This window comes from Thiofilum sp., from assembly GCF_016711335.1.
Lineage (GTDB): Bacteria > Pseudomonadota > Gammaproteobacteria > Thiotrichales > Thiotrichaceae > Thiofilum.
In genome coordinates, this window is the sequence record NZ_JADJTF010000004.1 from 1 (window position 1) to 115,343 (window position 115,343).

115 protein-coding genes, 2 pseudogenes and 1 CRISPR repeat array (1 of these 118 running past the window's edge) are annotated in these 115,343 nt (G+C 43.2%); of the genes and pseudogenes, 50 read left to right on the forward strand and 67 right to left on the reverse strand.

Annotation, left to right across the window (positions count from 1 at the left end; genetic code table 11):
* From IPL34_RS19125 to IPL34_RS19160, 8 genes are all read right to left on the reverse strand, one after another.
* Positions 1-260, reverse strand: a 260-nt coding sequence (locus IPL34_RS19125) for a DUF3833 family protein (RefSeq protein ID WP_296843131.1), incomplete at its 3' end; no start/stop codon positions are given.
* 16 nt (positions 261-276) lie between these two features.
* Positions 277-795 carry a chalcone isomerase family protein gene (locus IPL34_RS19130; protein ID WP_296843132.1) on the reverse strand — a complete coding sequence of 173 codons (519 nt, stop codon included), beginning with the start codon at positions 793-795 and terminating at the stop codon, positions 277-279.
* Complete coding sequence (locus tag IPL34_RS19135) at positions 788-1,300, reverse strand: DUF2878 domain-containing protein (protein ID WP_296843133.1); 513 nt, start codon at positions 1,298-1,300, stop codon at positions 788-790. The genes IPL34_RS19130 and IPL34_RS19135 overlap by 8 nt, the downstream gene beginning before the upstream one ends.
* Positions 1,269-2,537, reverse strand: coding sequence for a cyclopropane-fatty-acyl-phospholipid synthase family protein (locus IPL34_RS19140; RefSeq protein ID WP_296843134.1), 1,269 nt, complete (start codon positions 2,535-2,537; stop codon positions 1,269-1,271). Before IPL34_RS19140 ends, IPL34_RS19135 begins: the two co-directional genes overlap by 32 nt.
* The gene (locus IPL34_RS19145; RefSeq protein ID WP_296843135.1) at positions 2,537-3,289 is read right to left on the reverse strand and encodes a DUF1365 domain-containing protein; all 753 of its coding nucleotides are present in this window, start codon (positions 3,287-3,289) and stop codon (positions 2,537-2,539) included. Before IPL34_RS19145 ends, IPL34_RS19140 begins: the two co-directional genes overlap by 1 nt.
* A complete protein-coding gene (locus IPL34_RS19150; protein ID WP_296843136.1) occupies positions 3,286-4,530 on the reverse strand; it encodes an FAD-dependent oxidoreductase in 1,245 nt (414 codons plus the stop codon). Before IPL34_RS19150 ends, IPL34_RS19145 begins: the two co-directional genes overlap by 4 nt.
* Complete coding sequence (locus tag IPL34_RS19155; RefSeq protein ID WP_296843137.1) at positions 4,527-5,270, reverse strand: SDR family NAD(P)-dependent oxidoreductase; 744 nt, start codon at positions 5,268-5,270, stop codon at positions 4,527-4,529. Before IPL34_RS19155 ends, IPL34_RS19150 begins: the two co-directional genes overlap by 4 nt.
* On the reverse strand, positions 5,267-5,692 hold the full coding sequence (locus IPL34_RS19160; RefSeq protein WP_296843138.1) for a nuclear transport factor 2 family protein: 426 nt from the start codon (positions 5,690-5,692) through the stop codon (positions 5,267-5,269). Before IPL34_RS19160 ends, IPL34_RS19155 begins: the two co-directional genes overlap by 4 nt.
* Positions 5,693-5,873: 181 nt before the next feature.
* Here IPL34_RS19160 and IPL34_RS19165 point away from each other — a divergent pair, with 181 nt between their 5' ends.
* Positions 5,874-7,154 (forward strand): HAMP domain-containing sensor histidine kinase, encoded by a 1,281-nt coding sequence (locus IPL34_RS19165; protein WP_296843139.1) that lies wholly within the window; start codon positions 5,874-5,876, stop codon positions 7,152-7,154.
* Between the two features lie 219 nt (positions 7,155-7,373).
* Here the strand turns inward: IPL34_RS19165 and IPL34_RS19170 are convergent, their stop codons facing one another.
* Positions 7,374-8,045 carry a response regulator transcription factor gene (locus IPL34_RS19170; protein WP_296843140.1) on the reverse strand — a complete coding sequence of 224 codons (672 nt, stop codon included), beginning with the start codon at positions 8,043-8,045 and terminating at the stop codon, positions 7,374-7,376.
* A 132-nt stretch (positions 8,046-8,177) separates the two neighbouring features.
* Here IPL34_RS19170 and IPL34_RS19175 point away from each other — a divergent pair, with 132 nt between their 5' ends.
* Complete coding sequence (locus IPL34_RS19175; protein WP_296843141.1) at positions 8,178-8,522, forward strand: metalloregulator ArsR/SmtB family transcription factor; 345 nt, start codon at positions 8,178-8,180, stop codon at positions 8,520-8,522.
* Positions 8,523-8,580: 58 nt separating this feature from the next.
* Here IPL34_RS19175 and IPL34_RS19180 read toward each other — a convergent pair whose 3' ends face one another.
* Complete coding sequence (locus IPL34_RS19180; RefSeq protein ID WP_296843142.1) at positions 8,581-9,537, reverse strand: site-specific integrase; 957 nt, start codon at positions 9,535-9,537, stop codon at positions 8,581-8,583.
* Between the two features lie 141 nt (positions 9,538-9,678).
* Between IPL34_RS19180 and IPL34_RS19185 the strand changes: the two genes are divergently transcribed.
* The 3 genes from IPL34_RS19185 to IPL34_RS19195 all read left to right on the forward strand — a co-directional run bounded on the left by IPL34_RS19185 (position 9,679) and on the right by IPL34_RS19195 (position 11,540).
* Positions 9,679-10,200 (forward strand): alpha-ketoglutarate-dependent dioxygenase AlkB, encoded by a 522-nt coding sequence (locus IPL34_RS19185; RefSeq protein WP_296843143.1) that lies wholly within the window; start codon positions 9,679-9,681, stop codon positions 10,198-10,200.
* Between the two features lie 233 nt (positions 10,201-10,433).
* Positions 10,434-10,823, forward strand: a complete 390-nt coding sequence (locus IPL34_RS19190) for a VOC family protein (RefSeq protein WP_296843144.1) — start codon at positions 10,434-10,436, stop codon at positions 10,821-10,823.
* A 27-nt stretch (positions 10,824-10,850) separates the two neighbouring features.
* Positions 10,851-11,540: a YafY family protein gene (locus IPL34_RS19195; protein ID WP_296843145.1), complete on the forward strand. Its 690-nt coding sequence runs from the start codon at positions 10,851-10,853 to the stop codon at positions 11,538-11,540.
* Between the two features lie 20 nt (positions 11,541-11,560).
* Here the strand turns inward: IPL34_RS19195 and IPL34_RS19200 are convergent, their stop codons facing one another.
* The 3 genes from IPL34_RS19200 to IPL34_RS19210 all read right to left on the reverse strand — a co-directional run bounded on the left by IPL34_RS19200 (position 11,561) and on the right by IPL34_RS19210 (position 13,377).
* The gene (locus tag IPL34_RS19200; protein ID WP_296843146.1) at positions 11,561-12,025 is read right to left on the reverse strand and encodes an ASCH domain-containing protein; all 465 of its coding nucleotides are present in this window, start codon (positions 12,023-12,025) and stop codon (positions 11,561-11,563) included.
* 18 nt (positions 12,026-12,043) lie between these two features.
* Entirely contained in the window at positions 12,044-12,535 is a 492-nt protein-coding gene (locus IPL34_RS19205) for an NUDIX domain-containing protein (RefSeq protein ID WP_296843147.1), read from the reverse strand.
* 74 nt (positions 12,536-12,609) lie between these two features.
* Positions 12,610-13,377 carry an arylamine N-acetyltransferase gene (locus IPL34_RS19210; RefSeq protein ID WP_296843148.1) on the reverse strand — a complete coding sequence of 256 codons (768 nt, stop codon included), beginning with the start codon at positions 13,375-13,377 and terminating at the stop codon, positions 12,610-12,612.
* A 70-nt stretch (positions 13,378-13,447) separates the two neighbouring features.
* Between IPL34_RS19210 and IPL34_RS19215 the strand changes: the two genes are divergently transcribed.
* Positions 13,448-14,041 carry a HugZ family protein gene (locus IPL34_RS19215; protein ID WP_296843149.1) on the forward strand — a complete coding sequence of 198 codons (594 nt, stop codon included), beginning with the start codon at positions 13,448-13,450 and terminating at the stop codon, positions 14,039-14,041.
* A gap of 79 nt (positions 14,042-14,120) precedes the next feature.
* Positions 14,121-15,269 carry a YHYH protein gene (locus tag IPL34_RS19220; RefSeq protein ID WP_296843150.1) on the forward strand — a complete coding sequence of 383 codons (1,149 nt, stop codon included), beginning with the start codon at positions 14,121-14,123 and terminating at the stop codon, positions 15,267-15,269.
* 49 nt (positions 15,270-15,318) lie between these two features.
* Here IPL34_RS19220 and IPL34_RS19225 read toward each other — a convergent pair whose 3' ends face one another.
* From IPL34_RS19225 to IPL34_RS19235, 3 genes are all read right to left on the reverse strand, one after another.
* Positions 15,319-19,707: a tetratricopeptide repeat protein gene (locus tag IPL34_RS19225; protein WP_296843151.1), complete on the reverse strand. Its 4,389-nt coding sequence runs from the start codon at positions 19,705-19,707 to the stop codon at positions 15,319-15,321.
* Between the two features lie 83 nt (positions 19,708-19,790).
* Positions 19,791-20,474: a response regulator gene (locus IPL34_RS19230; RefSeq protein ID WP_296843152.1), complete on the reverse strand. Its 684-nt coding sequence runs from the start codon at positions 20,472-20,474 to the stop codon at positions 19,791-19,793.
* Positions 20,474-21,838: an ATP-binding protein gene (locus IPL34_RS19235; RefSeq protein WP_296843153.1), complete on the reverse strand. Its 1,365-nt coding sequence runs from the start codon at positions 21,836-21,838 to the stop codon at positions 20,474-20,476. The genes IPL34_RS19230 and IPL34_RS19235 overlap by 1 nt, the downstream gene beginning before the upstream one ends.
* Before the next feature lie 162 nt (positions 21,839-22,000).
* On the opposite strand from IPL34_RS19235, the gene IPL34_RS19240 reads away from it, so the two are divergent.
* The gene (locus IPL34_RS19240) at positions 22,001-22,600 is read left to right on the forward strand and encodes an ACP phosphodiesterase (RefSeq protein ID WP_296843154.1); all 600 of its coding nucleotides are present in this window, start codon (positions 22,001-22,003) and stop codon (positions 22,598-22,600) included.
* Here the strand turns inward: IPL34_RS19240 and IPL34_RS19245 are convergent.
* On the reverse strand, positions 22,558-23,337 hold the full coding sequence (locus IPL34_RS19245; RefSeq protein ID WP_296843155.1) for a PD-(D/E)XK nuclease family protein: 780 nt from the start codon (positions 23,335-23,337) through the stop codon (positions 22,558-22,560). The genes IPL34_RS19240 and IPL34_RS19245 overlap by 43 nt on opposite strands.
* Before the next feature lie 140 nt (positions 23,338-23,477).
* Between IPL34_RS19245 and IPL34_RS19250 the strand changes: the two genes are divergently transcribed.
* The 3 genes from IPL34_RS19250 to IPL34_RS19260 all read left to right on the forward strand — a co-directional run bounded on the left by IPL34_RS19250 (position 23,478) and on the right by IPL34_RS19260 (position 25,853).
* Complete coding sequence (locus IPL34_RS19250) at positions 23,478-24,509, forward strand: substrate-binding domain-containing protein (RefSeq protein WP_296843156.1); 1,032 nt, start codon at positions 23,478-23,480, stop codon at positions 24,507-24,509.
* 529 nt (positions 24,510-25,038) lie between these two features.
* Positions 25,039-25,356, forward strand: coding sequence for a hypothetical protein (locus IPL34_RS19255; RefSeq protein WP_296843157.1), 318 nt, complete (start codon positions 25,039-25,041; stop codon positions 25,354-25,356).
* Positions 25,357-25,418: 62 nt separating this feature from the next.
* Positions 25,419-25,853, forward strand: a complete 435-nt coding sequence (locus IPL34_RS19260) for a YqaA family protein (protein ID WP_366931106.1) — start codon at positions 25,419-25,421, stop codon at positions 25,851-25,853.
* Positions 25,854-25,876: 23 nt separating this feature from the next.
* Here IPL34_RS19260 and IPL34_RS19265 read toward each other — a convergent pair whose 3' ends face one another.
* Positions 25,877-26,782, reverse strand: coding sequence for a LysR family transcriptional regulator (locus tag IPL34_RS19265; RefSeq protein WP_296843158.1), 906 nt, complete (start codon positions 26,780-26,782; stop codon positions 25,877-25,879).
* Positions 26,783-26,930: 148 nt separating this feature from the next.
* On the opposite strand from IPL34_RS19265, the gene IPL34_RS19270 reads away from it, so the two are divergent.
* The 5 genes from IPL34_RS19270 to oppF are packed head-to-tail and all read left to right on the forward strand — an operon-like array spanning position 26,931 to position 32,420.
* A complete protein-coding gene (locus IPL34_RS19270) occupies positions 26,931-28,577 on the forward strand; it encodes an ABC transporter substrate-binding protein (RefSeq protein ID WP_296843159.1) in 1,647 nt (548 codons plus the stop codon).
* Positions 28,578-28,588: 11 nt separating this feature from the next.
* Positions 28,589-29,509, forward strand: coding sequence for an oligopeptide ABC transporter permease OppB (gene oppB / locus IPL34_RS19275; protein WP_296843160.1), 921 nt, complete (start codon positions 28,589-28,591; stop codon positions 29,507-29,509).
* A 39-nt stretch (positions 29,510-29,548) separates the two neighbouring features.
* Entirely contained in the window at positions 29,549-30,457 is a 909-nt protein-coding gene (gene oppC / locus IPL34_RS19280) for an oligopeptide ABC transporter permease OppC (protein ID WP_296843161.1), read from the forward strand.
* A gap of 9 nt (positions 30,458-30,466) precedes the next feature.
* Positions 30,467-31,438 carry an oligopeptide ABC transporter ATP-binding protein OppD gene (gene oppD / locus IPL34_RS19285; RefSeq protein WP_296843162.1) on the forward strand — a complete coding sequence of 324 codons (972 nt, stop codon included), beginning with the start codon at positions 30,467-30,469 and terminating at the stop codon, positions 31,436-31,438.
* A complete protein-coding gene (gene oppF, locus IPL34_RS19290) occupies positions 31,431-32,420 on the forward strand; it encodes a murein tripeptide/oligopeptide ABC transporter ATP binding protein OppF (protein ID WP_296843163.1) in 990 nt (329 codons plus the stop codon). The genes oppD and oppF overlap by 8 nt, the downstream gene beginning before the upstream one ends.
* 51 nt (positions 32,421-32,471) lie before the next feature.
* Here the strand turns inward: oppF and IPL34_RS19295 are convergent, their stop codons facing one another.
* Entirely contained in the window at positions 32,472-32,747 is a 276-nt protein-coding gene (locus IPL34_RS19295) for a DUF1127 domain-containing protein (RefSeq protein ID WP_296843164.1), read from the reverse strand.
* 167 nt (positions 32,748-32,914) lie between these two features.
* On the opposite strand from IPL34_RS19295, the gene IPL34_RS19300 reads away from it, so the two are divergent.
* From IPL34_RS19300 to IPL34_RS19315, 4 genes are all read left to right on the forward strand, one after another.
* Entirely contained in the window at positions 32,915-34,336 is a 1,422-nt protein-coding gene (locus IPL34_RS19300; RefSeq protein ID WP_296843165.1) for a PLP-dependent aminotransferase family protein, read from the forward strand.
* Positions 34,337-34,481: 145 nt separating this feature from the next.
* Positions 34,482-37,967: an indolepyruvate ferredoxin oxidoreductase family protein gene (locus tag IPL34_RS19305; protein WP_296843166.1), complete on the forward strand. Its 3,486-nt coding sequence runs from the start codon at positions 34,482-34,484 to the stop codon at positions 37,965-37,967.
* Positions 37,968-38,049: 82 nt separating this feature from the next.
* Positions 38,050-38,649 (forward strand): macro domain-containing protein, encoded by a 600-nt coding sequence (locus tag IPL34_RS19310; protein ID WP_296843167.1) that lies wholly within the window; start codon positions 38,050-38,052, stop codon positions 38,647-38,649.
* A 38-nt stretch (positions 38,650-38,687) separates the two neighbouring features.
* Positions 38,688-39,323 (forward strand): nucleoside/nucleotide kinase family protein, encoded by a 636-nt coding sequence (locus IPL34_RS19315; protein ID WP_296843168.1) that lies wholly within the window; start codon positions 38,688-38,690, stop codon positions 39,321-39,323.
* A gap of 157 nt (positions 39,324-39,480) precedes the next feature.
* Here IPL34_RS19315 and IPL34_RS19320 read toward each other — a convergent pair whose 3' ends face one another.
* The 6 genes from IPL34_RS19320 to pqqA form a co-directional block, all read right to left on the reverse strand.
* Positions 39,481-41,280 carry a tetratricopeptide repeat protein gene (locus IPL34_RS19320; protein ID WP_296843169.1) on the reverse strand — a complete coding sequence of 600 codons (1,800 nt, stop codon included), beginning with the start codon at positions 41,278-41,280 and terminating at the stop codon, positions 39,481-39,483.
* 117 nt (positions 41,281-41,397) lie between these two features.
* Positions 41,398-42,498: a pyrroloquinoline quinone biosynthesis protein PqqE gene (gene pqqE, locus IPL34_RS19325; RefSeq protein ID WP_296843170.1), complete on the reverse strand. Its 1,101-nt coding sequence runs from the start codon at positions 42,496-42,498 to the stop codon at positions 41,398-41,400.
* Positions 42,491-42,757, reverse strand: coding sequence for a pyrroloquinoline quinone biosynthesis peptide chaperone PqqD (gene pqqD, locus IPL34_RS19330; RefSeq protein ID WP_296843171.1), 267 nt, complete (start codon positions 42,755-42,757; stop codon positions 42,491-42,493). The genes pqqE and pqqD overlap by 8 nt, the downstream gene beginning before the upstream one ends.
* Positions 42,758-42,759: 2 nt before the next feature.
* Entirely contained in the window at positions 42,760-43,497 is a 738-nt protein-coding gene (gene pqqC / locus IPL34_RS19335; RefSeq protein WP_296843172.1) for a pyrroloquinoline-quinone synthase PqqC, read from the reverse strand.
* Positions 43,494-44,411: a pyrroloquinoline quinone biosynthesis protein PqqB gene (gene pqqB / locus IPL34_RS19340; RefSeq protein WP_296843173.1), complete on the reverse strand. Its 918-nt coding sequence runs from the start codon at positions 44,409-44,411 to the stop codon at positions 43,494-43,496. Before pqqB ends, pqqC begins: the two co-directional genes overlap by 4 nt.
* A gap of 3 nt (positions 44,412-44,414) precedes the next feature.
* Positions 44,415-44,498, reverse strand: a complete 84-nt coding sequence (gene pqqA / locus IPL34_RS20785; RefSeq protein ID WP_366931109.1) for a pyrroloquinoline quinone precursor peptide PqqA — start codon at positions 44,496-44,498, stop codon at positions 44,415-44,417.
* A gap of 134 nt (positions 44,499-44,632) precedes the next feature.
* On the opposite strand from pqqA, the gene IPL34_RS19345 reads away from it, so the two are divergent.
* Positions 44,633-45,445, forward strand: a complete 813-nt coding sequence (locus IPL34_RS19345) for a DUF4424 family protein (RefSeq protein WP_296843174.1) — start codon at positions 44,633-44,635, stop codon at positions 45,443-45,445.
* 225 nt (positions 45,446-45,670) lie between these two features.
* On the opposite strand, the gene tnpA (IPL34_RS19350) is transcribed toward IPL34_RS19345, so the two are convergent.
* Positions 45,671-46,099 (reverse strand): IS200/IS605 family transposase, encoded by a 429-nt coding sequence (gene tnpA / locus IPL34_RS19350; RefSeq protein ID WP_296839491.1) that lies wholly within the window; start codon positions 46,097-46,099, stop codon positions 45,671-45,673.
* Between the two features lie 149 nt (positions 46,100-46,248).
* Here tnpA (IPL34_RS19350) and IPL34_RS19355 point away from each other — a divergent pair, with 149 nt between their 5' ends.
* The 3 genes from IPL34_RS19355 to IPL34_RS19365 all read left to right on the forward strand — a co-directional run bounded on the left by IPL34_RS19355 (position 46,249) and on the right by IPL34_RS19365 (position 50,363).
* Positions 46,249-47,970: a hypothetical protein gene (locus IPL34_RS19355; RefSeq protein WP_296843175.1), complete on the forward strand. Its 1,722-nt coding sequence runs from the start codon at positions 46,249-46,251 to the stop codon at positions 47,968-47,970.
* A gap of 44 nt (positions 47,971-48,014) precedes the next feature.
* Positions 48,015-49,130: a hypothetical protein gene (locus IPL34_RS19360; RefSeq protein ID WP_296843176.1), complete on the forward strand. Its 1,116-nt coding sequence runs from the start codon at positions 48,015-48,017 to the stop codon at positions 49,128-49,130.
* 102 nt (positions 49,131-49,232) lie between these two features.
* On the forward strand, positions 49,233-50,363 hold the full coding sequence (locus tag IPL34_RS19365; protein WP_296843177.1) for an amidohydrolase family protein: 1,131 nt from the start codon (positions 49,233-49,235) through the stop codon (positions 50,361-50,363).
* Between the two features lie 3 nt (positions 50,364-50,366).
* Here the strand turns inward: IPL34_RS19365 and IPL34_RS19370 are convergent, their stop codons facing one another.
* Positions 50,367-53,897, reverse strand: coding sequence for a hypothetical protein (locus IPL34_RS19370; RefSeq protein ID WP_296843178.1), 3,531 nt, complete (start codon positions 53,895-53,897; stop codon positions 50,367-50,369).
* 144 nt (positions 53,898-54,041) lie between these two features.
* On the opposite strand from IPL34_RS19370, the gene IPL34_RS19375 reads away from it, so the two are divergent.
* A complete protein-coding gene (locus tag IPL34_RS19375; RefSeq protein ID WP_296843179.1) occupies positions 54,042-55,319 on the forward strand; it encodes a DUF2330 domain-containing protein in 1,278 nt (425 codons plus the stop codon).
* A 55-nt stretch (positions 55,320-55,374) separates the two neighbouring features.
* Here the strand turns inward: IPL34_RS19375 and dusB are convergent, their stop codons facing one another.
* Positions 55,375-56,406 carry a tRNA dihydrouridine synthase DusB gene (gene dusB, locus IPL34_RS19380; protein ID WP_296843180.1) on the reverse strand — a complete coding sequence of 344 codons (1,032 nt, stop codon included), beginning with the start codon at positions 56,404-56,406 and terminating at the stop codon, positions 55,375-55,377.
* 93 nt (positions 56,407-56,499) lie between these two features.
* On the opposite strand from dusB, the gene IPL34_RS19385 reads away from it, so the two are divergent.
* Positions 56,500-56,835, forward strand: a complete 336-nt coding sequence (locus tag IPL34_RS19385) for a TusE/DsrC/DsvC family sulfur relay protein (RefSeq protein ID WP_296843181.1) — start codon at positions 56,500-56,502, stop codon at positions 56,833-56,835.
* A gap of 52 nt (positions 56,836-56,887) precedes the next feature.
* On the opposite strand, the gene IPL34_RS19390 is transcribed toward IPL34_RS19385, so the two are convergent.
* On the reverse strand, positions 56,888-57,508 hold the full coding sequence (locus IPL34_RS19390; protein WP_296843182.1) for a LysE/ArgO family amino acid transporter: 621 nt from the start codon (positions 57,506-57,508) through the stop codon (positions 56,888-56,890).
* A 111-nt stretch (positions 57,509-57,619) separates the two neighbouring features.
* Between IPL34_RS19390 and IPL34_RS19395 the strand changes: the two genes are divergently transcribed.
* Together IPL34_RS19395 and IPL34_RS19400 are read left to right on the forward strand one after the other, a co-directional pair.
* Positions 57,620-58,516, forward strand: coding sequence for a LysR family transcriptional regulator ArgP (locus IPL34_RS19395; RefSeq protein WP_296843183.1), 897 nt, complete (start codon positions 57,620-57,622; stop codon positions 58,514-58,516).
* 141 nt (positions 58,517-58,657) lie between these two features.
* Positions 58,658-59,170 (forward strand): hypothetical protein, encoded by a 513-nt coding sequence (locus tag IPL34_RS19400; RefSeq protein WP_296843184.1) that lies wholly within the window; start codon positions 58,658-58,660, stop codon positions 59,168-59,170.
* Between the two features lie 97 nt (positions 59,171-59,267).
* Here IPL34_RS19400 and IPL34_RS19405 read toward each other — a convergent pair whose 3' ends face one another.
* The gene (locus IPL34_RS19405; RefSeq protein WP_296843185.1) at positions 59,268-60,683 is read right to left on the reverse strand and encodes a 2OG-Fe(II) oxygenase; all 1,416 of its coding nucleotides are present in this window, start codon (positions 60,681-60,683) and stop codon (positions 59,268-59,270) included.
* 612 nt (positions 60,684-61,295) lie between these two features.
* On the opposite strand from IPL34_RS19405, the gene IPL34_RS19410 reads away from it, so the two are divergent.
* Genes IPL34_RS19410 through IPL34_RS19425 form a run of 4 tightly spaced genes read left to right on the forward strand, consistent with a single transcriptional unit; the run spans position 61,296 to position 62,973 of the window.
* Positions 61,296-61,739, forward strand: a complete 444-nt coding sequence (locus tag IPL34_RS19410) for a hypothetical protein (RefSeq protein WP_296843186.1) — start codon at positions 61,296-61,298, stop codon at positions 61,737-61,739.
* A gap of 14 nt (positions 61,740-61,753) precedes the next feature.
* Complete coding sequence (locus IPL34_RS19415; RefSeq protein WP_296843187.1) at positions 61,754-62,326, forward strand: hypothetical protein; 573 nt, start codon at positions 61,754-61,756, stop codon at positions 62,324-62,326.
* 27 nt (positions 62,327-62,353) lie between these two features.
* A complete protein-coding gene (locus IPL34_RS19420; RefSeq protein WP_296843188.1) occupies positions 62,354-62,539 on the forward strand; it encodes a hypothetical protein in 186 nt (61 codons plus the stop codon).
* A gap of 56 nt (positions 62,540-62,595) precedes the next feature.
* On the forward strand, positions 62,596-62,973 hold the full coding sequence (locus IPL34_RS19425) for a hypothetical protein (RefSeq protein ID WP_296843189.1): 378 nt from the start codon (positions 62,596-62,598) through the stop codon (positions 62,971-62,973).
* Between the two features lie 20 nt (positions 62,974-62,993).
* On the opposite strand, the gene IPL34_RS19430 is transcribed toward IPL34_RS19425, so the two are convergent.
* Positions 62,994-65,459: a winged helix-turn-helix domain-containing protein gene (locus IPL34_RS19430; protein WP_296843190.1), complete on the reverse strand. Its 2,466-nt coding sequence runs from the start codon at positions 65,457-65,459 to the stop codon at positions 62,994-62,996.
* A 280-nt stretch (positions 65,460-65,739) separates the two neighbouring features.
* On the opposite strand from IPL34_RS19430, the pseudogene tnpA (IPL34_RS19435) reads away from it, so the two are divergent.
* A pseudogene (gene tnpA, locus IPL34_RS19435) lies at positions 65,740-66,167 on the forward strand (IS200/IS605 family transposase).
* An 83-nt stretch (positions 66,168-66,250) separates the two neighbouring features.
* On the opposite strand, the gene IPL34_RS19440 reads toward tnpA (IPL34_RS19435), so the two are convergent.
* Together IPL34_RS19440 and IPL34_RS19445 are read right to left on the reverse strand one after the other, a co-directional pair.
* Positions 66,251-66,967: a sulfite exporter TauE/SafE family protein gene (locus IPL34_RS19440; protein WP_296843191.1), complete on the reverse strand. Its 717-nt coding sequence runs from the start codon at positions 66,965-66,967 to the stop codon at positions 66,251-66,253.
* A 64-nt stretch (positions 66,968-67,031) separates the two neighbouring features.
* Positions 67,032-67,643: a superoxide dismutase gene (locus IPL34_RS19445; RefSeq protein WP_366931110.1), complete on the reverse strand. Its 612-nt coding sequence runs from the start codon at positions 67,641-67,643 to the stop codon at positions 67,032-67,034.
* A 525-nt stretch (positions 67,644-68,168) separates the two neighbouring features.
* Between IPL34_RS19445 and pta the strand changes: the two genes are divergently transcribed.
* Entirely contained in the window at positions 68,169-70,256 is a 2,088-nt protein-coding gene (gene pta / locus IPL34_RS19450) for a phosphate acetyltransferase (protein ID WP_296843193.1), read from the forward strand.
* Positions 70,253-71,380 carry an acetate kinase gene (locus IPL34_RS19455; protein WP_296843194.1) on the forward strand — a complete coding sequence of 376 codons (1,128 nt, stop codon included), beginning with the start codon at positions 70,253-70,255 and terminating at the stop codon, positions 71,378-71,380. Before pta ends, IPL34_RS19455 begins: the two co-directional genes overlap by 4 nt.
* A gap of 309 nt (positions 71,381-71,689) precedes the next feature.
* Here the strand turns inward: IPL34_RS19455 and IPL34_RS19460 are convergent, their stop codons facing one another.
* Together IPL34_RS19460 and IPL34_RS19465 are read right to left on the reverse strand one after the other, a co-directional pair.
* On the reverse strand, positions 71,690-72,055 hold the full coding sequence (locus IPL34_RS19460; protein ID WP_296843195.1) for an IS1595 family transposase: 366 nt from the start codon (positions 72,053-72,055) through the stop codon (positions 71,690-71,692).
* A gap of 335 nt (positions 72,056-72,390) precedes the next feature.
* Positions 72,391-72,624, reverse strand: coding sequence for a transposase (locus tag IPL34_RS19465; protein WP_296843196.1), 234 nt, complete (start codon positions 72,622-72,624; stop codon positions 72,391-72,393).
* A 148-nt stretch (positions 72,625-72,772) separates the two neighbouring features.
* Between IPL34_RS19465 and IPL34_RS19470 the strand changes: the two genes are divergently transcribed.
* Together IPL34_RS19470 and IPL34_RS19475 are read left to right on the forward strand one after the other, a co-directional pair.
* Positions 72,773-73,327, forward strand: coding sequence for a VanW family protein (locus IPL34_RS19470; protein WP_296843197.1), 555 nt, complete (start codon positions 72,773-72,775; stop codon positions 73,325-73,327).
* A 111-nt stretch (positions 73,328-73,438) separates the two neighbouring features.
* A complete protein-coding gene (locus IPL34_RS19475) occupies positions 73,439-73,666 on the forward strand; it encodes a c-type cytochrome (protein ID WP_296843198.1) in 228 nt (75 codons plus the stop codon).
* Here IPL34_RS19475 and IPL34_RS19480 read toward each other — a convergent pair.
* From IPL34_RS19480 to IPL34_RS19490, 3 genes and pseudogenes are all read right to left on the reverse strand, one after another.
* Complete coding sequence (locus IPL34_RS19480) at positions 73,655-73,888, reverse strand: hypothetical protein (protein ID WP_296837418.1); 234 nt, start codon at positions 73,886-73,888, stop codon at positions 73,655-73,657. The two genes, IPL34_RS19475 and IPL34_RS19480, sit on opposite strands and share 12 nt — an antisense overlap.
* A 2-nt stretch (positions 73,889-73,890) precedes the next feature.
* Positions 73,891-74,033 (reverse strand): annotated as a pseudogene (locus tag IPL34_RS19485) (transposase); the annotation flags it as partial.
* Between the two features lie 47 nt (positions 74,034-74,080).
* Positions 74,081-74,791 carry a transposase gene (locus tag IPL34_RS19490; protein ID WP_296838314.1) on the reverse strand — a complete coding sequence of 237 codons (711 nt, stop codon included), beginning with the start codon at positions 74,789-74,791 and terminating at the stop codon, positions 74,081-74,083.
* Between the two features lie 125 nt (positions 74,792-74,916).
* On the opposite strand from IPL34_RS19490, the gene IPL34_RS19495 reads away from it, so the two are divergent.
* Positions 74,917-75,114: a hypothetical protein gene (locus IPL34_RS19495; RefSeq protein WP_296843199.1), complete on the forward strand. Its 198-nt coding sequence runs from the start codon at positions 74,917-74,919 to the stop codon at positions 75,112-75,114.
* An 87-nt stretch (positions 75,115-75,201) separates the two neighbouring features.
* On the opposite strand, the gene IPL34_RS19500 is transcribed toward IPL34_RS19495, so the two are convergent.
* The 21 genes from IPL34_RS19500 to IPL34_RS19600 form a co-directional block, all read right to left on the reverse strand.
* Positions 75,202-75,999 (reverse strand): hypothetical protein, encoded by a 798-nt coding sequence (locus IPL34_RS19500; RefSeq protein ID WP_296843200.1) that lies wholly within the window; start codon positions 75,997-75,999, stop codon positions 75,202-75,204.
* Between the two features lie 161 nt (positions 76,000-76,160).
* On the reverse strand, positions 76,161-77,033 hold the full coding sequence (gene dapA / locus IPL34_RS19505; RefSeq protein WP_296843201.1) for a 4-hydroxy-tetrahydrodipicolinate synthase: 873 nt from the start codon (positions 77,031-77,033) through the stop codon (positions 76,161-76,163).
* A gap of 288 nt (positions 77,034-77,321) precedes the next feature.
* Positions 77,322-78,470: a glycerate kinase gene (locus IPL34_RS19510; protein ID WP_296843202.1), complete on the reverse strand. Its 1,149-nt coding sequence runs from the start codon at positions 78,468-78,470 to the stop codon at positions 77,322-77,324.
* Positions 78,467-79,438: a tyrosine-type recombinase/integrase gene (locus IPL34_RS19515; protein WP_296843203.1), complete on the reverse strand. Its 972-nt coding sequence runs from the start codon at positions 79,436-79,438 to the stop codon at positions 78,467-78,469. The genes IPL34_RS19510 and IPL34_RS19515 overlap by 4 nt, the downstream gene beginning before the upstream one ends.
* Before the next feature lie 84 nt (positions 79,439-79,522).
* Positions 79,523-80,557, reverse strand: a complete 1,035-nt coding sequence (gene hypE, locus IPL34_RS19520; RefSeq protein ID WP_296843204.1) for a hydrogenase expression/formation protein HypE — start codon at positions 80,555-80,557, stop codon at positions 79,523-79,525.
* Positions 80,554-81,675 carry a hydrogenase formation protein HypD gene (gene hypD, locus IPL34_RS19525; RefSeq protein WP_296843205.1) on the reverse strand — a complete coding sequence of 374 codons (1,122 nt, stop codon included), beginning with the start codon at positions 81,673-81,675 and terminating at the stop codon, positions 80,554-80,556. Before hypD ends, hypE begins: the two co-directional genes overlap by 4 nt.
* On the reverse strand, positions 81,672-81,956 hold the full coding sequence (locus IPL34_RS19530) for a HypC/HybG/HupF family hydrogenase formation chaperone (protein WP_296843206.1): 285 nt from the start codon (positions 81,954-81,956) through the stop codon (positions 81,672-81,674). The genes hypD and IPL34_RS19530 overlap by 4 nt, the downstream gene beginning before the upstream one ends.
* Before the next feature lie 6 nt (positions 81,957-81,962).
* Positions 81,963-84,401 (reverse strand): carbamoyltransferase HypF, encoded by a 2,439-nt coding sequence (gene hypF / locus IPL34_RS19535; RefSeq protein WP_296843207.1) that lies wholly within the window; start codon positions 84,399-84,401, stop codon positions 81,963-81,965.
* Positions 84,401-85,840 carry a nickel-dependent hydrogenase large subunit gene (locus IPL34_RS19540; RefSeq protein ID WP_296843208.1) on the reverse strand — a complete coding sequence of 480 codons (1,440 nt, stop codon included), beginning with the start codon at positions 85,838-85,840 and terminating at the stop codon, positions 84,401-84,403. Before IPL34_RS19540 ends, hypF begins: the two co-directional genes overlap by 1 nt.
* Positions 85,837-86,844 carry a HupU protein gene (locus tag IPL34_RS19545; RefSeq protein WP_296843209.1) on the reverse strand — a complete coding sequence of 336 codons (1,008 nt, stop codon included), beginning with the start codon at positions 86,842-86,844 and terminating at the stop codon, positions 85,837-85,839. Before IPL34_RS19545 ends, IPL34_RS19540 begins: the two co-directional genes overlap by 4 nt.
* Positions 86,837-87,847, reverse strand: coding sequence for an ATP-binding protein (locus IPL34_RS19550; protein ID WP_296843210.1), 1,011 nt, complete (start codon positions 87,845-87,847; stop codon positions 86,837-86,839). Before IPL34_RS19550 ends, IPL34_RS19545 begins: the two co-directional genes overlap by 8 nt.
* Positions 87,837-89,306, reverse strand: a complete 1,470-nt coding sequence (locus IPL34_RS19555) for a sigma-54 dependent transcriptional regulator (protein WP_296843211.1) — start codon at positions 89,304-89,306, stop codon at positions 87,837-87,839. The genes IPL34_RS19550 and IPL34_RS19555 overlap by 11 nt, the downstream gene beginning before the upstream one ends.
* Positions 89,303-90,259 carry a hydrogenase nickel incorporation protein HypB gene (gene hypB, locus IPL34_RS19560; protein WP_296843212.1) on the reverse strand — a complete coding sequence of 319 codons (957 nt, stop codon included), beginning with the start codon at positions 90,257-90,259 and terminating at the stop codon, positions 89,303-89,305. The genes IPL34_RS19555 and hypB overlap by 4 nt, the downstream gene beginning before the upstream one ends.
* 1 nt (position 90,260) lies before the next feature.
* Positions 90,261-90,602 carry a hydrogenase maturation nickel metallochaperone HypA gene (gene hypA / locus IPL34_RS19565; RefSeq protein WP_296843213.1) on the reverse strand — a complete coding sequence of 114 codons (342 nt, stop codon included), beginning with the start codon at positions 90,600-90,602 and terminating at the stop codon, positions 90,261-90,263.
* Positions 90,595-91,683: a hypothetical protein gene (locus IPL34_RS19570; protein WP_296843214.1), complete on the reverse strand. Its 1,089-nt coding sequence runs from the start codon at positions 91,681-91,683 to the stop codon at positions 90,595-90,597. Before IPL34_RS19570 ends, hypA begins: the two co-directional genes overlap by 8 nt.
* Positions 91,683-92,201, reverse strand: a complete 519-nt coding sequence (gene hybE / locus IPL34_RS19575; protein WP_296843215.1) for a [NiFe]-hydrogenase assembly chaperone HybE — start codon at positions 92,199-92,201, stop codon at positions 91,683-91,685. Before hybE ends, IPL34_RS19570 begins: the two co-directional genes overlap by 1 nt.
* Entirely contained in the window at positions 92,191-92,421 is a 231-nt protein-coding gene (locus IPL34_RS19580) for a rubredoxin (RefSeq protein ID WP_296843216.1), read from the reverse strand. The genes hybE and IPL34_RS19580 overlap by 11 nt, the downstream gene beginning before the upstream one ends.
* On the reverse strand, positions 92,418-93,287 hold the full coding sequence (locus IPL34_RS19585; RefSeq protein ID WP_296843217.1) for a hydrogenase expression/formation protein: 870 nt from the start codon (positions 93,285-93,287) through the stop codon (positions 92,418-92,420). The genes IPL34_RS19580 and IPL34_RS19585 overlap by 4 nt, the downstream gene beginning before the upstream one ends.
* A 15-nt stretch (positions 93,288-93,302) precedes the next feature.
* Complete coding sequence (locus tag IPL34_RS19590; RefSeq protein ID WP_296843218.1) at positions 93,303-93,713, reverse strand: hydrogenase-1 expression HyaE; 411 nt, start codon at positions 93,711-93,713, stop codon at positions 93,303-93,305.
* A 6-nt stretch (positions 93,714-93,719) separates the two neighbouring features.
* Positions 93,720-94,043: a HypC/HybG/HupF family hydrogenase formation chaperone gene (locus IPL34_RS19595; protein WP_296843219.1), complete on the reverse strand. Its 324-nt coding sequence runs from the start codon at positions 94,041-94,043 to the stop codon at positions 93,720-93,722.
* Between the two features lie 2 nt (positions 94,044-94,045).
* The gene (locus IPL34_RS19600; RefSeq protein WP_296843220.1) at positions 94,046-94,735 is read right to left on the reverse strand and encodes a HyaD/HybD family hydrogenase maturation endopeptidase; all 690 of its coding nucleotides are present in this window, start codon (positions 94,733-94,735) and stop codon (positions 94,046-94,048) included.
* 240 nt (positions 94,736-94,975) lie between these two features.
* Here IPL34_RS19600 and IPL34_RS19605 point away from each other — a divergent pair, with 240 nt between their 5' ends.
* The 11 genes from IPL34_RS19605 (at position 94,976) to IPL34_RS19655 (ending at position 103,343) form a co-directional block, all read left to right on the forward strand.
* A complete protein-coding gene (locus IPL34_RS19605) occupies positions 94,976-95,401 on the forward strand; it encodes a hydrogenase small subunit (RefSeq protein ID WP_296843221.1) in 426 nt (141 codons plus the stop codon).
* Between the two features lie 87 nt (positions 95,402-95,488).
* Positions 95,489-96,346, forward strand: a complete 858-nt coding sequence (locus IPL34_RS19610) for an IS4 family transposase (protein WP_296837415.1) — start codon at positions 95,489-95,491, stop codon at positions 96,344-96,346.
* A complete protein-coding gene (locus IPL34_RS19615; protein WP_296835791.1) occupies positions 96,343-96,627 on the forward strand; it encodes a hypothetical protein in 285 nt (94 codons plus the stop codon). The genes IPL34_RS19610 and IPL34_RS19615 overlap by 4 nt, the downstream gene beginning before the upstream one ends.
* A 5-nt stretch (positions 96,628-96,632) precedes the next feature.
* Positions 96,633-97,370, forward strand: a complete 738-nt coding sequence (locus IPL34_RS19620; RefSeq protein ID WP_296843222.1) for a hydrogenase small subunit — start codon at positions 96,633-96,635, stop codon at positions 97,368-97,370.
* 3 nt (positions 97,371-97,373) lie between these two features.
* Complete coding sequence (locus tag IPL34_RS19625; RefSeq protein ID WP_296843223.1) at positions 97,374-99,188, forward strand: nickel-dependent hydrogenase large subunit; 1,815 nt, start codon at positions 97,374-97,376, stop codon at positions 99,186-99,188.
* A gap of 118 nt (positions 99,189-99,306) precedes the next feature.
* On the forward strand, positions 99,307-100,164 hold the full coding sequence (locus IPL34_RS19630) for an IS4 family transposase (protein ID WP_296837415.1): 858 nt from the start codon (positions 99,307-99,309) through the stop codon (positions 100,162-100,164).
* Entirely contained in the window at positions 100,161-100,445 is a 285-nt protein-coding gene (locus IPL34_RS19635; RefSeq protein ID WP_296835791.1) for a hypothetical protein, read from the forward strand. The genes IPL34_RS19630 and IPL34_RS19635 overlap by 4 nt, the downstream gene beginning before the upstream one ends.
* 32 nt (positions 100,446-100,477) lie before the next feature.
* Complete coding sequence (locus tag IPL34_RS19640) at positions 100,478-100,684, forward strand: hypothetical protein (protein WP_296843224.1); 207 nt, start codon at positions 100,478-100,480, stop codon at positions 100,682-100,684.
* A 4-nt stretch (positions 100,685-100,688) separates the two neighbouring features.
* Complete coding sequence (gene cybH / locus IPL34_RS19645) at positions 100,689-101,393, forward strand: Ni/Fe-hydrogenase, b-type cytochrome subunit (RefSeq protein ID WP_296843225.1); 705 nt, start codon at positions 100,689-100,691, stop codon at positions 101,391-101,393.
* Positions 101,394-101,717: 324 nt separating this feature from the next.
* The gene (locus IPL34_RS19650) at positions 101,718-102,488 is read left to right on the forward strand and encodes a hypothetical protein (protein ID WP_296843226.1); all 771 of its coding nucleotides are present in this window, start codon (positions 101,718-101,720) and stop codon (positions 102,486-102,488) included.
* Between the two features lie 66 nt (positions 102,489-102,554).
* Positions 102,555-103,343 carry an MBL fold metallo-hydrolase gene (locus tag IPL34_RS19655; protein WP_296843227.1) on the forward strand — a complete coding sequence of 263 codons (789 nt, stop codon included), beginning with the start codon at positions 102,555-102,557 and terminating at the stop codon, positions 103,341-103,343.
* A 77-nt stretch (positions 103,344-103,420) separates the two neighbouring features.
* On the opposite strand, the gene kynA is transcribed toward IPL34_RS19655, so the two are convergent.
* Positions 103,421-104,254, reverse strand: coding sequence for a tryptophan 2,3-dioxygenase (gene kynA, locus IPL34_RS19660; protein ID WP_296843228.1), 834 nt, complete (start codon positions 104,252-104,254; stop codon positions 103,421-103,423).
* A 207-nt stretch (positions 104,255-104,461) separates the two neighbouring features.
* Between kynA and IPL34_RS19665 the strand changes: the two genes are divergently transcribed.
* Positions 104,462-105,283, forward strand: a complete 822-nt coding sequence (locus tag IPL34_RS19665) for an alpha/beta hydrolase (protein WP_296843229.1) — start codon at positions 104,462-104,464, stop codon at positions 105,281-105,283.
* 26 nt (positions 105,284-105,309) lie between these two features.
* Here the strand turns inward: IPL34_RS19665 and IPL34_RS19670 are convergent, their stop codons facing one another.
* The 7 genes from IPL34_RS19670 to cas3f all read right to left on the reverse strand — a co-directional run.
* On the reverse strand, positions 105,310-105,624 hold the full coding sequence (locus tag IPL34_RS19670) for a hypothetical protein (RefSeq protein WP_296843230.1): 315 nt from the start codon (positions 105,622-105,624) through the stop codon (positions 105,310-105,312).
* Between the two features lie 119 nt (positions 105,625-105,743).
* A CRISPR array of direct repeats spans positions 105,744-109,605; the repeat unit is 28 nt; unit sequence TTCATAAGCTGCCTATGCGGCAGTGAAC.
* 142 nt (positions 109,606-109,747) lie between these two features.
* Positions 109,748-110,353, reverse strand: a complete 606-nt coding sequence (gene cas6f, locus IPL34_RS19675; protein ID WP_296843231.1) for a type I-F CRISPR-associated endoribonuclease Cas6/Csy4 — start codon at positions 110,351-110,353, stop codon at positions 109,748-109,750.
* A gap of 9 nt (positions 110,354-110,362) precedes the next feature.
* A complete protein-coding gene (gene csy3, locus IPL34_RS19680; protein ID WP_296843232.1) occupies positions 110,363-111,376 on the reverse strand; it encodes a type I-F CRISPR-associated protein Csy3 in 1,014 nt (337 codons plus the stop codon).
* A gap of 15 nt (positions 111,377-111,391) precedes the next feature.
* Positions 111,392-112,291: a type I-F CRISPR-associated protein Csy2 gene (gene csy2 / locus IPL34_RS19685; RefSeq protein ID WP_296843233.1), complete on the reverse strand. Its 900-nt coding sequence runs from the start codon at positions 112,289-112,291 to the stop codon at positions 111,392-111,394.
* Entirely contained in the window at positions 112,288-113,526 is a 1,239-nt protein-coding gene (csy1, locus tag IPL34_RS19690; RefSeq protein WP_296843234.1) for a type I-F CRISPR-associated protein Csy1, read from the reverse strand. The genes csy2 and csy1 overlap by 4 nt, the downstream gene beginning before the upstream one ends.
* An 87-nt stretch (positions 113,527-113,613) precedes the next feature.
* Positions 113,614-113,754 (reverse strand): hypothetical protein, encoded by a 141-nt coding sequence (locus tag IPL34_RS19695; protein WP_296843235.1) that lies wholly within the window; start codon positions 113,752-113,754, stop codon positions 113,614-113,616.
* Positions 113,755-113,838: 84 nt separating this feature from the next.
* Positions 113,839-115,343 carry the 3' portion of a type I-F CRISPR-associated helicase Cas3f gene (gene cas3f / locus IPL34_RS19700; protein WP_296843236.1) on the reverse strand. 1,810 nt of this gene lie beyond the right edge of the window, so only the last 1,505 of its 3,315 coding nucleotides appear in the window; the start codon falls outside the window, past its right edge; it ends in the stop codon at positions 113,839-113,841.

Genomic DNA, 115,343 nt, shown 5'->3' on the forward strand with positions numbered 1-115,343 from the left:
TCATCTAAGGTCAGCGTCTGCGTTTCAGCGACCCACGTTCCAATAATGTCTACATTAAAATAACGGGTAGCTGCCCCAGAGCGATCTAATAGCACACCATGCGCCTGCGTTTTACCCTTAAAATAATCCTCTAATTGCAAGCTAGGATTAGTAGTGGTGACTGAATTAATCGACATGCTGCTGCAACTCCCTAAGCCAAAAGTGCTGATTAAGATTAAAAGTATTCCTAAGCGGCGTAGCCACTGGAGACGGTAGTGCATACAAAATCCTTCCTACTTAAGTAGGTTTGCGGGGGGTAATGAGTTGTTGACGAATATCGGGGCGGCTAGTTTTAGGTGAGAGCCAAATTGCCAGAAATTGCTCGCCAAAGCGGGCATGATTGACCCCTCCTAAGGGTTTGCCATTGTAATAAAAGCGATTGCCCCTTTTAGCATCGACGTACAAAGTCAAGGTATCACCCGCTTGTACGGCATTCGGCCAGAGCTTTTGTAGTTGAGTTAACCACTGTTGGCGCTCTGGAGCAGGGACACCTAAATGTCGCCACTGCTGATCGGTCACATTAAGCAGCATTTCTTTAGCAATATAACGTTGATAACGTATCTCTAAAGCTAAAGGATAGCGATTCGCTTGATAGCGCCCGTCAGGAGTTTTTAGCGTGGCCTCATAAATACGTGCAAAGAAAGCTTTCACCTGTGAAGTGCCCACCGCTTGTAACTCATTTGGACTCGCTAGCAGTGGGTTAGTAAAGAGTAACCAGCTCGCCATTAACAAAAGCGGCATCTTAAACTTAAACATGAGCTAATCTCCTTTTCAAATAGGGTAAAGCTAATAATTGAGTAGGCAGTAATAGCGCCCAGTGTATTGCAATGACTATGACACTAAGCCAAGGTTCTAAACCCCATTGCAATACGCCCAGTTGATGAGCTGCGTAATAACTCAAGCCCCCTGCCACCGCACCTAGTATACTTAAACCCCACCACGGTAAGGGTTGCAACCAAGCTAGACTATGGTTAAAGCTCCACACCAAGCCTATCCATAACAACAACATATACACGGGGAGTGCCAACTGGCTTTGGAATTGAATAATACCTAGGGCAACCATCTCAGCCTCCACTAACCAGCCTAATAAGGCGAGCGGCAGAATAGCTAAATCGGCATAACGGCTAGGGCTGACATACCCATGCAGGATTAATAACCCTAACATTAGCCAAACCGCTTGATCACCTAATAGGACTGCTGACCACCATAAGGCTTGAAAAATGAAGGCATTAAGCCATACAAAACGCGGGATGTTGTTCATTGACATACTCCGGTTTATCAGCCACTAAATGCACGGTACTGATTAAGCGCTCTCTAAAGCCACCCTCACAGTAACGTAGATAAAACTGCCATAAGCGATAAAAGCGTTCATCTAAGCCTAAACTGGCTAATTGATCCTTTTTAGCCTCTAACCGTTCTGACCAATGGCGCAGTGTTAGGGCATAGTCCAAACCAATATCGGTGAGTCCAGTGATTTTTAGATCACTAAAGCGAGTCATACGCTCACTCATCACCGTAATAGAGGGTAGGAAACCACCGGGGAAGACATAGCGCTGAATGAAATCAGCTTGTTTGCGGTAACGATCATAACGTTGATCGGCAATAGTAATCGCTTGAATCAGCAGGCGTCCGCTGGGTTTTAATAATTTATTGCAGACTTGGAAAAATTGCCCTAAGTGCTGATGCCCCACCGCTTCAATCATTTCTACTGACACTAATTTATCGAATTGTCCGCTGAGTTCACGGTAGTCTTGTTTCAAGAGGGTAATTTGGTTTTGTAAACCTCGTTCTTGTATCAGGCGTTCGACATAAGCGTATTGCGCATCAGAGATAGTCGTGGTGGTGACTTTGACCCCATAATGAGTGGCAGCGTGTACGGCCAATCCTCCCCAACCCGTGCCAATTTCCATTAAAGTTTCGCCCGGCTTTAAGTCTAAGCGTTGGCAAATCGCATCCAGTTTATGAATTTGAGCCTCATAGAGTGAGGTCTGAGTAGTGGGGAAAACCGCACTCGAATACATCATCGTGTCATCTAAAAAGAGACGATAAAAATCATTACCAAGGTCATAGTGCGCCACAATATTCTTTTTAGAACCGCTTTTAGAATTGGGGCGTAAGGTATGAGCGATGCGATGACCCCATTGACTGAAGAATGAAAATCCATGATCCAGACCATCTAATACTGCGCGATTACGCACTAAAAGCTGTACCGCTTTGGTCAAGTCAGGCGTATCCCATAAACCTTCCACATAGGTTTCACCCGCTGCTAATGAACCGCCCCCTAACAAAATGCGCCCATAAATCGCCGGATCATGCACGGTCACTTGGGCGTGTAAATGGCTGCCTGCATAGCCAAAGGTATAGGTGGTATCACCCTCAATAATAGTTAAATGTCCTTGCTCTAATTGGCTTAATAGCTTAAATAACAAATGTTTAGCTAGACCAGACCAAGTACTTGATAGCGGTTTTTCAGTGACTAAGGTGGTATTAGAATTCATCAGGACATCTCCTGTGCTTTACGTGAATAGGGAACATAAGGAATGCGCTTCATCCATAGCTTCAGCGCCTGCCAATAAATCGCGCCAACCGTTTTAAGAGTCATAGCCGGAATACGTAGCCACTCGTAGCGCAGTTGTGTTTTAGTAAGAGGACGTTGTTGTAATACTAAAGTGGCATCAAATAGCTTGTCCCCGCCCTCACGCTGATTTTCAATCTGTAAGGTTAGAGTCTTAGCTAAAGCTGAAAAACGCCAATGGTAGTTTATGGCTAGATCCATGAAAGGCGACACATGAAACGCTTTTGCAATCGGTTGTTGCTGAGTTTGGGCATTGATTAGGTAATAGTGACGCTCATTCCAAGGGGTATTACTGACCTCAGCGACTAAGTAGCGCAACTCCTCCTGCTGATCATGGCAGTAATAAAAATTGACTGGACTGAAATACACGCCTAGGCAGCGTACTTGCCCTAGAAATACTACTTTGCCTGCGTAATTGTCACCGCCTAGTTCGCTGACTTTCTCCCAAACGTGCGCACGGGTGAGTTGAGCTTGGCGTTGCATATAATCATCAGGACGAAAACTCATAAGTGCTCTACCACTCACTTTGAACCAAATACCTAAATCAGGTAGGTGGTCGAGTTCATCTAAATCGAGGGCCAGTAGAAAAATAGAATATTTAAAACGATGTAGGCGCGGCTGATAGCGACAATGACCTACTGTGCCACTATAGAGGGCACTATTGAGCGTAGTCATAGAGTAACTCCCAAGCGTTGGCACACATCCAAAGCACTGCGCACCCCATCTTCATGAAAGCCGTTATACCAATATGCACCACAAAAATGAGTATGTTGTTGTCCGCAAATTTGTGTACGTCGTGCTTGCGCGGCTACCATGCTTTGGCTATAAACCGGATGGCTATAGGCGTATTGACCTAAAATCTTAGTGGGATCAATCCGGCTGGTATTATTCAAAGTGACACAAAATTCAGGTGCATGCTTAGGTAGGCATTGCAAGATATTCATGCTATACGTGACAGAGGCAGGCTTATCTTTTGCACCGGATAGATGATAGTTCCAGCTAGCACTCGCTTTTTTAATAGCAGGCAGTAAGCGCTCATCATGATGCAATACCACTTCATTGAGCCGATAAGGAATAGCCCCTAACACTTCCCGCTCTAAAGAGTTTGCGTCACTTAATAGGCTCAGTGCTTGATCACTGTGACAAGCCAGAATGACCTCATCAAAGGTTTCCATTCCCTGCTGGGAGCTGATCTGTACGCCTTGCTCGGTACGCTGAATGCTTTGGACGGGAGTACTAAGACGAATAGTGACGGCTCGATCTTTAAGTAAGTATGGAATATAAGCCTGTGAACCTCCCGTGATGGTGTACCACTGGGGACGATCATTTACATTTAATAAACCGTGATTATTAAAAAACTGAATAAAAAAGCGCAGTGGAAAGGCTTCAATTTCACCTAAGCTCGCCGACCAAATCGCAGCCCCCATAGGCAAAATATAGTTCTCAGCAAAATAACGGCTAAAGCTTTGTTGTTTTAAAAATTCACCTAGCGTGAGGTCGGGAATGCCTTGTGCTGCATACTGCTTACAGCGTTTATTAAAAGCTAAGATTTCACTCAATAAGCTATAAAAGCGTGGATTAAACCAATTACGGGTTTGCGCGAATAAGGTACTAAAGGAGTGCCCGTTATACACTAATCCGGTAGCTTCATTACTTACACTAAAGCTCATTTCAGTAGGCTGATAAGGAACACCTAAGCGATGTAACAACTTCTGAAAATTAGGATAAGTACGATCATTAAATACAATAAATCCAGTATCAATGTTCCACTCTTGCCCTTGCAGTGACACCGTTTTAGTGGCTGTGTGCCCGCCTAAATAGTCATTCGCTTCAAACAGTGTGACCTTATGTTGAGGCGCTAGTAGATGCGCACAGACTAGCCCTGAAATACCTGACCCAATAATCGCTATTTTCATTGACGTACCATCCTTTGAGCCAGCAAGAGTTGTAAGCGATAGGGCAAAATGCTCATAAAACGCAATATTCCAGTAAACAATTTAGGTGTGCCAATCAGAGGTAGGCGTTTTGCCAAACCCGCTTGAATTTCACGCGAGGCTTGTTGTACTGAAATGCGCATAGGCATCTTAAAATCATTTTTATCCGTCAGTGGTGTCTCAACAAATCCGGGAACAATCAGGCTTACGGCAATATCGTGTGGTTTTAAATCAATGGTGAGGCTTTGTGCTAAATACGCTACCGCTGCTTTACTCGCTCCATAAGCTTCGGCACGAGTAAAAGGGAATAAATACGCACTAGAACCGACCAGAGCCAATTGCCCGCCACGTCTGAGGTGGCGGGTAAAGGCTTCTAAACAATAGCCAACACCGAGCACATTAGTCTTGATAATATGTTCAAAGATTTGGCTATCAAATTCGCGGGCATTATCAATGTATTGATTAGTGCCCGCATTGAGAATAACGAGATCGAGTACTTGAGAGCGTTGAGAGAGAGTGGTGCTTGCGGCGAGTACTTCGTCTCGTTGAGTAATATCAAAGGTAAGGGTTCGTAATTGATCCGCGCCTGCTTGTTGTTGCAGGGTTATTAATTTTTCTGCATTACGCCCACAAGCAATGACTTGCCAACCTTGGGCGGCATAATCCAGTGCTAATTGCTGCCCAATACCGGAGGTTGTTCCGGTGATTAAAACCGTTTTCATGCAACAGCCCTCCTTTTAAGTAGTTGAATCACTGAGCCTAATACGGGGATATGCTCGTAAAGCATTTGCCCTAAATCGGTATAATCACGGTGAAAGGTGATCTTTTCCTCAAAACGCAAGTGACTAGCCCCCTCTACGGTTATTTCCTTCCCTCCCTGCAAACGTGGATGAATAAAAGTCATATTCCACGTAATAAAGGCTTGCTGTTCTTGATGGCAAACGTCTTTAATCACGAAATGGCAAGAGCGAAGATGGGTGTAGAGTTGCGCAAAGTAGTTTTGTAGTGCCTCTAAACCTTGGATTTGGTGTAAAGGGTCTTGAAAGTGAATATCAGGCGCATAAATATCAGCTAAACGTTCCCATTGCCCTTTTTGCAGCGTTTCATACACATGGATGAATTGTTGTAATACGGGCGGGAGCATAGATTTTGTTCCTAAACGTTTAGATTAAATAGAGCACAATCCGTTGGTTAAAAAGAGTGCCAAAGCGCAGGGGTTCTTTGGCACAACCCCTTGAAACACACTGGTTTGCACTGGAAGTTTTGAGTATCTACGGGTTTAAGATAACCTGCTCAATGTCAAAGCAACGTGAAAGTGTGTGAATATGTTTAAAGCCAATGGTATTTACCAAAAACTCAGTCGCGTCTTTGTGCTGCAAATGGTGTTTATTAGTTTGATTACCGTTGCGGGGGTCTATATTGCGGCTCTAATTGTGGAAAAAGTCATGATTCGAGCGGCGTTAGAGGGAGAGGCAAGGCATTATTGGTCATTAGTCGCACAAGATCCCCACCATCCAACCCCTAATACCGATAATTTATTAGGCTATGTGGCTCAACAAGGTGATTACAGCCATTTACCCCAAGAGCTGCAAAATGTTACACCCGGTTTTAGACGTATTTGGCTAGAAGGACACGACCCTATTCTTTATGTGGAAGACCAAGGTTCACAGCGACTATTTTTAGTGTTCGATGAGCAAAGTGTGGGGAAATTATCGTTTTATTTTGGGGTAGTACCCTTAAGCTTAGCGCTTGTTGTGATTTATTTATCGGCTTGGATAGCCTATCGCTTATCGCGGCGTACTTTATCGCCTTTAGTGTCGTTAGCACAAACGATGCGCCAATTCGATGTAGGATCACAAGCCTTAGATACCCTACAACTACAAGCCTATACCGATACTAATGTGAATGATGAGGTGAGAGTACTAGCCGATTCATTGCAAGAATTTACGGAGCGCCTTAAGCGTCAATTACAGCGCGAGCGTGAATTTACTCATGATGTTAGTCATGAACTACGTACCCCTTTAGCCGTCATTCGCGGAGCACTGGAGTTACTTCAAAAGCAACCTTTAAGCCCCTTACAACAACGTGCAGTCGATCGCATGGAAACAACCTCACGCGATATGGTTTCGCTGATTGAAACCTTATTGCTCTTAGCACGAGAAAATAAACATATTAAAGGCAGCACTCCCATTAATGTCAATGAGTTGGTAAAACTCCTAATGGAGCAAATCAATCAAACCCACAATAGTGATCAACATGTGCAACTCACTTTAGAGCAACCCGTTATATTACAAGTAGATGCGCCTAGTCAGGCAATTGGTATTGTACTAGGCAATTTAATCCGTAATGCTTGTAATTATACTCAAGCAGGTAAAGTATTGATTCAAATCAATAAAAACTCGGTGGTGGTGAGTGACACCGGATTAGGAATGAGTAGTACTGAACTAACGCAAGCACAACAGCCTTTTGAGCGGCTCAATGCTAATACTCAAGGCTATGGTTTAGGATTAGATATAGTTAAGCGCCTGTGTGAGCGTTATGGTTGGCAATTAAGCCTCAATAGCCAAGTAGGATTAGGTACGCAAGTAAGTATTGTTTTTTCTTAAATCGTAACAATAAGCCCTGAGCGTCGTAGTATGTTTCTGGAGCAGTCTTGGCGGCAAGGATGTAAGTACGTGAACCAAAGTAATCGTGTATTTTTGGAGCAGTCTTGGCGGCAGGGATGCCGCCTTGAAGCGTACAGGGATGTATTTACAGCGCCTGCGGAGGAAATACACGATTACTTTTAGCTAGATACTGTCTGCGTAAGAAACATACTACGACGCTCAGGGCGCTAGCTTTAAGCCTACTCCTTTCACGGTTTGAATCAGCTCACGCTCAAAAGGATGATCTAATACTTTGCGTAGATTATAAAGATGACTACGCAGGGCATCGGTATCGGGTATGTCACTACCCCATACTTCGCGTTGCAATAGTTCGCGGGTGACGACTTGAGGATGCTCCCGCATTAACAAGCGCAGGATTTTAAATCCGGTAGGCGAGACAATAATCTCTTGCCCATTACGCCATACTTGTTGGGTTCCGGTATCAAGTTCTAATCCCCCTAGCACCAAGCGCTTTTGCGTCACTTCACCGCGATGACGTTTAACTAAAGCCTGAATACGGGCTACTAACTCACGGTATTCAAAGGGTTTAATTAAATAATCATCCGCGCCGCGCTCAAATCCGGTTAATTTATCTTGCAGCTCATCGCGGGCAGTCAGCATTAGAATCGGAGTATCAACATTGTACTCGCTGCGTAAACGTTGGCAGAGCGTAAAACCATCAATAATAGGTAAATTAATATCCAGCAAAATAGCATCATGGGCATGCGTGACCGCTAATTCTAAACCTTGCAAACCATTAGCGGCATAATCAACTTCAATTTGCTCACTAGCTAAATAATCAATAATGTTTTCAGCCAGTAAACGATGATCCTCAATGAGCAATACCAGCATCGTTTGGGTTCCTAGGGTATATTTAGTCTCAGTATGGCAGCAGAATACTACATTATAGGTGGCTCGAAACAGGGAAGCGTTAGGGGTAAAAGGCTGCTACTATCTAGCGCTATCTGAATTCATTATAGAACTATGCAACTAGAAACCTTTATTAAAATATTAGCGGATAACACGCGCCTACGTATTGTGCTGTTATTAATGAGCCGGAGTGAGCTGTGTGTATGTGAACTCACTGAAACCTTACAACTAGCACAACCTAAAATTTCGCGTCATTTAGCGCTGATGCGTGAAAGTGGATTGGTATTAGATCGCAAGGCTGGATTATGGGTTTATTACCGTTTACATCCACAACTTCCTGAATGGGCTAAACAAGCGCTGATTCCTATGCAGTATATCAGTCATCAAGAGGCATTATTCCAAGAGGATCAAATACGCTTAGCTCAATGTAACCCTATGGGACGCGAGTTCTGTGGCTGATAAATTAGATGAGTACTCATCTAATCTAGGGGCATCTAATTTAAGTGAAACTACGAAACTATAGGAAACTAGACCCTGCATGATCTTTAAATAATTCAGCATAGCGCACATAGCCTTGTACAGTTTGCACCGATTTATGACGCGATACATCCATGATTTTAAACAGATTAGCGCCGTTTTCAGCCGCTGTAGTAATAAAGCCAGAGCGCAGTGAATGAGCACCAAAGAGATCAGGATCTAATCCAGCCTTAGCAGTATAGTGCTTAACTACATTATAGACCGTCTTATCACTAAGACGCTTACCGACACGTCCTACCTTATTAATACTACGAAATACTGCGCCTTCAGTAATAGCGGCATGATAAAGCCAGTCTTGTAACACGGTCGCAACATTTAAACGTCCATTCGGAATAGCAATAGTTTGCCCCTGTTGCTCTTGATCGGTTTTAGACTGGCGAATAGTAATACGTAAACCCTCCGGTACGAATTCTAAATCGCTCCAATCCAAAGCCACTAATTCACTACGGCGTAAAGCTCCGGCAAAGCCTAATAATAACAGTGCTTTATCACGCTTTCCGGTCAGGTTTTTAGTATTACACTGTGCCAGTACTTGATACAGTTTATCCACCATGAGAGCGGCTTTTTTCTCCTGTACAGCCCCTATAGTACGACGAATTCCTTTTAAAGTACTGCTCACTAATTCTGATTGAGTCGGTGATTCAAAATTGGCGCTGGTATGAAAAAACCGAATGGCAGCCACCCGTCGTCGCAAGGTCGCATTGGCACAACCTTGCTGTGCTTGAGCACTTAAGAAATCAGCTACCGTTTCTGGAGTGGCGGGCAAAGAGGCACGTTGCTGTTGCTGACACCACTGCACAAATACTTGCGCATCTTGCACATAAGCTTTGCGGGTACTCGGTGCGCGTGCGTGATGAATAAATTGTTTAGTATCGGTGCTAAGCGTACTTAGTTCACGCGATGCTGTTTTACGGTGTTTGGCTAGCAGAGTTGGCATTATTTTTACATTAGTTCCGATAACGTACCTTCTAGGAAGTAATGTATAGTGCTTTACTGAGTAGCGCAAGTGTTCTGCTCGTGGTATTTTTAAAACTCGTTAAATTAATTAGCTTAACTAGCTGTAAATGAAAACACTGTTATGACAACATTGAATGTTCACTTTAATCCCAACTTTATTACTCAGTCATTAGCCTTATTTGAGTTTATTAAAACTAATATTCAGTGGGATGAACGCATGAGGGCACGCAAAACCGCGAGTTTTGGAGTACCTTATAATTATTCGCAAATCGATTATCCTATTGAGCCTATGCCCGATTATTTAAATTTGATTGCACAAAAGATTGAATCAGAGTTAGGTTTTTTACCGAATAACTGTTTATTGAATTATTACCCTGATGGTCAATCCTCTATGGGGTTTCATTCTGATTCTAGTGTGGAGTTAGAGCTGGGTACGGGGGTGGCTATTTTATCTTTAGGTAGTAATCGACCGATTGTGTACCAGTATAAGGTGGATCGTAGTATTGAGTATATTATTGATTTACCGAGTGGTTCATTATTGTATATGTCAAAAGCTATTCAAGATGATTGGGTACATGCGATTCCTAAGCAAGGAAATGTAGGTGAACGTATTAGTGTAACGTTTCGCAAAATTAAAGCTTAAACTCTGTAGGATCAGTCATTTTGTTTGAAAAAGCCTTTTCCTGTTAGTTTATTTATAAGTTTTCTGACTCTATTTTCCTTTTATTAATTTAACATAATTTAAATTATTAAACATGATTATTTTAGGGTTTATCTGCTTAATATTTAATTGAGGTGATGCATCACACTCCTGACATAATGCTGTCAGGAGTGCTGTATTAAACTAGCTACTCATTCATCACAGGAGTTCCCATAATGGACATTAAAAACCCCGTTGCTTGGTTTGAAATTTATGTGCAAGACATGCCCCGCGCTCAAGCGTTTTATGAGCAAGTGTTTCAATGCCAATTAGAGGATATGAAAAATCCTCATATGGAAGAGTGGACTGATATGGAAATGAAGCTCTTTCCTATGAATGAAAAAAGCTATGGCTGTGGAGGTGGCTTGGTCAAAATGGGCGGGCATACCGCAGGCAATAATGCCGTGCTGGTCTATTTTGCTAGTGAAAACTGCTCTGAATTAGAACGTGTGGAAGCAGCGGGCGGGCGTATTTTTAAACCTAAAATCAGTATCGGCGAAAACGGCTATATTGCCTTGTTTTACGATACCGAAAACAATATGATCGGCTTACACTCGATGCAATAACTCCTTCATTTTAAAAGAACTACTATTATGCGCCGTGCTGATCGTTTGTTTCAAATGGTTCAAATTTTACGTAATAAACGCTTAGTCACGGCGCGTGAATTAGCCGAGCGCTTAGAAATTTCGGAGCGCACAGTTTACCGTGATATTCAAGATTTAAGCCTCTCCGGTGTACCCGTTGAAGGTGAGGCGGGGGTGGGTTATCACTTACGCTATAGCCTTGATACTCCACCACTAATGTTTACCGCCGCTGAAGTCGAGGCGCTGGTATTAGGGGTGAGAATGCTCAAAGCATGGGGAGGCATGGAATTAGGTAGTAGCGCTCAATCAGTATTAGATAAAATTCATGCGGTTATGCCCCGTGAATTACATCAACAATTGGAACAAACTAAATTATTCGCACCGCATTTTAAAAGACGCCCTGAATTAACGCAGATTTTTGATCAATGCCGCCAAGCGATTGCTCACCATTATTATGTAGAAATTGATTATACTCGTGCGGATGGGATACAAAGTACCCGACGCATTAAACCGATTGGGTTATTTTTCTGGGGATATGCTTGGACATTAACCGCATGGTGTGAATTACGTAATGAATTTCGTAACTTTCGCTTAGATCGCATCCAGCAATTCCAACTCACTGATCAAGTCTTTGAAGAGCAAAATGGACAAAGCCTTAATGACTTTCTCGCTTTAGTACGTAACTGCCAGCCTCACTGATAGCTATACCAAATAAATTGTTAATAATAAACCAATTTAAAACGCTCTAGAACTAATAAGCTATTTTCATTAAAACTCATATCCAGTAATTGACACTCGCGCTCAAAAAAATCCCTATGAGCTTTCCGCCAATAATTAAGCGACCGATCTCCCTCACCTTCTAAGTAAGCAAACCTCTCATCCACTTGATTAAATGCTTTTTCACTAACCTCGATAACTTGAATAATACAAATAGGATTAGCGCTCCAATCAGTCACTATATGCAAATTCCCGATCTTAGGTATAGGTTCATTAGCTTTCTCATAACCATCTTTCAAGCTGCAAGTAGCTGTTTTTATACCTGCTAATACTAACTGAGCACATTGATTAGCACTTTGCTCGTCTGAACAAAAATAACCAAAACTTATATTTTTAGGATGATTATCATCTATAAAACCTTGAGTTGCTAAATATCGATCCAAATAATTTTTTAATAATGGACTCATCCTAATCACCCAAAGATATTAAATAACATCTTGCAGTAGTGCTTGCTTTACAATAGTGGCAGTTAATTTAAGTGGCTCAAAATTATATATTTCTAATTCGTCACGAGTTAATAATTTATAATCGGTTAGCTCCTCATTTAAAGTGATAGTACCATGAGCTTTGACTAGATAGGCTATTAATAATTGATTACGCTTAGCATGAATGAAATGACCAATAAACTTAGCCTCCTCTGCTATTAAACCTAATTCCTCTTGAGTTTCGCGCATAATGGCAATATCTGGCTCCTCCCCTGCTTCTAAAAATCCAGTGATCATCGAATAAATATACTCAGGCCATGCCGCATTACGTGCCAAAATATATTCATCACCTAATTTAACTATTCCGGCTACTACGGGCGTGGGATTATTCCAATGGATAAAGCGGCATCCTTTAGCGGTGCATACAGTACGCTCCGCACCACCAATCATACGCTGGGTTAAAGAGCTGGTGCATTCTGGACAAAAGTGCATAAGAGCCTCAATTAAATAGGGTAATAACTTAAGCTTAGATTATACCCTACTCTCTTGTGATACCAATGAAGTCTTTATGAAGGCAGGTTTAAATTAAAATGCTCGCGCAATACCGTTTTAATATCAGCAGGTTGAATAGTTTGTACTTGAGTGGTTTTGCCTATCACCTGCTTAAGCTGATCACCTAATAAAATCGTGCGACCTTGAGGATTAAATTTTACGATTAAATATTTTTGAGTAAATATGGCATCTTTATGAGTGGAGTTCATCCAATTCGCAGGAGCAAAATCAATAAACTCTACTGGACAACGATTAAAACCATATTGATTAATCCAATTACCCTCGACTAAAGCTTGTAAGATATATTCATCACCCTGTTTGATTAATTGGAAAGTATCAGAACCTTGCTGAATCGGTTGATTACAATCCGCTAAATTCAAAGGTTCACGAATGCAATAGCTACCAAAACCTAGATCACATAAATACTCTTGTCCCTCCACTGTGGCAATCACCGCCATATGGGTTTTAGGGCGTTTAACTGGATAAAACATAGGACGAGCCGCGACTAATTGATAAGGAATATCTAAGGCTTGCAAAACCATCGTGAACAAACCATTCACCTCGTAACAGTAGCCACCATGTTTATTATGAATCAACTTATGCACTATATCTTCTGGAACTAATGAAATCACTTTACCTGCTAATACATCTAAGTTTTCAAATGGAATATGGAATAATTGCTGCTGCATTAAAGTTTTTAAATGCGCTGCACTAGCATTAATAGCTCCCTGATATTGAATACGCACTAGATAGTCTTGTAATGAAAAATTAGTCGCTAACATAAAAAGACTCACTCAATTTAACAATCAGGTCATTGTAAAGGTGAGCAAAAACCGTCTCTAGGATCAGATTATGTTTAAACCTACAGTACAGCTACCGATGCCGCCTCACTGTATTGATATTTGCCGCATAAACTGTACTAAAATCGCATTATTAGTAACCGAGTACCCTATGATGTCTAACTCTGATTTAGCCCCTATTACTCAAGATTTTTATACTTTTGTTAAGCAGTTCAAAACCTTGCTATTAGCCACGACTAATAGTGAGGGCGTACCAGAGGCGAGTTATGCGCCTTATGTGAGTACTCAAGGGGATTATTATATTTTCATCAGCGAGCTAGCCGCCCATACGCGCAACTTAAAGCAAACCAAGCGTTGTAGTGTGTTGTTTATTGAGGATGAGGATAAAACCAATCAGCTTTTTGCCCGTAAACGCGCCACTTTGCAATGTGATGCGGTAGAGATCACGCGCCAAATGCCGAGTTGTGAGCCGATTTTGCAGTTATTTGATGAGCAATTTGGTAAATTTTTTGGCATGTTGCGCCAATTGCCTGATTTTCATCTATATCGTTTAAGCCCTAAAACGGTGTCGTATGTAGCAGGCTTTGGCAAAGCGTATACCCTCACAGGGAATGATTTAAGCCAAGTGACGCTACGACGTAATTAAGTGCCTGCCTCTCCATTTTTCCTCCAGAATTGCGGTATAGCCTTGTGTGATCGTCTCCCTCATACAAGGAATACTAATCATGCAACCTGTCACCGTACTATTCAGTTTAACGGCATTAGTCGGCAGTGTGGTTTATGCTGCGACTCAGCCACCGCGCCAACCACCCGCCGAAGCCTTAGCTGCTTGTGCCAGTAAAGCAGTAGGTACTCAATGCAGCGTACAACTCCCTGATCGCACCCTACAAGGTTCGTGTCAACAAGTACCGAGTGGTCAAACCGCGTGTGTGCCACAAGGTATGCCCCCTATGAATGGTGGCAATGGCACTATGCAGCCTCCTGCGAATAATGGCGCTGGTATGGGAGGAGATATGGGAGGTGGTATGGGTGGCGGTTTGCACTCGCACACGATTAATCAAAGCAGTGGCAAGGTAACTCTCATACCCGCCACCCAAGACCCGATTACTAACTCCACGATTACGGTCACAACTTCAGGAAATCAGCGGGTGATCGTGGCTAATGGTATTTCCAAGCATCGCACGGGCAAATTCCCCAATGCGGGTAATCCCAATTCAATTAGTGTGCAAAGCTATACCTTTAAAATACCTCTTAACCCCAAACTCACCGGACAAATTAAAAATATAGGTCTGAATAACTTTGGGATTGCGGTGAATGGTGTGACCTTTGATCCCACTGCCGCAGAAACTTATAAGGGTGATCGGACATGGACGTATGAAGCGATGTCAGGTGCGATTCCATTAGGGGTGGATGCGAATCATGCCCATGTGCAACCAACAGGTGCTTATCATTATCACGCCAAGCCTACCTTATTGCTGCAAAGCTTGGGGGTGAGCGCGAGTAAGCATTCGCCATTGGTGGGTTGGGCGGCGGATGGTTTTCCGATTTATGCCTTGTATGGGTATCAGGCTAATTCTAAACAGGTGATTCCGGTGAGTTCTAGTTATCGTTTGAAGCAGGGTCAGCGTCCTAAGGGGGGGACGAATCCGGGGGGGACGTATGATGGTACGTTTTTAAATGATTATGAGTATGTGCAGGGGGCGGGGAATTTGGATGAGTGTAATGGGCGGATGACGAGTACGCCGGAGTTTCCGCAGGGGACTTATGCGTATTTTATTACGAATGAGTATCCGATGATTCCGCGTTGTTTTAAGGGGTCGCCTTCGAGTGATTTTATGCATCGTTTGCCGGGGATGCGCCCTAATGGGGGTTGATGGTTGGGGTGGGGCGGCAGAGTTGCCGCCTTGCGCGGGTGAGTATGGGTTATAAGCCTAGGGTTTCTAGTTGTTCTAGTAATAGGAGGAGTTCGACAGCATCGTCGTAATCTAAAGCCTCATCTTCCGCTAAAGATTTATCACGGCTACCTGAAATAATTTCTCTAAGTTTAGGAATAAATATTTTGAGGTAGCGCTGCTGAGTTTGTGCCTCTCTTTCGTGTAGTTCCTGCAAAATCACATCCGTTTGCTTTGCTTGTATCGCTTGTAAAGTTGCTTGGGCTAATTGAGCAGAAAGAATATTAGTCTGCCCACCCTCACGCCGATAGGCTAAATAGGATTGTATGGCTTGTTGCCGTGCAGCTTGGGCAGCTTGCGTGTTACCACAGGCAGTTTCTAAATTGTATAAACAAGCCCATGTTTTCCAAGGCTCAGCTACATGACCAAATGCTTTGTCACACTCAATCGCTCGTTGTAACTCAATACGCGCTTCCTCATACCGCTCTAAGCGAATTAAAGTATTCGCTAAATTATTGCGTGCTAAACCTTCAGAACGTAAATCTCGCAAAGCAACATATAACTCTACTGCTTGCTGATACCAAGTAAGCGCTTGCTCTAAACGCTCCCAATCATCATATAAATTACCCAACTCACTTAAAGTCCTTGCCTCACCTGCTCGATTACCTTGCTGACTATTAATCGCTAACGATTGCTTATAGGCGTGCTCTGCTGGGGCATAGTGTTGTTGCCGTCGATACACCATAGCGATTTGATGCCATGCAACAGCTACTGAACTAGGTTCATTGAGTTGGTTAAACAAATCTAAGGCTTCGTGATAACCTGCTAAAGCCTCCTCATAACGCTGTTGCTGCATACGCACGGTAGCTAGTTGTATTTTTCCAACAGCAACACCACGTAAATCCTTTAACTCCTCATCTAACATTATGCTTTTTTCATAAGCCTCAGTCGCCTGATCCCATTGCCCTAGCCCAAGCAAACAATCGCCTTGCTCAGTTAAGCACTTAGAAGCCATACCTGCGCCACTTTCGCCTAAAGCCTCAAAACCCTGTTGAGCCGCTTGTAAATAGGGCAAAGCTTGTGCAGATTCACCACCCATTTCTAATATCCGCCCTAATAAAAATTGTGCTATTGCCCCATCATAATCTGCATCTGTATAAGCATGCATACCTGCTTGCTGACATTGCGCTAATAGTTGCTGAGCTTGGTGTGAAGCCTGCTGCAAATCACCTTGCTGGAATAAACGCTCAATACTCATACGCTCATGCTCAAAACGCGCATGGCTCCAATCCGTCATAGTCTGCGCAATACTGTGCCGCCATTGCACCACCGTTTGCAACGCTTGAGGCTGGTTTAGGGATGCAAGTAATTGTTCAACCCTACCCAACTTATCTAATACTAAATCGCCACTCACTGGCTCTTGTTGCCATGCTTGCACCTGTTGTTGTAAATAACGCATTAAATTAGGCAACTCTAATAAACCTAGCTGTTGCGCTAACTGAGTATCTTGAAAACGTTGTTGATAAAGGTAATCAACCAACTCCCCCATCACCTCTACCCAACGCTGTTGATAGCTTTGCCACTGCTCCTCACTCAAAGACAATTTTAAATAAGGTGCTAAAGCAGGGTCGAAACGTACATAGCTATAGGCTTGTTCTTCAGCTAAACCTACCTCAATCAGTTCGGCTAATAGTTGTTTAGCTGGCTCAACCTCACCAGCACACGCTACTTCAGAAACCGTATAAAGAATTCCCCCACCCTCAAACACTGCCAACCCTTGCACCCGCTCCCGCATCTCCGGCGACAAGCGCTGCAACGACAACTCCACACTCGCAAACAACGACAACTCACGCTGATCAGGGAAACGCTGATGCAAATCGTGCATAATCTGTTGAGTATGCTCAGTGGTCGCACTCAAGCCCGACCGTGCCAACTCCCGCGCCAACAACACCAACGCCCGCGCATGACACCCCACCGCCTCCACCAACGCCCTCACCTGCTCCGGCTCATGCCCACGCTCATCATGGCGCAGTTGCAACCCCTCGGTATTCATCACCTGCAACACCAAAGCCTTAGCATCCCGCACACTCAAAGCCCCCAACGTAATAGGACGCACCACAAAAGGCTCAGGCAAAGCCTCGCGTGAGGTAAACAGCATCTTCGCCCCCTTCCCCCATTTCGGGGGAAGGGCTGGGGATGGGGGCAAAGGCAGTAACAAACCCCACAAAAGTTCTAAAACCTCCGCCAAATTTGCCTCATCCGCCAACAAGCTCTCTACATTATCCACCACAATCAACACGCGCTGATTTTCCAGCTCACGTTGAATCGGCTGTAGCGCCTGTTTTAAATCTTTGTACTCAGCAACCGCGTAATAATCCCCTACCAACTGCTTACCCAAAACATCCACCACCGCCCGCACATGGCGATTGTAGCCATCCTCCACACTAATAAACGCCGCCCGATCCACACGCCCACTACGCACCAACCACCGCGCCAATTCCACCGCCAGCGTCGTCTTACCTATTCCCCCTTGACCCCGTAACACGGCATAAGGTTGTTGTTCCAATAAGCGCTCCACCTGCAACAACTCACGACTGCGCCCAATAAAGGTATGAGAAGGCGTCTCAGGCAAAAAGCCAAACTGCAAAGCGCGTCTATGGGTATTCACCCGCTGCGCCATTTCTGAAGGCAAGGTCTGGAATAAAGCAGGGTCGTAGTGTTCTTGGTATAAAATAGGTACAAACCAATCTTTTAAATGCACATCACCCACGCTTTGCTGCGAAAAGCGGAAGGTGTTACGCATTAAACTACTTTGCCCCTGCAACATCGCCGACGCCACGCGCTCACCCTGCGCTAAGGATTGATAAAACGGCTCGACAAATTGCTGCGCTGTCACCACCAGCACACTATGCGTCATTGCCACAACGGAGCTAATCCCCTGCTGCAATAAACTCGCCGCCACCGAATCGGTAGGATTTTTATCACTTTGCGCACTCTGGCACGCTTCCAGCACCACTAGAGGAATCCGATAATCACGCAATAATGCCGCTAGTTTATCCGCATGGACTAAATCCATACGGCGCTGTTCCAGTTGCTTAGCATCCTCAGCTTTTTCAAAGCACAACGCCCCCAGCCCATAGTGCGCGTCATATACCCCATGACCATCAAAATGCAGCACATGATAGGGTTCATTCGCCCGACTAGCCCGCTGCAATTCTTGCTCTAAAGCCTCCACTGTAGCAGGTGATAACAAGGTCAACTGCACCAAGCTCCCCAGATTTTCAACCGCATTCACCAAAGGCAAAGCACTAGCGCGATGGTCAAGATAGCTCACGCCTTTTTGTTCGGGGCGACTGGTGACTAATAAAATCCGAATCGGGAGACTCAGTTGCAAGGCTTCATGCTGTTTGTAATTCGGTAAGCGCCGCCGGACTCGAATCGGATATTTACCCTCGGCTAAATACCCCTCATCGTCATGCAATAACTCCCAAGGCACGGCTTGTAAGCGACTGGCTGCAATACGCGCTTGCTCTTGAGCCGCTAAGCTTTCGCCCTCCATTACCTCCGCACTGATTTGCACCGAAAAACGCCGATCTGCATGTTTATGCTGATTCCACGATTGCAGGACTTCGTGGCAATACTCTTTACCTAATGTGGCTTGATAGAGTGCTTTACCCCATTGCGGTAATAACTCCTCAAGCTTCTCCGCACGGGTGCGAAACACCCCCACAGCCCACTCGTGATAGTGCTCTAAATACCAGCTCAATTCCTCTAAGCCTTGCAACCCTTTAGCTGGAATCGGCAAGGTAAATTTAAACGTTGTGGTTTCAATCGGACGTTCAACAGGATTACCCGCATCAAAGATTAATTTAGCTCTAGCACTGACTTGCTCGGTATGATTGTCCAGTGCTTGAATCGTAGGCTCGCTTAGCTCTAAACGTAATTCGACTAAGGGCTTAAACTGAATAGCTTGCGCCACATTCATCTCATCCGGTAAACGCTCACCCAACGCCGCCAAAATACGTGGCATAGCTTCTTCGAGCTTACCCACACCTAGCTCAATCCTCTCACCCGCAGGTTCTTCACTAAAATAACGCTTTAAAGCTTTGGGTGTGATATTGGGGAGCATCAAGGGAATAATACGAAAATCAGCGCGTTCCTTAGCGACTTGCTCAGCTAATTTGATTTCAGCAAACACCCAATCAGAATTAATAGTTTCAGGACTAATCACTACTAACACATGCCGCGCTACACGAATGGCGGCTTCAATCTCAGGGCGTAACTGATCGCCCCCGCGTAAATTACGCGAATCTACCCAAACTTTTAAATGATTTGCTTCTAATTGCTCGCGTAACTGTTTGACGAAAGCATCATCGGCAGACGCATGAGAGATAAAAATGTGTGAGTGAGGCGTCGACATGCAATACTCCTGAGCTGGGGATAAGCGGAGTATATCACTGGACTAAAGGTAGTTTGAGTTAAACTTAAAATATTCAGCCCTATTCAACTCGGCAACACCCATTTATACCCCACCCCATACACCGCTCGAATCAAATCATGTTCAGGCAATAGCTGCTCTAACTTGCGGCGTAAATTTTTAATATGACTATCCAGCACTCGCTCGGATACTTCGTGATTCGGCTCATAAAGCTGATCTAATAATTGCGCTCGACTATAAACTCGCTCTGGATGCTGCACCAAATAATGCAATAAACGAAATTCAAAGGGCGTGAGATCCAATACTTGCCCTTTTACTCTAGCTTCTAAACGTTCGGGATCAGTACTAATTAATTCCATTGTATTAGTAGCCGGTATTTGAGTACGGCGTAAAATGTTTTTAATTCTTGCTACTAATTCACGCTGACTATAGGGCTTACAAATATAATCATCCGCCCCCAATTCCAAACCACGCAGCCGATCTAATTCGGTCACTTTTGCCGTTGCCATAATCACCGGAAGGGCGCTAAAGGTGCGCAACTCGCGATAAATCGACAAACCATCGCGCTCTGGCAACATTAAATCCAGCACTATTAAATCGGGATTATATTGCTTTACCCACTCAATCACCCCTAAGCCTTGATGGAGCCAATGTGCCTGCATGTCATTATGAATGAGATAATCCATTAAAACAGACGCTAGTTTGGGTTCATCTTCCACAATTAAAATTAAGGGTTGTGCTTTAGACATTATTTTCCCTCCTGATAGGGCAACACGACCCTAATTCGTAAACCACCTAAGGGCGAAGGTTCAGCCGCAATCATACCCTGATGCGCAGTCACAATCGCTTTAGCAATTGCTAATCCCAGACCAGAGCCACCTTTAGAACGTTGACGCGATGCATCAACCCGATACAAACGCTCAAACAAATAGGGCAATGACTCACTAGGCACAGCAGGCGGCGTGTCATCTAATAGGACTTGTACCGTGCGTTGAGCGGGATTGAGCTGATAGGTGATTTTGATCAGCCCGCCGCTATCGGTATAGCGCACACTATTAGTTAGGAGATTGACCCATAATTGTTTCAGCCACTGAGCATCCCCTGCTATCTTAATGGGCGCTACAGCTTCCAGCTCTAGGGTTAAGCCTTTGTCCTGAATTAAGGCTTGAATACTCACCACACTATGAGCGATCACTTCATTCAGTATCAATGCTTCACGCTCAAGTACTAATTCACCCGAATCCGCCCGTGCTAGATAATGCAACTCCTCCACCAATTGCCCTAAGCCCATAATCTCCTGATGCAAAGACTCAATTGCTTTGAGATTAAGCGGGCGCACTCCATCTAATAAGGCTTCACTCTCACTTTGCAACACCGCCAAAGGAGTACGTAATTCGTGGGAAATATCGGTAATCCATTGCTGCTGGTTAATCGCATTGCGCTCTAGAGTCTCAGCCATTTGATTAAAATGCTGTGCCAATTGCCCTAACTCATCTTGGCTAGTGATGGGAATACGGGTATTGAGTTTATGCTCTGCAAGCTCTTGCGTGCCTGATTTAAGCAATTGAATCGGCTTTAAAAAATGGCGTAATAGCAACCAACTTAAAACCAAAGCTAAGCCTGCTGCTACTAATATAATCCAATATAAATGAGTACTTTGCTGCTTAATAAAGGCTTCTGCCAATTCATCCGTAATCGGTTGTCCTTGACGCACCACTAGCCAACCCACCGTTTGCCCTAGCTGAATTACAATAGGAAACTCAGTCAAGGTTTGCCCTTGCTCCAATTGTTTAGCTAAGGGATCACCTACTATAAACTGGTGATGTTGGTCAAACAGGCTTAGGCGCAAAATAAGGGGGAGTGCACGCTTTTTAATACGCGGTTCGGGTAGCTTTTGGGGCGGCGGTAGATCGATATTAGGCTCTAATTGAGCAATGAGTTGATGCCAATTTCTATCTTGCGCTTGTAAGGCTTGGAAGCTACCTTGTTGCTCATAATAGCGGGCGAGCTGTTGAGTGAGACTCTTAGCCTTCGCTAATTCACTATTATGGAGATACTCAGCAAAGCCCGTTTTAAAACTCCATTGGCTAAAAATCGCCATTATCAGCACCATGACCCCACTCGCTCCTAACAGAGTGAGAAATAATTTATGAAAGATTTTCAGTGTCATAGTGCTTAATGTCCGCTATGTTTACCCCTATAGCTTACTTGGGTACTTTGCAAATAGTGTGTCTTACTGGCTTAATGCGAGTACTTTTTTAATTCAATGGCTCTTATGAACTGGTTAGCGCATTTACATTTAGCGGCTCTGGTACAGGCTGATCCTGCCAGTAGCTTATTGCCTGACCTGATTAATACCCGTCACTTGCACCAGTTTACTCCCGAACAACAATACGCGATTAGTGTACATCAAGCGATTGATCGCTTTACCGATCAACACCCCCAAGTCAAAGTGAGCAAACAACGCATTACCCCACCCTTTACGCGCTTTGCGGGTATCTTGATTGACGTTTTTTATGATTACTGTTTAAGCCAAAGCTGGGAGTTTTACGCCACTGCATCCTTAAATGAGTTTATTCAAGCGACTCATGTGCAACTCGCTCAGACACGAGATTTACCTAATCCTGCGCCCACTATTATTAAGCACTTAATCGAGCAACACTGGTTAAGCTCTTATCAAACCCTAGCAGGTATTGAATTAAGCTTAGTACGTATGTCCAAACGGTTTAAGCGCCCAATTCAACTTTCAGGAGCGGTTGAAAATCTAAGGCTCATTGAAACCGAGCTAATGGACGATTTTAATCAGTTTTACCCTGAACTGATGGCACATATTCAAGCCATTTCAATAGGTTTGCCACCTAAAGGCCCTAATTGACGCCGCCCATTAAAACGGCAATTGAGTACTTCGCAGTGATTTTTACACAATCCAGAACGCTTAGGTGTCCAGCTATCGGTCTGATAAGCATGCTCTAAACGCTTATGCCAATGCACAATTTGCTCACTAATGGCTGGAATATCTTTGCGCTCAATCTTGCCCTTTTTTTGTAATCCCTCTCCGGTATACACATAGCAAAAATATAAGGTGTGCACTTGGGGAAAGCGGGCAAAGATTAATAAAGCATTCCATTGCAACTGCTTAGGGTCGTAATATTGCTCTTTAAACTTCCCCGTTTTCCAATCAATTAAGACCGCCACCCCTTGATCATTAATACAAATAAAATCATTGCGCCCGCGAATTAAACCATTAGGGTCAGTCCATTCTAATACCTGACCGTCTTTAGACATATTGAGTTCGTGTTCGATATAGACTTGAGAGGATTTAGGTTTGTATTGATCAATAATCTGTTTGATATGCTGAAAATGGCGCTCTGGATCATCGTAATCACTGCTGGGCATAGTAGCGATTTGTGCATATCTAGCATACTCCTCGGCTAAAGCATGAATTAAGGAGCCAAATAGGGTCGCGGGAGTGTCCTGTTTAATCGCTTCTTTCGTGACATAGAACGCTTGATAGGCTCGCTCACAAGCAATAAAGGTATTCAAACTGCTATAGGTAGGGGTAAAGGGCAACGACATAAACAAACAGCTCATCATAGGGGTATGGAGGAGCATAACACTAGCGCCTTAACCTTTCATCTTAAAGGCTTTACCCTAGTCTAATAGCATGCAAGAGACTGTAATATAAAGGATTGCTATTGTTAGCATTACGTGGCACATTGCGCCTGTTTATTGTTAGCGCGTAGGATTTTGGTATGACCACTTTACAAGATATTGCGGATTACTTAGGGCTATCACGCGCTACAGTGAGTCGGGCATTAAATGGTTATCCCGAAGTCGGTCAAAAAACCCGTGAACGGGTACAAGAAGCCGCGCTTAAACTTAACTACCAACCCAATCTCAATGCACGCCAATTAGCCACCGGACGCTCTGGCATTATTGCCATGATGATGCTACTAGAACACAACCAAATCCAAGACCTCAATCAGCTAGAGTTTATGACTAATCTCACCTTAGCGATTGAAAAAGGTGGCTTGGATATGGTGTTTCATGTGGTTACTCAAGTGGATGATTTAGAAGCCTATCGGCGCTTACTCAATCGCGGTGCGGTCGATGGAATGATTTTAAATCGCCCTCATGCTGATGATCCCCGCATCCCACTGTTGCAAGCCGCTAATATGCCCTTTGTGATGCACGGTCACAGTGATGCCAAGGTTTCTTATGCTTATTTTGATATTGATAATAAAGGGGCTTTTGCCGAAGCAACCGAGCTATTGCTGAATTTGGGACATCGTAATATTGCTTTTATTAATGGTCCAGAGCGTATGTCCTATGCTAATCAACGGTTGCAAGGGGCATTAAGCCAATATAAAAAGCTTAAAATTGACGCTAAAACCTTTATGCATATACCGACTGATTTAACCGAAGCAGCAGGCTATCACTGGGCGATGCGAGCTTTGAGCGGTGAACTGAATGATAAACCGACCGCGTTTTTATGCTCCACCACTTCACAAGCGGCGGGGGTGTATCGCGCAGCGGCGCAGCATTCATTAGTAGTCGGTAAAGATATTGCGGTCATTGCCCATGATGATGATTTACCCCACTGGCAAGCGACTCAATTTGAACCACCTTTGACGGTGACCTATGCGCCGATTCGGGATGCGTGTGAACCCTTAGCTACTATAATTATTGAACTGATAGCAGGCGCTAATCCGCTCAAATGGCAGCAGATGACTCAGCCACAATTGATAGTGCGTGAATCGACACAGGCTTTGGCAAGCCATTAGTCTAAGGAAAATAGCAACTAATACCTGAAGGCAAAAAGGGGATCTGCTTAATCCTCTACTCTACACTTTCTGTCGAATTGTGTTTGAAAGTGTAGAGCACTATGAAAACTCCAACCCAATTATGAATAACCTTTCCTCTACCTTCTCTGGTTTAAATAAAAGCCAATTTAGTCCTAACCTTAAACTTAAAAACCATTAACCTTGCAACTAATTTTTATATTATCAACCAATCTTTAACTTAATTGATAAAGCAAATTTTAGTGGTGTTATTTGAACCGAATGATACGTAAATAACTACCTATCAACACACTAGCCATGTACACATTACTTTTTTAAGCCTAAAAACCTTTTCAAGCTGATTGACTTCAATCAAAATTTTTATGAATTTTTTATAAAAAATATAGGCATTGTTTTTCAAGGAAAATTTAATTATTAGTTAGCCATGTATAAGGAAATACAGAAGATTATCAAGATAGATAGCAAAGGATTAATGCTGTCCATTTTGATCTCAAAAATAGGATTTAAATCTATGAAACAGTTTACCATTGCCGATTTATTTGAGCCTAAATCGAACCAATGGACTTTAAGAGGTGATTCGTATTTGTGGGATGAGCTACAAGCTTATTTCTCTGCGACCCCCTTGCCCGCCACCAGCCAAGAATTAGTAGAACTGATTAACGAGGCCTTTGAAATACTCACCTCACATCCCTTAACTGAGGATAAAACCTTTTTTATTGACAAACTTGCTAAGGGTGAAAGAACCAGTGGCGCAGTTTCACCCGCCTTTTGGCGTGAACGCGCCTTGCCTTTATTACAGTTACGTTATGAACACGCGTTTGAACCTTAAATACCCAGCACGCATCAGAGGCACTCGCTATACTAAGCCCCTTTGCTCACTTAGGGCTGATAATGGTTTATTGGTTATTATTTTGGAGTGCGCTCTTGGCTGCTACGATTGTACCCGCACAATCCGAGGCCGTATTAGCAGGTTTGATCATTCATGCTCCAGACCAAGTTGTTTTATTAGTCAGTATCGCCACCATAGGTAATACCTTAGGTTCGATTATTAATTGGGGTTTAGGGCGTTATATTGAGCATTTTCAGGAGCGTAAATGGTTTCCTTTTAAACCTGAAACCATTGCCAAAGCACAAGCTATTTTTAAACGTTATGGTGTATGGATCTTATTATTAAGCTGGGTTCCTATTATTGCTGACCCTTTAACTTTAGTGGCGGGTTTAATGCGTATGCCTTTATGGCAGTTTATTATTTTAGTATTTATTGCCAAGGGTTTACGTTATATAGTGTTAGCGTGGTTAGTATTACAAGGAATTGCATTAAGTTAAATAAGTGCTTGAGCCAAAATACCTTAACTACCACAGCTATGAATGAGAAACTGCCTTAACGCTTCAGCGGGTTTCGCTAATAGCGCTCCCTTACCCCAAATCATACCGCTTTCCAAATGCGGAATGACGCCTAAAACCGGAATAGCCTCAATTTTGCTCCCTTCTAAAGACCAAGGTCGGTATACCATATCTGCTAAAATGGTCACTCCAAACCCGTGCGCAATCAGACCCCGCACAGACTCCATAGAACTGGTGCGAAAGGCAATAGTCGGCTGTAAGCCTTGCGCACTCCAAAAGCGTTTAGTAGCACTTTCGCCTTCATCGACAGTGAGTTGGATATAGGGGTAATCAGCAATATCTTGTAGTGAAGCAAACGCTTGTTTATGTAAAGGATGGTGGCTAGAAGTCCACAATTGACGCCGTGAACGTAATAACACATGCGAACTAAAGCGCTCGCGCTCAGTGCAATTCGATAGTAAAACCAAACCCAACTCTAACTCACCTGACAGTACACCTGCCTCTATAGCAGGGCGCTCCATATCCCTTAAATCCAAATCAATATCAGGGTAATGCTGTCGAAAACGGGCTAATAAAGGCGGAAGGAAATAACCCAGCAATGCATACGAAGCCCCTAGTGTAATCACACCTTTTAATTGATGGCGCTGAAAATGCGGCTCACTGATAGCAACTTCTAAATTTTCCTGAATTTGTTTAGCACGATGATAAAAGTTATAACCTTCAGCGGTTAATACCACACCGTAAGGATGGCGCTCAAAGAGCTTAACCCCTAGTGCTTCTTCTAAATGTAAAATAGCATTGGTGACGGTCGATTGAGCCACATGCACCTTTTTAGCTGCCATTAAAATCTGTCCAGTCTCAGCCGCTGCAATAAAATAGCGTAACTGACGTAAGCTAATATCAGAATTCACTACGCGCTCCTGTGTTGCTCTATCAACTAATTAATTTATGGTAGGCCCATAAAAACTATGTACTAATGAGTGAACTTCATAATATGTTAGCGTAAAGCCGTTTTTAAACTAAACACTTAGCTCTCACAGTCATCTAGGAGGATTAATAATGAACGTACTAAAACCTAGTCTAAAGCACAATTATATCAATCGCTTAATGTTATCTAGCCTAGTGGGTCTAGGTCTAATCACCAGTGTACAAGCTGCCAAAGTTCCAGAGGGCACTAAACTCGCTGAGGTACAGGAAATAGTACGCGGTAATGGTGCTGAGCCTGCCACATTAGATCCTCACAAAAATGAAGGTGTGCCTGAATCCAATATCTTGCGTGATTTATATGAAGGCTTAACCACTACCGATGAAAACGGTCAAATCCGCCCTGCTGTAGCCGAAAGCTGGGAAAGTAAAGATAATCAAGTCTATACCTTTAAATTACGTAAAGATGCCAAGTGGTCCAATGGCGATCCAGTCACCGCTAATGACTTTGTGTATGGTTTCCAACGCGTAGTCGACCCTAAAACCGCATCGCCTTATGCTTCGTTTATGGAGTTAGCGCACATTACTAATGCGGCTGCGATTACCAAAGGGGAAAAACCTGTTACTGATTTAGGGGTTAAAGCATTAGATGATCATACCCTTGAAGTAACCTTAGATACGCCCTTGCCCTATTTCATTATCATGACTGCGCACACTACTATGTATCCTGCCAATAAAGCAGTGATTGATAAATTTGGTGATAAATGGACTGCACCCGAAAACTTCGTAGGCAATGGTGCTTATAAGCTCTCTACATGGGTAGTCAATGAAAAAATAGAAGCAGTACGTAATGAGCACTACTGGGATAACGCGAATAGCGTCATTAATAAAGTCACTTATCTACCTATTGAAAGCCAAGTCACCGATATGAACCGCTTTTTAGCAGGTGAAGTGACCTATATCTATGAAATGCCTAATGAGCATTTTAAACGCCTGCAAAAAGAGCATCCCGAGTCGGTTAAAGTCACGCCTTACCTCTGCTCTTATTACTATGAATTTAATAATAAAAAACCACCTTTTGATAATGCTAAGGTACGCCAAGCGCTGTCCTATGCGATTAATCGTGATGTATTAGTAGACTCGGTAGTCGGCAAAGGTGAGAAAGCCGCTTATATCTTTACGCACCAAAACACAGCAGGGTTTCAACCAGAGTTACCTGAATACTCCAAATTCACTCAATCCGAACGCGACGAAAAAGCTAAAGCTCTATTAGCCGAGGCAGGTTTTGGACCTGATAAGCCTTTATCATTCACTTTGCTCTATAACACCAGCGAAAACCACAAAAAGATTGCATTAGCGGTCGCTGCTATGTGGAAAAAGGCTTTAGGGGTTGATGTCAAACTAGAAAACCAAGAGTGGAAAACCTTCTTAGATACTCGACGTAATGGCAATTATGATGTGGCGCGTGCAGGCTGGTGCGGTGATTATAATGAGCCTTCAACTTTTTTAAGCACGCTAGAAAGTACTAATTCTACTAACTATGGTAAGTATAACAGCGCTGAGTTTGATCAATTCTTAGCAGATGCAGTGAAGGCTCCTACGGTCGAAGAGCGCAATACTATTTATAACAAAGCGGAAGCAGTACTCGCTAAAGATATGGGTATTGCCCCTGTGTATCACTATGTCAATGCACGCTTAGTGAAGCCTAATTTGGGGGGCTATCCTATAAATAACGCTGAAGATAAGATTTACGCTAAGGACTTGTATCTGATTGCTGAATAAAGGGGTCTAGTATGGTTAAGTTCATATTGAAGCGCCTCTTAGAAGCCATACCTACTTTACTGGTCTTAATTACCATCACCTTTTTTATGATGCGTTTTGCTCCGGGTAGTCCTTTTACCAGTGAACGCGCGATGTCACCTGAGGTTATGCATAATATTGAGGCTAAATACGGTTTGGATAAACCTGCTTGGCAGCAGTATTTTAGCTACCTAGGTAATTTGGCTCAGGGTGATTTAGGTCCTTCGTTTAAATATAAAGATTATACAGTCAATGATTTGGTGGCACAGGCTTTCCCTGTGTCCGCCAAAATTGGCTTGCTAGCCTTTGTATTTACCCTAATTAGTGGGGTCGCTATAGGTACACTCGCGGCTTTAAAACAGAATACTTGGCTTGATTTTACCCTTATGTCCTCCGCTATGGCGGGGGTCATTATGCCCTCCTTTGTGCTCGCCCCGTTATTGGTTTATATCTTTGCCATACGTTTGGGCTGGCTACCAGCGGGGGGGTGGAATAATGGTCAATGGCAATATCTAATTCTGCCTATTCTAGGGATGTCTTTACTGTATGTGGCCTCCTTCGCCCGCATTATGCGGGGCAGTATGATCGAGGTGATGCACTCCAATTTCATTCGTACTGCAAAAGCTAAAGGTATTCCGTTTTATCGTATTGTGCTCCAGCATGCCCTGCGTCCCGCTCTGTTACCTGTGATTTCGTATACGGGTCCGGCGTTTGTGGGCATTATCACCGGATCAGTAGTGATTGAAACCATTTTTGGTTTACCCGGACTTGGCAAGCTCTTTGTTAATGGCGCACTGAATCGTGATTACTCGTTAGTGTTAGGGCTAACCATTTTAATAGGAGCCTTGACTATTTTATTTAATGCCATTGTAGATATTTTGTATGCAATGGTTGATCCACGTATTCGCTACTAGGAGGATGATCATGCTAAGCCTAACAAAGAGAACGCCACCATGATTAAATCGTCTAGTCGTGAAGCCGTTAATCAATTCGCTGATCAAGTGGCTGAAGTAGCAGGGCGTAGTCTGTGGCAAGATGCTAGACGCCGCTTTATGCGCAATAAAGCGGCAATGATCAGTTTGATTATTTTATTGCTAATGACCCTGTTTATTTTAGTCGGAGGTCAATTCAGTAGCTATAGCTTTGATGAACCCGATTGGGCGTCAATGGGAACGGAGCCTTCCCTTGAAAACGGTCATTACTTTGGTACGGATACTCTAGGGCGTGATCTTTATGTGCGCACCTTACTAGGGGGGCAAATATCGCTCATGGTGGGGGTATTAGGTGCATTAGTAGCCGTTTTAATTGGCACACTTTATGGCGCTGCTTCTGGTTTTCTGGGCGGTAAAATTGATCAGATTATGATGCGCTTATTGGAAATCCTGTATGGGATTCCTTTTATGTTTTTGGTCATTTTATTAGTGACCTTTTTTGGGCGTAATATTTTTCTAATCTTTGTCGCATTAGGGGCTGTGTCTTGGTTGGATATGGCGCGAATAGTACGCGGGCAAACATTAAGCTTAAAACATAAAGAGTTTATTGAAGCAGCTCATGTTTATGGTGTTTCTAAGTGGCACATTATCACGCGCCATATTGTGCCTAATGTATTAGGTATTGTCGTAGTTTATGCCACCTTACTCGTGCCTAGTATGATCTTAACCGAATCATTTTTGAGCTTTTTAGGGTTAGGTGTGCAAGAGCCTATGACGAGTTGGGGTGCATTGCTGCAAGAAGGCTCACAAACGATGGAAGTAGCGATTTGGCAATTATTATTCCCAGCAGCATTTATGGTCATTACCCTATTTTGTTTTAACTTTTTGGGTGATGGCTTACGTGATGCACTTGACCCTAAAGATCGTTAAGGAGTGCTCATGTTACTCAGCGTCAAAGACTTAAGAGTCGAGTTTAGTACTCCTGATGGTAAGGTAACTGCGGTTAATAATTTAACCTTTAATCTGGCTCAAGGTGAAACACTAGGCATTGTGGGCGAATCCGGCTCAGGTAAAAGTCAAACCGCTTTTGCTCTGATGGGACTACTCGCTCACAATGGTCAAGTAGCAGGCAGCGCTCAGTTAGAAGGGCGAGAAATTCTGTATTTACCGGAAAAAGAGCGCAATAAAATTCGTGCTCAGCAAATCGCTATGATTTTCCAAGACCCTATGACTTCACTTAATCCCTATATGAAAGTAGGTAAGCAGCTCACTGAAACCTTAAAAATTCATAAAGGTATGAGTGAACGTGAGGCCGAACAAGTCGCTATTAAGATGCTTGATGCGGTCAAAATCCCCGAATCGGCTAAACGTATGCGTATGTATCCGCATGAATTTTCCGGTGGTATGCGTCAGCGTGTGATGATTGCGATGGCGTTACTATGTGAGCCTAAGCTATTGATTGCTGATGAGCCGACTACTGCATTGGATGTGACGATTCAAGCGCAGATTTTGCACCTACTTCAGGAACTCAAGCGCGACTTTAATACCGCGATTATTTTGATTACTCATGATTTAGGCGTGGTAGCAGGCTTATGTGACAAGGTATTAGTCATGTATGCAGGACGCACTATGGAATATGGGAGCGTACAAGATATTTTTTATCAACCCACGCACCCTTATACCCAAGGCTTACTCAATGCAGTACCGCGCCTTGATAGTAAAGGGCAAGAGCTAGCCACCATTGGAGGTAATCCGCCTAATTTATTGCGTTTGCCTCAGGGTTGCCCCTTTCAACCGCGTTGTGATATAGCTCAAGCTATGTGTGCTACCCAAGCTCCGGCTTTAACTGAATTTGCCCCCCAACGCTTACGCGCTTGCCATATTCCGGTATCGGAGCTGCACCATGACTAATACCACTCCTCTACTTAAAATCAATGATTTAAGCGTACAGTTTGCAGTCAAACGTGAGCATGCGTGGTTTTGGGAAGCACCTGCTCAATTGAAAGCAGTCAATCAAGTATCGTTTCAGGTGTATCAAGGTGAGACTTTAGGGATAGTGGGTGAGTCTGGCTGCGGTAAGTCCACTCTGGCACGCGCTATTATTGGTTTAGTCGCACCGCATTCGGGTACTATGCTGTGGTTAGGGCAAGATTTAACACTCATGACCGCAGCCGAGCGCCACGCTAATCGGCAACAAATGCAAATGATCTTTCAAGATCCCCTAGCCTCTCTAAATCCGCGTATGACCATAGGCAATATTATTGCCGAACCCCTGATTACCTTTAAGCCTAAACTCTCTAAGGTGGAAGTGATGGATGAGGTTAAAGCGGTGATGACTAAGGTCGGGTTATTACCTAATCTAATTAATCGCTATCCGCATGAATTTTCTGGTGGGCAATGTCAACGTATTGGTATAGCTAGAGCCTTGATTTTAAAGCCTCAGCTCATTATTTGTGATGAACCTGTCTCTGCTCTAGATGTGTCGATTCAAGCGCAAGTAATTAATCTACTCCAAGCATTACAAGCCGAAATGGGCTTAAGCTTAATTTTTATTGCTCATGATCTTTCGGTAGTGAAACACATTAGTGATCGTGTTTTAGTCATGTATTTAGGTAATGTAGTGGAGTCTGGTGAGGCGCGTACTTTATTTGAAAATCCGTTGCATCCTTATACTCAAGCACTGATGTCAGCCGTACCGATTCCTGATCCACAATTAGAGCGACGAAAAACTATTCAATTATTAGAAGGTGATCTACCCTCCCCGCTCAATCCTCCGTCTGGATGTGTGTTTAGAACACGTTGTCCGATAGCTATGCCGCAATGTGCTGAGCAAAAGCCTATATTGACGGGTGATGATTATCATGCAGTGAGTTGTTGGAAAGTTAATTCTTAAAGCACTTAAGGAATACTTTAAGCAATTAGAGTATTCCTTATACTATTACCTTTACTCCCAAAACCACTTACGTGCTTCGCACTCCACCTCATAGCGTGTGAGACCAATATCGCGCAATTGTTCATTGGTTAAATCTAATAACTGCGCTCGTGTTTGCTGTCTTAGGCGTAACTTGCGCCAATGGATGAGGGTGTACCAAGTAATACTAAACAATTGCCAGAACCTCTTAGCTACTTGATCTATTAGGAGACGCATAGTGGTTTTTGGTTCTTTGGCCCTCTGTTCCTGCCTATTACAGACTACTTTAGTTAAAGATAAGGTTTTCATAGCTTTATATCCCAATTTATTGATTACATTAGCTTAGAATATTTACCGTACCCATTACAGATTCAGAATTTTAATTATTTTACTGTTACAGATTGGTTTATTTAACGCTGTCATGTTAGCCTTAAACCAAATCTGTCATGGTAAAAAAACTATATTTAGGTTATTTCATGAAACTGTATGAATCAATTGCAGATACCTTACGTGAACGTATTGAGCAGGGCTTTTATAAGGTAGGAGATAAATCACCCTCTGTGCGTATACTCAGTGCCGAACGCAAGGTTAGCCTTGCAACAGCTCAACAAGCACTCTGGTTACTAGAACAACAGCAATATGTAGAGGTGAAAGCTAAATCAGGCTTTTATGTGAAAGCACCTCAAAGTGCCACATCCATACCGCAGATTAGTCGCCTTACTCAATATCCTTTAGAAGTATCTCAGTGGGATGAAGTACTAGCTTTATTATCTTGTCGTGAGCAGCCCAATATTCTCAATCTCGGACGTGGCCTATGTGATGTCACAGTGCCTACTTTAAAACCTTTAATGCGCTTATTAAGCGATAACATCAAAAGTCGGGGACAACAATTATTAGCTTATGACTCACTTCCGGGGCAATTAGCGTTACGAGACCAAATTGCTCGCCTTGGAATTGTTTCTGGTACACAAATTCAAGCACAAGATCTTATTATTACCACTGGCTGCCAAGAAGCTTTGTCTATTAGTATTCAAGCTGTTACCAAACCCGGAGATGTAGTAGCTATCGAATCACCATGTTTTTATGGTGTTATGCAAATCCTTAATGCTCATGGTCTCAAAGCTTTAGAAATACCTACACATCCAACTCATGGTATGAGCTTAGAAGCACTAGAAATGGCTCTAGATCAATGGCCTATCCGCGCTATTATGGCTATTCCAGCTTTTAATAATCCTTTAGGCTCTTGTATGCCTGATGCCAATAAACAACGCCTTTTACAACTTGCCCAGCATTATGATGTCCCCATCATTGAAGATGATATTTACGGTGAATTAGCCTACAAGCAGCCACGCCCCCGTACTATTCAATCTTTTGACCAAGAAGGTAGAGTGATCTTATGTAGCTCATTTACTAAAACAGTAGCAGTGGGTTTGCGGGTAGGGTGGATTGTGCCCGGACGTTATCGTAATCGTATTCTACATTTAAAATATGTGGGTACAGCTTCTGCGGTGTCTATGACTCAATTAGCTATCGCTGATTTTATTGAACAGGGTTATTTTGAGAGACATCTGCGCAAAGTACGCCAGCAATATCAAATGGGACGCGATGTGGCTATTCGCCTTATCAAGGAGAGTTTTCCAGACGGCACTCGTATTAGTTTTCCAGAGGGTGGATTTATTATTTGGGTAGAATTACCTCATGGTTTTGATGCAGTGCAATTAGATAAACGTATGATGCAACACCATATTAAAATCACTTCCGGTAGTGTATTTTCAGCTTCAGGCAAATATCGAAACTGTATCAGAATTAACTACACTCGCGCTGCATTAGATGAAAAGATACAAGCCGCTATCCAATTAGTAGGAAAAGAAGCTCAACAATTAATGAACAGCTTTTAGTAAAGGCTAACTCTGGTAAAAGTAAGCATTAGTCATTACTGATATTTGAAAAACACATAGCTAATGTCAATTTATATCATTTTACGATAGAGCGGTTATTTCTTAGTATTTTACTCATAATAAATGCTGGAAGGAGTACCACCACATGACCGCTAAATTACCTAGTCAGCTACTACTGGACGATAAATACACCACGCTTAAAGGTCGGGCTTATATGAGCGGCACTCAAGCGCTAGTACGACTGCCTATGCTGCAAAAAGAATTAGACCGTCAAATGGGCTTAAATACCGCAGGCTTTATCTCTGGTTATCGTGGCTCACCCTTAGCAGGCTTTGACCAACAGCTATGGAATGCTCAAAAACACCTGACTCAACATGATGTTATCTTCCAACCCGGCTTGAATGAAGACCTAGCAGCCACTGCCGTTTGGGGTTCGCAACAATTAAACCTCTATCCTAATGCTAAATACGATGGCGTCTTTTCTATGTGGTATGGCAAAGGTCCGGGCGCAGATCGTTCCACCGATGCCATTAAACATGCCAACTCAGCCGGAACCTCGAAACACGGTGGTGTGCTCATGGTGGTAGGTGATGATCATGCGGCTAAATCCTCCAGTATAGCCCACCAATCAGAACACCTATTAGCCGCTAGTGGCGTTCCCGTTTTATACCCGTCTGACGTACAAGAAATTATTGATTTTGGTCTACATGGCTGGGCGATGAGTCGTTATTCAGGCTTATGGGTAGGCTTAAAATGTGTTACTCAAGTGATTGAAACCTCCTCCTCAATTGAAGTTGATCCTGAGCGCGTCAAGATCGTATTGCCAGACGATTTTACTATGCCAGAGGGTGGCTTAAATATCCGTTGGCCTGATCCACCGCTGGTACAAGAAGCACGAATGATTAATTACAAATGGTATGCTGCATTAGCCTATGTACGAGCTAACCGTTTGAATCGCATCGTAATAGACTCACCCAAAGCTCGCTTTGGTATTATGACCGCAGGCAAAGCCTACCAAGATGTACGCCAAGCCTTAAACGATTTAGGACTAGATTTAGCAGCGTGTCGCCGCTTAGGGATTCGTGTGATGAAGGTCGGTTGTGTGTGGCCTTTGGATGCACACGATGCACGACACTTTGCCGAAGGTTTGGACGAAATTCTGGTTGTAGAAGAAAAGCGTCAAGTACTCGAATATGCCCTAAAAGAAGAACTGTATAACTGGCGCGAGGATGTACGCCCTAACGTGTATGGTAAATTTGCTGCTCGTGATGGTGCAGGCGGCGAATGGTCAGTACCTCGCAGCGAATGGTTACTGCCTGCTACTGCTGAACTCTCCCCTGCTTTAGTCGCTAAGGCTATTTCACGACGCTTGTTGACAATGGAATTGCCACAAGACATTCGTACTCGTGTCGTGGAACGGATGCGTATTATTGAGCAAAAAGAGCATGAGACAGCTAAACCTCGCGTAACTACCGAACGTAAGCCTTGGTTCTGCTCAGGTTGTCCGCACAATACTTCTACCCGTGTGCCCGAAGGCTCCCGCGCTTTGGCAGGTATTGGCTGTCATTACATGGTCAACTGGATGGATCGCAATACCGACACCTTCAGCCAAATGGGCGGCGAAGGAGTAGCATGGCTGGGGCAAATGGCGTTCACTAAAGATCAACATGTCTTTGCCAACTTAGGTGATGGTACTTATTTCCACTCAGGGCTATTAGCGATTCGCGCTGCGGTAGCGGCTAAGGCCAATATCACTTATAAAATTCTTTTTAATGATGCCGTCGCTATGACAGGCGGGCAACCTATTGATGGCACACTAACCGTCCCACAATTAGTAGCTCAAGTCCAAGCGGAGGGTGTGGCTAAAACCGTAGTAGTCACTGACGATCCTACTAAATATCAAGATCCACTCAATCGTCTACCAACTGATGTTGAAATTTTCCATCGGGATGAACTTGATGCGGTGCAAAAACGCTTACGCGCTACCACTGGCACGACCGTTTTAATTTACGAGCAAATGTGTGCCACAGAAAAGCGTCGCCGTCGTAAGCGTGGACTCCTACCTGAACTCACCAAACGCACTATTATTAATCAAGCCGTGTGCGAAGGTTGTGGTGATTGTTCTCTGCAATCCAATTGCTTATCTATCGAGCCTGTGGACACACCGCTGGGCACTAAGCGTCAAATCAATCAATCTACCTGTAATCAAGACTTTTCTTGTGTGAAGGGTTTTTGCCCCAGCTTTGTAACCATTGAAGGCGGCAAATTGCGTAAGCCCAAAGGAACCGAGTATGAACTTCCTAATCTAGATGATTTACCCCCTCCTAAGTTACCTAGTTTAGATCATCCGTATCGAATTTTAATCACAGGTGTGGGTGGAACAGGCATTGTGACGGTAGGGGCACTGCTTGGTATGGCAGCACACCTTGAGCATAAAGGCGTGACCGTACTCGATATGGCGGGGCTAGCTCAAAAAGGCGGTGCGGTACTGTCGCATGTACAAATTGCTAATGAGCCACATCAACTCAATGCTAGCAAAATTGCTACGGGCGAGGCCAACTTACTACTAGGCTGTGATGCGATTGTTTGCGCTTCTCAGGAAGCACTCAGTATGACGCTGAGCGGATTAACTCAAGGCGTAATTAATAGCAGCGAAACACCTACGGCTGAATTTATCACTAATCGCAATTGGTCATTCCCCGGAACCTCTATTGCGCATGATTTACAAACCAGTATGGGGCAAGCCGCCGAATTTTTAAATGCTAATGACTTAGCTCTGAAATTATTAGGTGACACTCTATTTGCTAATAGTATGTTAATGGGTTATGCATGGCAAAAAGGCTGGATACCGCTAAAACGTGAAAGCATTATGCAGGCTATTTATTTAAATGGTACTCAAGCTGAGAAAAATGAGCAGGCATTTATCTGGGGTAGTTATTTTGCTCATCAGGGTAATACAGGTGACTATTTAAAACGTGCTCCTCTAAAAAATATGCCTGAATTAGATTTAGCCAGCTTAATGCAATTACATCGTGATTTGCTCACTCACTATCAAAATAAAGCTTATGCCGAACGCTATACCGCTACACTTAAACCTTTACAAGAAGCTGAAAGGCGTTTGGGTCTAGATCAAAACTTACCTTTAACTCGTGCTGCTGCTAAAAACCTAGTGCACTTAATGGCGTATAAAGATGAGTATGAGGTCGCAAGGCTTTATACCAGTATCGATTTTAAAGCACAATTAGCGCAAACCTTTGAAGGTGAGTTAGGTCAAGATTATGAATTAAAGTTGAATTTAGCACCACCCTTCTTAGCTAAAATAGGCAGCGCAGGCAAACCTATTAAACAAGAATATGGTACATGGCTTTATAAAGCATTTCCTCTGTTAGCTAAGCTCAAAGTGCTACGTGGTACACCACTAGATATGTTCGGCTATACTCAAGAGCGGCAACAAGAAAGGTTTTTAATCAAAGAATACAGTGACTTAATTCAACAAGCGACTCTTAAGCTAACAGCGACTACTTATAATGCAGTATTGGAACAGCTCAATGCTTATGATCAAATTCGGGGCTACGGTCACATTAAGGCCGCATCGATTCAACGTATGAAAGAAAGGCAACACAGTAGTTAATTAATAAATATAACCTCTTATTGGATTCCTCTTAAGTACTTCTAGCGTATACTAGGAGTACTTCTTTTTTTAAAAATCTTTTATGCTTTACATCAACTTAGTCGCTTATCAGATTGATCTCTATTACGCGTGGCAAAAAGTGTTTCAAGGTATATCTAATGTCATAGTGGTTGATGGCGATATTTTAAAACAAAAAGCTGATGCGTTAGTGAGTCCCTCTAATAGTTTTGGTTATATGGATGGTGGTTTAGACCTAAAAATATCAGAAACCTTGGGCTGGCATATTGAAGAGCAAGTACGTGAAGTTTTATTAAAAAATCATTATGGTGAATTACCAGTAGGGCAAGCTATTATAGTTCCTACTCAGCATACTCAATTTCCTTATCTGATTAGTGCACCCACTATGCGAGTGCCTATGGATGTGTCTAATACCGTTAATGCCTATTTAGCTTTTAAAGCAGTATTACAAGCGGTTGAGCAGTTTAATCAAAAGAACTCCTATGCTATTAAATCCATTGCTTGTCCGGGCTTAGGTACAGGTGAGGGTAAAATGCCTGCACTATTATGTGCTAAGCAAATGCGAGCAGCCTATGATGTGGTAATGAATAAACAGATATTAACTGAAGGCGGTTTAGCTAGCGCGGTAAGAAATCATATGCAGCTAATAGATGAGCAAGCGTAGTATAATATCAATCTCAATAACGCTCTAGATACTGTGATATGACAACCCCGACTGTAAATTCCATCGCTGAATTGCTTGATTGCATACATCAACTTGATACACAACGACGACAGATCATTGCTATTGCTGCTCCTCCGGCTGCGGGTAAAAGCACCTTGGCACAAAGGCTAGTTGAGGCAATCAATCAAAAACAGACAGACAGCGCCAAAGTTATCCCTATGGATGGCTTTCATTTAGATAATCGAGTGCTTTCAGAGCGTGGATTATTAGCCCGCAAAGGTGCTCCTGAAACTTTTGATACTAAAGGCTTTATACATTTAATTAAACGCCTCAAAGTAGAATATGAAGTCGTCATTCCTTTATTTGATCGTGAGCGTGATATAGCCATTGCGGGGGCGGATATAGTACGAGAACAGCATAAACTATTAGTAGTAGAGGGTAATTACTTATTATTAAATAGTGCGCCTTGGAGTGAATTGCATGAATTATGGGATTTGAGCATTTGGATTGAGGTAGAAGAAGCGGTCTTAGAGCAACGCTTGATTGAACGCTGGTTAAGTTATGGTTTTAATAGTGAGGAAGCCAAAGCTAAAGCACTTTTGAATGATTTACCTAATGCTAGAAAAATCATAAATGAATCTATTAAGGCTAAGTATACTCTAGTCATTCGCTAAAAAGCTTAGTTATTAATTATTTGTAGAGACGTTTAATAACGTTAGTAAGGCTTTTATTCTTTAGGCTAACTCTTTCAGTAGAGAGTTTAGTAATGGTTTAAGGAAACAATCGCTATTGAAGATAAACTACTTAATTAGCATATTAAACAGCAAAGAGCTAAGGCTTAGAAGCCGCTACCGTAGATTTAGGACTATTATCTAAAATCAATTTAATTCTATCGAGTAAGACCTGCTTAGTTTGAAGATTTTCTTCTTGCTCGGAAGCACGAGTGTACCACTTTAAAGCTTCGGTTTTATTTTGTAAAATTCCATCGCCTTTATTATACATCTCTGCTAATTTAAATTGTGCTGTTAATTCGCCTTGTTGAGCAGAGGCATAAAACCATTGTAATGCTCTAGTTTTATCGCGTTTAATAGCCTCGCCTTGATAATACAATAAAGCCAAATTTAATTGCGCCTCGGCATCATCCAGTTCTGCGGCGGCAGTATACCATTTTAAAGCTCGTTTTTTATCTTTAGGCATACCATCACCTTGATCATACATCAATGCCAAATTATATTGCGCCGCACTATGTTGTTGCTGAGCTGCTTTTAAATACCAAGCTACTGCTTTGTGATTATCCTCTTGAACACCATCACCCTCATCATACATCAGTGCTAAATTATATTGAGCCGGTGCATAATGTTGTTGTGCTGATTGAGTAAACCAATACAGTGCTTGCTTAGGATTTTTATTAACTTCATCACCCGTACTATATAATACCCCCAAACTATATTGTGCTACCTTATCTCCTAAATCAGCCGCCTTTTGATAGTATTGTAAAGCTAGCGCATTACTCGCCTCTACCCCATCACCATAATAATACAAATAACCCAAACGATAATAAGCCAATCCTGCGCCTTGCTTTAAGGCTTGATTTAACCAATAGTGTGCTTTCTCAGGGCTAGCTGCAATACCCGAACCATAATGATTTAATAAGTAAAGTTTTAATTGGGCATCTAGGTGATTATGCTCTGCTGCTTGCAATAGCCATTCCTGAGCTAATACAGAATTAGGCGATACACCTTCACCATTATAATAAATACTGGCTAATTGTAATTGTGCCATGACATGCTGTTGTTCGGCCGCACGCGTAAGCCACAATAAAGCCAGTGCTTTATTTTCTTCCGTCCCCAAACCCACATCAAAACGTTGACCTAAACGATATTGAGCCTCGATATAACCCTGATTCGCTGCTTGCTTAAGCCAATAGAGGGCTTGCTCTTTATCTTCAAATCTTGCCTTACCATTAAATAAATACTCTGCCAATTTAAATTGCCCCAAGCGATCACCTTGTTGGGCAGCTATTTGATACCAATATAAAGCTTGCAATGGCGATTGCTGTACTCCTCTACCTTCTTCGTAGGCAACACCTAAATAAAAGGGAATAAAGCCCGTTGTATCAAAAGCGCCGTCAGCTAAAAGGGTAAATTGAGTGGTTTTAGGTAGCGAGGAATCTAAGGCTTTGACTATTTGCCAATGATTAATAAAGAGTTCAGTAGAGGATTGATTAGAGAAATGATTAAAACGGCAAAAAGATTGAAAAGGACTGGGGAATAAATAGCTTTTAGAACACCATAGGGCGAGTCGGGTACGTTCTTTGGGTTGAATTATACCTTGTAACTTTATTAAGTCGTGCTGCATAGCCCAATTATTACTAGGCAGCATTAGCTCTTGAATGTGTTTAGCATGCACATAACCTCGTGTGCCACAACTATAGGTCTGATACCAATCATTATAATAGTGCACTACTACTAAATGCTCGCCCCCTTTTAATTGGCATTGCACTTTACCCTCTAAGGCTGGGCGTTCATAAATTTGCACCTCAGGCGTAAGCAAATGCACTTCATAGCGCTCATCAGCACTCAGCAAGGTAAAACTTAATAATAAAATTAGCCCAACCCAGTATTGCATCATTATCAATTATGATTATTACAGGAAAAATTTATTATCATCCTAGCTCATCCTCTAGTCTGCATACGGGTGATTTTACCTATTTTTTAGACACTAGGCGAGGGGTGTTCCAGTAACACTTTAAGTCGTGAGCACTCGACGTTGCCTAAATACTAGAGGCTTACTCGGCGCTTGAGCTAGATAATCGGTATTGATGGCTTGGGTGATTAAATGGTGATGAGGAGATTTAGCACAGGTTGGGTCGGCTTGAGTCGCATCGCCCAGTAATTTAAACGCCTGACAATGGCAACCACCAAAATCTTTTTCGCGCTCATCACAAGTGCGGCAAGGCTCTTTCATCCACGCCTCGCCTCGGAAGAAATTAAATCCTTGGGAATGATACCAAATCCACTCCATCGAGTGATCACGCACATTAGGCAATTCTAAATTCGGTAAACTACGCGCTGAATGACAAGGAATAGCTAAACCGTCTGGTGCTACGGCTAAAAACACCCGCCCCCAGCCGCCCACACAGGCTTTAGGACGATTTTCATAGTAATCGGGCACAACATAATAAATACGCATTTTGCCCTTTAGCTTTTCTTGGTACTCATGAGCAATACGCTCAGCTTCTTGTACTTGAGCGCGAGTTGGCAATAAATGATCCCGATTAAGTAGCGCCCAGCCTTCATATTGCGCGGTCGCTAATTCAACATAATCAGCTTGTAACTCAGCCGCTAAATCGAGCATTTGTCTAACACGCCCAATATTTTGGCGATGAATCACAAAGCACAATACCATCGGATAGCCATTCGCTTTCACGGCTCGCGCCATTGCTAATTTATGCTCGAAAGAATCAGTGCCCGCTAAATAGTCATTTAATACTGTATCATCCGCCTGAAAGCTGACTTGAATATGATCAAGACCTAATTCACGAAAGGTAGCGACACGCTCCTCATCCATACCAATACCCGAAGTAATCAGATTCGAGTAATAGCCTAAGCGCCGTGCTTCGGCTATTAAGATTTCAAGATCTTTACGTACTAAAGGTTCCCCACCAGAAAACCCTAATTGTGCCGCTCCAATCTGACGTGCTTCACGTAGTACTTTCAGCCAGCCTTCGGTATCGAGTTCATCTTTTTTAGGCACTAGGTCTAGTGGGTTGCTGCAATAGGGACATTGCAAGGGGCAAGAGTGAGTTACTTCAGCTAGCAACCATAAGGGTGGCGGTATTTTAGACATAGCGTAACCAACCTCGCTCTACCGCTGACTCTACTAACTCACTCACATCGGCTAATAAACCCGCCACCTCATACTCGTTTTCTAACTGCTCACTAATAGCTTGAATACTTAGTTCGCCTGTGCATTTGGCTAAAATAGCGGCGGCACTGTCATTCAGTTTGACCATGCCTTCGGGGTAAAGCAGTACATGGTTTTCTTGTACGGGTTCCCATTGCAAACGATAACCTAGCGCGAGTTGAGGTTTAAGCTCGGTATCCATGACTAGTCCTTGGCTACATTAAAATACGGCGGCATGTTTTGAATATAAGCTAAATACATAGCATCCAACATCGACCACAACACATCTAATTTAAACTTGAGTATTTGTAGCGCACGCTGCTGCTGTTCTAGGGTTTTAAAGTTTTCCAAGGTCAGAGCCAAGCCATGATCCACATCACGATGCGCTTCGGTTAAACGATTACGGAAATACTGCAAACCTTCTTGCTTGACCCAAGGGTAATGATCAGGCCAGCTTTTTAAGCGTTGTTTATGAGCAGTGGGAGCAAATAATTCGGTCAAAGAGGAGCAAACTCCTTCCTGCCACGTCGCGTGATGTACAAAGTTCAGATAAGCCTCAACTGCAAAGCGCACACCGGGCAATACATGGCGTTGATCCCACAACTCATCACGCGGCACGCCACACGCTTCACCTAATTGCAACCACGCTTCTATGCCACCATCAGAAATATGCCCCGCTGCTGGGCCGCCATCATGATCCAGAATACGCTGAATCCATACCCGCCGTATTTCACGGTCGGGGCAATTCATGAGTAAAGCAGCATCTTTACGTGGAATAGTGACTTGATAATAAAAACGATTAGCGACCCAACCTTTTAGCTGCTCAGGGGTTAATTTGCCTTCATACATCATTTGTTGGAATGGATGATGGATATGATAGTACTTACCTAAGGCGCGTAATTGTTGTTCAAATTCGGCTTTGGACCAAGCACTCATACTCATAGCTCCACTAACAATCCATCAGAAGCGACTTCTATACCCGCCTGAGTTAAAATCGCTCGTTCGGTTGAGTACTCATCTAAAATCGGATTGGTATTATTAATATGAATCAAAATTTTGCGCGGTTGAGGAAACTGATTGAGCCATTCAATCATGCCACCCTTACCAGATTGGGGGAGGTGTCCCATTTCGCGTGCGGTCTTATGCCCTACTCCACGCTGTGACATTTCATCATCCGTCCAGCATGTACCATCGACTAGCACGCAAGTCGCTTCTGCAAAGTAAGGGATGAGATGGTTTTCAATGACACCGAGTCCGGGGGCATAAAATAGCTTGCCTCCGGTTTTTAGATCTGCAAACCAAAAACCTACATTATCACCTTGATGCGGTGAACAGCGATGCGGTGAATAAGGCGGGGCTTTGCTCCACAGTTCAACAGCCGTAATACGTAGATCCTCAAAACCTGTCACACTAAAGGCTCGCTGATTGAGCGGTAACGTATGGCGCTTCACTCCACAATAATGCTCTAGCATATTGAATACGGGGAAACCAGTAGTCAGATCTTCATACACGCTATCGGTGCAATACAGCTCTAAAGGTTGCTTGCTCTCACGTAAAATCAGTAAACCCGTCGTGTGGTCAATCTGGCTGTCTGCGAGTAACACCGCTTTAATGCCCGTATCACGTAAAGCACGTTCCGGTTGTAAATAGGTATGTAGAGTATTGAGTTGGGTACGAATATCAGGTGAGGCATTAATTAATAACCAATTGACCTGATCCGTGGAAATAGCGATGGAGGATTGAGTACGAGGTTGAGCTTGAATAGCACCATGTCGTACTCCTGCACACATCGGACAGTTACAATTCCACTGCGGGAATCCACCTCCCGCGGCAGAACCTAAAACCAATACGTACAAGGCTTAACGATTCATGATGTACAGATTGATTTCAAAACCATAACGCATTTCAGTAAATGCTGGCTTTGCCCATGCAGATTTTTTCATAGTGAAACTCCTCTCTTTAATGTGTTGGAGTTTTTAGTATAGATAATGCTAGGTTGGAAAAAGGTTGGTCACGTCATTGCGCAATCATTAGTGTATGCTGAGTGTCTTTAGTGATTGTTTTTAGGAGCTTTAATATGCGCAATCTGCTTGCCGTCCTACTGGGCGCTCTGATGTTACTTGTAAGTCCTATGAGTCCCGCCAATGATTCCACCGCTGCTTTTGGTGCGGGTGGTTTAGTGCTGACCAAAACAGATCAGATTGTGATGGAGTCTGAGGACTTATTTATTAGCCAAGACAAAATTCGCGTTAAATATCAGTTCAAAAATACCAGTGATAAACCGATTACCACGCGTGTAGCCTTTCCTATCCCAGAGTTCACCTTTGATATCTATGACATTCCCCTAAATTCCGACAAGTTTGATAAAGATAAAAACGTGATGGACTTTTCTGTGATGGTGAATGGTAAAAAGCAACCTTTTGAAACTGAAGTGAAGTCTCGTACTAAGGATGAGCAAACATGGCATAAAATCACTCATCACTGGATGCAGACTTTCCCTGCGCAAAAAGCTATTTCCGTTATCCATGAATACACACCTGCTTTAGGGGGCGGAGTTGGTTTTGGTTTGCAAGGAGAGGAAACCGGACGCTACTGCATCACTAAAGACTTGCAAACATGGGTAGATAAACAGCTTAAATCCGGCTGGGATACACCCACTGCTACGGTCAACTACATTTTAAAAAGTGGCGCAAACTGGAAAGGTCCTATTGGCAAATTCAAACTGACCGTTAAAAAGTCTGATAAAGAGGAAAAGATTAGCTTTTGTGGTACGGGTGTAAAAAAAGTTGATGACTTAACCTTTGTTATGGAAAAAAATAATTTCACGCCTAAGCAAGATTTATATATTTTGTATTTAAAGAAACCCTATAACACCAATGCAATTCAATAATGCTTTCATCTGAGATACTTTCACCCAATCGAATTAACTTAGTTTAACTAGCATAGATTTATAGTATTACCAACACTTGGCTAATTTATAGTTAAACTGTTTAATCTTCAACCAAATATTGCTCATTAAAAATGATATGTTTTAAATTGAACTTAACAACCATCAGCTAAAGCTGAAGGGTTCGCTAAAAGGACTAAAGTCCGGATACGGGTCGAATAGACCCGTCTAGCCTTCTGTCTTAAAGTTATCCTCTAACCTCGGTTCAAAGTGATGCTCTAAATACGCCTTAATCATCTCAGCACTCAATTCCCCTGAAGTCGCACAAAAATAACCCCGCGCCCAAAAATGCTGTCCCCAATACCGCTTTCTTAAATCCGGGTAGCTTTCAAAGATTTTTGCCGCACTTCGACCCTTAATTCGGCGCATGATCTCGCTCGGTGCTAGCTCCGGTGGCACCGATAACAACAAATGCACATGATCCTTGCTCACCACCCCCTTCACTATTTCTATCTCAAAGGCTTGACAGGTTTGACGGATCAACTCCCGTATCTTTAACCCCACATCCCCTTTCAGTACCGGATAGCGGTATTTCGTCACAAATACAAAGTGATACTCAATCCGGTAGACGGTGTGGCTTCCATACCGATACTCCATCTCTCACGACCTCATGCCAACCTTCATCCAGCTAGTATCGCAGATAAATCTGACCGTCTAAAGACGGTGGTTTTAACCTTGAAGACGGACTAATAAAAAATCTATACTATAATATAAAGTATAAACACACAGCTAGGTTGGGTTAAAATATGAACAAACGCTCAGAATACTTTGAGAGTAACTTAGTTGCTCTCAGAGATATGAATTATTCAACACTATCATCTTTCTCTAATAATCTTCATCAGATGATTAGTGAGCTTACCGAAACCCCTTCTCATTATAACAAAAAACTATACTCTGAGGTGGAGGAAAAATATATTCATTCGCTGCTTATTGGTTTTTTAAATACAGCTATCCATGACCCCATTGAGCGAGAGTCAATTATTGAAGGAATGATGTATTCTGACAATCCGACTCTATATATAAATTCGATCATCGAAATTCCAGATGATGTTTATAAAAAAATAGAAGAGATCGTACTAATTAGAAATAAAATCAAATATGATACTTCTCTTGAGGACTCCAATCCAAAAATTAAAAAACGCAACGTTGCTCCAAAAGCTCAAGTCGATGAGCTATTTAAAAACTTAAAGAAAAATCTAAAAGCGCCTAGAACAGAAAAATTTACATTTAGAAATTCATTGGTTGCTAGACGATCTGAGTTATGTAGTACTCCTTATGAAAATCAATATAGCCCAGTCAATCAAAGTGAGCTAAATAATATTATAAAAGAACATAGAAACACCTCTAACTATACTCTCATTGATCTATCTAACTGCTCAGCGACTGCTATTTCAATTAATCGTGCTAATAAACTTATTATTACTGGCAAAGTTAATAATAAACCCATTACGATAAATGGTTCTAACAATATACAAATATGTGATCTTGATGCTAGTATCACAAGCAATTACATCAGTAATAGAAATAATTATACCTCATGTGATAGCGTCATATTAGCTATTAACTCTTGTAATCATATTTATATTAAAAACTCTTACTTTCATGGTGGACTATACGATGCTAATCAAGAAACTATCATTATGAATGGCATGACACAATCAACACCTAAAGCTGTTATATTAAGACCCAAGGGAGTTTCTATTACTACAAACAGCAAGAATGTCTTTGCTACTGATAATTATCTTGAAAATATACTTAATGCTTTTGAAATTGTAAACTCTAGCAGAATACATTTTGAGGGAAATATAGCCCACTACCTAATCAGTGATATGTTTCATTGTAATAAAGTAACAGACCTTACCATCACACATAACTACCGAGGTAAAGGCTTAGCCTATCAGTTAGCCCAAGGTCATCGTTTACGTATTAATGCAAAGGGGATTCAAGAGCAGTATGATGGCAAAACTCACTCTGATTTTGTACAAATTTTTGCTCAAAAAGGAGATACCACACCCAGTAGAAATATCCATATCTATGAGAATTATGATGCGTGTATAGCTCAAAGCCTTAATGACAGTGATACTAATTGGGTTAGTTTTTGTCAACAATCCGACCCTTTAGTAGAAAAATCAAGAGCCACTAATCATGCTGTTGGTTTACAAGGTATATTTATTAGATCAGAGGTATTTGCAGTAAATCAACTACAACATCAAAATATCAATATTGAAAATAATCATCTCTATAATACCCAACATAACCCCTATACAGTTTTAAATAGCACTAAATTTAGGATTGTAAATAATTTTTGCACTACAGGTAAAAATTTTAATACTAGTAGCAATACTCCCACACAACCTAATATTGAAGGTGTTACTAATATTATAAGAGCTAACCCAAATGCTTATATTAGTAATAATTATATGATTACCGACGGAGTAATTTCCCCTCTACCAGTCTATTACAATTAATAAAGTAAAACCTCTGTCACTCTAATACCTTACGGAGAATAGATATGAGTAATCAAAGCATCCAAAGTAGTCACTTGCAAAAGCAAGAGCATTTTGATGATCAAGCAGCTTATATTGAGACTATGGGAGATACTTCTTTAAACAGACCCTACTATAAATCTATGCTGACACACCTAGCTCGGCAAAATTGGCAAAGTGCTCGAAGCCTATTAAAACTAAAAGCACAGATTGACGAACTATATCCCAGTAGGCAACGCAATAGTGATGGAATAATTGGGGATTCTGCCCATTGTCCGGGTAGCTCAGATCATTGTCCTAATAATGCCGGTGTTGTTACTGCTTTAGACATCACTCATGATCCTATTAATGGCTGTGATCTTAATACCATTACAGAACATATTATTAATAGCCGTGACTTGCGTATTAAATACATTATATGGAATGGAAGGATTTGTAGCTCTACTATTGATCCTTGGCAATGGCGCAACTATAACGGCCAGAACCCTCATAATGCTCACGCCCATTTTTCAGTTATGGGTAGTAGAGCGCTTTATGATGATGACTCTGATTGGGTCATTAGCGAACCCGAAATAATACTATCCCCTAACTCCGTATTACTCAGCCCTGTTTATAATAGAGGTTCTGCGCCTATTGATTTCATTAATATTTTAGTCAGTTGGGCGAGAAATGCCGACAATGAAATTTTCAATTGGAATGCAAATTATGACATTTATTCCCATGTGCGCCAAGATTTAGGTCCATGGCAAGGTATCATGCATCGTAAGGCAGTCATGTTGGAGGTAATGCGTGTATTAGCTGGCTATGAAAGCTCTTGGAACTGGCAGGCTGAGCACGATATTACCAATCCTACCTCTACTAGCGACTGCACAAAAGAAGCCGGCATATTCCAATGTTCTGCTAACTCAATGGTATTTGATGCTAGTCTTAAAGAGCTTTTGAGATCAGTAGCAGGAAAAACTGACTGCCAAAGCTTCAGAAACCTGACCAAATCAAATAAGTATTTTGCTATCGAATATTGCGCTCGATTACTGCGTTTTACCATCAACCATCATGGTCCTATTAAACGCTATGAGATCCACCCTTGGTTAAGTAAAGAGGCAGTACAAGAATTTACTAACTTATTAAGTAGCACCACATAATACCCTCCGTCTTAATAGTAACGACCTGTTACTATTAAGATTGAATACCTAGCCCTCTTTTCCCTATCCTTTTACTCAGACCCATAGTCATGAGTAAGTATTATGTTTAATCGCTCTCGCAAGCCTAAATTGATTAAATGGCTAAAAATTCTTGCAATAAGCTTATTAGTCTTAACAAGTATGGGACTAGGTATCCGTGAAAGTCTATTTAGTGGAGCTATTTTAGCCCCGCAAATATTGCAACCTAATGACTCTATTATTGATATGCATGTCCATATTGCTGGAATCGGGGCGGGAAATACCGATTGCTATGTAGCGCCTGCTTTGCGAAACAATATGCGTTTTAATCAATACTTAGCCGGATTTGGAGTCTCTATCACAGAGATTCAACACAAGGGTGATCAGATTGCCGTTGATAAACTAGCCGAGCGTTTACAAGGCTCAAAAACCGTTAAAGGGGCTGTACTCTTAGCACTAGATAGTGTCATTAATAAAGAAGGAAAAATCGATTATGAAAAGACTGAGGTCTATATTCCTAATGAATATGTTTTAAAGCAAGTAAAACGCTATCCAAAAAATTTTTACTATGGCGCTAGTATTAATCCTTATCGAACAGATGCTATAGAGCGCTTAATAGCTGCTAAGAAAGAGGGGGCAGTACTCATTAAATGGATTCCTAATATTCAACATATTGACCCAGCCGATTCTAAGCTCATACCTTTTTATACTAAAATGCGAGAGTTAAACCTCATGCTGCTCAGTCATACAGGTCAAGAGCGCTCTTTCAGTAGTGCCGATGATACTTTAGGCGATCCACAACGTCTTGAATTACCTTTATCTTTAGGTGTAACCGTTATCGCTGGACACGTTGCCACCACGGGTTTTAATCACCAGCAGAGTAATTACGCTCGTATTTTACCTTTAATTCAAAAATACCCTAACCTCTATGCAGATATATCGAGTCTTACACAAATTAATAAACTAGGTTATTTACAACAAGCACTAAATGAACCACGCCTAAAAGGCAGGTTAATTTATGGCAGCGATTATCCACTCTCCAATATGATTTTAACTTCAGCTTGGAATTTTCCTTTAAATCTAACTAGAGCTGAAATGGCTCGTATCAATCAAATACCTAATCATTGGGATAGAGATGTGGAGCTTAAACGTAACTTAGGAGTGCCTGCTGAAGTATTTACGCTGGGTGCTCAACTTATTACAAATCACCATTAGTGATCAAATAGTTTTCAATAGCCTATTACACTCATCAATTAAATCCTGAGGAATTTCTATTGTTGTATCTAGTTGCTTTACCTCTTCTAGCTTATCTAAAGCCTTTCGAGGACGACGACAGGCTAATAAAGCTCGTGCATGAGCTACCCCTAAATCATGGCGTAGACTACTATTTAGTTTTTCAATTTTACTTTTTAATTGATACATCAAACGCAAAAACTGCAAAGGTTGATACTGAGATAATAAATTCACCCCTGAATACATAAAACCATAAGGCTCATTAATTTTTTCTACTAAATCTTCTTTTAACCATGCTTGGGATAAAATCCATAGCTCATTAGAATAATCAGTATGGCACTCGTAATATAGACCCTCAAATAAACGTTTTTGCATTTCTATACCTATTAAGCCTTGCTCACAAGCTTGGGTTGCAATCAATAAGCGCTTAGCTGGCTCTTTTTCTAGCTCAGGTAACTGAGTTAATTCCCAAACCATTATCTCAGTCAGTGGCTCTGGTGCTAATAACTCTCTAAAAGCACTTAACAGTGTTTCGGCTGGTATTTTCTTAACTCTTTTTCTAAACTCGAACCATTGGTCTAGATAGGGATTTTCAGAGTTTAATGGACTGACTCCATCATCATACCAATCTTTAGCCATTAAAATACTAATTTTACCATGAATATGGTAAATCGTTTTTAATGCTTTGGCTAAATGATGTAATACTTTCAATAAAGCTGGATTAAACTCTTCACTTTTTAAATGCGAATAAGGATGAAAATTAAGTAAATGCCCCTCATCCGAAATCGCTAATAAACACCGTCCTTGCACTACCCCTTTATTATCATAGGCATAGAGCACTCGCTTATTAATATCTGCCGCATTAGTGACAACCGAGAAGAAATTGCAACCATCGTGACTTAGACAAGTACCAAAATAATCCCCCATTTGAAATACTTCTAATACTGACTCTGCCCATTTAAAGGTTAGATCAAGGGTTTGGCCATTACTGAGTTGTGTTGAAATGGTTAATACCCAAGTATTGAGCCAACGGGTTAAATCTAAACCTTTTGCCTGCATGCGTGCTATCCAATGCGCATTAGGAGGAGCAGTTACTAAAGGATAATTTTGGTCTATATCCGCTTGGAGTAGACGACCCGCCAATTTACGTTCTGGGCTACTGAGTTGTTTTAAGGCGATTAAAGTAGTTTGATATTTAGTCTGCTCTAACCATTGCTCTGGTAAAGGTTGAGATAAATATAAGGCTTGTTGTAAATCGGTGCGTAGGCATTCTAAACAACTCTGTTGCCAACGGGCTAATAAATCTAAAATAGCCGCTTGCATGAGTTTAGCGCTTAAATGCTCTAGACGCTGTGCTGAAAGTATAGGTGGTTCAATTAAACTGTGCTTTAAATTAGCTAGACGCGTTTTTAAACGCTGCATCAGCTTATCATCTGTCACCTGTAATAATTTAGACTCCAATACTTGAATTTCTTGGTTTATTAATGCCTCATTACGGAAATGCTGCCCTAGGATACGTTCAGCTAATGCCTCTGGTTTAGCATGATGGCGTAAAATGAAAAGTAAAGTTGGCTTAAGCTCTTTGGGATAATGATCGAAATGTTTAGGCCAAACAACCTCTTGCAAGGGTAATGCAGGAACTTCTTGTTTAAGTTGCTCCAATGTTTCCAAATAAAAGGTTAATCCTGCTAAGGGTTTCCATAGCTGGTGACTATCAATAGACTCTAATAAATTTAACTCAGATTGCTTGACGATATGCAAAGCCCCACGCAATGCTTCCCAGTAGTCAGCAGGTTTATCGCAATTCTCAATTAAATACCAACGCTTTAGCAATCCTATAAAACGCTCTGGATCGTAATTATCCGCTACCAAACAGGCTAGTAATTGCTGCTGCTTATTAGTTAGATCAATACTTACTCCAGCGTCCAAAAGCGCTTTAAATAAATTAAGCTTTGGCCAAGTTTTAGGGGTGGTGTTATAAAATTGTAAGAATGCCTGAGCATAACGTGGCGGGTCTTGATTGGTTTCACAAAACTGCGCTAAATCACTAAAAAAGCGCTCATAATCATCGGTAACAAAATCAAGATAAATCAGATGATAATCAATAGATTCATAAGGCCAATCATGATCAGCAGCTTTATAATACTCTATCAATCCCAGCCAAGGGCTTAAACGTGCTACTAATGCTTCTAAGGAAGAAGCTTGTTTTAAATAGTGAGTCCAGCATTTAAATACCCGTTGATAGCGCAGATAGGCACTGCTATCAATAATTTTCCATACTTTCGCCCAGTGAATTAAAAAGGCTTGTGTGCTATATGCCGACCATTTACTTTTAGCGGGTAAACGCTCCAATAAAGCGTTAATTTGCACTAAAGGCTGCATGGCCTCCTGTGATTCGGCATAACGTTTAATCGCTGATAGCGGGTTGTTTTTATCACCAAAACCAATAGGGCGTGACTCTAATACATGCTTTAACTGTTTGGCTACTAGCTTATGTCGAGATTTGAGTGTGGCGTCAAACTCCTTATTAGAGAGCTTTTTATAAGTTTGATCTAAATAGTGCTGATGGCTATGTAGTTTATAAAGCTGAATTAGCTCCTCTAGTTCTAAACACCATTCATACCAAAGCTCTAATATCTCTGGCTTATATAGCAGCAATACCACATCAAGTTGACGCCGCCGCTCTTTAGGCGTGAGCAACATGATTTGCTCTAACCAGTCAAGCCAAGCATGGGCACTACTTTGTCTAGGAAAGCGCTCCTGTGTTTCGATAGACTGTAATAAGGAAGGATTATTTATGTGAGTAAAACTATATTGGTATAGCTGTAAAAAATTTAAGTAATAAATAACACCCCCTTGCTGCCAAACGGGATGCGCTAATTGCTTCAATAAGCGCTCGGTACGTTGTGCGGTGGTATCTTGGCTAAGTGCAAACAAATAGACACACATATTCATGGGTTGCGACATATAGCTAACTAACTGAGCTAGTGACTCCTGCCCTTGCTCTATCCAGCTCACTGCTTGCTCTAATACCATCGGGTCAAGACTGAGCCACCATGCAAAATTATCGAGTATAGAACTTAAACTAGGTGTGGTCTGTTTTAGCGCTTGTACACGTCGCAAGAGACGCATTTGCCCCTGTTCCTGAATTAGCAATGCTTGCCAAGGATCAACCTTGTTACCCAATAAATAAGCCCGAATCGCTTGTAACTTGAGTTGCACCCGTTGTTTCCATACTTGAGCATCCCCTACAATGGCAGGTAAGGCTTTAGGAAAACTACTCACGACCCGATTGTAATCATGTCCCGCTTGAGCTAAACGCGACTCATCTATGTGAATAAACTCATAATCCCAAGGCATAGGGTAATAAGCATATTGCCAATACAGACCCTGTTCCTGTCCGCCAGACGTTAATGGATACCCCCACAACCAACCCAAACGCGCACGCAAATACATTTTGGCACGCGGCTCATTATTTTTTAATTTAGTGATCGGCGGATCGAGGTAATCTTTCATTTAGCAAAACAACCTTGTCATGAGTTTTGGATTCACCTTAAACCTTTTTAAAAAGTGCAGGTCAACCCTTAGTAAGAGTATGGTTTTAGATTATAGTAGTTTTGAACTGTATTAAATCAAACTAAATAACCTCAGGAGAGATGAATGAAGCGATTACTAACTTTAGGCACTTTATTAGTAGCCAGCTACTTACCGCTGCAAGCTTCGGCATTTTGTGGCTTTTATGTAGCTAAAGGAGGTGCTAATTTATTTAATCAGTCCTCACAAGTGGTTTATGTACGCGATGGTGATCGTAGTATTGTCACGATGGGCAGCGATTTTAAGGGCGATGTTAAAGAATTTGCGATGGTCATACCTGTGCCTGTCATAGTGCAAAAAGAACAGGTCAAATTAGTGAATAATAGCACCATCAAACAATTAGATGATTTTTCTGCTCCGCGCTTAGTCGAATATTTTGATTCTGACCCTTGCGAAATTATGCGCCCTAGACCTATGGCAGCACCCATGATGCGTGCAGCTCGCCCTATGCCACCCGTAGCGCGTGCACGAGAACTAGGGGTGAAAATCGAAGCGTCTTATACTTTGGGCGAATATAACATTATGGTGTTATCCGCTAAAGAAAGCGGCGGGCTAGTCACTTGGCTCAATGAAAATAAATATAAAATCCCCGCAGGGGCTGAGCCTGTCATTAATAGCTACCTCAAGCAAAATATGAAATTCTTTATTGCTAAGGTCAACTTAAAGGAATACTCCAAAACCGGATTTACACAATTACGCCCCATTCAAGTGAATTACCGTGAAAAGCGTTTTATGCTGCCGATTCGTCTAGGCACTGTGAATGCAACAGGTAAGCAAGATCTATTTGTCTATGGCATTACGCGCAATGGACGTATTGAAACCACTAATTATCGTACTGCTAAAGTACCCACAGATCTTAATATCCCCACCTATATTAAAACGACCAACCAATTTTCTAGGTTTTATAAAGACCTATTTAAAACTCAAGTCAATAAAAACGAGGATGGAGTCTTTTTAGAATATGCATGGAATATGTCATGGTGCGACCCTTGTGTCGGTACTCCTTTAAATAATAAACAATTGAAAGAGTTAGGTGCATTTTGGTTAACAGAGAATAGTGCTACTGATGCCTATATCACACGCTTGCATGTGCGCTATGACCGCGAAACCTTTCCTGAAGATCTGATGTTTCAAGTCACAGGCAATACCGAAAACTTCCAAGCGCGTTATGTGATTAATCATCCCTTTGCCGTAAAACCCACCGCTTGCCCTGCGGCTAAAACCTATGTAACTCAAACACTTCCTAAACGTTGGGAAGAAGAAGCCAAAAATGCCGCCAGCTTAACGGGTTGGGATGTGAATGCGATTCGGAAAAAAATCGCGGAAACTAAACCCAAAATTTAATAATTATTGCGTCTATTAAGGAGCACCTTATTAATGGGGTGCTTCCTTGAATCCCTCAGTGGAAATCACTCTTGCCAATAACAGTGTCATCAGCATCAAGTTTGTTAAGACTAATACCCTGCTCAATCAGCGCTGTTAGATACTGCTCGGTTAATTGCGCTTGTGTAGCCGTACTTTCCTCGGCATACATCGCGGCTCGAAACGTATTACTATTAGGTAAGCCTTGGGTATACCAAGCAATATGTTTGCGTGCAATACGACAACCTGAATATTCATCATAAAAGCTATATAAATCATTGAGATGACTCAGTAATACTTCACGTACTTCAGTGAGTTCAGGGGGAGATAGCAATTCACCTGTTTGTAAATAGTGCTGAATTTCACGGAAAATCCACGGACGACCTTGAGCCGCTCGCCCAATCATCAGCGCATCGGCTTTAGTTTCATCTAGCACTTGTTTAGCTTTTTGTGGGCTATCAATATCGCCATTAGCAATCACTGGAATCCTAAGCTGCTGCTTAACCTCAGCGATTAATGCATAATGCGCATGCCCCGTATACATTTGGTCACGAGTACGCCCATGAATCGCTAGTGCTGCAATACCTGCCTGCTCTGCTAGTTGAGCCACGCGCAGAATATTTTCTTTGCCGTAAGCAAAACCTAAGCGCGTTTTTAGTGTTACGGGCACATCAACCGCATCAACAACGGTTTCTAAAATGCGTTTAACTAAATCTTCATCCTGCAAAAGTGCTGATCCTGCTAGCTTTTTACAAATCTTTTTGGCAGGACAACCCATATTAATATCAACTATTTGCGCACCATTAGCCACTTGATAACGCGCTGCTTCAGCGAGTAAGGCGGGTTCTGATCCAGCAATTTGGGCAGAAATAGGGGCGAGTTCACCGTCAAAGTTGGCACGATAAAATGATTTCTTTTGCGCGTATAAGGTCGCGTCAGCGGTCATCATTTCACTGACCGCATGTCCCGCGCCAAAATATTTACATAAAGTCCGAAACGGACGATCCGTGACTCCCGCCATAGGAGCCACAATGAGATTATTAGTGAGTGTATAAGAACCTATATTCATGGGCGCGAAGTGTAGCAAAACCCATTAAAGTTTTGCGATATACTCAAGGTTAAAATCATCTAGTTAGCCCATTCAAACTGTGAGCCTAAAACCATGCCTAGCACTTTACAAACCGTTGCGCGGGATAATGAAGGGTATTTATTAAACCCCAATGACTGGTCAGAACTACTGATGGAGCAATTAGCTACGGAGCAAGAATTGGTCTTAAGTGAGGAGCAACGTGGCATTATATTATTTGTACGTGACTATTATGACCAGAATGCAACCGTACCCGAAGCGCGTAAAGTATTGAAATATATGACTGAGCAATGGGGTAAAGATAAGGGCACACGCAAATATTTATATCAACTCTTTCCACACGGCTATGCACAACAAGCCTGCAAAATGGCGGGAATGCGTAAACCTTTAAAACTAATGTTAGATTTGTAAACTCCTTATCTCATAGAGGTCAAACGGACGCTTGACCTCTAATATTGAGTGCTTAACTATTATTAAAACTATTAACTAACAATAAGATAGCCAATATCCACATAGTAGCCGCTACTATTAAATCCAGTATTTGCCAGCTTTTAGGGTTAGCGAACCAAGGTGCTAGTAAACGTCCACCCCAACCCAAAGTAATAAACCAGCATAAGGAAGCTAAACTAGCACCCAAAGCAAACCACCAACTTTGAGGTGTAGGTAATTGACCACCTATGCTACCTAATAATACGACGGTATCTAAATACACATGAGGATTTAGTAAACTCAATGCTAGCAAGGTGAGTACCGTAGTTTTTAAAGCCATTGGTTTTAACTCTTGAGTGGTTAAAGCACTCGGTTTTAAAGCACGCTGCAAGGCATAAGTACCATATAAAGCTAAAAAAGCAGCCCCACCCCAAGTCGCTAAGGTAATTAATGGCGGATACTCCTGAATCAGCGCACCTAAGCCCCATACCCCTGACCAAATTAAGAGCGTATCTAAGGCCACACAGACCAATACCATCGCACCAATATGTTGATTTCTAATGGCATTACTCAAAACAAACGCATTTTGTGAACCGATGGCCATTATTAGGCTGCCACCCATGCCAAACCCTTTTAATAAGGCTAACCCTGACATTTTGTATCCCCTAATAGTGAATGATTAATAGGCGCTACTATGCCCAAGCCAAAATATTTAGTAAATTTAATAATTTTTCATTATCTTAAATTTATCTAAAGATTTTAGCGTATGGATATTGATCTCAAAGGCTTAAGTGCATTTATGGCGATTATGCGCCAAGGTAATTTTGATCGAGCAGCGCAATCCCTGTTCATTACGCCCTCGGCTATTTCTCAACGTTTGAAATTATTAGAGGAAAAGCTTGGGCAGACCTTGGTAGTTCGTAGCTTACCTGTGCGTCCTACTCCAGCAGGAGCGGCATTATTAAAATATGGGCAGCAATTGGAACAATTAGGGCATATTTTAGAGCACGATTTGCAGCCCACTAATCAACAAGGCTGGCTAAAAATGGCGATTGCGGTGAATGCCGACACGTTAGCAACATGGCTTTTGGAGTGTTTAGCCCCTTGGTGTAAGGCTCAACGGGTTGTTTTAGATATTCGAGTTGATGATCAAGATCAAACCCATCATTTGTTACAACAAGGTGAGGTAGTGGCGTGCATGAGCGCTCGTGAAAAAGTGAGCCAAGGCTGTCGCTGCATCCCTTTGGGTAAGGTGCGCTATCAATGTATGGTTAGCCCTGACTTTTATAGTGAATATTTCCCAACAGGCGTCACCAGAGAAACTTTACTCAAAGCACCGATGGTAAGGTTTAACCTCAAAGATGATTTACAGCATGCCTATTTACGCCAGCATTTTGAATTAGATGGGGAAAATCTAGTACAACACACCCTGCCTTCCGCCGAAAGTTTTGTGCAAGGTTTAATACTAGGAATGGGATTTGGTATGGCCCCCGAAATACAAGTACAAAAACAATTGGAAAAGGGGCAATTAATTTATCTCACGCCAGAGTTACCGCTTGATATTCCTTTATTTTGGCATCAATGGGGCATTGAAACTGAACTGATGCGCAGTCTTAATTCCGTCATTTTAGCGGGTGCTAAACAAGTGCATTATCTTAATTGACTGATAAGTATAATTTATTGATATTAAGTTCAAACCATTTATAAGCATCCCTTATCCATTAATCTTTAATAACACGCTTATGTGCAGAATGTTCGATAAGTTTTAGCCTTGTGTTTTTTTAATGACATAAGGAACTGTCAAATGTTTAATATGAATATGAATGCTATGCCTTTTTGGAATAATGATTTTGCAGCTCCACGTCCTTTTGGAGGTGATTGTAATGTCGGCAGAGGTGTAGGACGTGGGCTGGGCTTGCAACGCGGGAGTGGTAATGACTTTAACTGGAGCGCTTCTTTTGGTGCTCGCGGCGATCTCAGTAATTTAGGTGACCTAGGCGCTTTAATACAATTCTTGCTGCAAACTCTACAAGGAATGGAACAAAATCTAGGCGCTAAACCCGACTATATGTCTCCTAATGCTGCCTTGCCTAAGGCTTATGCAGCCGATGCTGTAATGGTAGATACGATGACCGTAGATGACACATTGCGTAGCACTGCAACCACTAGCAGTAGCACACCCGATGCCGTTGTTGCTGAGGCTACCGTGTTAGAATCCACTTCAACTACTACTGTCACCAGCTCTGCTCCAAGTAGTACTGCTGTAAGTGCTGCTCCCGCTAACACTGAACATGCTAGTGATGGTCATAGCCATTAATTGAATAAGTTACTGAAAGGGCAAAAGTAGCGATGGTTTTTGCCCTTTCAATCTTAATCCTTTAATTTCACTCTAAATAAATCCAACCTAATCAAATTCAAAGCGGTGCAGTATGGGCGAAAATATTAGCGTAATATTCCCCTTCCAAAGGCTCAGGTCGACCGTGTTGCAAACGCGCTGACTCATAAAACACCACATCACCTACTTGCATATTCAGTTTATGAATTTTTCCCCGATGATCTGCAATATGTAACGCCCAGTCTTTATCAACCTGTTGCGCGACATTAATAATCATACTGACCTGATGGGTATCAATACGGTCTACATGCATTTTCAAAGTAGCACCACGCTGATACTCCCGAATCCCATAAACAGCACTAGGCTTAAGCTTAACTCGCACCCAATCTTCTAACATCGGGCAAATCGTATTAAAAATCGCTTGGCGTAATTCATCACTTAATTCGATCATTTTTGCCGGATGACGCTCAGTAGTGGTTTGAATATAAGTACCTATCGCATCATTCATCTCTAAAGCAATATGCTCTTTTCTACCTATTTGATAAAAATCAGTAATACGTTGAAATAACTCTTCGGGCAAACGGGTTTTCTTAAATCCTTCAGAGGTAAAAAAAGGTAATTGCTTATAGGGTAAAGCTTTAAAAGGAGTAGTCATTGAGCCTTTCGTTCTAAACCACTTAGTAATAATCACCTTTTCGCCACGCAGTACAGGTTTAGCCCAATGAGCCGTATCAGGATTCACCTCGCCTTTAGCCGTTAGATTATTCCAAACCACCGCCATACCCCGTTTAGGCTTAACTTCCAAACCTATTTCAGTAAAGCAGGTCTCACCGCCCTCTTGCACATCGGTTAAATAAATCATAAAAGTCCAAGTGCGCTGCCCCATTTCACTAGCAAACTTTTCAAATTCCCAAGTATTAGGTTCAAAGTAGTCGGTATGCTTTTTAAATTGTTGCCCTAATTGATAATATTGACCTTGTGTTCCTTCTGAGCGCTCTGGCTCAATGCCCATATACTCCGCCATACGTTGATCAATTTCTTGAGTAAGTACATCAGGCTCTACCGAGAGTTCACAGGTTTGACTGGTACGAAAATACTTATCTGGCTCATCGGGATTAGTGATGGTTGAAGGGCGACAACGGCTTTTAATACGTGCCGTTAATGCCTCACACTCATCAGCACTTAAAAAATCTTCTACTAGATACAAATGCACCCGATCTGAATTCAAGCGTTGGGCAAAAGCTAATTGAATCGCATCGAATGCCTGATAACTCAATTGCTCCGGTGATTTAAGCGGTCTAGTATTTGCCAATAGTTGATTCATACGAGTAATCAGCTCACTAGACTGCGGCAAATAGTGCATTTCATGCACAATACTCAAAGGGTGAAATCCCGCATTAACTAAAATAGCGACCATTTCCTCTTTGTCACACCCGCGTGACAAATTAAGTTGAACCCACTCTTTCCAACTCTGATCCATTTGTGTGTGCATCATAGACTCACATTATTATTAGCAACTCAGGACTCAGTATAAAATATTTCAGCTACCCTCCAAGCCAGCGCCTGCACTAACGTAGCGAGTTAATGGATAGACCACAACACCACACTATCACCACACCGCAAGCCTTGCCTAGCTCTCACAAAGACTTTTTTAGAAACGATTTCGGAAAAATTTCGGAAAAATTTCAGGATTAAACTGGCTAAATCAGCAACACTTCTAAACAGCTAATAGCAAAACTCACATACCCAACTTTCAGACGCCTTGCGAAGGAGGAATTTATGATTAGGTTATTGTTGAGTATTAGTACCTTTCTCTTAATGGTATTCAACGTCTCTGCCTATGCTCTCAGCAACTCTGCCCCCACGACATCCTCTTTCACCTGTAACTCTGCTTTTTGCCAGTGCAAAGGTGAGACCGATTGTAATGATATGATTAATAGTAATGTTTGTGGAACATTAGCAGACTGTAATCCTAAAACAGATACTTGCACTTGCTTTAGGTTTGCTAGAACACCTAGTAATTCAAAGAAAATTGAGTTTTATAAGCCTCCCGTGAATTTAAAATAACCAACTACTTAGTTATTTTATCAAAAAAATGGGATTTATTATGAAATACTCAATAATACTTGCATCTTTTTGCTTAACAACATTTTATTTTAACTCTGCTAAAGCTCTAGATGCTCCTGATGGAGCAGGCAATTATATATGCTCTAATCAAAATCAGGCGCTGATTTTCACAGTAAGATTTAATGCAGCTTATGAAAATGGCTTAATTATAAAAGAAGCCAAGTCCAGAAGAAATGCTATGACTTTTAATAATTACTATGGAAATGGTGCAAGTGACCATTGGAAGTCTGGTGCAGGTAGCTGGATATCTGAAAAAAACATGTGTTACTTAGTTCTCGGTTACCACAAGAAAGATAAGTTCAATCAAAGATTACCTTTCAAACAAAGCAAATTTCGTTTACTCAATAGTAGCACTTTAGGATTTGAAGATGCCAATGATAATGACTATAACGATACAGTTGTTGAATTTCATTGGGTTAATTAATAAGGAGATACATCATGAAATCAAGCTTTCATAAAACTACATTAGTAGCAAGTATTGCACTATTAACAGTATTCACCTCTGTAGCTCAAGCAGGGAATCCTGCTGATTGGATTATAGAAGGAAATGGCTCTCTTGTAGATGGAGCAAGATTTAGCTTACGCAGCGAAGATCAAGGCAGTTATTTACGCTATCAGGATCGAGCTGGCGTTAATCTAGGTTGGTCTAATGGTGCTAATAACTTTATGAGAATTGAAAGAGCCAGCGGTGGAAACAATCCTTTACAATGTGGGGAACCTTTTGCCCTTTTTATTGAAAAAGAGTACATAATTTACGAAAAACAAAATATTGGAATAAATCTTTCGTCCCGCACTCGTAACAAGAACTACTATCAATGGAAATTCGACTGTGGAGGTGGTCCAGTCCCTACTAATGCACCTCTTAAACTAACTAATGGCAATAGTGCTATTGTAGGTTGTAAGCGAATAGCGGGCGTCAATATATGCTGGGCAGGTGATGTGATTACTTATAAAGGTAAAAACTATCGTCTTGCTGACGCTTGCAGATTTCGCATCCCTGGTACTTGCTAATCAATTTTTAATAAGGAGTCATCCATCATGAAGCTCAAAAAAACCCTATTAGCTACTTTAATATTATCTTGCTTAGTCTCATCTAGTTTTGCAGCTCCAAAAAAGCCTAGCCCTGAGCCTACACCCAAACCAAAACCCAGCCCAACGCCTTGGCCCTGTAATATTATTGTATGCGGACCATTAGCACATCCCGCTGTGCCTAAAGACTTGTAGTTATTCCCCATAAGCTGTAGTGAAGACTACAGCTTTTTTAAAAGAGTAGGTATATCATGTCATTAAAGCCAAATTTAATTATTACCTGTCTAATAGCACTCTTAACTAGCTCAACTAGCCAAGGAAATAATTACTTCTATATTACTCCTACTACTTACAATAATACTATTCATACCATTACCTATCATAATACTCTAATTAACTTTAATGGAAGGCGACTAGATTGGTGTTTAAAATGGGGAACTTTATGTGGTAAACCTGCGGCTGATGCTTGGTGTAATCTAAAAAATAAGAGCAAGCTTTCCGTGCGTGCTATAGCCTTTGAAAAAGCTGAAGATATTGGCAACACTTATGTGCTAAAGGATAAGACTACTTGCAATAAGCCTTATTGTGATGGGTTCGAACTCATTACTTGCGAGCTTTATGGTGAGTAGCATTAAAAATACTAAGTAAGCTAAATAAACTTACTTAGCCCCTCTAAATCATTGGATCTAGCCAGATTCTGATACAACCTCATATCATTTTTATTTAAACATCGCCCTAGCTCTTGCTTAGCCTTAACAATCAAACTTTCATTATCCGACAGATTTTTTATGCCGGCTTGTTTTTTTAAATCATTCGCTACTACTATAAACTGCCAAGCCCGTTTATTATCGCCCAATAATTGTTTAGCTACACCTATCCCATTCATAACCTCTATTTGACCCTCCCTATCGCCTAGATGTATATAGTCCGCGAAGCTAGCCTTAAAACACACTAAAGCTTGCAGTAACTCCCCCTCTTGAATTTCAATCCAGCCTAATAGACATAAAGATTGTGCTCGATACAATAAAATATTTAATTGATCTGTAACTTGAGTAGCTTGTCTCAGATAGGCTCTCGCAGTAGCAAACTGCTTTAGCTGACTATGCAGTCGCCCTAGATTAACTAATACGTAGGGCAAACTAATAGTCACCCCAAACTCTTGATTGAGCCGAATACAATGCTCTAAGGCTTTTACCCCTTCCTCATAATGTCCTAAACATAACAAAGAATGACCTACATTAGCTAAATTAAATTGATAGCCCGCGATATGCTCTGTTTCCGTAAATAATGCCATACCCTGTTGACCTACATTTATGGCATCATCATAACGCTGCTGTAAACGGCGTAATACACCTAAAGCCGTTAAGCCACGAGCAGCTTGACTATTGGACTTCATACTAAGCGCCATATCAATACTTAGCGGTAAATTATGCTCAGCGACCTTATAATTATCTGTCACTACTGCAATTCCGCCAGCTGTAAATAAAGCTCTAACATGTGCTAAAGAAACTATTGGACTAGATGTTAATTGTAGAAATTGTTGAGCAAACTGATAGCCCTCACGCCAATGGTTCGCTAAAAACCAAAAAGTACCTAATGCGCCCACTAAATCTAATCCCCACTCTATGCTTTGCTTAAATAAGCCTGTTTTATTATTACTACATAAATTCAAACACTCTCGAAAATTATCGTGTTCTTGCTCTAGTTGTTGAATATAAATTAATTGTTGACCACCTAAAATCATAGCATCGGTTTGATTAGCTAGATTTATATGATACTCTATGAAATGCTTAATCATATTAACTTCATTATTATGATTAACCCGATAATGATTAGCATAATGACGCATCACCTCATGTAAAGTGTAATACCCTGATTTATCACGGCTCAACATAGATTTATCAATGAGACTGTTATAATCTGCCCAAGAAGTATTAGTAATAGCCTGAGCAGCGTGGCGTGAAAACTTACCACGAAATAGCGCTAACAACTGCATAATAGATTGCTCATGCTGACTGAGCATTTGCCAACTTTGCTGCAATATGGTATCTAATGGGAAAGTATCCTGTTCCTGTAATAGGCTAGTATCTGTTGCATGAAGATAAGCACGCAGCTCTATTAACAGCTCTTCACAGGTTAAATTTTTAATCCAACCAGCTACAATTTCGATACCTAAAGGTGTGCCTTGTAATAAACGACAAATCTCTAAAATAATTAATTGCTCAGTAGCATTAGGCTCAAAATCATATTTAACTCTCTTCGCTGTCTGAATAAATAGCTCTATCGCCGTACAATTAATCAAGGTTTGTTGTGCATTCGGAACTAACAAGCCTCGCAAGGGGTAAACCCACTCACCATATAAACCTAGTGGTATACGTGAAGTAGTGAGCAACTTCAATTTTTTATTGTGCTCTAGTAAAGCTTGGCAACTACTAAGATCAGGAACAAATTGCTCCATATTATCTAGAACAATTAAAATGGATTGATCAGCTAAGGCTAACTGTAATTGCTCTAGAGGCGAAAGTCTGCCCTGTAAAGGAATACTCATGACCTTAGCAATAGCCACAGGAATTAGCTCAGCAACACTAATAGCTGCTAGCTCTACAAAATAGACTCCTTGTGGGAAGTATTGAGCACATTGACGCGCAAGCTTTTTAGCTAGACGTGTTTTACCTATTCCTGCTATTCCTGTGATAGTCATTAAACGACAACTGGGATTAGCAATTATGCTCTCTAATTGTTGTAGCTCTTGAGTACGTCCTAAAAAAGGTAATAGATCTTCAGGGATATAAGTAATGTATTCTGTATCAGGCATTGTGACTAATAAATACCCAACTCTTGGAATGGTTTTTAGTATTGAGTGCTCCCGATCTTGTAATAAACGCCGAATCTCCGCAATACATTGTACTAATGAGTCATCGGTTACAATAACATCGCGCCAAACAACCGCAAACAACTCCCTTTTGCTAACTGACTTATTAGCATTTATAGCTAGATAATGAAGCACTTGTGCCGATTGATAACGTAAAGCACAAGGCGTACCGGTACGGTCTAGTAGTTGTTGATTAATCAAATCATAACTAAATTGCCCTAATCTACACTTAGAACCACCCATGCTCACCTCGCAGCAGATTTGTAGCTGTCTATAGATTATGTTTGATGTTTATAGGATAGTGTAGCTCAAAGTGTAGTTAGAGTATTGTTTATATGTAGAATATATTAATGTTTAATTCATTTTAATTAAGCTCTGCAATACAGCTTATTGCCCTGTAATAAATAACATACTACGCTAAGATCATTTATTAGTCCGTCTTCAAGGTTAAAACCACCGTCTTTAGACGGTCAGATTTATCTGCGATACTAGCTGGATGAAGGTTGGCATGAGGTCGTGAGAGATGGAGTATCGGTATGGAAGCCACACCGTCTACCGGATTGAGTATCACTTTGTATTTGTGACGAAATACCGCTATCCGGTACTGAAAGGGGATGTGGGGTTAAAGATACGGGAGTTGATCCGTCAAACCTGTCAAGCCTTTGAGATAGAAATAGTGAAGGGGTGGTGAGCAAGGATCATGTGCATTTGTTGTTATCGGTGCCACCGGAGCTAGCACCGAGCGAGATCATGCGCCGAATTAAGGGTCGAAGTGCGGCAAAAATCTTTGAAAGCTACCCGGATTTAAGAAAGCGGTATTGGGGACAGCATTTTTGGGCGCGGGGTTATTTTTGTGCGACTTCAGGGGAATTGAGTGCTGAGATGATTAAGGCGTATTTAGAGCATCACTTTGAACCGAGGTTAGAGGATAACTTTAAGACAGAAGGCTAGACGGGTCTATTCGACCCGTATCCGGACTTTAGTCCTTTTAGCGAACCCTTCAGCTTTAGCTGATGGTTGTTAAGTTTTTATAACTATATCAAAGTAATATAAATCATTCGCAATGCAAGTAGGGTTAAAATCCACTTTAGCCAAGTTTTAAAGTCTGCCTCTGGTACGAGGTGTCGCATTTTAGTCCCTAGCCATGAGCCTATAATGACCGCAATACTCATACCTAACATCACTTGCCAATAGTGAATGAATGAAAAACCAATAAAACCAAAAAATAATAATTTAATAAGATGAGTAACCGTCATGAATAAGGCTGAGGTTGTAACATTCTGATCACGGTTTAAGCCCTTGCGCAATAAGATTGATTGCCCCATTGGACCTGTTGCACCTACTAACATCCCTAATCCGGTTTGTAAGAAACCTATTGTAATAAACTCGCCGCGTGGATTGGTTTTAAAATTAATGCCCCCACCCCATACATTCCATAAAATAAATAAGGCAATTATTAAAGGCAAATACTCTGTATTAATACGATTAGCAATTTGTGCTGCACCAAAGCCGCCGATTAAGGAGCCGATTAAAAAAGGTAGGAAAAAACCCCAGTGAATAGTCTTCCAGCCAAATAGGGCGCGGCTGCCATTAGATACTAATTGGGTCGCAGCATGAACAGGAACAATCGCAGCAGCTGGTAATAAACCGGGCATTAGCGCAATTAAAATCATGCCACCACCAATGCCCATAATACCTGTTAAAGTTGAAGTAGTGAGCGCTATTAGCATTAAAATAAGCTCATTCATCATATTACTAATAATGAACCTCTTAGGGTAAATCACAGGCTTAGTAGAAAAGCTTAATCACAATTATTTAGCCCATATTTTGCAAAGCAAAATCCCAATTAATGAGCTTATCTAATACCGCCGTGACATAATCTGCACGTTTATTTTGATAATCTAAATAATAGGCATGCTCCCATACATCAATGGTTAGTAATGGTTTTAAGCCATCGGTAAGGGGCGTATTAGCATTTCCCGTTTTAACGACTTTGAGATTATCACCGTCTTGCACTAGCCATGCCCAACCACTGCCAAATTGACTGGTTGCTGCTTTTTGTAATTCGGCTTTTGCAGCATCTACACTTCCAAAGAACTCGTCTAGTTTAGCTTTGAGTGATGCAGGTGGCTCACCTCCTCCATTGGCTTTTAAGCTATTCCAATAAAAAGTGTGATTCCATGTTTGTGCAGCATTATTAAAAATAGCGGTATTTTCTTCTTTGCCCACCGACTCAGTAATAATTTTATCTAAAGGCATTTCGGCAAAAGGTGTACCTGCAAGCAGTTTATTTAGATTATCTACGTAGCCTTTATGATGCTTACCATAATGGAAACCAATCGTATTAGCAGAAATGACTGGCTCCAAGGCATTATCTGCATAAGGCAATGCAGGGAGAGTAATGGGTGTAGCTTCAGCGCGTGCCATTTTAGCCCAAGTACCTAAAGCAGATCCGGCAACTAGACCTGCACCTAGCATTAAAAATTTGCGGCGATTCAAAGGGCTATGAGTTACAGAGGTTAGCATAGTCATCATCAAACTCCTTTTTTAAGAATCAAACAAACTAAAACAGTGATCTTAATCAATACTTAAATCATCAAGGTGTGTGCTACTCGTCTAGCTCAGTATTGGATGTCCGTTAGCCTATGCCTAATAACTCTAACAAGATTAATACTAATGTCTAATACCTTATAGTACGCACAGGATTTATGCCTTATTCTCAGTCCTAAAAATTATTTCATTTTAGTAACCGCCCCTATAACGCTCTCTTCCTCAAATAATTAGTTGCCTGAGCAATCAGATGTTTTCTAGTAAGTGTGGTTTATTCCTTGTGAGTTCAGCTCGACTTGACTAACATAGACAGCAAATAGTGCAGTGCACCAATATACAAACCGTTAGGTAGGCTTAGCTTAATAATAATACCAACCCCTACTACTGAAGAAGGATTAAGCGGTGTTTCACAGTATTTATATTGCAGGTGCTGAGGCACATAGCGGCAAATCAATTATTGTTTTGGGCATGATGGAAATGCTCAAAGCCATGACATCTAGAGTGGGTTTCTTCCGTCCGGTTATCAAACAGGAGGATGGTACAGACCCGCTCATTCATCTGATTGCTAGTCGTTATCAACTCCCTTTTAAGGCTGATGAGCTTTATGGGTGTACGCTAGAGACTACGCGTAAAATGATTGGTGAGGGTAAAATTGAGGAGTGGATCAAGCTCATTCTCGCCAAATACCGCCATATTCAAGAGCAATGCGATATTGTAGTGTGTGCTGGTACTGACTTTGCGGGGGCTAACACGGGTTTAGAAGTCGATCTCAATGCACGCCTTGCCAACCATTTTGGCTGCTTGTATATGCCAGTGATTAAAGGGCATAAACGCAGTGCGGGTGATATAGCCGACTCAGTACGCATGTTAGAAGATCATTTAGCGACTCATCAACATTGTGAAATTTTAGCCGCTTTTATTAATCGCACTCCAGCCGATCAGGTCGATAATTTACGTGCATTATTGGAAGGCTCACGTTTCCCCTTCTATATTCTCCCTGAACGTAGTGCCTTAGATCGTACTACTATTGGTGAAATTGCCCGCGAATTAGACCTCAAAACTATTTATGGCACACGTCAATCGCTCACTCATGAGGTGGCGAGTTATAAAATAGCAGCGATGCAAGTACAGGATTTTCTAGAGCATTTAGAAAACTGTAGCTTAGTCATTACCCCCGGAGATCGTTCCGATATTATTTTGGGATGTTTGGCGGCTGAAAGCTCAGAGAATTACCCCCGCATTGCGGGTTTAATCTTGACGGGTGATCAAGAACCCGCGCCTCAAGTGCATAAGCTGCTGCAAGGGATTAAACCGATGCGTTTACCCATTTTATATTCACCTAATGACACTTTTACCACTGCTCTAAAAGTGAATAGTGTGGAAGGGCGTATTTTACCTTCTGACGAGCGTAAAATTGCTGTTGCACTGGGCATGATGGAATCTTATGTCGATATGAATCAATTACGTGATTTAATCGCCCAAGATCACGCCCAGCGTGTTACACCTTTGATGTTTGAATATGAGCTGATCCAACGCGCCAAAGCCAAGATTAAGCATATTGTGCTGCCTGAAGGAGACGATGAGCGCATTTTGCGGGCTGCTGAAATTCTTTCGCTGCGTAATGTAGTTAAACTCACGATCTTAGGAGATGAGGAGCAAGTTCACGCCAAAGCTTCTCATTTAGGCTTAAAATTACGCGATATTCAAATCATTAACCCTACTACTTCAGCGCTGCGACGTGAATTTGCCGAAACCTATACTGAGCTACGTAAGCATAAGTGTATGACTTTAAAAGCCGCTTGCGACATTATGACCGATGTGAGCTATTTCGGAACCATGATGGTACACCTAGGTCATGCCGATGGGATGGTGTCGGGTGCTGCACATACGACTCAACATACTATTCGCCCCTCATTTGAAATTATTAAAACCAAGCCTAATTGTGATTTAGTGTCTAGCGTGTTTTTTATGTGCTTAGAAGATAAGGTATTGGTATATGGCGATTGCGCGGTCAATCCTAATCCTAATGCCGAAGAACTCGCTGATATTGCCATTACCTCCGCCGATACCGCCCGCATGTTTGGGGTAGATCCACGTACTGCTTTACTGTCTTATTCGAGTGGTGAATCGGGCAAAGGCACGGATGTAGAGCGCGTGCGTGCAGCTACTAAACTGGCTCAAAGTAGACGCCCTGATCTCAAAATTGATGGTCCGATTCAATACGATGCAGCGGTTGATCCTGAAGTGGGACGTTCCAAAATGCCTAATAGTGCCGTCGCAGGTAAAGCCACTGTACTCATTTTCCCTGATTTGAATACTGGCAATAATACCTATAAAGCTGTGCAACGCTCGGCTAATGCGGTTGCGGTAGGTCCGGTTTTACAAGGTCTAAATAAACCCGTGAATGATCTCAGTCGCGGCTGCACCGTAGCCGATATTGTTAATACGGTCGTTATTACCGCCATTCAAGCACAGGAAGCTAAGGCATGAGTTTAAATATCCTAGTGCTCAATGCCGGAAGTTCCTCTATTAAATATCAGGTGTTCGATATGAGTACTCAACAAGTACTCATTAAGGGCTTAATAGATCGCATTGGTGAGATAGGTAGCACTATTCCTAATCACCACGCCGCATTAGAACAGATTGTGGCACAACTCCATCAAGCCCACTTACCGATTCAAGCGATAGGTCATCGTGCAGTACATGGGGGCGAGGCGTTTCATGATGCAGCCTTAATTACGCCAGACGTTATGGCAGCGATGCGCCAAATGATCCCCCTAGCGCCTTTACATAATCCGGCTAATTTAGAAGGCATTGAGGTAGCGCAACGCTTATTTCCTGATTTGCCACAAGTGGCGGTATTTGACACTGCCTTTCACCAAACTATGCCACCTGTTGCCTATCGCTATGCCGTGCCAACAGCTTTGTATGAGCAGCATCAAGTTAGACGTTATGGATTTCATGGTACTTCGCACCAATATGTTGCTGAACAAGCTGCGCAGTACCTGCAACAACCTTTGCATACTCTCAATCTAATCACGCTGCATTTAGGTAATGGCTGTAGTGCCACTGCTATTGAGCAAGGTAAGAGTATTGATACCTCAATGGGTTTAACCCCCTTAGAGGGTTTAGTGATGGGTACGCGTTGCGGTGATATTGATCCCGCCTTGCATTTTTATCTCAGCCGTGAACTCAATATGTCACCTCAAGACCTTGAGGCATTATTGAATAAGCAAAGTGGCTTAAAAGGTATTTGTGGTGTAGGGGATATGCGCGAAATCCAACGCTTAGCGGCTGAGGGCGATGAAAACGCTCAGCTTGCCGAAGCCTTGTTTGCTTATCGCGTCAAAAAATATATTGGGGCTTATTACGCTGTGTTAGGCACGGTGGATGCCATCATTTTCACTGGTGGCATTGGCGAAAACTCTCCACGCATTCGAGCCTTGAGTTGTGCAAAATTACAAGGGCTAGGCATTGAATTAGACAATGAGAAAAATAGCTTAGCTAGCAAAGGGATAAGCGCGTGCCATAGTGCCAACAGCCGTGTCAAAGTATTGGTTATACCTACTAATGAAGAGTTAGCCATTGCCCGCCACACGCTAAAATTCTTATAACCTCAACCATTACTCATTAAACAGTGAGTGTTCTACCACTGTTTAATGATAACTAGCCTATCGCTTAGCCATTGGATTTTTATCCAAGCTAAGCACTTCTCAATGGCTCATTCAAATATAGATTAAACCATTATAAGGTATTGTTATACTGAGGACTATTGCTACTCTTTAGGGAATCATACATGACCTTTAAACAACTAAAACGCAGGGTCAAGCGATTATTACGCTTTAGCAATGATGTGCGGCACGGTTGGATATTCCGCTGGGTAAAACATAAAACACCTGAGGCTCAATATGTGTTTCAGGGTCTTATCCCAGCAGCAGCGAAAGCAAGGACTGTAAGGCTACTTGTCCGCGTTTCCTGATGTTGTGCAAATACTCAAAGAAAGCGAGGTAACACGGTAGCTTTTCTTGTGAGATCCCCCGATGAGGTCGTAACCATGAGCGCAACAGTGACCAAAAACCTTCCATTGTGTTGACGTGAACTTCATGGAAACCGTCACCATCTTCATCACGGGCATATTCGCCTGCACCATGATGGACGGTTTTATGGGCATAGCCCCATTCTTCCAATCGGCTGTAAATGTTGTACTCATCGGTGTACACCAGCGTACCTGCTGCCACCGTTGCCACAATCAGCGGCTTGATCGTCGCCTGTTTCACATTCGCCAGCATACGGATCACGACTTCCCGGAACGCTGGATCATGCCGAAAATGGGGGGGGTGTCCTTTTCCAGTGTCCCACGCCCCGGCGCACCTTTCAGGGCGCGGCGGCGACCTTCACGCCCAGCATCCGCGACGGCTTCGGGGTTTCCCTTGTGTCCAGCCTTGACATAAACCTCATCAAATTCAACATTCCCCAACAGGGTTACTGGCGTTTTTTTTCTCGACACCGCGCCGTAACTGTTCCGTCATCGCCTGCGTATCATCCTTGTTCAACCCCAATTCGCGGGCGATTTGTTGGTTGGATAGGTTCAACGACATCAGATAAAGACACAGCACCCACACCTTCAGCGGCTGATGGTAGTTTCAAACACGGTTCCTGTCAGGTCATCAAAACGCTTGTCGCAGCGTTTGCACTGGTAACGTCGCCGCTCCGGTTGGGTGCCGTCCTTACCCCTACGAATAGTTTCAGGTGAGCCGCAATGCGGGCAGGTCACCTTATCAGGCCAACGCAGGCTGCGGATTTGCTCGAAACAGGCGGCATCACTGGTTAGGCTGGAAATACTGATGAGTCGGGTCATGAATCCTCTCCTTGGCTATCGGAAATGGCTACTTTCACCGCTATCTGTGGCGTTTGCAATGCAGGGGAAAGCAAGACCCCGAAACATATATTGAGCCACACCTGATTTAAGCGCTTATCCCCATTATATTGAGCTAGTACAAACCATTATGCCTTCTGCGCTGATGGAGAATAAAATTCACAATATTAGTCTCGGCTCTGCACAACTGCACTTGTTGCTCTGGCAACCTAAAGCGATTTTATCGTTTTGGCAGGTATTGGGCGAAGCGTCACAACAGCGTGGCTATCGAGCAGGACGTAATATTATCGCAGGTCGATTGCAGCAGGATTTTGGCGGGGGGTTATGTCAACTTTCGAGTATTTTATATCACTTAGCATTATTGGCTAATCTTACTATTCTTGAGCGCCACCACCATTCACTCGATATTTATCAAGAACATGAGCGTTTTACGCCCTTAGGCTCTGATGCTACGGTGGTGTTTGGTTATAAAGATTTACGGGTAGAGAATAGTTTAGATCAAACTTTAGTATTGTGGCTGCAAGTGGTGGGCACTACTTTGACAGCACGGCTATATGCAGCACAACCTTTGACTACTCAAACCCTAGTCTTTGAGCGCGAATATAAGAACCAGCAAGTGACGGTGCGGGCGCGAGATGCAGAGGGGCAAATAGTGGCATTATCTTGTTATAACGTAGCATCTTAAGCAACAAATTTAATGCTAAAAAATTAGCAAAATGATAATTATCATACAACTTCTGGATGCGCTTGATTAGAGTAAACCCTTTAGCAATGTGTAATGCACCTCAAGGACTCAATGATGCGTAAATTAGCCGCTCTTATTTCTATCTTAGCATTAGGTTGGATAGTTTCAGCTCAAGCTGATGATATTGCAGATGGCGCAAAGCTCTATATCGACAAAGCCTGTATTACCTGTCATGGCGAAAATGGTAGTAAACCATTGATTCCAGCTTATCCTAAATTAGCGGGACAAAATGCGGATTATGCCACTCCTCTGTACACGACAATTCGCTTAACTCATTGAATCTTTTTCAAAAGAAAATCGCCTGAGTTTCATCCGTCCATCCTCGATCGCCATGAATTGTGGTGGACAAAGGAACAGAAGCAGCAGCCTAAGCCTATCCACTTTTTCCCGTACCCTTCCATTCAATAAATCGGTCAAGTAGTCCAAGCCGTAACGGAAGACACTTTGCTCTTTGCGTCCATGTTTTTCGTCTTCAAAGGCTTGACGGCTTTTTCCTTCCATTCGCCGACTTTGTGCGCCCAACAGAAGCCAATGGCAAGCAACGCCATCATCTTTTTGATGCGAGGGGTTTGGTGAAGTGAGTGGCTTCCATGTGAAAACCACGCCCTTTCAAGCATTGGAACAGGTTTTCAATTTCCCAACGTAGCCGATAAGTGCCAATGGGATCAGCCGTGTAGTGGTTGCTGGCGATAATCAACAACTCACCACTGGGCAGCTTTGAGCCACTGAGCCAAACCCATTCCCCGCTAACGTCGCGACGGTGACGGAGAACGCGCCGTTTACCCGGCTTGAGGTTGGCAAACAGCGAGCGGACATGCGCCTCTTTTTGTGTTTGTCGGTCATCAACTGATTACCCTTGATACGAATCAAGTAGGGAATCTCTTTGGAAGACAACCACTTCCACCATTGACCACCAATAAACTCACGGTCAGCCAACACACCCAAGATGTTGTTGCGCCCGAATTGGCTGATAAATCGTTGCAGCAGGGCAATACGTTCACGTTGGTTAGAATTACCGCGTTTGTTCAACACCATCCAGTAAACGGGGATAGCCGCACCTTGGTAAACAACCGCCAAAGTCAGGAGATTGAGGTTGGATTTGCCCCATTTCCAGTTGGTTCTGTCGAGTGTGAGGTAGTATTGTTGACCACTAAAGGCGAACATTCCCATAAGAAAATGGGCAATGTCATTGTAATTAAAGAACACTTGGCTAAAAAAGCGTTGCATCCGTCGATAGCGGGAACCAATGTCGGTGTCAGAATCTATGTGTACCGCCAACAACGCCAAATTCATTTGTCGCGCACTCAGCAAAGTATGCAGCATTCCCACAAAACAATCCAAACGGGGCTTGCCCCAACTCAAGTGGGCTTTTAAACTGTCACGTAGTCCATCGCTCAGATCCATTTTGCTCTCCTGTGTGGTAACTAGAGAGTAAAACATAGGAGCGGTGGACTTTCACCATCTCCATGACAAACATGCTAAATCAATAAGTTAGTGGTTTTGTCGTGTACAGAGATGCCACTCAGCAAATGAAAGATATTAAAAGCGGCGCACGTAACAATGGTCAAACGGCAGCCATGAAAGCCCTTGTAGCGGCTGTAACAGATGAAGAGTTTGCGAAAATTGCTAAATATTTAGAAGCTCAAGGTGGTGCAGCACCCGCAGCAGCTCCTGCGGTAAGTACGGAAGCGCCTGCGGCAGCTCCAGCCGCTGAACCTGCCAAATAATCAAGCACTTGAGAATACTCTAATCAATAAAGGGAAACGTGTGCTTCCCTTTATTGGTTAAGCGCTAGCATTCGCGTAATTAACTGCTTAATACTCCCCACGCTTTAATTTATTAATTGGTAAAGTCTCTTGATTGCGCATTACATGGGCTATAACAGTAGCTAGTAATAAAGCACTACAGATTAAGGCAAATAAGCCTACCGCCGTACTGGCACTCCATTGGTTTACGGCTACTGCAATAAAACCCCAAATCCCAACTAACGAGGCTTCACGCATATTGCGATGTTGTGTCCACAATAAATAAGCCGTAGTAATGGCTGCTAATGCCAAGATTGCCCACGTTTCGGCATTAAAAACGGGTGGAGTTAAAAAGGCTGAACTCAATAACGCGGCGATATTTAAAGGTAACGCTAAAGTAATCCAACCGATATAAATACAAATCGGCCACCAAACCCAAAAAATGACTTTTACCGGAGCATCCCACAGCTCTAGGCGCAAACACTGTACTAATTGGAATAAAGCAGCAAATAGCGCCATCATGATTAGCACCGACAGACCAATCTCATTATTGACCCAAGCGATAATCCACAAGGCATTCAATACATTACTCAGGGCAAACCAAATCGAGGCAGGCTCTAATGATTGTGAATCATCACCTTGCTGATGGGATTGCCATTGATAGACTAAAAAGCCAATCAGCAGCAGATAAATCAAACTCCAAATACTAAACGCATAACCCGCTGGTGTGAGTAAAGTGTGATAGTGAGCACTAATCTCGGCAACCGTAGCCCCTAACCAGCCTAGGTTGCCTGCAATATTCATCAGGATCATGAATACAAACGTGGCTATATTGAGCCACAACAGAGTGTTGTTATTAAGCTTCATGGTGGTACCTGTACAAAGTTATTAAATTTACCTAAATACCTACTAATCATAAGCTTTTTTCAGGAATTATCACCTCATTATTCTAATAAACATCTTATGCACTATAGCTAAAAGCCTAGCCTAGCTAGACTTTTAAAAGGTAGCACTAAACCACTCAATCGTTAAATCAGCTCTAGCTGTGTCAGGCATTGGGTAATTTCTGCTTTAGTAGCAGCACTTAGCGGAACCATAGGCAAGCGTACCTCATCAGTACATAAACCTAATAAAGAAGCTGCGTATTTGGGTCCACTAGGATTAGGTTCGCGGAATAGAGCTTGATGTAAGGGTACTAGACGCTCGTGTATCGCTAATGCTTGACGGTAATCACCCTGAGTACAAGCGGTTTGTAATTGGGCACAGAGTTGTGGAGCAATATTAGCCGTCACCGAAATACAGCCCTTTCCTCCTAAAGCGTTATAAGCGACTGCATTCATATCATCACCAGATAAATAGGCAAAAGGCTTTTTGATCAGTTGGCGTTCTTGGCTAATCCGCGTGATGTCACCTGTTGCATCTTTCACACCCACCACTCTAGGCAAGGCTGCAATACGCGCCATCGTATCGGCTTTAATATCCACTACTGCACGCGGAGGAATGTTGTACACAATAATAGGTAGGTCGGTATTATCATGTAGGTATTTGAAATGCTGGTATAAACCCTCTTGTGAGGGACGATTATAATAACCTGCTACACAAAGCACAGCGCTTGCCCCCTGTGCTTGGGCATAGTGAGCATAATGCACGGCTTCAATCGGATTATTAGAGCCAGCACCCGCAATCACTGGAATGCGCCCCGCTGTCTCTTCAATCACGATGCGTACTACTGCCTCATGTTCGGCTGCACTTACGGTTGAGGACTCACCCGTTGTCCCCATAGGAATCAAGCCATTAGTACCTTGGGCAATATGCCAATTCACCATTTTCCGTAATGCAGTTTCGTCTACCTGACCGTCACGAAATGGGGTAATCAGTGCTACATATGAACCACTAAACATTGCTTTGTCCTTTCAATTACTAAATTAACGGCAAAAAAAAAGCCTGACCTCGTGTGCTGCGGTCAGGCTTTTTTTGCATTGGAGCATTATTAAATGCGCAAGCTACCCATCACCGCAGGTCATGCAGCGTTTGTGCTTCTTCACTGATAGGGTAGCTAAGAGGACAAACATCGGGTTAGTTCAAACATTTAAATAAAGGGCTTGGAGTATAGGCGAAAGTATCAAGGTTTGGCTATCAGAAATACCCAATAGTGCATCGTATTACCTCAGGTTTATTCAATGCCTCAATTATGAGAGGCTTAAGCCTTTAGCGCTAACCCAAACACTTGCTATCGCATACGCCGTTTGGACTAAATTAAGGTCAGTTTCGGGAATGGCCTCTTCCAAACTCATAGTACGGGGGCAAATACTAAAGGCGGCATCAATCCCTAATGTTTTTAATTGTGCTAAATCCGCAGTCAAAGCTCCCGCTACGGCTATTACAGGCACACCATAACGCTTCGCCCGCTTTGCCACACCTAAAGGCGTTTTACCATACAAAGTTTGCTGATCTAACCGTCCTTCTCCGGTAACCACTAAATCAGCCTCTTTCACTAACTCATCAAATTGCATAGCGTCTAAAATCAGCTCAATGCCAGACTTTAATTCTGCATTAAAAAACCCTAAAAAAGCGGCTCCTAATCCCCCCGCTGCACCCGCTCCGGCTACAGTGCTTACAGCTTTTCCTGTAGTTTGTCTAATCGCTTCGCCCCAATGAGTTAATGCCTGATCTAGTAGTTTGACTTGCTCAGGGTTTGCACCTTTTTGTGGTCCAAAAATAGCAGATGCCCCCGTCTCACCTGTAAGGGGATTAGTGACATCGCAGGCAACCTCAAAACGACACTCAGCAATACGTGGATCAAAGTATGCGGTATTAATAAGTGCTAATTTACTCAATGCAGCGCCACCAAACGGTAATTCATGCCCCTGAGCATCTAACAAATGCAAACCTAGTGCTTGTAGTAATCCAGCACCTCCATCATTAGTAGCACTTCCACCCAAACCAATCACAAAATGACGTAACCCTTTATCTAATGCGGCTTTGATTAGCTCACCCATACCATAGGTGGTAGTAAGCATAGGGTTGCGTAACGTAGGAGGGACTAGGTGTAAACCCGAAGCTGCGGCACACTCAATGACTGCGGTTTGACTATTGCCCAATAGACCCCATTGCGCCGTGATATGATTACCCAAGGGATCAGTTACAGCCTCAATCAATAATTGCCCCTGAGTAGCACGCACCAATGCCTCAGTTGTACCCTCGCCCCCATCCGCAACGGGTGCAAGCACTATCTCGGCATTTGGCAAAGCTAAACGCACTCCATCAGCAATCGCTGTTGCCACCGCTAAAGCACTTAAACTCTCTTTGAATGAATCAGGGGCAATCACGATTTTCATATAATAATACGCTCAATTTCAGCGACCGAAATTTCATCACTGGTACGATCATACAGCTTGGTAGTACGCGGTGATTCATGGGCGGCCATTTGTTGAGCCTTTTCCAGAGTCCCCCCATTACTTAAGTAAGTAGTAATACCCGTCCCACGAAACGAGTGATTACAGATCGGGGTTTTAATGCCTGCGGCTTCAGCACGCCGCCGTACCATGCTCCACGCGTAGACTTGACGCATAGCATTCTGGGTCATAATGCCACTCGTACCTTTAAAGGTGCGAAATAAAGGCGTACTAGGCTCACTAGCAATACCCGCCGCCTGAATATATTGATCTAAATACTGCTCTAATTGATGGTGTGCAGGCATTTCGTGATATTTGCCGCCCTTTTCATGCAGACGAATCCACCAACGTTTGCCATTGGGATAATAGTCTTGCACCTGCATCGCCAACGCTGCACCAATGCGTGCAAAGCTATACACCATCAAAGCAATCAGTGCCCGATCTCGCAGTCCAATTACTTCATCAGTGGGAATACTATCGAGTAATAAACGAGTTTCTTCGGCGGTTAAAATGGGGGTTTTACCGCGAGTAACTTGATGGCGTGGTCCGCGTACTGGATGCGCTGGATTCATAGCTAGTACTTGCCCCGTTACTAACCAATCAAACAGTGAGCGAATTGCTGCTAAATGCTGCTTAACTGTGGGTGCGGAAGTATGACGCTGAAGGGATTCAATATAGGTGGCAATATGTACCGAATTAATGGTTTCTAATATTAAGCCTTTGGAGTGCGCCCAGCTAAAAAACTGCGCAATAGCGGTATGATAGGCACGACGAGTATTGGGATTGCGAATCGTGGCGGTAAAAAACTCAATAAACCGATATTGCGCCACCTCACCCGCCTGATCAATCAGAATGGGCAAAGCATAGGCAGACGTTTGAGCAAGAGTATTAACACGGGAAACTAAGGTCATAGCGAGTTTTCATCCAATACAACTACGACCTTGATGCTAGCATTTTTTAAGTAGCCGCGTGAATTAAGGTGAACTGCCCCGCTATTAACAAATCCTCGGCAATTGCTCACCGACTAATACATCCAATAAGCGCTCCCCCCCAAATCCGGTTTTCAGTAATACTTTACCTTTTGGCGCTGCGAGTACCTCACCAATAATAGCGCTATTATCTCCATTGGGATGAGCTAACATTACCTCCAAGACTTGAGCTGCTTTGTCTTTAGGCACTACTGCTACCAATTTACCCTCATTAGCTAAATAGAGTGGATCTAAGCCTAATAACTCACACACCCCGCGCACTTCCTCGCGTATGGGCAAACTACTTTGTTCAATACGAATCCCCACCCCGCTACTGTGAGCAAACTCATTCAATACCGTTGCCACACCGCCCCGTGTGGCATCACGCATACAATGAATATCAGGGCAAACCTTAAGCATGGCTTGCACCAAATCATTCAAGGGTTGGCAATCGCTCAATACTGAGCTTTCCAATGCCAATTCACCCCGCGCATCTACAATTGCCGCGCCATGATCACCGATAAAACCATTAATAATCACCACATCGCCCACTTGAGCATTCGCCGCCGAAATATTCACACCTGCTGGAATCACCCCTAACCCTGCGGTATTAATGAATACCTTATCCGCTGCACCTTTGTGCACTACCTTGGTATCACCCGTAACAATTTTTACACCCGCAGCATCAGCAGTCGCCTTCATGGAAGCAACAATTTTGGCGAGATCTTTGATAGGAAAACCTTCCTCCAAAATCATCCCACAAGTGAGATAAAGCGGAATCGCGCCACTCATCGCCAGATCATTCACCGTCCCCGTCACGGCTAATTTGCCAATATCGCCACCCGCAAAAAACAACGGATCAACTACATAACTATCCGTCGTCATAGCTAATTGAGTGCCTTGCGCCATTAAAGCACTTAGATCAAAGCGTGCTTGATCCTCCAAAGTACTCAAATGCTCGTTATCAAACCCTTCCACAAAGAGCTTTTGAATCAGATCACGCATGGCTTTACCGCCCGCACCGTGCGCTAAGGTAATAGTTTGCTCGCCCCAATCAGTCATGCTGCTGCACTCCGATAGCCATGATTATAATATGCCGCACACGCTCCCTCAGATGAGACCATTAGCGCCCCCATCGGTGTTTCAGGTGTGCAGGCTTTGCCAAAAATCTGACACTCCCAAGGTTTGATTAAGCCCTTAATGACTGCACCACATTGACATTCCTTAGGATCTATCACAGTCAAAGGTTTGACGGCAAATTTGCGCTCTGCATCAAATCCAGAATAATTTGCCGTCATACCTACACCCGAATGATCAATCGAACCCAAACCGCGTAATTCAAAATGCTCGCGTGTTGCAAAGACTTGATGAATAGCATTGAGGGCGGCTTTATTACCTGTAGGCTGTACCACTCGTGCATATTGGTTTTCTACTGCGCAACGCTGTTCAGCAATTTGTTTTAATAGCATCCATAACGCTTGCAAAATATCTAAGGGTTCAAACCCGGTGATAACCAAAGGCTTATAATAATCCCGCGCAATAAATTCAAATGGTTGCAAACCAATCACCATTGCCACATGTCCGGGGGCTAAAAACCCATCGAGCATTAAATCGGGTTCATCCAATACTGCCTTAATCGTGGGGGCGGTGGTGATGTGATTGCAAAATAAGGAGAAGTTTTTAATTCCTTCGCGCTCAGCTTGCAGAACCGTTAGCGCAGTGCTTGGCATAGTGGTTTCAAAACCTAGCGCAAAGAAAATTACTTCACGCTCTGGGTTTTGACGGGCGAGATTAAGTGCATCCATAGGCGAATACACCATACGCACATCTGCACCTTTGCCGCGTGCTTGCAGCAAACTCATAGTAGAGCCGGGGACACGCATGGCATCACCAAAGGTAGTAAAGATTACCTCAGGTCGAATCGCTAAATTGACCGCATCATCTACCCGCCCCATGGGTAGCACGCATACAGGACAGCCCGGACCGTGAACCATTTCAATACAATCAGGTAATAGTTGCTCAATACCATAACGGAAAATGGTATGAGTATGCCCACCACAAAACTCCATTAATTGCAAAGGGCGGCTTAGCGTTGGCTCAATTTGCTGGGCTAGGTTATGAATGGCTTGCTTTAAGTACTGCGCTTTTTGGCTATCACGGAATTCATCAACAAATTTCATGCTCGTACTCCCGAGGCTTCCATAGCATCAAGTTCTTGTTGCAATTCGCCCAATTCATCAAGGAGGCGCAAGGTGTGCAAGGCTTCTTCTTCATCAATGCGGCTCATCGCAAACCCTACATGCACGAGCACCCAATCACCCACGCATTGCTCAACAGTATGTTCCTCATCGACAATGCAAGCAATATTGACCTCGCGCACAATACCACTGACATTGACCTTAGCCATGAGTTTATCCGCGTCACTAATCGCGGTAATTTGTCCGGGAATGCCTAAGCACATAATGATTTACCTCCGCAAGGTAAGAGCCGCCGCAATTGCCGCCTGCCCTAAAGCCAAACCACCATCATTCGCAGGTACTTGGCATTGATTAAACACAGTAAAATTTGTCTCAAGCGCTGAAGTTAGCGTTTCCAGCATAAAACGGTTTTGCATCACGCCACCCGAAAGAGCGATGATCGAGACTGCATGTTCGTGAGCTAGAATCGTTGCTTTGGCTATCAATGCTTGAGCTAGTCCAGAGTGGAATTTATAAGCTATGGTTGAGTAGTCAACTTGATTAGCTATATCGGTTAGCATTTGAAGCCATAGTTGAGTAGTGCTTAGTTGGTTGTTTTGCCAGCTCAGAGCATATCCCCCCATCCCCTGCCCTTCCCCCGATAGTGGGGGAAAGTAGGAAAAAACCCCTCCTAGCCTCCCCTTATCAAGGGAGGAATAAGATAGATCACTTACTACTATAATACTCTCTTCTCTCCCTCCCTTGATAAGGGGAGGGACGGGGTGGGGTTTCTTCACCAAAGCTTCCAACTCAATCGCCGCCTGCCCCTCATAGGTAATCTGCTCGCTACAAATCCCCAACAAAGCCGCTACTGCATCAAACAAACGCCCACAGGATGAAGTACTAGGGCTATTAATTCCCTTAGCTGCCATTTGATCTAATGTTTTTAAGGGCTTAGCTTGCAAATACTGAATAATCGGCAACTCAGCAAAATCCTGAACGACTTGATCCCAAACACCAGTGTATTTCAAATAGGCATAAGCCAAACGCCAAGGCTGTAAAATCGCTTGAGTACCACCTAATAAAGGCACAGGTTTTAGCCACGCTAAGCGCTCAAAACCTTGATAATCGCCCAGCAGGATTTCTCCACCCCAAAGCGTGCCATCATCACCTAAACCCGTACCATCCAAAATAATACCGAGCACCTTGTTGCTATTAAGTGGATAACCATTATCTGCCAAGCACGAAGCTAAATGAGCATGATGATGTTGTACTTGAATAGCTGGAATTTGTTGAACTTGTGCTAACTGTAAACCCCATTGAGTACTGTGATAATTAGGATGCTTATCGAGTGCAAGCACTTGGGGTTGATGTTGATACAGAGCTTGATATAAACCTACTTGGCGCTCAAATTCTTGCAAGGTGGCGTAATTATCCAAGTCACCCAAATGCTGAGTCAAAACCGCCTGTCCATCCTGTACTAAACAGGCAGTACTTTTTAATTCGCCCCCTAGTGCTAATACAGTAGGTACACTCTCAAAACCGTGTGGCAATTGAATAGGAGCAGGAGCAAAGCCCCGCGCACGACGCAGTACTCGCATTTTTCCCGCCATGAAACGCATCACTGAATCGTCAAGGCGACTAGCAATAGTACGATTATGCAGAAGCTGTGCATCGGCAATATCGGCTAATTGAATTCGGCTTTGCTCATTACTAATACATTGCGGCTCACCGGAACGATTGCCTGAGGTTAGTACTATCGGAAAGGTCAAATACTGCATTAAAAGCGTATGCAAAGGACTATAAGGCAACATAAAACCTAATTGGTTTTGATTGGGTGCAAGTGCAGAACTTAAATTACCTAGATTGGCAATATCCAATAATACAATAGGTGCAGCGCTACTATTTAAGGCTAAACGCTCCACTTCATTGATATGGCAATATTCACTAATTTGCTCAATATTTTTCGCCATTAAAGCTAAGGGTTTATAGGGGCGGCATTTACGTACTCTTAAGGTTTGTACTGCCTCATCATTCGTCGCATCACAGGCTAAATGAATCCCACCGATACCTTTAATAGCTATAATTTTTCCCTGCTTTAAATACGCAGCGCATTGTTCAATCGCTTCATGATGTGAGTAAAGGATTTGCCCTTGTGCTTCTAACCATACATAAGGACCACAGATGGGACAAGCATTGGGTTGTGCATGAAAACGTTTATCACGCGGATTTTCATACTCGGCTTGGCACTCCACACACATCACAAAATCGGTCATAGTGGTATGCACGCGATCATAGGGAATACCTGTGACTATGCTTAAGCGTGGACCGCAATGGGTGCAATTGGTAAAGGGATACTGATAGCGGTGATTATTAGGGTCGAGGACTTCCGCTAAACACTGCGAGCACGTTGCAGCATCGGGACTAATATGGGTGTGAATAGTGTTTAAGGTACTCTTTGCAATGGTGAAAGTATTGACTGGTGCAAATGACTCCAACACTTCACGCTCAACCCCATCGATTCGCGCTAAAGGCGGCAACTGTTGGTTTAAACTATCAATGAACTGCTCGATAAGTATCTGATCACCCTGTAATTCAATGAGTACCCCTGAACCATCATTCAGTACTGTACCTTTTAAACCTAATTCATTAGCCAAACGCCACACGGTGGGACGGAATCCCACGCCTTGCACTATACCTCTTACTCGTATGCGTTCTGCGTAGCTCATTAGTGCACCGTACACACCATACAAGGGTCAAACGAGCGCACAATATGTTGTACTTTTATCGCTCCCTCATCACTCACCTCTGTACCCTCTAGTGCTTTTTCTAAAGCGCCTGCTTGTCCTAATTCATCACGCGGTGAAAAATTCCAAGTGGTCGGCGCGATAATTTGGTAATGGGCAATTTTGCCATGCTGGATTTTAACCCAATGCCCTAAACTACCGCGTGCGGCTTCGATCATACCTATCCCCTGTGCTTCATCGGGTATAGGAGCATGCGTACAAAACGGTTCTTTACTATGCAAAGCATTACACCATTGCTCCATCAGTGGAATCAGCCTTGCTAATTCCAGTACTCGCGCAATCACTCGTGTAGCGACATTGCCACCCGTTTGCTTAACTGCATTAACTATCAAGGGCTGACCATCAATCAATTGCCGAGCTAATGCTCCCGTTTCCAGCACTTGACCCTGCAAACGCGGTGCTTTACACCAGCTATAGGCTCCCACCTTGCCATAATGCGGATTAGTTTCGCCCTCCCACACATTAGCCACCCGCAAACGCGATTGCATCCAGCTATGACTAATATCTTCGGTAATCTGCCCAGCCTCTAAAGTTGCATAAGCACTATTCCGATAAGAGCCTGATTTAAAGGTGTGAATACCTTGAATTTGATAAGCACCATAACTTAAAAACTGATCGTAACTGCGCCCTAATTGATATAAATCGAGTGCTTCAGCCAAAGCTAAAAAGCGTGCAAAATCGCTATTCGCATGTGACTCACTCCAAGCTTTTAGCTGATCCAAACTGCTTAAAGCACCTACCTTTTCTAAGCTATCAGCAAATACCACGCGCTCTAAAAATTGGCGAAATTGCCGAATCATCAGCCTTAAGCGCATCACCTCATTTGTGGTTAATGCACGAGTACTTCCCCCTGCTTGAATACTCAAACTATGCGGCCATTTACCCGCGAGTAATCCGGTAATATGCAACCATTCCGCACGCGCTTTGAGTACTTCAGAGGCGGCTGTGCCCACTTGAGCCTTGAAACGGGTAGCTATTGCGCTAAACCAAGGCTCTTGCTCATAAATAGGGCGGGCAAAATCGGGCATGAAAAATAGATAAAAATGGCTCAAATGATCAGCCATATTTTCACAGGCAAGTATTAATTGCTTGGCTAATTCACCATTAGGTGCAGGAGTTAAACCTTGTGCCTTCGCTAAAGCCGTTGCAGCGGCTACTGATTGCGCCACGGAACAAATACCACAAATGCGCGGGGTATAAACTAAGGCATCAGTCGGTGTTTTGCCGATTAAAATACGCTCGAAACCACGAAAGAGCGAGGAATTGACATAGGCCGCTTTGACTAGACCGCCCTCAATATCAAGTTGTACTTCTAAATCACCTTCAACACGATTAAAAGGACCTAGTACTTTGCGGTTCATACTTTGCGCCCTTTAACTTTGCTACTAGGCGCAATCACTACACGATCTGAGGTGGCATTACTACGTACTCGCGGCGGTGTGGCAGCTTTTGAGAGTGAAGCAAGCGCTACAAACCACGCTTTAGGCATATCGGTGGGTAAACCTATTGGGATTCCGGCGATTTTAGGCGTCTCACCAAACGCATGATGCGGTTCTTCAAATTGCGGCGCAGTGCAATTAATACAGGCATAGCCCCCAGTCAAACACGAACTACCTCCATTCCAAGGGCGAATATTGCAATCCGCTCGTGCTTGTGTGCCCAAACAACCGCGATGCTCCATCATACAACCCAAATCACCCGCCTGTTCAGCGCTGGCTTTATACTCATAATACTCATTGCGCGAACAACCATGATGTACAAGGTGATCGGTATAAGCACGCGGACGATGTAACTCATCCAAATCGTCTAGCTGTAGTTGCCCCAAAGCCAATTGCACCAAGGTATCAGTTATCCAATTCGGATGCGTCGGGCAACCTGCAATATTTATGACTGGAAAACCAGCCTTAGAGCACCACTCTTTACCTAATAAGCCTCCCCAGTTTTTACCATCATGCTGCAAACCTGTAGCTTCAACTAAATTTTCTCCCGCTGCGGTAATACCACCAAACGCAGCACACGAACCCGCTGCCAGCACATATTTAGCTTTAGCGCTTAGCGCTTTAATCCAATGCATCATGCTTTGATTCGTACCTGCCAGTGCATGAAACATACCCGTACCGTGCGGGCCTTGAATCACTGAACCTTCTAAACACAGTGCATCGAGTTGAATCTGGCCATTCAGAATGGCGTGCAATAAATCGAGTACTTGCTGATTCGAGTATTCGCTTAACGAGGGATGCCAGAGTAGCTCAATATTAGCTAATTCAAACAGTTGCATGAGGTCTGGTGATTCGGCGTTCAGCAATGAGATTGTGCAACCTCCGCAGCCCCCTGATTGCAACCACAGTACGCTCATTTTAGCCATGTGCGTCACTCCATTTGAGCGGTAGACTTAATTCAAATAGCGCTCCATTTTGTCCCTTTTCATAGTAATTTCTAGCACTTAAGCTACCTCGGCACTGTTCAGTGGCTAAACCATAACTGATATAAAGCCCCAATCCTGTTCCTTTACCAATGGGCTTGGTGGTGTAGAAAGGATCAAATAGTTTGTGCAAATCTAATTCATTAATCCCCGTGCCATTATCACGAATTTGAACCCATACTTGGCTATCTTTGATCTGTAATGCAGTACTCAAACAAGGTTGTGCTTGATGCTCCATCGCATCCAAGGCATTTTGTACCAGATTGACTAAAATCTGGCTGACATAACCTTCATAGTTATAAATCATTAATTGCTCAGGGCAATCATGCACGACTTCAATTTTAATCGACGCAGAGCGTACTAGCCACAGCACAGTACGCTTACATAAGGCTACTAAATCAAATACTTCTGGCTTTTGACTAGCGGGGGTTGAAAACTGGCGCAAGTTTTTCACAATCTCGCTAACGCGCTCCGCTCCCTCCATCGATCCCTCTAGTAAAGGGCGAATATCGCTCATAATGCGATCAATACGTAATTGTTTTCTAAGCTGTTCGCGCTGAGCTAGCGAGACATTATTATGAATAGCCTCCAAATATTGGAGAAAACGTTTTTCATAGCCTAATAGCGCGTGCATATTGGCAAATACAAAGCTAATCGGATTATTCAGTTCATGCGCCACCCCCGCCACTAAGCGTCCCAATGATGCCATTTTTTCCGATTGAATGAGTTGTTGTTGGGTGTCTTTTAAGGCTTGATGCGCTTGTTTGAGTTCAGTATAGGCTCGCTCTAATTCGGCGTTTTTTTCTTCTAATTCAATCTGGTATTGCACCAAATTAGTATAAATATCGTCCATGCGTTGAATGACTTCTACCCACGCCCCCTCCTCAAAATGACTGGGTAGTCCTTGATCTAAACCTGCTTGTTTGAGCAAGTTTTTAGTCATCATTCACCGCCTTATCCAAGCGCTCTAATTGATAACGCTCTAATTTAGACCGCAACCCCACCCGTGACAAACCTAGCTCATCGGCTGCACGGCTTTTATTCCAACGATGACGAATCAGGACTTCCTTTAAAATGCGTGCTTCTAGTTGTTCCACACGATCTTTTAACGTTCCTTGTAGCCCATCCGTCAAAACGCGCATCTCTTGACGTAAATCCTCCGGCGTTGCACGTAATACATGGGGCGAAATCAACTCAGCGCCTAAATAGTCCTTTTGCCCTAGTACTAACATGCGCTTAACTTCATTTTGTAATTCACGCACATTGCCCGGCCAGTTATAGGCTTGCAAACACGCTAATGCTTCTGAGGTAAAACCCTTGACCCGTTTACCCATTTGCTGCATGGCTTCTTGTAATAACGCATGCGCTAGCAAGGGCACATCCTGCAAGCGCTGACGTAAAGGAGGCAAATGAATCAAAAAGGTAGCCAAGCGATAATATAAATCCTGTCTAAAGCGACCTTGGCGCACTTCCTCTTGTAAGTCTTTATTAGTCGCCGCAATCACTCGCACATTAATACTACGCGTCGCATTAGTACCGAGTGGACGTATTTCACCTTCTTGTAATACACGCAATAACTTAACCTGAAACGCTGGCGATATATCACCAATCTCATCTAAAAAGATCGTGCCCTTATCCGCCAACTCAAATAGTCCTACTCGATCTGCTACCGCTCCGGTAAATGCACCGCGCTTGTGACCGAATAATTCGCTTTCTAATAATTCATCGGGTAATGCACCACAGTTTTGTGCTACGAATAATTGATCTTGGCGTAAGCTATTGTAATGTAAGGCTCTGGCAAGTAGTTCTTTACCCGTACCCGACTCTCCCGTAAGTACCACATTCACATCATAGGGAGCGACTTGGAAAATTTCCTGACACACTGCATTCATCGGACTATCAGGTGCACGTACCACACCCATATCCCAATCATAGCGTTCTTGGAGAGCTTCACGTTTGGTTTGAATTGCTTCACTTAGAGTACTAGGTTTTAATTTTAATTCTAAAGCTAAGCGTTCGTTTTGGCGTTGTAATTCAAATAGTTCGACTGCATTACGCAGTTTTAAGCGTAGCTCGTCGGGATGCCAAGGCTTACTAATATATTGATAAATCCCCGCCTCATTCACCGCACGAATAATATCGGCTGAATCGGTATAGCCCGATATAATCATGCGTACTACTTCAGGCCATTGCTCACGCACTTGGGAGAGCAATGAAACCCCCGAACGCTCTGGCATACGCTGATCGCATACCATCACTTGCACCCATTCACGCTCTAAAATAGCCAGTGCTGCTTCCGCCGTATTCGCGGTGTAAACATCAAACTCCTCATCTAAAATACGCACCATTGATTCTAAGGAGCGTATTTCATCATCCACCACTAAAATGGTTGGACGCTCAGTCATACTCTAGCCTCAATGTGTTGCGCATTAGTATTGAATGTAGGGTGTCCAATCAAACGCATTTGGCGCGTCATGCGTAACCACTGATACCACTCTTGCATCCCTTGTCCGGTCGTGGCCGAGACTTGCAATACTTGAATCCCCGGATTAACACGACGCGCATATTCAATACATTGAGCCACATCAAAATTAAGATAAGGTAGGAGATCGATTTTATTCAGTAATAATAATTGTGAGGCATGGAACATATCGGGGTATTTGATGGGCTTATCTTCACCCTCAGTCACCGATAAAATAGCGACTTTATGTGCTTCCCCCAAATCAAAGGCTGCGGGGCACACTAAATTACCCACATTTTCAATAAATAAAATGCTGCCTTGCTGCGGTTTGAGACGCTCTAAGGCATGCCCGACCATATGGGCATCAAGATGGCAACCTTTACCGGTATTAATCTGTAAAGCAGGTACTCCCGTAGCACGAATACGGTCAGCATCATTTGCCGTTTCCTGATCGCCCTCAATCACAGATAAAGTAAACTCGTCTTTAAGATCTGTCAGAGTACGCACCAATAGGCTGGTTTTACCCGAACCCGGACTCGATACTAGATTGAGCGTCAATACGCCATTATCAGTAAAGTAGCGACGGTTACTATGCGCATACTCATTATTTTTACCCAAAATATCTTGCTCAATCTGCACCATCCGCGACTGACTTAAGCCCGGAGCATGAGCGCGTGCCGCACCTGTACCGTAATGATGAGTATGACCTTGATCTATGGTTTGAAAGCTCGCTGCTTCTGTGTGACTTTGACCTAGTACTTGAAAACTTGCACCTTGAGGCAAAGGCGCTGGCGTGTGATGGTGAGCGCTCAGTACATGATCAGGGTGGTGATCGTGGTCGTGATTATGACCCTCAATTCGAGTTTGCCCATTGCCGCAACCGCATACTGTACACATTTCAATCCACCTCTAATTCTTTAATGCGCATTTCATCGCCTTGACTAACCTGTAATTGGTAACTACCACATTCAGGACAAGGCTCGTAACGCTGTTTAATCTCAACCATTTTCCCACACGGCAAACACCACGCCTGTGCTGGAATTTGAATAATCTGTAGTTGCGCTGTTTCTGCTAAGGTATGACGTTTGACTGCCTCAAATGCAAATTCCAATGCATAAACTTCTACCCCTGCCAAAGCACCAATTTCTAGCCAAACGGTTTTTACCTTGTGAAAGTGTTGTCGCTTACTTTCCGTTTCAATGACTTGAATAATGCCTTCAGCTAATGACATTTCATGCATGGCTTATCTCACAACGATAGGACACACAAGGGTCAACCGCTTTAATCCATAAATCAGCGTAATACTTCAAGAGATCATCTGATTGCATACTGTGCATTAAAGCTTGCAATCCAGCACTGACTACCCCTTGAGAACTAAAATTAATTTCAGTAGGCGCAATAATCTGATAATCAAGTACTTTATTAGCACTATCTAATTGAACTGTATGCACTAAACGCCCCCGTGCGGCCTCTATATACGAAGTACTAGGTACTCCAAACGCTAATTCAACCAATCGTGCTAAGTACCGAGTAAATATCCCGTTTCCATATTCTGCTAAAGCTTCCTGCATTAAAGGCTGTTGCGCCTGTCGACTCAATACTGATGCTTCATTTTCTAGGGTAAAATTATTTGAGCCTAGTCGCGCTAATGCTTGCTCTTGTAAATACTTCAAAGTACGTGCCGCCAAAGTGCCTTGCTGTTCAATCCAGTGCTGTAATGATGCCAAATTACTCCGCTCTCGCCATTGAACTAAACTTTCCCCGAAAATGACCGCTTCTAAAAAAACATTCCAATCTCGTTGTAATGTACCGTAGGGGCAAACCGGTGTGTTTGCCCTGTCGTGGCACGGAGCCTCAAATGCTGCATCATCACCTAAAGAGGGGTAAACACGTAGGTTTACCCCTACCAGATCAAATGCCTTACCCTTCTCAAACCAAGCATTTCTAGCTTGACCCAATACTCCAACCGTATATTTTAAGTGCTCTTGCGATACTGAATCACTATTGAATTGACACCAATCTAGTAGGATACGCAATACATGCTCACGCTGAGTTTCTAGCTCTACTAAGCTTAAACGTGCTTGCCATAATTCAACATTTGGCTCGATATTTAAGGCTTGCTCACAGGCTTTTAAAGCCGCAGCGCTTTGCGCCGTGCCGCAAATACTAAATAACATCGGAATAAATTGAAGGACTTGCTCAACCGTTTTGCCTTTGAGCAAAGTACTTAAAGCTTGTAAGGGGCGAGTCGAGGTAATCAGCACTGACTGATCAGCACGCTTTAAGCTAATGGTTAATTGTCCCTCAATTCCTGCTTGCATTAGGTCGTGCCTCGCATAAAACGTCCTTGCAACCATTCGCGCCTTGATAGGGGTTGTTCTAAACGCTCGGCTAAAGGTTGCGTAGGGGTCTTGGTTGGTGATGCGGAGGTACTTGCTTCCTCAGTCATTAAAGCGATTAGCGCAGCTTGAGCGGTTTGTTCAGCCGCTAATTGATCAGCGAACTCAAACATAGGGGAAAAAAGCGAACTTGATAGATATAAGCCTATTGGCTCCTCATAGCCTACGATACATTCATAGATACCGGAAGGTAATTGCAGCAATTGATTACTGCCTACTGCCGCTTTGTAATCAACCTCCGGTACAAACATCATATTCATAAACCAAGGGGTGATTAAAACGCCTAAACGTCCCTGATCCCAGCGTTTAAACCCGACTGCTTTAACGGATAAACGCGGATTTAAGATCGGAATACCCTGCATACGTGTACTTTGAATCTCATTAAATGTAGCTTCTAGTACCTCAATCAGAGCAGCAGCATTAGGGTAATTAGCCATCATTTAATACCATAAACTGCGCTTTAGGGGCATCACATTCGGGACAACGCCAATGATCAGGCAATTGGGAAAATGGTGTACCCGCAGGAATTTGCCAATAATCGCAGCCCTCTTCAGGGTCATAGACGCGCCAACAGATTTTGCATTCCATTTTATCCGTATCTTTCAGGCGCGAATTATCGCCCCCATACGAACCCTCAAACGGACTGTGCGAAGTACTCATTGATAAATCTCCAAAATTTCCCGTAAGCGCTCGGCACTATCTGCTAAATCTTCGGGAGCAGCGCGAGCTACTTCTGGCACAGCGACTATTTCAATAGTATTGAGGATTAAAGCATCTTCGGAGTTATAGTACTTGACCCACCACACGCCTTGCTTTTGAGTACTTCCAATACGGCAATTACCATAACCCCGCGATAAAATCGTCACTTCGCCTACGCCTAAACGTTCACCTAAAAAGGCTAAGTCCTCTGGAGACAATGGTAATAGAGTCAAATTAATCACATGAGCTAAATCACCTTGTTGCCGACTTGCTATTTTCTCAGCTATTTCAGTCACTAAGGCTGGAGCATTGAGTACACCACGCGGCAGGTGAGCTAAATCAGTATTGAGTAATGAAGCGAAAGCAAAGGCTTTATCGCGGACTACGGAGGGAATATCAGCCACTTCAATCTGATCACTGATTAATGCATTCGACTCATCATAAGCGCGTACTCGCCACACCCCCGTTAATACGGATTCTTGAATCTGCACTCTAGGCGTACCGTTATAGACAATACTCACCTCACCCTCATGCAGTACTTGATTAATTAGGTCTAAGTTCGCTGCATCTAATCCTTGTAAATCTAGCATGAATGCCGTTTGACCTACTTGATAATGGGCAATACCTTGTTGCAGTTGTTTAAGCAATTGCTTAGCCGCTACTAGCTCTTCAATCTCCTCCGGCTCTGGCAAAATCGGCGGATGATAAGTAGGCATTGCCCCCGGAGAACCAGTGAAAGCAAATTGCTCATCACCCTCTTCATTGGGTTGAGTTCCTACCCCAACTACTGGAATACCAATGGGTCTACCGTAAAATGGTTCACTCATAATTTAATCCTTATCTCAATGACTCACTACTGGAATACCAATCGATACTGGGCGACTCGGCTCGGCTGCTAGAATCTTATTGATCTCATCCAAATACCCCCCCCAATCCTGTACTCCGGTAATCGTGCCTAGATACTCATTACCCTTTAAAAACACCAGTGCCGGCCAGACTTGAAAGCCGTATAAGCTTTGCAATTTCTTCTCATCTTCTTGAGCAATGACCGCAGCAGCAAATTGTCCATTAAAGGCTTTGACTAACTCCGGCAAAATCACCGCAACATCATTAGTTTCTGGAAAGCGTTTCGGGTCTTCCGTAAAAAACAGCACACTAAAAGTATGTTGGCTTAAAAAATCAGGTACTTGAGCAGCGCTTAGGCGCGGATAACCTAATTGTTGATATAGGCGTTGCACGAGGGGTGAGGGCATAGCATCTTATCCTTTAATAACAACCTGTGAGCGCAAATGCTCCGGTAGTGGTGGCTCACGATCAATCAAATCGGCAAATAGTGCATCAATGGCAGAAGCGCTCTGAGTGTCATGCAAGGTCAAACTTAAAGCTTGCAACGCATCCTGCATGTGTAAGGCTGTAGTAGGATCAAGTACCTCACGCGCTGCTCCTAGGAAATTTAAGATCCAAGTACCGGCAGGCTGATCACCGACTAATAACATATCTACCCTTTCCACTCGCCCCTGTGCTTCACACAGCGCGTGAGTACCTTGCATACTGAGTACCTGCATTGGAACACCCATACACATGATTAAGGTCTCCGATGGTCAACATTGACCTTCACAGGTTGTTCAATTAGCGAGGGTTTAGGGTCAAACTGGAACGCTTGATTAGCTAAGATGCGCTCATCACCTACTCGACAGGCTTGTTCTTCGCTAGGTCGCCCTGCTTCGTATTGTGCTAAGGCTAATTGTGAGGGTGAGAGCTGTTCGTGAGTGGATAGAGGGGTGGTACGTGGAATGGCTTGAATGCCGAGCTGAGCTAAGTACTCAATAGCGATTTGAAGAGCGGGTTGAATTTGTGCTTTAACCGCAGGGCGCAAACTGCCACCATAGTCTTCTAATTCAACCGGTTGCACCCCAATCAATAAAATCTTTTCTGGGTAACTATCGAGCAGTTGAGCAGTAGCCAGTACTTCTTGAAATCCGGTTTGATGCAAACTCATTTTTTTAGCACCCATAAAAGTGGGTACATCTGCATCTTCAATCGTTTTTAATGTGCCACCCTCAAGACCGTAATCAATGGCATCAAATACCACTAGAATATCAGCGGCTTGGACATGTTGTACAAGGTAAATGCCTTGTGTACCTCCATCCATGAGTGTGACATTGTGAGGGAAAGTATAATATTGATGGAGTGTTTCAATGCAACGCACCCCAAAGCCTTCATCAGCCCATAGGACATTACCTATACCTAATAACAGCACTTGTTTGTTTTGCATCTAAACCTCCTGCACCTGATCTATGTAAAATACTATTACAGTTTTTCAAAAAACTGCAAGGTTAATTTACACTTTTATCTGATATTTTTACTAGGAGTTAGCTCTCTCACTGAAGCAATTAATGCCCCTCTACCTTGATATTTCTCAAAGGCGCGACAGATTTTAACTACTATTGCAGTGCTTGGCATTGTGCTTGCATAAGGTAACAGCTAGTCCAAGTTTGGAATTGAGGAGAGCCTTATGATTGAAACCTTCTACGATGTCATGCGCAGGCAAGGCATTTCACGGCGCAGCTTTTTAAAGTATTGCAGCCTCACCGCTGCGGCTTTGGGCCTAGGACCTGAATTTGCAGGCAAAATTGCGCATGCGATGGAAACTAAACCGCGTATTCCCGTACTGTGGTTACATGGTTTGGAGTGTACGTGCTGCTCTGAATCTTTTATTCGCTCTGCTCACCCACTGGCTAAAGATGTTATTTTGTCTATGGTGTCGCTCGATTATGACGACGTAATCATGGCAGCAGCGGGACAGCAGGCTGAGGCGATTATTGAAGAAACTATTCAAAAATATGATGGTAATTTTATTCTAGCCGTAGAAGGCAATCCGCCCCTCAATCAAGATGGTATGTCGTGTATTATTGCGCTCTGTACACGACAAAACCACTAACTTATTGATTTAGCATGTTTGTCATGGAGATGGTGAAAGTCCACCGCTCCTATGTTTTACTCTCTAGTTACCACACAGGAGAGCAAAATGGATCTGAGCGATGGACTACGTGACAGTTTAAAAGCCCACTTGAGTTGGGGCAAGCCCCGTTTGGATTGTTTTGTGGGAATGCTGCATACTTTGCTGAGTGCGCGACAAATGAATTTGGCGTTGTTGGCGGTACACATAGATTCTGACACCGACATTGGTTCCCGCTATCGACGGATGCAACGCTTTTTTAGCCAAGTGTTCTTTAATTACAATGACATTGCCCATTTTCTTATGGGAATGTTCGCCTTTAGTGGTCAACAATACTACCTCACACTCGACAGAACCAACTGGAAATGGGGCAAATCCAACCTCAATCTCCTGACTTTGGCGGTTGTTTACCAAGGTGCGGCTATCCCCGTTTACTGGATGGTGTTGAACAAACGCGGTAATTCTAACCAACGTGAACGTATTGCCCTGCTGCAACGATTTATCAGCCAATTCGGGCGCAACAACATCTTGGGTGTGTTGGCTGACCGTGAGTTTATTGGTGGTCAATGGTGGAAGTGGTTGTCTTCCAAAGAGATTCCCTACTTGATTCGTATCAAGGGTAATCAGTTGATGACCGACAAACACAAAAAAGAGGCGCATGTCCGCTCGCTGTTTGCCAACCTCAAGCCGGGTAAACGGCGCGTTCTCCGTCACCGTCGCGACGTTAGCGGGGAATGGGTTTGGCTCAGTGGCTCAAAGCTGCCCAGTGGTGAGTTGTTGATTATCGCCAGCAACCACTACACGGCTGATCCCATTGGCACTTATCGGCTACGTTGGGAAATTGAAAACCTGTTCCAATGCTTGAAAGGGCGTGGTTTTCACATGGAAGCCACTCACTTCACCAAACCCCTCGCATCAAAAAGATGATGGCGTTGCTTGCCATTGGCTTCTGTTGGGCGCACAAAGTCGGCGAATGGAAGGAAAAAGCCGTCAAGCCTTTGAAGACGAAAAAACATGGACGCAAAGAGCAAAGTGTCTTCCGTTACGGCTTGGACTACTTGACCGATTTATTGAATGGAAGGGTACGGGAAAAAGTGGATAGGCTTAGGCTGCTGCTTCTGTTCCTTTGTCCACCACAATTCATGGCGATCGAGGATGGACGGATGAAACTCAGGCGATTTTCTTTTGAAAAAGATTCAATGAGTTAAGCGAATTGTCGTGTACAGAGATTATTGCGGGTAAGCCTTTCGTTGAGCAGCTCACTCATGTGGCTAAACATTGTAAAGCGATTATTTCATGGGGTTCTTGTGCCTCTTATGGCTGTGTGCAAGCCGCCAAACCTAATCCTACTCGCGCCACCCCAGTACATAAGGTCATTACTGATAAACCAATTATTAAAGTCCCCGGTTGCCCTCCCATTGCAGAGGTCATGACGGCGGTTATTACTTATATTTTGACCTTTGAAAAGTTCCCCGAACTAGACCGTCAAGGTCGTCCGAAAATGTTCTATAGCCAACGGATTCATGACAAATGCTATCGCCGTCCTCACTTTGATGCGGGTCAATTTGTCGAGAGCTTTGATGATGAAGGCGCTCGCAAAGGCTATTGCTTATACAAAGTGGGTTGCAAGGGGCCTACGACTTATAACGCTTGCTCGACGATTCGTTGGAATGAGGGTACGTCCTTCCCGATTCAAGCGGGTCATGGTTGCATTGGTTGTTCGGAAGATGGTTTCTGGGATAAGGGTTCTTGGTATGCACGCTTGAGTGATATTAATGCCTTTGGAGTCGAGGCGAATGCTGACACTATTGGCGGTATTGCCGCGACCGCAGTGGGAGTAGGGATTGCTGCTCATGCTGCTGTTTCAGCCGTTAAACGTATTAAGGGTAATGGCTCTAATGCCACCACTTCGACCAGCACGGTTGAAACCAGTAAGGCGCAAGGAGAATAATCAATGGCCGTTATTACAACCCCGAATGGATATAATTTAGATAACTCAGGGCAGCGCGTGGTGATTGATCCGGTCACTCGTATCGAAGGCCATATGCGCTGTGAGGTCAATATTGATGCTACCAATGTGATTCGCAATGCTGTTTCCACAGGTACGATGTGGCGCGGCTTAGAAGTGATTTTAAAAGGTCGTGATCCGCGTGACGCTTGGGCCTTCGTAGAGCGGATTTGCGGTGTATGTACCGGATGTCATGCCTTAACGTCAGTGCGTGCGGTTGAAGATGCCTTAGGGATTCAAATTCCACTTAATGCGCATTTAATCCGTGAAATGATGGCAAAAACGCTGCAAGTACATGATCACGTTGTACATTTTTATCACTTACATGCTTTGGATTGGGTCAACCCCGTCAATGCTTTAAAAGCCGACCCGCGTGCGACCTCTACCTTGCAACAAATGGTATCGGCTTCTCATCCTTTATCCAGTCCGGGCTATTTCCGCGATATACAAACGCGCATTAAACGTTTTATCGAGTCGGGACAATTAGGACCCTTTAAAAATGGTTATTGGGATAATCCTGCCTATAAATTACCGCCAGAAGCTGACTTAATGGCAGTAGCACATTATTTAGAAGCGCTGGATTTACAAAAAGAATTTGTCAAAGTTCATACCGTCTTTGGGGGTAAAAACCCGCATCCTAATTATTTAGTTGGTGGTGTACCTTGCGCCATTAATATGGATCAGGATATGTCCGCAGGCGCACCGCTCAATATGGAGCGTTTAAACTTCGTGCGGGCGCGGATTGAGGAGATGATTGCGTTTAATAAAAATGTTTATCTACCGGATGTGATTGCTATTGCTAGTTTCTATAAGGGTCAGCTCTGGGGCGGCGGTCATGGCGCGATTAATGTCATGGATTATGGCGATTACTCCAAAGTCCCTTACGATAAATCGACCGATCAATTACCCGGTGGTGTGATTCTCAACGGAAATTGGAACGAAATCTTCCCGATTGACCCACGCGATCCAGAGCAAGTGCAAGAATTCGTGACGCACTCTTGGTATAGCTATCCAGATGAAAGTAAAGGCTTGCATCCTTGGGATGGTATTACCGAGCCTAATTATGTGTTAGGTCAAAACACCAAAGGTACGCGCACGAATATTCAAGAAATTGACGAAAGTGCTAAATACTCATGGATTAAAGCACCGCGCTGGAAAGGACATGCTGTTGAAGTAGGCCCGCTATCACGTTATACCCTAGCCTATGCTAAAGGCGTTGATTATGTGAAAAACCAAGTCGACAACAGTCTACGTGCCTTTAATCAATTAGCAGGTACTAATCTAGATGCTAAAGCAGCACTCAATAGCACCATTGGGCGTACCTTAGCGCGTGCCTTAGAGTCTGAATATTGCGCGGATATGATGATGGAAGATTGGCATCAGTTAATTGGCAATATTAAAGCCGGAGATACTGCTACCGCCAATATGGACAAATGGCATCCCTCCACTTGGCCCTCTGAGGCTAAAGGGGTGGGCACTGTAGCTGCACCGCGTGGTGGCTTAGGTCACTGGATTAAAATCAAAGACGGCAAAATCGAAAATTATCAATGTGTAGTTCCTACCACTTGGAATGGTTCGCCACGTGATCCTAAAGGCAATATCGGCGCATTTGAAGCCTGTCTGATTAATACACCCGTAGAGCGCCCTAATGAACCAGTAGAAATTCTACGCAGTCTGCATAGTTTTGACCCTTGTTTAGCGTGTTCTACTCACGTCATGGGCCCCGATGGACAAGAACTTACCACCGTTAAAGTACGCTAAGGAGTTTCTCTGTACACGACAAAACCACTAACTTATTGATTTAGCATGTTTGTCATGGAGATGGTGAAAGTCCACCGCTCCTATGTTTTACTCTCTAGTTACCACACAGGAGAGCAAAATGGATCTGAGCGATGGACTACGTGACAGTTTAAAAGCCCACTTGAGTTGGGGCAAGCCCCGTTTGGATTGTTTTGTGGGAATGCTGCATACTTTGCTGAGTGCGCGACAAATGAATTTGGCGTTGTTGGCGGTACACATAGATTCTGACACCGACATTGGTTCCCGCTATCGACGGATGCAACGCTTTTTTAGCCAAGTGTTCTTTAATTACAATGACATTGCCCATTTTCTTATGGGAATGTTCGCCTTTAGTGGTCAACAATACTACCTCACACTCGACAGAACCAACTGGAAATGGGGCAAATCCAACCTCAATCTCCTGACTTTGGCGGTTGTTTACCAAGGTGCGGCTATCCCCGTTTACTGGATGGTGTTGAACAAACGCGGTAATTCTAACCAACGTGAACGTATTGCCCTGCTGCAACGATTTATCAGCCAATTCGGGCGCAACAACATCTTGGGTGTGTTGGCTGACCGTGAGTTTATTGGTGGTCAATGGTGGAAGTGGTTGTCTTCCAAAGAGATTCCCTACTTGATTCGTATCAAGGGTAATCAGTTGATGACCGACAAACACAAAAAAGAGGCGCATGTCCGCTCGCTGTTTGCCAACCTCAAGCCGGGTAAACGGCGCGTTCTCCGTCACCGTCGCGACGTTAGCGGGGAATGGGTTTGGCTCAGTGGCTCAAAGCTGCCCAGTGGTGAGTTGTTGATTATCGCCAGCAACCACTACACGGCTGATCCCATTGGCACTTATCGGCTACGTTGGGAAATTGAAAACCTGTTCCAATGCTTGAAAGGGCGTGGTTTTCACATGGAAGCCACTCACTTCACCAAACCCCTCGCATCAAAAAGATGATGGCGTTGCTTGCCATTGGCTTCTGTTGGGCGCACAAAGTCGGCGAATGGAAGGAAAAAGCCGTCAAGCCTTTGAAGACGAAAAAACATGGACGCAAAGAGCAAAGTGTCTTCCGTTACGGCTTGGACTACTTGACCGATTTATTGAATGGAAGGGTACGGGAAAAAGTGGATAGGCTTAGGCTGCTGCTTCTGTTCCTTTGTCCACCACAATTCATGGCGATCGAGGATGGACGGATGAAACTCAGGCGATTTTCTTTTGAAAAAGATTCAATGAGTTAAGCGAATTGTCGTGTACAGAGAAGGAGTTTAACATGCTTAAACATTGGACTTATTTACTCTTCATGCTGGTGGCGGGGTTTAGCGGTCAGGTACTGGCTCATCCGGGGTCACATGCTGAATTTAGTTCATGGGAACAACTCGCGCATTATTTCAGCCAACCTTATCATTTAGCAGGTGTCATTATTCTTGCGGCGGTTATCACAGGTTTAGTCGTTTGGCATCAATGGCATAGGAGATAACACTATGCAACCGCAATCTACTTTTCAGCCAGCGGTCTATGTCTATGAAGCTCCCTTACGGCTATGGCATTGGGTTAATGCGCTGGCTATCGTCACCCTAGCCATTACAGGCTATTTTATTGGTCAACCTTTACCGACGCTATCCGGTGAGGCCAGTCATCACTTTTTGATGGGCTATATTCGTTTTGCCCACTTTGCAGCGGGTTATATCTTGGTGATTGGTTTCATTGGGCGCATATACTGGGCTTTTGTAGGCAATAGCCATGCGCGTGAAATCTTTTTACCCCCGATTTTCAGCCGTGATTTTTGGAGTGGGGTCTGGCATGAAATACGTTGGTATGCTTTTGTCGCCAAAGAACCACGCAAATATACCGGACATAATCCTTTAGCCTTAATCACTATGCACCTGATGTTTGTGTGGGGCATGCTGTTTATGATAGTGACCGGACTAGCCCTGTATGGTGAAGGTGCAGGGATGGGGTCATGGCAATATGATTATTTTAGTTCGTGGGTGATTCCCTTCTTTGGTCAAAGTCTTGATGTACACGCTTGGCATCGTCTGGGTATGTGGTGGATAGGATTATTTGTCATGGCACACGTTTATGTGGCGATTCGTGAAGATATTATGTCGCGCCAATCATTAGTCAGTACCATGATTAGCGGCTGGCGCACCTTTAAAGATTCGCGCAAAGTCGACGACGGTCATTAGAGTTTTATTAGAGTTTCATTGCCTGTTAGTACTATAAAAATAAGCTCTCTCCCTTAAGCCCTAGTTATTAACTTGGGCTTTTTTTTAGCAACTCATTCTCCTATTATGGCGCTAAAGTGGTATTTTCCACTGCGCATCACCGTACCATTAAGTACTTGATTCCAAGTAATCGTGCATTTTCTCCGCAGCCGCTGTGAATACCTCCCTGTACGCTTCAAGGCAGCATCCTTGCTGCCAAGACTGCTCCAAAAACACACGCTTACTTTTAGCTAGGTACTGATCTATATTTTTAAACTTAATGCTCATCAACCAAAAGGAATGGCTATGTGGCGCTATTTATTGGGTCTTGGACTACTGATCTCACCTTTCTATGTGTTTGCTAACACCACCACCTATTGTCAAACTTACGCCGCCAAAGCTGTACAACAGCATAAAACTAATCTGACCTTAGGTTGTGGTTTTATTGGGCTGCGTTGGAATAACGACCAAAACGGGCAATATCGTTGGTGTATGACGGTCTCGAAAACCATTTCAGGCAAGGAAGATACTATTCGTACCCAAGACCTTGCTCACTGTCAAAAGCAAAAACAGAGCGCAAACAGTGCATTGCCACTGCCTAAAGCCTGTATTAGCAGTAGCGCCAAACCGGTTAAAACCCTGCTTTATGCGTTTCGCTATGAGACTGAAACGACTATGCCCGTGCAGCCCAATGGTTTGATTCGCTATGACTTTAATCTGGATCGACAAGACGATTATCTGTTTTTAGAAACTACGCCCAACCATACCGCTCGCTTAGTGCAGTGCATGAGTCAAGGAGCTACTTGGCAACGCACGCTTACCGATATGCAATACGACTCACGCGGTAGCACTACTTGGAGTACGGGTTATACTTTTGAGCGGCAACAAAACCAGCTCAAAATCACTGTCGGCTACTTTGGTCATAACGAAGGGTCTTGTGACACGCAAGCGTTTTATACTTTTCACCCTAACCAAAAGAGCTTTAAATTAACGCACCAAAAGGGCGATTGTTATACTGTCGAGCCTGATTATCCGCTTAGCCCCCCGACTCCACCGACCTTAAAACCCAAGGGTTAAACAGCTTTTTAGTTTAGTTCATCCCATAATAAAGCTTTAAAGGATTCGCTACTTGAGGGATTGCTGATGATTTTTAGACAATTATTTGAACCTGACTCCAGTACCTATACCTATTTACTAGCCGATGAAACTAGCGGTCAATGTGTACTTATTGATCCAGTACTGGATACACTTGAGCGCGACCTGCGTGTCTTGCATGACTTAGGTTTGACCTTAAGCTATACCTTAGAAACCCATATGCACGCCGATCATTTATCCGCTGGAAAGAAATTGCGCGAGTTTACCGGTTGTAAAATTGCTGTACCTGCTTTGGATAACCTAGCTTGTGCGGATATAGGTATAGAGGAAGGTACACCCTTTAATATAGGCACACTCACTTTGCATCCGCTCTTCACCCCCGGACATACCAGCACTCATCATGCCTATCTATTTGATAATGGAATGCAAAAAGTCTTATTTTCGGGTGATGCCTTATTGATTGAAGCCTGTGGTAGGACGGATTTTCAGTCAGGGGATGCGCAAACTTTATATCGCAGTATTCAAGACAAATTTTTCAGCCTACCGGATGAAACCTTAGTCTACCCCGCTCATGACTATGAGGGGCGTCAAATCACCACCATTCGCCAAGAAAAAAACCGCAATCCACGTCTAGGCAAGGGTAAAACCGAGGCAGAGTTTGTAGCGATTATGAATAGCTTGAATCTGCCCTATCCGCGTAAGATTGATTTTGCCGTGCCGGGGAATCAGCTCTGTGGTCAATGCCCTGATAATGTACCAGAACAATATCGTGGTCCTTGCGACATTATTCAAATGCCCGACTTTTTAATCAGTAAGCCTTTAGGTGATCAAGGTTAAATACGACCGTATTTAAAGCACTTAAGCATTAGTCTGGAGTAAGCACGCTCTTACTCCTGCTAATTGTTCAGATGCTCTTATAAATCAGTACGCACATGCCACAGCTCTGGAAATAACTCCACTTCTAGCATGCGCTTTAAATACGACACGCCCCCCGTTCCCCCCGTGCCGCGTTTAAAACCAATGACGCGCTCTACCGTTGTGACATGATTAAAGCGCCAACGCCTAAAGTAATCCTCAAAATCCACTAACTTTTCAGCCAATTGATACAGCTCCCAGTACTGTTTAGGGTTTTGATAAACCTTAGCCCATGCTGCCTGCACTAATGCATGAGGCTGATGCTTTTCGCTCACATCGCGCTCGATTAGCGCTTGAGGCAAAGGAATACTGGCGTTTAAGACATGCAGGGCTACGTCGTAAAGGCTCGGACGTGCTAACTCTTGTTGTAACTGTTGTATAAGCTCACTACGGTGCTCATGTGGACGCAACATAGCTTTATTGCGATTACCAAGCAGGTATTCAATTAAGCGATATTGATAAGACTGAAACCCCGAACTCTGCCCTAAATCTTCCCTAAAATCCGTATATTCGCTAGGGGTCATGGTACGCAGTACATCCCAAGCTTGATTAAGTTGCTCAAAAATACGCGATACCCGTGCCAGCATTTTAAACGCCAGAGGTAAATCACGCTCTATTAGGGCGTTGCGAGCGGCTTGAAGCTCATGAATTGCCAATTTCATCCAAAGCTCACTGGTTTGATGCTGGATAATAAAGAGCATTTCATCATGAGCCGAGGAGAGAGGCTGTTGAGCATTCAAGATTTGCTCTAAGTGGAGATAATCACCATAAGACATACGTCCAGCGAAGGTCATTTGAGCGCCTTCGGGTGCAAGATCATCAGTAGTAGTCACAAGCTTAATTCCTAAAATACTAAATAAATCAAATAGCTAAATAAAGCTATAATTCGTATTATGCTATAGGTTTTTAGTAGTACTACCAAGCGGCGTATGCTTGCAGTCAGGAAAAAGGCAGGATTTCACTCTAATACCTTACTTTTGGTTTTATTATGCTTAATGTACATTGACTTATAGATGACTTATTAGCAGGAATTGATACTAATGAAGGATTGGAATGATGAATTTGCTAATGCGGCTTATATTCATAATGGAAATCACTACCCTGAGCAATGGGCAAAAGCCGCACAACAGTTTCGTGAGCAACCACCGCTTCATTGGCAATTAGTCCCTTATGGGGAGCTGGAGCGGGAGAGCATTTATGTGTTTCATCCCAACACCTCATCAGTATCAGGGTTAGCGATTTTTGTACATGGTGGCTATTGGATGGCATTTGATGCGTCTTATTGGTCACATTTAGCCAAAGGTGCATTGGCTCAGGGTTGGGTAGTGGCTATGCCGAGTTATACTCTTGCACCTCACGCACGGATTAGCGCGATTACTCAGCAAATCGGTAAAGCGATTAATTATTTAGCTGAGCGTTATACGGGTGCTATTCATTTAGCAGGGCATTCGGCGGGGGGGCATTTAGTGACTCGAATGATGTGCGAGGATTCGCCTTTAACGCCAGCGGTACAAGCACGTTTAAAGCGCGTGCTCTCCATTAGTGGTCTGCATGATCTGCGCCCTCTGCTGCAAACCACTATGAATCAGACGTTGCAATTAGATCGTTGGGAAGCTCGGTCTGAGAGTGTCGCGCTATTATTTCCTTTACCTGAGGTGGAGTTAAGGTGTTGGGTGGGGGCGAATGAGCGCCCTGAGTTTATTCGCCAAACGGATTTATTAGTTAATCTCTGGGGCAGTCTCAATGTGAAGGTAAAGGGTGTATATGCGCCACATGAGCATCATTTTTCGGTGATTAATGATTTAGCGCGGGCAGATTCGGCTTTGGTGCAGGCATGGGTGGGCATGGAGGCTGGAGAGTAGCTTAACTCTCCAGCAGAGATTAGGGGTTAAATGATTTCTTCGGCGACTAGAAATTCTGGATTGTCTACGTATTGCATGAATTCGCCCATGATGGTTTGCACCACACTACCTGCCATATCTTCGCTAAGGAATCCGTCTAGATCGGGTATGTCAAACATTTCAACGTATTGTACGGAAGGGGTGGCATCGCTGAGTAGGTTACGCAGGATGCGATGATTGGTAAAGCGTTTGACCCGTGCAAGACCGCGCATGGTCGGATAGTCGCGGTTGAGTGTCCATTGCTCATATTGCTCTGGGGTGACATCGGCTTTGAGGTTGTATTTAATGATGATTTGTGCCATTGACTGCCTCGCTACGGTTGGTGAAGTGACTACTACTGATTGAGCAGTCTAGTCTAATGGTATGAAGATGCAATGACCTTTAATCGTTTGTGATCAGTTTTAACGTCCTTTGATAAGGCGTTATAAGCTGCCTATGCGGCAGTGAACATATTGATTTACAGTGTAACTCATAATCCCTTTTCATAAGCTGCCTATGCGGCAGTGAACAACAGCTAAAGCAAACCGAGACAGCGACCCAATTCATAAGCTGCCTATGCGGCAGTGAACTGGACGGATAAGTTACAGCAAAAGCCGCTTCATTCATAAGCTGCCTATGCGGCAGTGAACGTAACCACTCTGCTAGTAATTTTGATTCAGGTTTCATAAGCTGCCTATGCGGCAGTGAACCCTACAGGCAGCCACGCGCTGCCCTTTTTATATTCATAAGCTGCCTATGCGGCAGTGAACAATGAGGATATTTTGGGCTGTCTTAATAGTATTTCATAAGCTGCCTATGCGGCAGTGAACATCCTAGCCACAATTCTAAGCCCCATGTATTATTCATAAGCTGCCTATGCGGCAGTGAACTTATCGACCTGCCTAGTCAGCTTTGGGATGCATTCATAAGCTGCCTATGCGGCAGTGAACCGCACTAACTAAAATAGTGTGGTTACGGCAATTTCATAAGCTGCCTATGCGGCAGTGAACATGTAAATTTGTATTTACCATTATCAACAACTTTCATAAGCTGCCTATGCGGCAGTGAACTTATCCAGTACTTCAAAACTCAGTACTTCACCTTCATAAGCTGCCTATGCGGCAGTGAACACAATTACAAGCAGCCGCTCAAGCGTTGGGTTTTCATAAGCTGCCTATGCGGCAGTGAACAGTTTGATTCATGATGCTTTAGTTTTCATAAGCTGCCTATGCGGCAGTGAACAAGCAGTAGGTCGCAAGTTCAAGTCTTGCAAATTCATAAGCTGCCTATGCGGCAGTGAACAAACAGATAAACTGTGGATAACTCAAACGCAATTCATAAGCTGCCTATGCGGCAGTGAACGCATTAATGGCGTTTGCCCTATTTCTACGTGTTTCATAAGCTGCCTATGCGGCAGTGAACATATTCACGCAGTACGAGCGGATATGCTTCGTTTCATAAGCTGCCTATGCGGCAGTGAACATTTTAAGCCCCAAATGCTTTAAGTACGCTTATTCATAAGCTGCCTATGCGGCAGTGAACCGGTCAAGCTGATAAGGGTATTATCGACACTATTCATAAGCTGCCTATGCGGCAGTGAACCAACGCCATCACCACATACACCCCTTGCGCAATTCATAAGCTGCCTATGCGGCAGTGAACAAATTAAGGAGACAAAAGTGCAGCCCATTATTTTCATAAGCTGCCTATGCGGCAGTGAACCTTGAAAATAATCAGACCTTAAAGACCATCACTTCATAAGCTGCCTATGCGGCAGTGAACTGAGAAAGAGCAGCGAGAAGCTTATACCTTGTTTCATAAGCTGCCTATGCGGCAGTGAACTTTGGTGTCAGGCATGCTATAACGACAAGCTATTCATAAGCTGCCTATGCGGCAGTGAACATCTGAATGAAAAAGCACGGCAAGTGCTAAAATTCATAAGCTGCCTATGCGGCAGTGAACTTACCTATATTGGGGTCGATAATCAGGGTGAATTCATAAGCTGCCTATGCGGCAGTGAACAGTAACGTTGACTATGATCTGATAGGGCTTGATTCATAAGCTGCCTATGCGGCAGTGAACAGACTAAAAATAACTAAAACCTGACTTTTCATTCATAAGCTGCCTATGCGGCAGTGAACTTACGAACCTTCAAACAATGAGATTGAAAAATTTCATAAGCTGCCTATGCGGCAGTGAACCAGACATAGGGAGCAAGGTTGTACCCGCAGTGGTTCATAAGCTGCCTATGCGGCAGTGAACCCACTCTTTCTTCTTATGTTCTTCTTTTGTTCTTCATAAGCTGCCTATGCGGCAGTGAACGCATCGTGTAGATGCTAGTTTTGATCATCTCGCTTCATAAGCTGCCTATGCGGCAGTGAACTTTCACGCGCTTAGCAGGAAAATACATCTCATTTCATAAGCTGCCTATGCGGCAGTGAACATTTCTATCTCGATGTAGACGGGCTGGGTGTATTCATAAGCTGCCTATGCGGCAGTGAACGTTGATGCCCATGATGTGTGCTGCTGCGACTTTTCATAAGCTGCCTATGCGGCAGTGAACCTGGCTCAGCGCCGAAGCTCCCAAAACAATCATTCATAAGCTGCCTATGCGGCAGTGAACAGATTACCCCCCACGCCCGTTGCCATATTCGATTCATAAGCTGCCTATGCGGCAGTGAACATCGTGATCCTGAAGTATTGAGCTACAAGGTATTCATAAGCTGCCTATGCGGCAGTGAACCAAAGGCTTTTAGCTTGGTGGCTTCAATTTGTTTCATAAGCTGCCTATGCGGCAGTGAACTAACTCCATTCTTTTCAGCTCCACTTCAATTATTCATAAGCTGCCTATGCGGCAGTGAACTTAGTAGTGCTAAACGGTGCAACGACTACTCATTCATAAGCTGCCTATGCGGCAGTGAACTGACAGTGCTAGCGACCAACGGGAGCCTCTAATTCATAAGCTGCCTATGCGGCAGTGAACCCCCGCCTCAGAAGCACCACCGCCCTCAGTTATTCATAAGCTGCCTATGCGGCAGTGAACGCCACGGCTGGGTCTATCTTTTCCTTCGACTTTTCATAAGCTGCCTATGCGGCAGTGAACCACAGGAAGCCGTTTTGAACAACGTCGTCACATTCATAAGCTGCCTATGCGGCAGTGAACGTAAATGACTTGAGCCTCCTTTAAGGACTCAATTCATAAGCTGCCTATGCGGCAGTGAACCCTCGCAATTAGTATTGGCACTGACGAAGGAATTCATAAGCTGCCTATGCGGCAGTGAACCGGGCAAGGCGCACGCTCTCAACCCTTACTCTTTCATAAGCTGCCTATGCGGCAGTGAACACTTTAACCCCAGACCAAGCCAAGACTGCACATTCATAAGCTGCCTATGCGGCAGTGAACCGCGCAAAACGGCCTCAAAAGATGGTGGGTTTTTCATAAGCTGCCTATGCGGCAGTGAACAAGTACCAACTACCTCCACCGGATGCTATTTGTTCATAAGCTGCCTATGCGGCAGTGAACCTCCTCCCAATGCTCGCGGGCTTTGTCGCTGATTCATAAGCTGCCTATGCGGCAGTGAACAACCACTTGAGGCTTTTTTATTATTACCCACATTCATAAGCTGCCTATGCGGCAGTGAACTCATAAAGCACTAAGGGGGTAGATCGAACAAATTCATAAGCTGCCTATGCGGCAGTGAACGTAAATGACTTGAGCCTCTGTTAACGACTCAATTCATAAGCTGCCTATGCGGCAGTGAACCGGAATAAGGGCTTGCTGGACATTGTTTAACATTCATAAGCTGCCTATGCGGCAGTGAACTATCAGCAACCGATCTATATTTTTTTGTATTTTTCATAAGCTGCCTATGCGGCAGTGAACGTTATGCAAGTCCGTCTGCTCCATGTACGAATTTCATAAGCTGCCTATGCGGCAGTGAACATGGCGGATTTTCACGGGATAGTACGGCACTATTCATAAGCTGCCTATGCGGCAGTGAACGTGTTGGCTGAGCCAGTTGAGTGTTAAAGGCTTTCATAAGCTGCCTATGCGGCAGTGAACCGTCATTAGGGAAATTACTAATAACTACATAATTCATAAGCTGCCTATGCGGCAGTGAACTAACGCCTGCACGATACCCCGATGCTTTAATATTCATAAGCTGCCTATGCGGCAGTGAACTGGAAACGTAAATACACGGGTTTAAACAATTCATTCATAAGCTGCCTATGCGGCAGTGAACGTTTAGTACGATAACTAATGCCCTCCGTACTATTCATAAGCTGCCTATGCGGCAGTGAACGAGCATCTTAACTCAATAAGTGCTCGTTTTTCCAAACAAAAAGGGTAAAAAACGGGTTTTAACCCTTTTTTCTACAGGCTCTCTAAGTCATTGATTGTTAAAGAGCCATTTTGACTTGGCAAAATTAGGGTCTAAAACCCCTTCAAACATCCGGCACGCCCACCGTCGCACTCAGCCCATACGTACTAAAACGCCACTCAGTAGGCGGCTTAGCCTCCACCTTAGCCACAAACAACCGAAACGCCTGTTCACTACTTTGACTATGCAAACGCACAAACGGCAAATCCGTCATCATAGCCTCCTTACCCTGCGCCCTAAAAAACGCCAAAGCCTCCTCAACAGGCTGCTGCAAATGCGCCGCTCGCCGCCGTGCCAAACGCTCCACCGAAGAATCCACCTGCACCCGCTTAAAACAAGCAAAACTCAAATTAGGACGCTCTAAACTGACCACACTACGCTGATGCACATAATCCTCAAAACGGCGCAACTGTTGACGCAATTGCAAACGCTCTAAATGCGCCGCGTCCAAACTATATAAGCGCATCTTAGTACCTAAACTACCCTTAGTTTCGCCTTTACTTTCAGGATCATAACGATAAGCGGGAAAACTCAAACCGACCGGATTATGTCCTAGCTCCTTTTGCACATTCACCAAGCACAGATGCAACACATCCATCACTTTGCTCATAATAAAGCTCGTCGATACCGACTCATCCGGCAAGATACTTAGCTCAATAAAGTGATACATAAGTACTCCTTACTTAGAAGACTTACCAAACACACCCCCACGAACCAACATCGCCATCACATAATGCTGAGCCTGTTCATCAATGTCTCCACCCACTGCAAACTGATCAAACAGGGTATAAAAATCCTGCTTACCTTTAGGATTACGATAGGCAGTACCTTGATTAGTCACCGAACCATACACCTCCACTGCAATCGGCTTGGCATCACTCGTGCCGTCATACCAAGTGTCAATAGTACGCAACGCATTCCCCACCTTTTGCGAATGCAGGGCTGCTACACCATCGGTGGCGTATAAAATCTTGCTCTTATCGCCCTTTTCCGTGACTAGCTCTTCACTCGGATAAACCTCTTGCCCCTCACCTAACTGGCTATAAGCCTCAATATCCAGTAAAGCAAACTCATTTTTCAAACTCTCAGCAATCACATTAGCTAAGGCTTGCACCGCCTCATGTTCAAAATTATGTAGCCCGATTGCTTTAGCATCAAAAGTCCACACAGTGGGGATATCAGTGCCATTATTAAGATGCTTTACAATGACTTGAATCTGTTCAGCGCCCACACGGTTACGCCATAAGAATCGTGCATTGGCAATATTAGTCGCATAACGCTGCGCTAATGCTTTAAAGCCCGTCTTTTCCATATAGGTACTTACCGCTTTGGCGTAGCTGGCTTGAAACGCTTGACCATTACAGGCTGAAGGTTGCTCAATGCCACTCAGTACTTTTAGGGTAAAGCGTACTTTTAAGGTGTCTTTATCATTGGGCAGGGCGCAATAATCTACGGTTTGAATATTGGCATTTTCAATCGAGGCATCGAGCTTGGCAGGATCAGCGTCTTTGGCGGCTAAACGATTGGAAATCGTGCCACGTACTGATTTTTCTTGGAGTTTTAGCGCTTGAGCCACACCAGTACGCTCCTTCCAACTCACCGCAAACATCTGAGCGTCGGAGGGTACTAATTTCTTTTCAAAGGCTAATACGGATGGAATAGTAATAACGTCGGCTTTATCTTTAGCAGCCATGAAACATCTCCTTAGTTAAACGTCAGCAGCAGAATATTGGTTGTGTTGAGTGCACCAATACAGATCCTTTTGTGGAGGCGCATAACGCCAAATCAGCTCACTCAAACTATTGAATCGACTTGGTAACGGCATCATAAATGCGCCTAATGTCACCACACTTTCAGCAAAACGATGTGGGGTGGTGGCATCACGCTGTTGTTCAGCAAAAGCCGCAGGGGTTAGGGCATGAAACCCCGTCGCAATCGGCACAATCCAGCCTTGATCAGCGTAAGTACGACTAGCTGACCATTCGGCTTTAGTCTCCTTACCCTCCACCACAGGCTCAAGGGGCGTACTGGTATAATTAATCTTCAACGCATCATGCAAAGCATCTAAAGCATCTTGCCCCGCTTGCATCGCCGTTATCATCAGATCACGCCGCTCAATGAGCGCATAGCTGGGTAATAAAAATCGCCAGCTTTTAGTTTCATCCGCCAGCAGTTGCACACGCTGAATCGACAAAATATCACCGCCTGCCAATTTGCATTGGCTCATCATTAACTGCGGTAATTTTGCTAAAAAGCGCTCTGTTTGTAGTGGTAAATTATCCACTTCCAGTACTAAAGAAACCGTTAAATGACAACGCCCCTCCTCTATAAAGGAAGGTCTATCTCCATCCTTATCCAATGGATTTGCTGTGAGTTTAAGCACTCGCTCATAACCCGCCTGATAATCCTGCATAGTAAATTGATGGCTCAATATCCCTACACCCGAACAAATAAACTCATCAGGATTATTATCACGATTTAATATACGTTGTAATTTATGTGCCAAACCTAAAAAAGCAGTAACCGCAGGAAAACCATAAGTAAAAGGGCTGGATAAAGCATTAGCATTTTGCACTTTTAGGCGTTTAATTAACAAGTATTGACTCATAAAATAAACTCCTCATGTTGCGCCACAAAGTCTAATAGCTCCTGAGTGAAGGCACGATACTCTTCATCACCTAAATGTATATCCTTAGCAGTACTTTCTTTAGGTAAGCGATTATAAGTAAAGATAAACCAATCACTTAATTGCTGGGCTATTTCAGTTTGCCAATTCGGGGATAAGTCACGTTGTTCTTGATAGGCACTATCTAGCCATAAGCGTTGGGTTAGAGGTAAATCAAAGCCCTCAGCCTTTGACCAGCCTGCTGGCTGCTCCTGAATACGCATCGCAAACCCAAGCACCCATTCAAATACCTGAGTCATCAGTTTTTTACGACTTTGCCGAATCGCTTTATTGGTGTAGTCCTCAATTTTGAATAAGCGATACAAAGCTTTTAATAATTCTTGTAAATTTTCATTACGACTTGGTAGGCTTTTAAAGAAATCATTTTTAGGTAAGCGCGTATAATGAGTCCCTATTTCAGGAGGAAAACAGGGCAATAGCCAAGCCTGACCGCCATTATTACTATTGAGCTTACTAATATTTTGTGGCTTAGTACCCCCAAATTTTTGAATGAGCAATTTGGGCATATCCGCATAGCCTGCGGCATGGTAGTGCTTTTTCTTTCTAGCCTCACGCGCAGGCTTAAAATCCTCAGCATAAGCTTTGAATTTGCGCAAACGCTCTTTGTTTTCAGTAATAAGCGCAGAGGGGTATAACACGGATAATAAGGTATAGCCCTCAGGTGTAGGGAAATATACTTGTTTAATATTAGCATCAGTTTTAATGCTTTGATCGGTACTTTTGACAGCTAAGAAACCACTACGCCAATTACTAAAAGTCTCATCATCTACTTTTAGTAGCTGTTTAAGTACCGGAGTACTTTGCTCAAAATGCTCTAAAACGGTTTGCCCGTCTTCCAAAACTAACGATAAAAAGGCATAAACATCTAATGCGGCGGCATTACCCACGACATCCGCTAGCTCGGTAGAAACATTACCTGACCGCACTAAACCATCTGCTTTGAACTCAGATTTAATGAATATGGGCGTAGTACGCGCATCGGGATGACTGAATTTAGCGGGGTGTGACACTAAACTCAGTTGCTTAGCACGCTGGGCAGCATTCGCCACCCACACGGGAATCGAGTACTCGCTCTCAATCTCAAGTACATCTTTTTTACCTTCTTTGAGGGGCTTTTGCTTACGCCCCTCTAGAAAGTTAGTAATGGGATTAATCATAACAGCTACCTATATAAAATAAGCTGCCTATCCGGCAGTGAAAAAATAGTATCTGTAAGATTTTCTAAGCTACCTATACGGCAGTTTTCAGCGCTTTTTCCTTAAAAGTACTAACATGGCTAAGCAAGCTAAAAACATAGCTAATACCGCCATAATCTCAGCAAAAGACCAATTGAGTTGCTCCAAATCAAATAGGAACTTGGAAACAGCATCTAAATTTTCAACCATAAGTTAATTACTCTAAATCAAAAACATGACCTAGAGCATAAAGCAGATGTCACCAAGTAGTCAATAACCATCTTATAGATCCTATTAAATTTTTAAAAATCCTAATTCAGGTACAAAGCTAAACTTGGTCTCGCCTTGCCTATCTTCCAAACGCACCTCACCCAAATACTCACACACCCCCGCAATGCTATAGCCCAATACCGCTCGATATTGCTCAATCAAGTTTTCATAATCTAATGACAGCCAACGCCTTGTTTTTAAATGAGGTTCTAACTCAACCACCTTTAAATGATGAGGTACTTGCCCACTATGTTCTAAATCCCTAGCTGGAAAACGTAACTTTAACTCTCCTTCCTCAGTGATATGCAATTTGTAAACGGTATCAGGTTGTGACTCTCTAAAAGGAGTCAAGTACTGTGCAAGACCCAATAAATAAAAACTGCTCTTTAACCATGCCTGCGCAGCTTGAGGTCGATAATCGGCTTTTAGCAAACTATCATTGAGTACTTGATGCTCTAAATCTGCTAAGCGCTCCCTAGGTCGTAAAGCATTTTCAGCTTGAATTCGTAGACTAGCATCGACTTTATTAGTCAGTACTTCACTCGCCACTAATACCTTTAAGCTATGAGTATTTAAGCAATATCCTTTTGACTTATCCCTACTTTCATAACCTGGGTGAAAAAAAGCGGGATCTTGGTCACTTTTAGCCAACAAACTGGTCAAATTATACTCTAATAAAACCAAATTCGGTGCTAACTCATCTAACACAGGGCGATGACGTCGCACCCTTCCCGCCATTTGAATAATCGAGCGCATTGAGGAGGGTTCAATTACAGCCCAATCATAATCATGATCACGCCCCACCTCAGCCACAGGAGAGGCAACCACTATAAAAATTACCTGTTTTTTAGTACTCGCCTGAAGGTGGCGCTGAATTAAAGGGTGATGTGCGGGTTGTTTAGCGTCTTTACGATTCAGTACTTGGTCTAAATGCTTTTCTAATTCCGAGCGTAATAACAATACTTGGCGACTGTGATAACTCATGACTCGTACATCATAATCGTCTGGTAACTCACACCCCAATAAGTACTCCGCTAGTCGAATACAGGGATCAATATGAGCAACTCGAATCACGCCGACACTGTAATCTTTATCACTTTTTTCATCGTGTAATTGATGAGCTTGATGTAATTGCAATGCAGATTGCCGTATTTGAGCAAACCAATACTGCTCAATATCTGCTTTTGCTAGAGAAGTTTGTCTAGCTAGGTCGTGAATTAGCGCCTTACGCTGAGGCTTTTCTCTGGCTAATGATATTAAGCGTTTACTAATGAAAGCTTGATGGGCTGCGTTAAAATCGGCTGTATTATCAAAAAGATCAATTTGAGTACTAAATTCATCCAACCAAAAGCTGGTCACGCTGGCACTACGTTTACGACTTAATGCAAAAATCTGCCATCCTGCTTGGTAAGCCTGAAATAAACCTTCAGCCATCGCAGGCGGAATAGTAGCGGAGGAAATCATTACCTTACGCCCCAGCATGCCCACTAAATGCACCAAGCGTACTAAAGCAGGTAAATCTTCCTGAT

Bases quoted from the DNA above. Each gene is read 5' to 3' on its own strand.
- IPL34_RS19130 (WP_296843132.1), bottom strand. From the start codon at position 795: ATGTTTAAGTTTAAGATGCCGCTTTTGTTAATGGCGAGCTGGTTACTC.
- IPL34_RS19135 (WP_296843133.1), bottom strand. From the start codon at position 1,300: ATGAACAACATCCCGCGTTTTGTATGGCTTAATGCCTTCATTTTTCAA.
- IPL34_RS19140 (WP_296843134.1), bottom strand. From the start codon at position 2,537: ATGAATTCTAATACCACCTTAGTCACTGAAAAACCGCTATCAAGTACT.
- IPL34_RS19145 (WP_296843135.1), bottom strand. From the start codon at position 3,289: ATGACTACGCTCAATAGTGCCCTCTATAGTGGCACAGTAGGTCATTGT.
- IPL34_RS19150 (WP_296843136.1), bottom strand. From the start codon at position 4,530: ATGAAAATAGCGATTATTGGGTCAGGTATTTCAGGGCTAGTCTGTGCG.
- IPL34_RS19155 (WP_296843137.1), bottom strand. From the start codon at position 5,270: ATGAAAACGGTTTTAATCACCGGAACAACCTCCGGTATTGGGCAGCAA.
- IPL34_RS19160 (WP_296843138.1), bottom strand. From the start codon at position 5,692: ATGCTCCCGCCCGTATTACAACAATTCATCCATGTGTATGAAACGCTG.
- IPL34_RS19165 (WP_296843139.1), top strand. From the start codon at position 5,874: ATGTTTAAAGCCAATGGTATTTACCAAAAACTCAGTCGCGTCTTTGTG.
- IPL34_RS19170 (WP_296843140.1), bottom strand. From the start codon at position 8,045: ATGCTGGTATTGCTCATTGAGGATCATCGTTTACTGGCTGAAAACATT.
- IPL34_RS19175 (WP_296843141.1), top strand. From the start codon at position 8,178: ATGCAACTAGAAACCTTTATTAAAATATTAGCGGATAACACGCGCCTA.
- IPL34_RS19180 (WP_296843142.1), bottom strand. From the start codon at position 9,537: ATGCCAACTCTGCTAGCCAAACACCGTAAAACAGCATCGCGTGAACTA.
- IPL34_RS19185 (WP_296843143.1), top strand. From the start codon at position 9,679: ATGACAACATTGAATGTTCACTTTAATCCCAACTTTATTACTCAGTCA.
- IPL34_RS19190 (WP_296843144.1), top strand. From the start codon at position 10,434: ATGGACATTAAAAACCCCGTTGCTTGGTTTGAAATTTATGTGCAAGAC.
- IPL34_RS19195 (WP_296843145.1), top strand. From the start codon at position 10,851: ATGCGCCGTGCTGATCGTTTGTTTCAAATGGTTCAAATTTTACGTAAT.
- IPL34_RS19200 (WP_296843146.1), bottom strand. From the start codon at position 12,025: ATGAGTCCATTATTAAAAAATTATTTGGATCGATATTTAGCAACTCAA.
- IPL34_RS19205 (WP_296843147.1), bottom strand. From the start codon at position 12,535: ATGCACTTTTGTCCAGAATGCACCAGCTCTTTAACCCAGCGTATGATT.
- IPL34_RS19210 (WP_296843148.1), bottom strand. From the start codon at position 13,377: ATGTTAGCGACTAATTTTTCATTACAAGACTATCTAGTGCGTATTCAA.
- IPL34_RS19215 (WP_296843149.1), top strand. From the start codon at position 13,448: ATGTTTAAACCTACAGTACAGCTACCGATGCCGCCTCACTGTATTGAT.
- IPL34_RS19220 (WP_296843150.1), top strand. From the start codon at position 14,121: ATGCAACCTGTCACCGTACTATTCAGTTTAACGGCATTAGTCGGCAGT.
- IPL34_RS19225 (WP_296843151.1), bottom strand. From the start codon at position 19,707: ATGTCGACGCCTCACTCACACATTTTTATCTCTCATGCGTCTGCCGAT.
- IPL34_RS19230 (WP_296843152.1), bottom strand. From the start codon at position 20,474: ATGTCTAAAGCACAACCCTTAATTTTAATTGTGGAAGATGAACCCAAA.
- IPL34_RS19235 (WP_296843153.1), bottom strand. From the start codon at position 21,838: ATGGTGCTGATAATGGCGATTTTTAGCCAATGGAGTTTTAAAACGGGC.
- IPL34_RS19240 (WP_296843154.1), top strand. From the start codon at position 22,001: ATGAACTGGTTAGCGCATTTACATTTAGCGGCTCTGGTACAGGCTGAT.
- IPL34_RS19245 (WP_296843155.1), bottom strand. From the start codon at position 23,337: ATGCTCCTCCATACCCCTATGATGAGCTGTTTGTTTATGTCGTTGCCC.
- IPL34_RS19250 (WP_296843156.1), top strand. From the start codon at position 23,478: ATGACCACTTTACAAGATATTGCGGATTACTTAGGGCTATCACGCGCT.
- IPL34_RS19255 (WP_296843157.1), top strand. From the start codon at position 25,039: ATGAAACAGTTTACCATTGCCGATTTATTTGAGCCTAAATCGAACCAA.
- IPL34_RS19260 (WP_366931106.1), top strand. From the start codon at position 25,419: ATGGTTTATTGGTTATTATTTTGGAGTGCGCTCTTGGCTGCTACGATT.
- IPL34_RS19270 (WP_296843159.1), top strand. From the start codon at position 26,931: ATGAACGTACTAAAACCTAGTCTAAAGCACAATTATATCAATCGCTTA.
- oppB (WP_296843160.1), top strand. From the start codon at position 28,589: ATGGTTAAGTTCATATTGAAGCGCCTCTTAGAAGCCATACCTACTTTA.
- oppC (WP_296843161.1), top strand. From the start codon at position 29,549: ATGATTAAATCGTCTAGTCGTGAAGCCGTTAATCAATTCGCTGATCAA.
- oppD (WP_296843162.1), top strand. From the start codon at position 30,467: ATGTTACTCAGCGTCAAAGACTTAAGAGTCGAGTTTAGTACTCCTGAT.
- oppF (WP_296843163.1), top strand. From the start codon at position 31,431: ATGACTAATACCACTCCTCTACTTAAAATCAATGATTTAAGCGTACAG.
- IPL34_RS19295 (WP_296843164.1), bottom strand. From the start codon at position 32,747: ATGAAAACCTTATCTTTAACTAAAGTAGTCTGTAATAGGCAGGAACAG.
- IPL34_RS19300 (WP_296843165.1), top strand. From the start codon at position 32,915: ATGAAACTGTATGAATCAATTGCAGATACCTTACGTGAACGTATTGAG.
- IPL34_RS19305 (WP_296843166.1), top strand. From the start codon at position 34,482: ATGACCGCTAAATTACCTAGTCAGCTACTACTGGACGATAAATACACC.
- IPL34_RS19310 (WP_296843167.1), top strand. From the start codon at position 38,050: ATGCTTTACATCAACTTAGTCGCTTATCAGATTGATCTCTATTACGCG.
- IPL34_RS19315 (WP_296843168.1), top strand. From the start codon at position 38,688: ATGACAACCCCGACTGTAAATTCCATCGCTGAATTGCTTGATTGCATA.
- IPL34_RS19320 (WP_296843169.1), bottom strand. From the start codon at position 41,280: ATGATGCAATACTGGGTTGGGCTAATTTTATTATTAAGTTTTACCTTG.
- pqqE (WP_296843170.1), bottom strand. From the start codon at position 42,498: ATGTCTAAAATACCGCCACCCTTATGGTTGCTAGCTGAAGTAACTCAC.
- pqqD (WP_296843171.1), bottom strand. From the start codon at position 42,757: ATGGATACCGAGCTTAAACCTCAACTCGCGCTAGGTTATCGTTTGCAA.
- pqqC (WP_296843172.1), bottom strand. From the start codon at position 43,497: ATGAGTATGAGTGCTTGGTCCAAAGCCGAATTTGAACAACAATTACGC.
- pqqA (WP_366931109.1), bottom strand. From the start codon at position 44,498: ATGAAAAAATCTGCATGGGCAAAGCCAGCATTTACTGAAATGCGTTAT.
- IPL34_RS19345 (WP_296843174.1), top strand. From the start codon at position 44,633: ATGCGCAATCTGCTTGCCGTCCTACTGGGCGCTCTGATGTTACTTGTA.
- tnpA (WP_296839491.1), bottom strand. From the start codon at position 46,099: ATGGAGTATCGGTATGGAAGCCACACCGTCTACCGGATTGAGTATCAC.
- IPL34_RS19355 (WP_296843175.1), top strand. From the start codon at position 46,249: ATGAACAAACGCTCAGAATACTTTGAGAGTAACTTAGTTGCTCTCAGA.
- IPL34_RS19360 (WP_296843176.1), top strand. From the start codon at position 48,015: ATGAGTAATCAAAGCATCCAAAGTAGTCACTTGCAAAAGCAAGAGCAT.
- IPL34_RS19365 (WP_296843177.1), top strand. From the start codon at position 49,233: ATGTTTAATCGCTCTCGCAAGCCTAAATTGATTAAATGGCTAAAAATT.
- IPL34_RS19370 (WP_296843178.1), bottom strand. From the start codon at position 53,897: ATGAAAGATTACCTCGATCCGCCGATCACTAAATTAAAAAATAATGAG.
- IPL34_RS19375 (WP_296843179.1), top strand. From the start codon at position 54,042: ATGAAGCGATTACTAACTTTAGGCACTTTATTAGTAGCCAGCTACTTA.
- dusB (WP_296843180.1), bottom strand. From the start codon at position 56,406: ATGAATATAGGTTCTTATACACTCACTAATAATCTCATTGTGGCTCCT.
- IPL34_RS19385 (WP_296843181.1), top strand. From the start codon at position 56,500: ATGCCTAGCACTTTACAAACCGTTGCGCGGGATAATGAAGGGTATTTA.
- IPL34_RS19390 (WP_296843182.1), bottom strand. From the start codon at position 57,508: ATGTCAGGGTTAGCCTTATTAAAAGGGTTTGGCATGGGTGGCAGCCTA.
- IPL34_RS19395 (WP_296843183.1), top strand. From the start codon at position 57,620: ATGGATATTGATCTCAAAGGCTTAAGTGCATTTATGGCGATTATGCGC.
- IPL34_RS19400 (WP_296843184.1), top strand. From the start codon at position 58,658: ATGTTTAATATGAATATGAATGCTATGCCTTTTTGGAATAATGATTTT.
- IPL34_RS19405 (WP_296843185.1), bottom strand. From the start codon at position 60,683: ATGATGCACACACAAATGGATCAGAGTTGGAAAGAGTGGGTTCAACTT.
- IPL34_RS19410 (WP_296843186.1), top strand. From the start codon at position 61,296: ATGAAATACTCAATAATACTTGCATCTTTTTGCTTAACAACATTTTAT.
- IPL34_RS19415 (WP_296843187.1), top strand. From the start codon at position 61,754: ATGAAATCAAGCTTTCATAAAACTACATTAGTAGCAAGTATTGCACTA.
- IPL34_RS19420 (WP_296843188.1), top strand. From the start codon at position 62,354: ATGAAGCTCAAAAAAACCCTATTAGCTACTTTAATATTATCTTGCTTA.
- IPL34_RS19425 (WP_296843189.1), top strand. From the start codon at position 62,596: ATGTCATTAAAGCCAAATTTAATTATTACCTGTCTAATAGCACTCTTA.
- IPL34_RS19430 (WP_296843190.1), bottom strand. From the start codon at position 65,459: ATGGGTGGTTCTAAGTGTAGATTAGGGCAATTTAGTTATGATTTGATT.
- IPL34_RS19440 (WP_296843191.1), bottom strand. From the start codon at position 66,967: ATGATGAATGAGCTTATTTTAATGCTAATAGCGCTCACTACTTCAACT.
- IPL34_RS19445 (WP_366931110.1), bottom strand. From the start codon at position 67,643: ATGGCACGCGCTGAAGCTACACCCATTACTCTCCCTGCATTGCCTTAT.
- IPL34_RS19455 (WP_296843194.1), top strand. From the start codon at position 70,253: ATGAGTTTAAATATCCTAGTGCTCAATGCCGGAAGTTCCTCTATTAAA.
- IPL34_RS19460 (WP_296843195.1), bottom strand. From the start codon at position 72,055: ATGCTGGCGAATGTGAAACAGGCGACGATCAAGCCGCTGATTGTGGCA.
- IPL34_RS19465 (WP_296843196.1), bottom strand. From the start codon at position 72,624: ATGACCCGACTCATCAGTATTTCCAGCCTAACCAGTGATGCCGCCTGT.
- IPL34_RS19470 (WP_296843197.1), top strand. From the start codon at position 72,773: ATGCCTTCTGCGCTGATGGAGAATAAAATTCACAATATTAGTCTCGGC.
- IPL34_RS19475 (WP_296843198.1), top strand. From the start codon at position 73,439: ATGATGCGTAAATTAGCCGCTCTTATTTCTATCTTAGCATTAGGTTGG.
- IPL34_RS19480 (WP_296837418.1), bottom strand. From the start codon at position 73,888: ATGGAAGGAAAAAGCCGTCAAGCCTTTGAAGACGAAAAACATGGACGC.
- IPL34_RS19490 (WP_296838314.1), bottom strand. From the start codon at position 74,791: ATGGATCTGAGCGATGGACTACGTGACAGTTTAAAAGCCCACTTGAGT.
- IPL34_RS19495 (WP_296843199.1), top strand. From the start codon at position 74,917: ATGAAAGATATTAAAAGCGGCGCACGTAACAATGGTCAAACGGCAGCC.
- IPL34_RS19500 (WP_296843200.1), bottom strand. From the start codon at position 75,999: ATGAAGCTTAATAACAACACTCTGTTGTGGCTCAATATAGCCACGTTT.
- dapA (WP_296843201.1), bottom strand. From the start codon at position 77,033: ATGTTTAGTGGTTCATATGTAGCACTGATTACCCCATTTCGTGACGGT.
- IPL34_RS19510 (WP_296843202.1), bottom strand. From the start codon at position 78,470: ATGAAAATCGTGATTGCCCCTGATTCATTCAAAGAGAGTTTAAGTGCT.
- IPL34_RS19515 (WP_296843203.1), bottom strand. From the start codon at position 79,438: ATGACCTTAGTTTCCCGTGTTAATACTCTTGCTCAAACGTCTGCCTAT.
- hypE (WP_296843204.1), bottom strand. From the start codon at position 80,557: ATGACTGATTGGGGCGAGCAAACTATTACCTTAGCGCACGGTGCGGGC.
- hypD (WP_296843205.1), bottom strand. From the start codon at position 81,675: ATGAAATTTGTTGATGAATTCCGTGATAGCCAAAAAGCGCAGTACTTA.
- IPL34_RS19530 (WP_296843206.1), bottom strand. From the start codon at position 81,956: ATGTGCTTAGGCATTCCCGGACAAATTACCGCGATTAGTGACGCGGAT.
- hypF (WP_296843207.1), bottom strand. From the start codon at position 84,401: ATGAGCTACGCAGAACGCATACGAGTAAGAGGTATAGTGCAAGGCGTG.
- IPL34_RS19540 (WP_296843208.1), bottom strand. From the start codon at position 85,840: ATGAACCGCAAAGTACTAGGTCCTTTTAATCGTGTTGAAGGTGATTTA.
- IPL34_RS19545 (WP_296843209.1), bottom strand. From the start codon at position 86,844: ATGGCTAAAATGAGCGTACTGTGGTTGCAATCAGGGGGCTGCGGAGGT.
- IPL34_RS19550 (WP_296843210.1), bottom strand. From the start codon at position 87,847: ATGATGACTAAAAACTTGCTCAAACAAGCAGGTTTAGATCAAGGACTA.
- IPL34_RS19555 (WP_296843211.1), bottom strand. From the start codon at position 89,306: ATGACTGAGCGTCCAACCATTTTAGTGGTGGATGATGAAATACGCTCC.
- hypB (WP_296843212.1), bottom strand. From the start codon at position 90,259: ATGTGTACAGTATGCGGTTGCGGCAATGGGCAAACTCGAATTGAGGGT.
- hypA (WP_296843213.1), bottom strand. From the start codon at position 90,602: ATGCATGAAATGTCATTAGCTGAAGGCATTATTCAAGTCATTGAAACG.
- IPL34_RS19570 (WP_296843214.1), bottom strand. From the start codon at position 91,683: ATGCAAGCAGGAATTGAGGGACAATTAACCATTAGCTTAAAGCGTGCT.
- hybE (WP_296843215.1), bottom strand. From the start codon at position 92,201: ATGATGGCTAATTACCCTAATGCTGCTGCTCTGATTGAGGTACTAGAA.
- IPL34_RS19580 (WP_296843216.1), bottom strand. From the start codon at position 92,421: ATGAGTACTTCGCACAGTCCGTTTGAGGGTTCGTATGGGGGCGATAAT.
- IPL34_RS19585 (WP_296843217.1), bottom strand. From the start codon at position 93,287: ATGAGTGAACCATTTTACGGTAGACCCATTGGTATTCCAGTAGTTGGG.
- IPL34_RS19590 (WP_296843218.1), bottom strand. From the start codon at position 93,713: ATGCCCTCACCCCTCGTGCAACGCCTATATCAACAATTAGGTTATCCG.
- IPL34_RS19595 (WP_296843219.1), bottom strand. From the start codon at position 94,043: ATGTGTATGGGTGTTCCAATGCAGGTACTCAGTATGCAAGGTACTCAC.
- IPL34_RS19600 (WP_296843220.1), bottom strand. From the start codon at position 94,735: ATGCAAAACAAACAAGTGCTGTTATTAGGTATAGGTAATGTCCTATGG.
- IPL34_RS19605 (WP_296843221.1), top strand. From the start codon at position 94,976: ATGATTGAAACCTTCTACGATGTCATGCGCAGGCAAGGCATTTCACGG.
- IPL34_RS19610 (WP_296837415.1), top strand. From the start codon at position 95,489: ATGGATCTGAGCGATGGACTACGTGACAGTTTAAAAGCCCACTTGAGT.
- IPL34_RS19615 (WP_296835791.1), top strand. From the start codon at position 96,343: ATGATGGCGTTGCTTGCCATTGGCTTCTGTTGGGCGCACAAAGTCGGC.
- IPL34_RS19625 (WP_296843223.1), top strand. From the start codon at position 97,374: ATGGCCGTTATTACAACCCCGAATGGATATAATTTAGATAACTCAGGG.
- IPL34_RS19630 (WP_296837415.1), top strand. From the start codon at position 99,307: ATGGATCTGAGCGATGGACTACGTGACAGTTTAAAAGCCCACTTGAGT.
- IPL34_RS19635 (WP_296835791.1), top strand. From the start codon at position 100,161: ATGATGGCGTTGCTTGCCATTGGCTTCTGTTGGGCGCACAAAGTCGGC.
- IPL34_RS19640 (WP_296843224.1), top strand. From the start codon at position 100,478: ATGCTTAAACATTGGACTTATTTACTCTTCATGCTGGTGGCGGGGTTT.
- cybH (WP_296843225.1), top strand. From the start codon at position 100,689: ATGCAACCGCAATCTACTTTTCAGCCAGCGGTCTATGTCTATGAAGCT.
- IPL34_RS19650 (WP_296843226.1), top strand. From the start codon at position 101,718: ATGTGGCGCTATTTATTGGGTCTTGGACTACTGATCTCACCTTTCTAT.
- IPL34_RS19655 (WP_296843227.1), top strand. From the start codon at position 102,555: ATGATTTTTAGACAATTATTTGAACCTGACTCCAGTACCTATACCTAT.
- IPL34_RS19665 (WP_296843229.1), top strand. From the start codon at position 104,462: ATGAAGGATTGGAATGATGAATTTGCTAATGCGGCTTATATTCATAAT.
- IPL34_RS19670 (WP_296843230.1), bottom strand. From the start codon at position 105,624: ATGGCACAAATCATCATTAAATACAACCTCAAAGCCGATGTCACCCCA.
- cas6f (WP_296843231.1), bottom strand. From the start codon at position 110,353: ATGTATCACTTTATTGAGCTAAGTATCTTGCCGGATGAGTCGGTATCG.
- csy3 (WP_296843232.1), bottom strand. From the start codon at position 111,376: ATGGCTGCTAAAGATAAAGCCGACGTTATTACTATTCCATCCGTATTA.
- csy2 (WP_296843233.1), bottom strand. From the start codon at position 112,291: ATGAGTCAATACTTGTTAATTAAACGCCTAAAAGTGCAAAATGCTAAT.
- csy1 (WP_296843234.1), bottom strand. From the start codon at position 113,526: ATGATTAATCCCATTACTAACTTTCTAGAGGGGCGTAAGCAAAAGCCC.
- IPL34_RS19695 (WP_296843235.1), bottom strand. From the start codon at position 113,754: ATGGTTGAAAATTTAGATGCTGTTTCCAAGTTCCTATTTGATTTGGAG.